The sequence below is a fragment of the Actinosynnema sp. NPDC023587 genome, from assembly GCF_040640215.1.
Taxonomy (GTDB): Bacteria; Actinomycetota; Actinomycetes; order Mycobacteriales; family Pseudonocardiaceae; genus Actinosynnema.
The window spans coordinates 395,588-509,063 of the sequence record NZ_JBFABG010000001.1; the positions used below are offsets into that span (position 1 = coordinate 395,588).

At 72.3% G+C, this 113,476-nt stretch carries 111 protein-coding genes, 2 tRNA genes and 1 pseudogene (1 of these 114 only partly in view); 52 read left to right on the forward strand and 62 right to left on the reverse strand.

What is annotated here, in order from left to right:
• Window positions 1–85 precede the first annotated feature (85 nt).
• From AB0G01_RS01940 to AB0G01_RS01965, 6 genes are all read left to right on the forward strand, one after another.
• Complete coding sequence (locus tag AB0G01_RS01940) at window positions 86–793, forward strand: hypothetical protein (protein WP_360938573.1); 708 nt, start codon at window positions 86–88, stop codon at window positions 791–793.
• A 137-nt stretch (window positions 794–930) separates the two neighbouring features.
• Complete coding sequence (locus tag AB0G01_RS01945) at window positions 931–1,365, forward strand: hypothetical protein (RefSeq protein WP_360938576.1); 435 nt, start codon at window positions 931–933, stop codon at window positions 1,363–1,365.
• Between the two features lie 15 nt (window positions 1,366–1,380).
• The gene (locus AB0G01_RS01950) at window positions 1,381–2,838 is read left to right on the forward strand and encodes a DUF3987 domain-containing protein (protein WP_360938579.1); all 1,458 of its coding nucleotides are present in this window, start codon (window positions 1,381–1,383) and stop codon (window positions 2,836–2,838) included.
• Window positions 2,839–3,280: 442 nt separating this feature from the next.
• Window positions 3,281–3,424 carry a hypothetical protein gene (locus AB0G01_RS01955; protein WP_360938582.1) on the forward strand — a complete coding sequence of 48 codons (144 nt, stop codon included), beginning with the start codon at window positions 3,281–3,283 and terminating at the stop codon, window positions 3,422–3,424.
• Between the two features lie 34 nt (window positions 3,425–3,458).
• Window positions 3,459–3,674: a helix-turn-helix domain-containing protein gene (locus AB0G01_RS01960; protein ID WP_360938585.1), complete on the forward strand. Its 216-nt coding sequence runs from the start codon at window positions 3,459–3,461 to the stop codon at window positions 3,672–3,674.
• Window positions 3,675–3,824: 150 nt separating this feature from the next.
• Window positions 3,825–5,147, forward strand: coding sequence for a site-specific integrase (locus AB0G01_RS01965; protein WP_360938588.1), 1,323 nt, complete (start codon window positions 3,825–3,827; stop codon window positions 5,145–5,147).
• A 79-nt stretch (window positions 5,148–5,226) separates the two neighbouring features.
• On the opposite strand, the gene AB0G01_RS01970 is transcribed toward AB0G01_RS01965, so the two are convergent.
• Window positions 5,227–5,299, reverse strand: a tRNA-Thr gene (locus AB0G01_RS01970).
• A gap of 280 nt (window positions 5,300–5,579) precedes the next feature.
• Between AB0G01_RS01970 and AB0G01_RS01975 the strand changes: the two genes are divergently transcribed.
• From AB0G01_RS01975 to otsB, 3 genes are all read left to right on the forward strand, one after another.
• Entirely contained in the window at window positions 5,580–6,992 is a 1,413-nt protein-coding gene (locus tag AB0G01_RS01975; RefSeq protein WP_360938591.1) for a threonine/serine exporter family protein, read from the forward strand.
• A gap of 116 nt (window positions 6,993–7,108) precedes the next feature.
• Complete coding sequence (locus AB0G01_RS01980) at window positions 7,109–8,545, forward strand: trehalose-6-phosphate synthase (RefSeq protein WP_360938594.1); 1,437 nt, start codon at window positions 7,109–7,111, stop codon at window positions 8,543–8,545.
• 68 nt (window positions 8,546–8,613) lie between these two features.
• Window positions 8,614–11,145 (forward strand): trehalose-phosphatase, encoded by a 2,532-nt coding sequence (gene otsB / locus AB0G01_RS01985; protein WP_360938597.1) that lies wholly within the window; start codon window positions 8,614–8,616, stop codon window positions 11,143–11,145.
• A gap of 69 nt (window positions 11,146–11,214) precedes the next feature.
• On the opposite strand, the gene radA is transcribed toward otsB, so the two are convergent.
• Together radA and AB0G01_RS01995 are read right to left on the reverse strand one after the other, a co-directional pair.
• Window positions 11,215–12,582 (reverse strand): DNA repair protein RadA, encoded by a 1,368-nt coding sequence (gene radA / locus AB0G01_RS01990; RefSeq protein ID WP_360938600.1) that lies wholly within the window; start codon window positions 12,580–12,582, stop codon window positions 11,215–11,217.
• Window positions 12,583–12,681: 99 nt separating this feature from the next.
• Entirely contained in the window at window positions 12,682–13,482 is an 801-nt protein-coding gene (locus AB0G01_RS01995) for a hypothetical protein (protein ID WP_360938603.1), read from the reverse strand.
• A gap of 289 nt (window positions 13,483–13,771) precedes the next feature.
• On the opposite strand from AB0G01_RS01995, the gene AB0G01_RS02000 reads away from it, so the two are divergent.
• The 10 genes from AB0G01_RS02000 to AB0G01_RS02045 all read left to right on the forward strand — a co-directional run bounded on the left by AB0G01_RS02000 (window position 13,772) and on the right by AB0G01_RS02045 (window position 23,850).
• Window positions 13,772–14,260, forward strand: coding sequence for a CarD family transcriptional regulator (locus AB0G01_RS02000; protein WP_015097852.1), 489 nt, complete (start codon window positions 13,772–13,774; stop codon window positions 14,258–14,260).
• 33 nt (window positions 14,261–14,293) lie between these two features.
• Window positions 14,294–14,986, forward strand: a complete 693-nt coding sequence (ispD, locus tag AB0G01_RS02005; RefSeq protein WP_360938607.1) for a 2-C-methyl-D-erythritol 4-phosphate cytidylyltransferase — start codon at window positions 14,294–14,296, stop codon at window positions 14,984–14,986.
• Window positions 14,983–15,462: a 2-C-methyl-D-erythritol 2,4-cyclodiphosphate synthase gene (gene ispF / locus AB0G01_RS02010; RefSeq protein ID WP_360938610.1), complete on the forward strand. Its 480-nt coding sequence runs from the start codon at window positions 14,983–14,985 to the stop codon at window positions 15,460–15,462. The genes ispD and ispF overlap by 4 nt, the downstream gene beginning before the upstream one ends.
• Window positions 15,463–15,471: 9 nt before the next feature.
• Window positions 15,472–15,867: a PPOX class F420-dependent oxidoreductase gene (locus tag AB0G01_RS02015; protein WP_360938613.1), complete on the forward strand. Its 396-nt coding sequence runs from the start codon at window positions 15,472–15,474 to the stop codon at window positions 15,865–15,867.
• 147 nt (window positions 15,868–16,014) lie between these two features.
• Window positions 16,015–16,629 carry an HAD family hydrolase gene (locus AB0G01_RS02020; RefSeq protein WP_360938616.1) on the forward strand — a complete coding sequence of 205 codons (615 nt, stop codon included), beginning with the start codon at window positions 16,015–16,017 and terminating at the stop codon, window positions 16,627–16,629.
• 68 nt (window positions 16,630–16,697) lie between these two features.
• Window positions 16,698–18,086, forward strand: a complete 1,389-nt coding sequence (gene cysS, locus AB0G01_RS02025) for a cysteine--tRNA ligase (protein ID WP_360938619.1) — start codon at window positions 16,698–16,700, stop codon at window positions 18,084–18,086.
• Window positions 18,087–18,091: 5 nt separating this feature from the next.
• Entirely contained in the window at window positions 18,092–19,054 is a 963-nt protein-coding gene (gene rlmB / locus AB0G01_RS02030; protein WP_360938622.1) for a 23S rRNA (guanosine(2251)-2'-O)-methyltransferase RlmB, read from the forward strand.
• A 73-nt stretch (window positions 19,055–19,127) separates the two neighbouring features.
• Entirely contained in the window at window positions 19,128–20,549 is a 1,422-nt protein-coding gene (locus AB0G01_RS02035; protein WP_360938625.1) for an MBOAT family protein, read from the forward strand.
• Window positions 20,550–20,909: 360 nt separating this feature from the next.
• Entirely contained in the window at window positions 20,910–22,136 is a 1,227-nt protein-coding gene (locus AB0G01_RS02040; protein WP_360938628.1) for an MFS transporter, read from the forward strand.
• Between the two features lie 250 nt (window positions 22,137–22,386).
• Window positions 22,387–23,850, forward strand: coding sequence for a GGDEF domain-containing protein (locus AB0G01_RS02045; protein WP_360938631.1), 1,464 nt, complete (start codon window positions 22,387–22,389; stop codon window positions 23,848–23,850).
• Between the two features lie 152 nt (window positions 23,851–24,002).
• Here AB0G01_RS02045 and AB0G01_RS02050 read toward each other — a convergent pair whose 3' ends face one another.
• From AB0G01_RS02050 to AB0G01_RS02085, 8 genes are all read right to left on the reverse strand, one after another.
• The gene (locus tag AB0G01_RS02050; protein WP_360938634.1) at window positions 24,003–24,365 is read right to left on the reverse strand and encodes a hypothetical protein; all 363 of its coding nucleotides are present in this window, start codon (window positions 24,363–24,365) and stop codon (window positions 24,003–24,005) included.
• A 53-nt stretch (window positions 24,366–24,418) separates the two neighbouring features.
• Window positions 24,419–25,258: a metal ABC transporter permease gene (locus tag AB0G01_RS02055; RefSeq protein ID WP_360938637.1), complete on the reverse strand. Its 840-nt coding sequence runs from the start codon at window positions 25,256–25,258 to the stop codon at window positions 24,419–24,421.
• A complete protein-coding gene (locus AB0G01_RS02060; RefSeq protein ID WP_360938640.1) occupies window positions 25,258–26,076 on the reverse strand; it encodes an ATP-binding cassette domain-containing protein in 819 nt (272 codons plus the stop codon). The genes AB0G01_RS02055 and AB0G01_RS02060 overlap by 1 nt, the downstream gene beginning before the upstream one ends.
• Window positions 26,073–27,029, reverse strand: a complete 957-nt coding sequence (locus AB0G01_RS02065; protein WP_360938643.1) for a zinc ABC transporter substrate-binding protein — start codon at window positions 27,027–27,029, stop codon at window positions 26,073–26,075. Before AB0G01_RS02065 ends, AB0G01_RS02060 begins: the two co-directional genes overlap by 4 nt.
• A gap of 178 nt (window positions 27,030–27,207) precedes the next feature.
• The gene (gene ugpC, locus AB0G01_RS02070) at window positions 27,208–28,308 is read right to left on the reverse strand and encodes a sn-glycerol-3-phosphate ABC transporter ATP-binding protein UgpC (protein ID WP_360938646.1); all 1,101 of its coding nucleotides are present in this window, start codon (window positions 28,306–28,308) and stop codon (window positions 27,208–27,210) included.
• A 120-nt stretch (window positions 28,309–28,428) separates the two neighbouring features.
• A complete protein-coding gene (locus AB0G01_RS02075) occupies window positions 28,429–29,328 on the reverse strand; it encodes a carbohydrate ABC transporter permease (RefSeq protein ID WP_360938649.1) in 900 nt (299 codons plus the stop codon).
• Window positions 29,328–30,206: a sugar ABC transporter permease gene (locus AB0G01_RS02080; protein ID WP_360939840.1), complete on the reverse strand. Its 879-nt coding sequence runs from the start codon at window positions 30,204–30,206 to the stop codon at window positions 29,328–29,330. The genes AB0G01_RS02075 and AB0G01_RS02080 overlap by 1 nt, the downstream gene beginning before the upstream one ends.
• A 145-nt stretch (window positions 30,207–30,351) precedes the next feature.
• A complete protein-coding gene (locus AB0G01_RS02085) occupies window positions 30,352–31,578 on the reverse strand; it encodes an extracellular solute-binding protein (protein WP_360938652.1) in 1,227 nt (408 codons plus the stop codon).
• Between the two features lie 249 nt (window positions 31,579–31,827).
• Between AB0G01_RS02085 and AB0G01_RS02090 the strand changes: the two genes are divergently transcribed.
• The gene (locus AB0G01_RS02090) at window positions 31,828–32,877 is read left to right on the forward strand and encodes a LacI family DNA-binding transcriptional regulator (protein ID WP_360938655.1); all 1,050 of its coding nucleotides are present in this window, start codon (window positions 31,828–31,830) and stop codon (window positions 32,875–32,877) included.
• Between the two features lie 116 nt (window positions 32,878–32,993).
• Entirely contained in the window at window positions 32,994–34,097 is a 1,104-nt protein-coding gene (locus AB0G01_RS02095) for a LacI family DNA-binding transcriptional regulator (protein WP_360938658.1), read from the forward strand.
• 18 nt (window positions 34,098–34,115) lie between these two features.
• On the opposite strand, the gene AB0G01_RS02100 is transcribed toward AB0G01_RS02095, so the two are convergent.
• The gene (locus AB0G01_RS02100) at window positions 34,116–34,820 is read right to left on the reverse strand and encodes a hypothetical protein (RefSeq protein ID WP_360938661.1); all 705 of its coding nucleotides are present in this window, start codon (window positions 34,818–34,820) and stop codon (window positions 34,116–34,118) included.
• A gap of 137 nt (window positions 34,821–34,957) precedes the next feature.
• Here AB0G01_RS02100 and AB0G01_RS02105 point away from each other — a divergent pair, with 137 nt between their 5' ends.
• The 3 genes from AB0G01_RS02105 to AB0G01_RS02115 all read left to right on the forward strand — a co-directional run bounded on the left by AB0G01_RS02105 (window position 34,958) and on the right by AB0G01_RS02115 (window position 36,972).
• A complete protein-coding gene (locus tag AB0G01_RS02105; RefSeq protein ID WP_360938667.1) occupies window positions 34,958–35,449 on the forward strand; it encodes a carbonic anhydrase in 492 nt (163 codons plus the stop codon).
• A 142-nt stretch (window positions 35,450–35,591) separates the two neighbouring features.
• A complete protein-coding gene (locus AB0G01_RS02110; RefSeq protein WP_360938671.1) occupies window positions 35,592–36,461 on the forward strand; it encodes an A/G-specific adenine glycosylase in 870 nt (289 codons plus the stop codon).
• Between the two features lies 1 nt (window position 36,462).
• Window positions 36,463–36,972, forward strand: coding sequence for a 2'-5' RNA ligase family protein (locus AB0G01_RS02115; RefSeq protein ID WP_360938674.1), 510 nt, complete (start codon window positions 36,463–36,465; stop codon window positions 36,970–36,972).
• Here AB0G01_RS02115 and AB0G01_RS02120 read toward each other — a convergent pair.
• Complete coding sequence (locus AB0G01_RS02120; RefSeq protein ID WP_360938677.1) at window positions 36,921–37,664, reverse strand: alpha/beta hydrolase; 744 nt, start codon at window positions 37,662–37,664, stop codon at window positions 36,921–36,923. The two genes, AB0G01_RS02115 and AB0G01_RS02120, sit on opposite strands and share 52 nt — an antisense overlap.
• A gap of 17 nt (window positions 37,665–37,681) precedes the next feature.
• Here AB0G01_RS02120 and AB0G01_RS02125 point away from each other — a divergent pair, with 17 nt between their 5' ends.
• The 3 genes from AB0G01_RS02125 to AB0G01_RS02135 all read left to right on the forward strand — a co-directional run bounded on the left by AB0G01_RS02125 (window position 37,682) and on the right by AB0G01_RS02135 (window position 40,424).
• A complete protein-coding gene (locus AB0G01_RS02125) occupies window positions 37,682–39,163 on the forward strand; it encodes a M1 family metallopeptidase (protein WP_360938680.1) in 1,482 nt (493 codons plus the stop codon).
• 51 nt (window positions 39,164–39,214) lie between these two features.
• On the forward strand, window positions 39,215–39,526 hold the full coding sequence (locus AB0G01_RS02130; protein WP_360938683.1) for an antibiotic biosynthesis monooxygenase: 312 nt from the start codon (window positions 39,215–39,217) through the stop codon (window positions 39,524–39,526).
• Between the two features lie 157 nt (window positions 39,527–39,683).
• The gene (locus tag AB0G01_RS02135) at window positions 39,684–40,424 is read left to right on the forward strand and encodes a Sir2 family NAD-dependent protein deacetylase (RefSeq protein ID WP_360939842.1); all 741 of its coding nucleotides are present in this window, start codon (window positions 39,684–39,686) and stop codon (window positions 40,422–40,424) included.
• Here the strand turns inward: AB0G01_RS02135 and AB0G01_RS02140 are convergent.
• Window positions 40,396–41,127, reverse strand: a complete 732-nt coding sequence (locus AB0G01_RS02140; RefSeq protein WP_360938686.1) for an endonuclease/exonuclease/phosphatase family protein — start codon at window positions 41,125–41,127, stop codon at window positions 40,396–40,398. The two genes, AB0G01_RS02135 and AB0G01_RS02140, sit on opposite strands and share 29 nt — an antisense overlap.
• Before the next feature lie 251 nt (window positions 41,128–41,378).
• On the opposite strand from AB0G01_RS02140, the gene pcp reads away from it, so the two are divergent.
• Entirely contained in the window at window positions 41,379–42,032 is a 654-nt protein-coding gene (gene pcp / locus AB0G01_RS02145) for a pyroglutamyl-peptidase I (protein WP_360938689.1), read from the forward strand.
• A gap of 207 nt (window positions 42,033–42,239) precedes the next feature.
• On the opposite strand, the gene AB0G01_RS02150 is transcribed toward pcp, so the two are convergent.
• The 3 genes from AB0G01_RS02150 to lysS all read right to left on the reverse strand — a co-directional run bounded on the left by AB0G01_RS02150 (window position 42,240) and on the right by lysS (window position 47,532).
• Window positions 42,240–44,813, reverse strand: coding sequence for an ATP-dependent Clp protease ATP-binding subunit (locus tag AB0G01_RS02150; RefSeq protein ID WP_360938691.1), 2,574 nt, complete (start codon window positions 44,811–44,813; stop codon window positions 42,240–42,242).
• Window positions 44,814–45,557: 744 nt separating this feature from the next.
• Window positions 45,558–45,905, reverse strand: coding sequence for an Lsr2 family protein (locus AB0G01_RS02155; RefSeq protein WP_360938694.1), 348 nt, complete (start codon window positions 45,903–45,905; stop codon window positions 45,558–45,560).
• Window positions 45,906–46,020: 115 nt separating this feature from the next.
• Complete coding sequence (gene lysS / locus AB0G01_RS02160) at window positions 46,021–47,532, reverse strand: lysine--tRNA ligase (RefSeq protein WP_360938697.1); 1,512 nt, start codon at window positions 47,530–47,532, stop codon at window positions 46,021–46,023.
• Window positions 47,533–47,582: 50 nt separating this feature from the next.
• Here lysS and AB0G01_RS02165 point away from each other — a divergent pair, with 50 nt between their 5' ends.
• Entirely contained in the window at window positions 47,583–48,347 is a 765-nt protein-coding gene (locus tag AB0G01_RS02165) for a class I SAM-dependent methyltransferase (RefSeq protein ID WP_360938700.1), read from the forward strand.
• Between the two features lie 48 nt (window positions 48,348–48,395).
• On the opposite strand, the gene AB0G01_RS02170 is transcribed toward AB0G01_RS02165, so the two are convergent.
• The 5 genes from AB0G01_RS02170 to AB0G01_RS02190 all read right to left on the reverse strand — a co-directional run bounded on the left by AB0G01_RS02170 (window position 48,396) and on the right by AB0G01_RS02190 (window position 52,786).
• Complete coding sequence (locus tag AB0G01_RS02170; protein WP_360938702.1) at window positions 48,396–49,181, reverse strand: type III pantothenate kinase; 786 nt, start codon at window positions 49,179–49,181, stop codon at window positions 48,396–48,398.
• A 28-nt stretch (window positions 49,182–49,209) separates the two neighbouring features.
• Entirely contained in the window at window positions 49,210–49,731 is a 522-nt protein-coding gene (gene panD / locus AB0G01_RS02175) for an aspartate 1-decarboxylase (RefSeq protein WP_360938704.1), read from the reverse strand.
• A gap of 11 nt (window positions 49,732–49,742) precedes the next feature.
• Window positions 49,743–50,633: a pantoate--beta-alanine ligase gene (gene panC / locus AB0G01_RS02180; RefSeq protein ID WP_360938706.1), complete on the reverse strand. Its 891-nt coding sequence runs from the start codon at window positions 50,631–50,633 to the stop codon at window positions 49,743–49,745.
• Window positions 50,630–51,523 carry a DUF2520 domain-containing protein gene (locus AB0G01_RS02185; RefSeq protein ID WP_360938708.1) on the reverse strand — a complete coding sequence of 298 codons (894 nt, stop codon included), beginning with the start codon at window positions 51,521–51,523 and terminating at the stop codon, window positions 50,630–50,632. Before AB0G01_RS02185 ends, panC begins: the two co-directional genes overlap by 4 nt.
• A gap of 87 nt (window positions 51,524–51,610) precedes the next feature.
• Window positions 51,611–52,786, reverse strand: a complete 1,176-nt coding sequence (locus AB0G01_RS02190; protein ID WP_360938709.1) for a PrsW family glutamic-type intramembrane protease — start codon at window positions 52,784–52,786, stop codon at window positions 51,611–51,613.
• A 30-nt stretch (window positions 52,787–52,816) separates the two neighbouring features.
• Here AB0G01_RS02190 and AB0G01_RS02195 point away from each other — a divergent pair, with 30 nt between their 5' ends.
• From AB0G01_RS02195 to AB0G01_RS02210, 4 genes are all read left to right on the forward strand, one after another.
• Window positions 52,817–53,731 (forward strand): SAM-dependent methyltransferase, encoded by a 915-nt coding sequence (locus tag AB0G01_RS02195; RefSeq protein ID WP_360938711.1) that lies wholly within the window; start codon window positions 52,817–52,819, stop codon window positions 53,729–53,731.
• Between the two features lie 58 nt (window positions 53,732–53,789).
• Window positions 53,790–54,233 (forward strand): MarR family winged helix-turn-helix transcriptional regulator, encoded by a 444-nt coding sequence (locus AB0G01_RS02200; RefSeq protein ID WP_360938713.1) that lies wholly within the window; start codon window positions 53,790–53,792, stop codon window positions 54,231–54,233.
• 67 nt (window positions 54,234–54,300) lie between these two features.
• Window positions 54,301–54,747, forward strand: a complete 447-nt coding sequence (locus tag AB0G01_RS02205; protein ID WP_360938715.1) for a DUF1203 domain-containing protein — start codon at window positions 54,301–54,303, stop codon at window positions 54,745–54,747.
• Window positions 54,748–54,764: 17 nt separating this feature from the next.
• The gene (locus AB0G01_RS02210) at window positions 54,765–55,838 is read left to right on the forward strand and encodes an NADH-quinone oxidoreductase subunit D (RefSeq protein WP_360938717.1); all 1,074 of its coding nucleotides are present in this window, start codon (window positions 54,765–54,767) and stop codon (window positions 55,836–55,838) included.
• 1 nt (window position 55,839) lies between these two features.
• Here AB0G01_RS02210 and AB0G01_RS02215 read toward each other — a convergent pair whose 3' ends face one another.
• The 11 genes from AB0G01_RS02215 to dacB form a co-directional block, all read right to left on the reverse strand.
• Window positions 55,840–57,768, reverse strand: a complete 1,929-nt coding sequence (locus AB0G01_RS02215; RefSeq protein WP_360938719.1) for a DUF6779 domain-containing protein — start codon at window positions 57,766–57,768, stop codon at window positions 55,840–55,842.
• Window positions 57,769–57,818: 50 nt separating this feature from the next.
• Window positions 57,819–58,271, reverse strand: a complete 453-nt coding sequence (locus tag AB0G01_RS02220; protein ID WP_360938722.1) for a DUF3180 domain-containing protein — start codon at window positions 58,269–58,271, stop codon at window positions 57,819–57,821.
• 75 nt (window positions 58,272–58,346) lie between these two features.
• Window positions 58,347–58,829: a 2-amino-4-hydroxy-6-hydroxymethyldihydropteridine diphosphokinase gene (gene folK, locus AB0G01_RS02225; protein WP_360938725.1), complete on the reverse strand. Its 483-nt coding sequence runs from the start codon at window positions 58,827–58,829 to the stop codon at window positions 58,347–58,349.
• Window positions 58,826–59,188 carry a dihydroneopterin aldolase gene (gene folB / locus AB0G01_RS02230; RefSeq protein WP_360938728.1) on the reverse strand — a complete coding sequence of 121 codons (363 nt, stop codon included), beginning with the start codon at window positions 59,186–59,188 and terminating at the stop codon, window positions 58,826–58,828. The genes folK and folB overlap by 4 nt, the downstream gene beginning before the upstream one ends.
• 1 nt (window position 59,189) lies before the next feature.
• On the reverse strand, window positions 59,190–59,996 hold the full coding sequence (gene folP, locus AB0G01_RS02235) for a dihydropteroate synthase (RefSeq protein WP_360939844.1): 807 nt from the start codon (window positions 59,994–59,996) through the stop codon (window positions 59,190–59,192).
• Between the two features lie 29 nt (window positions 59,997–60,025).
• A complete protein-coding gene (gene folE / locus AB0G01_RS02240; protein WP_360938731.1) occupies window positions 60,026–60,658 on the reverse strand; it encodes a GTP cyclohydrolase I FolE in 633 nt (210 codons plus the stop codon).
• Window positions 60,655–62,865, reverse strand: coding sequence for an ATP-dependent zinc metalloprotease FtsH (gene ftsH / locus AB0G01_RS02245; RefSeq protein ID WP_360938734.1), 2,211 nt, complete (start codon window positions 62,863–62,865; stop codon window positions 60,655–60,657). Before ftsH ends, folE begins: the two co-directional genes overlap by 4 nt.
• 526 nt (window positions 62,866–63,391) lie before the next feature.
• Window positions 63,392–63,943 (reverse strand): hypoxanthine phosphoribosyltransferase, encoded by a 552-nt coding sequence (hpt, locus tag AB0G01_RS02250; protein WP_360938737.1) that lies wholly within the window; start codon window positions 63,941–63,943, stop codon window positions 63,392–63,394.
• Between the two features lie 17 nt (window positions 63,944–63,960).
• Window positions 63,961–64,899, reverse strand: a complete 939-nt coding sequence (tilS, locus tag AB0G01_RS02255; RefSeq protein ID WP_360938740.1) for a tRNA lysidine(34) synthetase TilS — start codon at window positions 64,897–64,899, stop codon at window positions 63,961–63,963.
• Complete coding sequence (locus AB0G01_RS02260) at window positions 64,896–65,918, reverse strand: zinc-dependent metalloprotease (RefSeq protein ID WP_360938743.1); 1,023 nt, start codon at window positions 65,916–65,918, stop codon at window positions 64,896–64,898. The genes tilS and AB0G01_RS02260 overlap by 4 nt, the downstream gene beginning before the upstream one ends.
• A 60-nt stretch (window positions 65,919–65,978) precedes the next feature.
• Window positions 65,979–67,862: a D-alanyl-D-alanine carboxypeptidase/D-alanyl-D-alanine-endopeptidase gene (dacB, locus tag AB0G01_RS02265; protein WP_360938746.1), complete on the reverse strand. Its 1,884-nt coding sequence runs from the start codon at window positions 67,860–67,862 to the stop codon at window positions 65,979–65,981.
• A 125-nt stretch (window positions 67,863–67,987) separates the two neighbouring features.
• Here dacB and AB0G01_RS02270 point away from each other — a divergent pair, with 125 nt between their 5' ends.
• Window positions 67,988–68,491 carry an inorganic diphosphatase gene (locus AB0G01_RS02270; RefSeq protein ID WP_360938749.1) on the forward strand — a complete coding sequence of 168 codons (504 nt, stop codon included), beginning with the start codon at window positions 67,988–67,990 and terminating at the stop codon, window positions 68,489–68,491.
• 67 nt (window positions 68,492–68,558) lie between these two features.
• Here AB0G01_RS02270 and AB0G01_RS02275 read toward each other — a convergent pair whose 3' ends face one another.
• Complete coding sequence (locus tag AB0G01_RS02275; RefSeq protein WP_360938752.1) at window positions 68,559–70,229, reverse strand: MDR family MFS transporter; 1,671 nt, start codon at window positions 70,227–70,229, stop codon at window positions 68,559–68,561.
• A complete protein-coding gene (locus AB0G01_RS02280; RefSeq protein ID WP_360938755.1) occupies window positions 70,229–70,732 on the reverse strand; it encodes a MarR family transcriptional regulator in 504 nt (167 codons plus the stop codon). Before AB0G01_RS02280 ends, AB0G01_RS02275 begins: the two co-directional genes overlap by 1 nt.
• Before the next feature lie 140 nt (window positions 70,733–70,872).
• Between AB0G01_RS02280 and AB0G01_RS02285 the strand changes: the two genes are divergently transcribed.
• Window positions 70,873–71,328: a DUF4442 domain-containing protein gene (locus AB0G01_RS02285; protein WP_360938758.1), complete on the forward strand. Its 456-nt coding sequence runs from the start codon at window positions 70,873–70,875 to the stop codon at window positions 71,326–71,328.
• Between the two features lie 54 nt (window positions 71,329–71,382).
• On the opposite strand, the gene AB0G01_RS02290 is transcribed toward AB0G01_RS02285, so the two are convergent.
• Window positions 71,383–71,682 carry a hypothetical protein gene (locus AB0G01_RS02290; protein WP_360938761.1) on the reverse strand — a complete coding sequence of 100 codons (300 nt, stop codon included), beginning with the start codon at window positions 71,680–71,682 and terminating at the stop codon, window positions 71,383–71,385.
• On the opposite strand from AB0G01_RS02290, the gene AB0G01_RS02295 reads away from it, so the two are divergent.
• Together AB0G01_RS02295 and AB0G01_RS02300 are read left to right on the forward strand one after the other, a co-directional pair.
• Window positions 71,672–72,253: an excalibur calcium-binding domain-containing protein gene (locus tag AB0G01_RS02295; protein ID WP_360938764.1), complete on the forward strand. Its 582-nt coding sequence runs from the start codon at window positions 71,672–71,674 to the stop codon at window positions 72,251–72,253. The genes AB0G01_RS02290 and AB0G01_RS02295 overlap by 11 nt on opposite strands.
• A gap of 10 nt (window positions 72,254–72,263) precedes the next feature.
• Window positions 72,264–73,196 carry a TIGR03617 family F420-dependent LLM class oxidoreductase gene (locus AB0G01_RS02300; protein WP_360938767.1) on the forward strand — a complete coding sequence of 311 codons (933 nt, stop codon included), beginning with the start codon at window positions 72,264–72,266 and terminating at the stop codon, window positions 73,194–73,196.
• On the opposite strand, the gene AB0G01_RS02305 is transcribed toward AB0G01_RS02300, so the two are convergent.
• Window positions 73,183–73,329 (reverse strand): hypothetical protein, encoded by a 147-nt coding sequence (locus AB0G01_RS02305; RefSeq protein WP_360938770.1) that lies wholly within the window; start codon window positions 73,327–73,329, stop codon window positions 73,183–73,185. The genes AB0G01_RS02300 and AB0G01_RS02305 overlap by 14 nt on opposite strands.
• Before the next feature lie 258 nt (window positions 73,330–73,587).
• On the opposite strand from AB0G01_RS02305, the gene AB0G01_RS02310 reads away from it, so the two are divergent.
• Window positions 73,588–74,274: a hypothetical protein gene (locus AB0G01_RS02310; protein ID WP_360938773.1), complete on the forward strand. Its 687-nt coding sequence runs from the start codon at window positions 73,588–73,590 to the stop codon at window positions 74,272–74,274.
• Between the two features lie 140 nt (window positions 74,275–74,414).
• On the opposite strand, the gene AB0G01_RS02315 is transcribed toward AB0G01_RS02310, so the two are convergent.
• Window positions 74,415–74,488 (reverse strand) — tRNA-Thr (locus AB0G01_RS02315).
• Window positions 74,489–74,569: 81 nt separating this feature from the next.
• Between AB0G01_RS02315 and AB0G01_RS02320 the strand changes: the two genes are divergently transcribed.
• Window positions 74,570–75,169, forward strand: a complete 600-nt coding sequence (locus AB0G01_RS02320; RefSeq protein ID WP_360938776.1) for a hypothetical protein — start codon at window positions 74,570–74,572, stop codon at window positions 75,167–75,169.
• A gap of 39 nt (window positions 75,170–75,208) precedes the next feature.
• Here the strand turns inward: AB0G01_RS02320 and AB0G01_RS02325 are convergent, their stop codons facing one another.
• From AB0G01_RS02325 to AB0G01_RS02360, 8 genes are all read right to left on the reverse strand, one after another.
• Window positions 75,209–76,411 carry a DNA polymerase III subunit delta' gene (locus AB0G01_RS02325; RefSeq protein ID WP_360938779.1) on the reverse strand — a complete coding sequence of 401 codons (1,203 nt, stop codon included), beginning with the start codon at window positions 76,409–76,411 and terminating at the stop codon, window positions 75,209–75,211.
• Window positions 76,412–76,433: 22 nt separating this feature from the next.
• On the reverse strand, window positions 76,434–78,452 hold the full coding sequence (locus tag AB0G01_RS02330) for a dTMP kinase (RefSeq protein WP_360938782.1): 2,019 nt from the start codon (window positions 78,450–78,452) through the stop codon (window positions 76,434–76,436).
• A gap of 85 nt (window positions 78,453–78,537) precedes the next feature.
• Window positions 78,538–79,011: a hypothetical protein gene (locus AB0G01_RS02335; protein WP_360938785.1), complete on the reverse strand. Its 474-nt coding sequence runs from the start codon at window positions 79,009–79,011 to the stop codon at window positions 78,538–78,540.
• 15 nt (window positions 79,012–79,026) lie between these two features.
• Window positions 79,027–81,789, reverse strand: coding sequence for a type I DNA topoisomerase (gene topA, locus AB0G01_RS02340; protein WP_360938788.1), 2,763 nt, complete (start codon window positions 81,787–81,789; stop codon window positions 79,027–79,029).
• A gap of 127 nt (window positions 81,790–81,916) precedes the next feature.
• The gene (locus AB0G01_RS02345) at window positions 81,917–82,555 is read right to left on the reverse strand and encodes a hypothetical protein (RefSeq protein ID WP_360938791.1); all 639 of its coding nucleotides are present in this window, start codon (window positions 82,553–82,555) and stop codon (window positions 81,917–81,919) included.
• A gap of 77 nt (window positions 82,556–82,632) precedes the next feature.
• On the reverse strand, window positions 82,633–83,235 hold the full coding sequence (locus AB0G01_RS02350; protein ID WP_360938794.1) for a hypothetical protein: 603 nt from the start codon (window positions 83,233–83,235) through the stop codon (window positions 82,633–82,635).
• Between the two features lie 38 nt (window positions 83,236–83,273).
• Complete coding sequence (locus tag AB0G01_RS02355) at window positions 83,274–83,852, reverse strand: hypothetical protein (RefSeq protein ID WP_360938797.1); 579 nt, start codon at window positions 83,850–83,852, stop codon at window positions 83,274–83,276.
• Between the two features lie 126 nt (window positions 83,853–83,978).
• Window positions 83,979–86,285, reverse strand: a complete 2,307-nt coding sequence (locus AB0G01_RS02360; protein WP_360938800.1) for a sodium-translocating pyrophosphatase — start codon at window positions 86,283–86,285, stop codon at window positions 83,979–83,981.
• A 240-nt stretch (window positions 86,286–86,525) separates the two neighbouring features.
• Between AB0G01_RS02360 and AB0G01_RS02365 the strand changes: the two genes are divergently transcribed.
• On the forward strand, window positions 86,526–88,844 hold the full coding sequence (locus AB0G01_RS02365; protein WP_360938803.1) for a DEAD/DEAH box helicase: 2,319 nt from the start codon (window positions 86,526–86,528) through the stop codon (window positions 88,842–88,844).
• 140 nt (window positions 88,845–88,984) lie between these two features.
• On the opposite strand, the gene AB0G01_RS02370 is transcribed toward AB0G01_RS02365, so the two are convergent.
• From AB0G01_RS02370 to ssd, 9 genes and pseudogenes are all read right to left on the reverse strand, one after another.
• The gene (locus tag AB0G01_RS02370) at window positions 88,985–89,629 is read right to left on the reverse strand and encodes a bifunctional DNA primase/polymerase (protein WP_360938806.1); all 645 of its coding nucleotides are present in this window, start codon (window positions 89,627–89,629) and stop codon (window positions 88,985–88,987) included.
• A 287-nt stretch (window positions 89,630–89,916) separates the two neighbouring features.
• Window positions 89,917–90,300, reverse strand: a pseudogene (locus tag AB0G01_RS02375) (Rv3654c family TadE-like protein); the annotation flags it as partial.
• The gene (locus AB0G01_RS02380; RefSeq protein WP_360938809.1) at window positions 90,297–90,758 is read right to left on the reverse strand and encodes a TadE family type IV pilus minor pilin; all 462 of its coding nucleotides are present in this window, start codon (window positions 90,756–90,758) and stop codon (window positions 90,297–90,299) included. The pseudogene AB0G01_RS02375 and the gene AB0G01_RS02380, both read right to left, overlap by 4 nt.
• A gap of 71 nt (window positions 90,759–90,829) precedes the next feature.
• Window positions 90,830–90,982 (reverse strand): DUF4244 domain-containing protein, encoded by a 153-nt coding sequence (locus AB0G01_RS02385; RefSeq protein ID WP_360938811.1) that lies wholly within the window; start codon window positions 90,980–90,982, stop codon window positions 90,830–90,832.
• A 30-nt stretch (window positions 90,983–91,012) separates the two neighbouring features.
• On the reverse strand, window positions 91,013–91,849 hold the full coding sequence (locus tag AB0G01_RS02390; protein ID WP_360938813.1) for a type II secretion system F family protein: 837 nt from the start codon (window positions 91,847–91,849) through the stop codon (window positions 91,013–91,015).
• Window positions 91,846–92,607, reverse strand: coding sequence for a type II secretion system F family protein (locus tag AB0G01_RS02395; protein ID WP_360938815.1), 762 nt, complete (start codon window positions 92,605–92,607; stop codon window positions 91,846–91,848). Before AB0G01_RS02395 ends, AB0G01_RS02390 begins: the two co-directional genes overlap by 4 nt.
• Window positions 92,604–93,734, reverse strand: coding sequence for a TadA family conjugal transfer-associated ATPase (locus AB0G01_RS02400; protein ID WP_360938817.1), 1,131 nt, complete (start codon window positions 93,732–93,734; stop codon window positions 92,604–92,606). The genes AB0G01_RS02395 and AB0G01_RS02400 overlap by 4 nt, the downstream gene beginning before the upstream one ends.
• Window positions 93,731–93,865: a hypothetical protein gene (locus AB0G01_RS02405; RefSeq protein WP_360938819.1), complete on the reverse strand. Its 135-nt coding sequence runs from the start codon at window positions 93,863–93,865 to the stop codon at window positions 93,731–93,733. Before AB0G01_RS02405 ends, AB0G01_RS02400 begins: the two co-directional genes overlap by 4 nt.
• The gene (gene ssd / locus AB0G01_RS02410; protein ID WP_360938821.1) at window positions 93,858–94,961 is read right to left on the reverse strand and encodes a septum site-determining protein Ssd; all 1,104 of its coding nucleotides are present in this window, start codon (window positions 94,959–94,961) and stop codon (window positions 93,858–93,860) included. The genes AB0G01_RS02405 and ssd overlap by 8 nt, the downstream gene beginning before the upstream one ends.
• Before the next feature lie 467 nt (window positions 94,962–95,428).
• On the opposite strand from ssd, the gene AB0G01_RS02415 reads away from it, so the two are divergent.
• Together AB0G01_RS02415 and AB0G01_RS02420 are read left to right on the forward strand one after the other, a co-directional pair.
• The gene (locus AB0G01_RS02415) at window positions 95,429–96,241 is read left to right on the forward strand and encodes an HAD-IB family hydrolase (protein WP_360938823.1); all 813 of its coding nucleotides are present in this window, start codon (window positions 95,429–95,431) and stop codon (window positions 96,239–96,241) included.
• A gap of 694 nt (window positions 96,242–96,935) precedes the next feature.
• Complete coding sequence (locus AB0G01_RS02420) at window positions 96,936–98,528, forward strand: glycoside hydrolase family 3 N-terminal domain-containing protein (protein WP_360939846.1); 1,593 nt, start codon at window positions 96,936–96,938, stop codon at window positions 98,526–98,528.
• 265 nt (window positions 98,529–98,793) lie between these two features.
• Here AB0G01_RS02420 and AB0G01_RS02425 read toward each other — a convergent pair whose 3' ends face one another.
• Window positions 98,794–99,039 (reverse strand): hypothetical protein, encoded by a 246-nt coding sequence (locus AB0G01_RS02425; protein WP_360939886.1) that lies wholly within the window; start codon window positions 99,037–99,039, stop codon window positions 98,794–98,796.
• Between AB0G01_RS02425 and AB0G01_RS02430 the strand changes: the two genes are divergently transcribed.
• The 4 genes from AB0G01_RS02430 to AB0G01_RS02445 all read left to right on the forward strand — a co-directional run bounded on the left by AB0G01_RS02430 (window position 99,017) and on the right by AB0G01_RS02445 (window position 102,941).
• On the forward strand, window positions 99,017–99,208 hold the full coding sequence (locus tag AB0G01_RS02430) for a hypothetical protein (protein ID WP_360939848.1): 192 nt from the start codon (window positions 99,017–99,019) through the stop codon (window positions 99,206–99,208). The two genes, AB0G01_RS02425 and AB0G01_RS02430, sit on opposite strands and share 23 nt — an antisense overlap.
• Before the next feature lie 61 nt (window positions 99,209–99,269).
• A complete protein-coding gene (locus AB0G01_RS02435) occupies window positions 99,270–100,988 on the forward strand; it encodes a serine hydrolase (RefSeq protein WP_360938825.1) in 1,719 nt (572 codons plus the stop codon).
• Between the two features lie 109 nt (window positions 100,989–101,097).
• Window positions 101,098–102,012 (forward strand): MurR/RpiR family transcriptional regulator, encoded by a 915-nt coding sequence (locus AB0G01_RS02440; protein ID WP_360938827.1) that lies wholly within the window; start codon window positions 101,098–101,100, stop codon window positions 102,010–102,012.
• Window positions 102,009–102,941 carry an N-acetylmuramic acid 6-phosphate etherase gene (locus tag AB0G01_RS02445; protein WP_360938829.1) on the forward strand — a complete coding sequence of 311 codons (933 nt, stop codon included), beginning with the start codon at window positions 102,009–102,011 and terminating at the stop codon, window positions 102,939–102,941. Before AB0G01_RS02440 ends, AB0G01_RS02445 begins: the two co-directional genes overlap by 4 nt.
• Here the strand turns inward: AB0G01_RS02445 and AB0G01_RS02450 are convergent.
• On the reverse strand, window positions 102,910–103,359 hold the full coding sequence (locus AB0G01_RS02450) for an Lrp/AsnC family transcriptional regulator (RefSeq protein ID WP_360938831.1): 450 nt from the start codon (window positions 103,357–103,359) through the stop codon (window positions 102,910–102,912). The two genes, AB0G01_RS02445 and AB0G01_RS02450, sit on opposite strands and share 32 nt — an antisense overlap.
• Before the next feature lie 106 nt (window positions 103,360–103,465).
• Between AB0G01_RS02450 and AB0G01_RS02455 the strand changes: the two genes are divergently transcribed.
• Together AB0G01_RS02455 and kynU are read left to right on the forward strand one after the other, a co-directional pair.
• Window positions 103,466–104,281, forward strand: coding sequence for a tryptophan 2,3-dioxygenase family protein (locus AB0G01_RS02455; protein ID WP_360938833.1), 816 nt, complete (start codon window positions 103,466–103,468; stop codon window positions 104,279–104,281).
• A complete protein-coding gene (gene kynU / locus AB0G01_RS02460; protein WP_360938835.1) occupies window positions 104,278–105,402 on the forward strand; it encodes a kynureninase in 1,125 nt (374 codons plus the stop codon). Before AB0G01_RS02455 ends, kynU begins: the two co-directional genes overlap by 4 nt.
• Here kynU and AB0G01_RS02465 read toward each other — a convergent pair.
• Window positions 105,399–106,124, reverse strand: a complete 726-nt coding sequence (locus tag AB0G01_RS02465; RefSeq protein WP_360938837.1) for an oxidoreductase — start codon at window positions 106,122–106,124, stop codon at window positions 105,399–105,401. The two genes, kynU and AB0G01_RS02465, sit on opposite strands and share 4 nt — an antisense overlap.
• Before the next feature lie 92 nt (window positions 106,125–106,216).
• On the opposite strand from AB0G01_RS02465, the gene AB0G01_RS02470 reads away from it, so the two are divergent.
• From AB0G01_RS02470 to AB0G01_RS02485, 4 genes are all read left to right on the forward strand, one after another.
• The gene (locus AB0G01_RS02470; RefSeq protein ID WP_360938839.1) at window positions 106,217–106,786 is read left to right on the forward strand and encodes a GNAT family protein; all 570 of its coding nucleotides are present in this window, start codon (window positions 106,217–106,219) and stop codon (window positions 106,784–106,786) included.
• A gap of 214 nt (window positions 106,787–107,000) precedes the next feature.
• Window positions 107,001–108,986: an acetate--CoA ligase gene (gene acs, locus AB0G01_RS02475; RefSeq protein ID WP_360938841.1), complete on the forward strand. Its 1,986-nt coding sequence runs from the start codon at window positions 107,001–107,003 to the stop codon at window positions 108,984–108,986.
• A gap of 174 nt (window positions 108,987–109,160) precedes the next feature.
• Entirely contained in the window at window positions 109,161–109,640 is a 480-nt protein-coding gene (locus AB0G01_RS02480) for a phage holin family protein (RefSeq protein WP_360938843.1), read from the forward strand.
• A gap of 8 nt (window positions 109,641–109,648) precedes the next feature.
• Entirely contained in the window at window positions 109,649–110,587 is a 939-nt protein-coding gene (locus AB0G01_RS02485; RefSeq protein WP_360938845.1) for an alpha/beta hydrolase, read from the forward strand.
• Here AB0G01_RS02485 and AB0G01_RS02490 read toward each other — a convergent pair.
• The 4 genes in view from AB0G01_RS02490 to AB0G01_RS02505 are tightly spaced (at most 25 nt apart) and all read right to left on the reverse strand, a layout consistent with a single transcriptional unit that may run on beyond the window.
• On the reverse strand, window positions 110,550–111,314 hold the full coding sequence (locus AB0G01_RS02490) for a methyltransferase domain-containing protein (RefSeq protein WP_360938847.1): 765 nt from the start codon (window positions 111,312–111,314) through the stop codon (window positions 110,550–110,552). The two genes, AB0G01_RS02485 and AB0G01_RS02490, sit on opposite strands and share 38 nt — an antisense overlap.
• A 25-nt stretch (window positions 111,315–111,339) precedes the next feature.
• Window positions 111,340–112,527 carry a MarP family serine protease gene (locus tag AB0G01_RS02495; protein WP_360938849.1) on the reverse strand — a complete coding sequence of 396 codons (1,188 nt, stop codon included), beginning with the start codon at window positions 112,525–112,527 and terminating at the stop codon, window positions 111,340–111,342.
• Window positions 112,528–112,543: 16 nt separating this feature from the next.
• Window positions 112,544–113,206 carry a CoA pyrophosphatase gene (locus tag AB0G01_RS02500; RefSeq protein WP_360938851.1) on the reverse strand — a complete coding sequence of 221 codons (663 nt, stop codon included), beginning with the start codon at window positions 113,204–113,206 and terminating at the stop codon, window positions 112,544–112,546.
• Window positions 113,203–113,476: the 3' end of a TlpA disulfide reductase family protein gene (locus AB0G01_RS02505; RefSeq protein ID WP_360938853.1), read on the reverse strand. 356 nt of this gene lie beyond the right edge of the window; 274 of the gene's 630 nt are visible here — the last part of the coding sequence; its start codon lies beyond the right edge, outside the window; its stop codon occupies window positions 113,203–113,205. Before AB0G01_RS02505 ends, AB0G01_RS02500 begins: the two co-directional genes overlap by 4 nt.

A 113,476-nucleotide genomic window follows, 5' to 3' on the forward strand; every position in this document is an offset into this window, starting at 1 on the left:
GGGCTGGTAGGGCCTGGTTTCCGCTGTTCCCGACCGGTGCGCGCCCACCGCGCGGCCTGGTCCCACACCCGGATTCGGAGATCACGTGAACACCACCGCGCGCAATGCCGCCGTGACCGGTGTCGAGCTGGATCACGGCGAGTTCGTCCCCGCGTGCCCCGGCAGCCGTCAGGCCCGGGTGACCGTGACCGTGCCCGGCCTGGACCCGGTGGTGCTGGTCGTGCTGCGCCCGGTGCCCTCCGACCGCCCGTGGGGCCACCAGGCGGTGGCCGCCGTGCGCGCCTACCGGGCCGGTGCGGCGGTCACCGACCACCGGCCCGGGTTCGGCCGGCTGCACGACTGGTTGGCCGTCCACGACAACTACCAGGACCTCAACCGGGCATGGGCCGAACACCGCGCCGCCGCCCTGGCCCCGCAGACGGCCACCTCGGAGAAAGCCGCCACGCGGCTCGCGCGGCTGCGCGCCGCCTGGCCGCACCCCGACACCCCCGTCACCGCCCGCCGGGACTGGAACAGCCCGCGCCGCGCCGTCTACCGACTCGGCGACCTCGGCGGGCTGCACTGGTCGCAGACCAGCGGCGGACAAGGTCACCGAGCCAACCGGCCCTACGTCCACGCCTACGTCTCGTGCCTGTCCGCCCTCGGCGGCACCGTCGCCCACTCCTGCACCCACGGACCCGCACCCCACCGCATCAAGATCTGCCTGACCGCGATCGACAACGGCGGCACCCGCTCCCGCCTCACCCGGCACCTCCGCGCGCTGGCCACCGACACACCCGTACTCACCGCCTGACCCCGAACCGGCCCCACCTCTTCCCGACCCGCGCGCACCGTTCCCGCGCGCCACACACCGCAGTTCGTTTCCGCATTTCCCGACCGGTGCGCGCCCACCGCGCGCCCGGTCCCCGCACCCAGACTTGGAGATCACCAGTGAAGCCCACCCACCGCCGCGCCGGACACACCGCGCGCACCGGTTCCCGCCCCGCCGCCGGACAGCGCCCGTTGTCGATGATCCTGCCCGGCACCCACCCCAACGACCACCTCAACCGGGCCGCGTCCGACGCCGTGGTGCACGTCAGCCCCGGCACCGGATACGACCCCGTCCCGATCGACCTGGACACGATCACGACCCTGATCTACCTCACCGGCATGGACCCGGCCGCGTGGGAACGCGTCGGCCCGGAACGGGTCGCCGAATTCGTCCTGCGCTCCTGCGAGAACCCCGCGCTGCGCGTGCGCGAGCTGGTCGCCCTGCTCGCCTGCGCCCACGACAACCACCACGTCCTGACCGACTACTACGACCAGGTCCGCGCGTTCGCCCCGGCCGTGCTCGCCGTGTTCACCCACGCCACCCCCGGCGACTAGACCGGAGACCCGCACATGCCCCACACCGACACCACCCCGCCCGCCGGGGCCGTCCGGCTCTTGCGTGCCGTACCCGCCGTAGTCGAAGCACAGAGCGGGGACGTGACCGTGCCGGGTGCCTTCCCGCTCGACTACGGCAGGACGGCTGTAGCCGCAGGGGGCAACGGCCTGGTCGAGCCCCCCTCCGGCTACAGCCAGGAAGTAGCGGAGCTCCACCGCCAGGCCGCCGACCAGGTGGCCCGCGCCCGCGAGTGGATGCCCGTCGCAGACCCCGCCGCGTTCGGCTGCTACCTGGGCACCCTGGCCGAACGGATCGACCCCTACACCGAAGGCGACCCGGTCGGCGTGCTGGCCACCCTGGTCGGCGCGGCCGGAGTCCACCTCGGACCCGGGCCGCACCTCCAACTGGGGTTCGGGTCCCGGCACCCGCTGCTGGTGTGGCCGATGCTCATCGGCGCGACCGGCATCGGACGCAAGGGCACCGCCACCGATGCCGCGTTGGCCCTGTTCGGCGCGGCCGATCCGGAGTTCCTGGCCAACAACAAGCACTCCGGCCTGTCCAGCGGCGAGGGCCTGGCCGCCGCGTTCGCCGCCGACAACGAGGAAGGAAACGGCGGTGGCAAGCCGCGGCTTCTGCCCGAAGGGGACTGCCGGCTACTGGCACTGGAGTCGGAGTGGTCCTCGGTGATGGCCCGGATGAAGCGCGAGGGCAACACCCTGGGCGCGTTGCTCCGGCAGGCGTGGGAAGGCGGCAACCTGTCCACCCTCAACGTCAGCGCCCGCATGGCCACCCGCTCCCACCTCGGGATCATCGCGCACATCACCCCCAAGGAGTTCCGCGCCAAGGTCTCGGCGGCCGACCTGGCCGGCGGCACCTACAACCGGTTCCTCCCGTTCGCGGTCGCCCAGTCCAAGCACTTCCCGCCCAACCCCGAACCCGGCCTCATGGACCACCTCGCCGCGTCCCTGTCCGCCCGCCTCGACCACGCCGGACGCCTGGACACACTCGGGTTCACCGACCCCGCATACCTTGCCTGGCAACGACTACAGGTCGAGTTCAACGCCCACCTCGGCGGTGACGGACCCGTAGCGGAGTTCATCTCCCGCGCCGCCGCGAGCTGCGTCCGCATCGCCGCCATCTACGCCGCACTCGACCGCACTCACCTCATCACCCCCGACCACCTCGACGCCGCCGCCGCACTCGTCCGCTACAGCATCGACTCGGCCCGCGCCGTCCTCGGCGGGGACAGCGACACCGGCGAACTCGCCGCGTTCATCGCCGCGTCCGGGACGGACGGACGCACCAAAACCGACATCGTCAAGCGGTTCCACAAGAACGACCAGCGCGCCGAACGTTTCCGGGCCGCACTCGACCAGCTCATCGAGAAAGGGGACGTGACACTCACCCAACGACCACGCGCGGACGGCCGACCAGGCAAAGGCACCCAGGTCTACACAACCGCCCGACGCTGACCCACGGGAACTTGGGGAACTTGGGAACTTAGGGCCTGACCAGCACAAACACGACCGACCTAAGTTCCCGCCCCGGGAACTTAGGGAACTTAGGTCCTGACAAAACCGCAGGTCAACACCTAAGTACCCCAAGTTCCCTAAGTTCCCCCGCCGCCAGAGGGCGGGTCACGTCCCCGCGTGACGGAAGCGCCCAGGGCCGAACCGTCACCGACCCGGTCAAGACGGAACCCCGTCGAGGCGGAAGCGTCACCCAACCCGCCATCAGGTGACGCAAGCACCGAGCTCGGCGATTCCGTCACGCCCCGGCTCCGCACAGCCACGCGGCCGGCAGGGCAGCCCGCTAGACCTAGCACCCCCTCACCGCAGACCCCGCCACACCGGCACACGCCAGGTGCGTCACCCCCGCACGCCCACGCACTGCCACCACGGAAGGACCACCGGGATGGGAAAGCGCAAGAACGACAACAACGGCAGCGCCGAGAACCTCACCCACTGCCTGGCCAAAGCACACGAGTACAGCGCCAACGGCTGGTGTGTGCACTGCGGAATGCCCGACACCGTCGACCCGCCCACCTCGACCGACTAAGCGCGCAGCCACCTCCAGGAGGGACCACCGAACCATGGCCGACACCAGCAGCACGACCACCGACCAGCCCCGCGCACTCCTCAGCGTGGAAGCAGCCGCGCGCGCACTGTCCATCGGCCGCACCACCATGTTCGGTCTCATCAAGTCCGGCGCGATCATGTCCGTCCAAATTGGACGCCTACGGCGAATCCCTCTGTCCGCCATCGCGGAATTCACCGCACGACTCACCGCAGAACAGACCGCCGCGTAACTGGCCAGCCTGGCCGGCGACCGGCACGACGCGGGTCACGAGGCCTGCTAGCCGCGCGGGCTAGCAGGGCCTCGTTCCCTGCGCCGATGGCAGACCCGCGCCACGTCAGCAAGGGGACGTGACTCCCCAACCACCACAAAGGACACCGACATGGTCCGCAAGAAACGACCCGAAGGAACCCGCGCCCCCAATGGCGCGAGCAGCATTTACCTTGGCTCGGACGGCAAATGGCACGGCCGCATCACCATGGGCGTCAAGGACAACGGCGAACCCGACCGTCGTCACGTCAAACGCGCCAGCGAAACCGAGGTCCTCAAGGCCGTGCGCGAGCTCGAACGTCAGCGCGACTCCGGCCGCGTGGTCAAGCCTGGCAAGGCATGGACACTTGAAAAGTGGCTCATCCACTGGCTTGAGAACATCGCTACGCCAGCCATCACGCCTAACGCCGCATCGGCCTACGGCTACGCGGTCCGAAAGTGGCTCATCCCCGGCCTAGGTGCACATCGACTCGACCGGCTACAGCCGGAGCACCTCGAAAAACTGTACGTGAACATGCAGGCACAGGGCAGGTCTGCCGGGTATGCCCACCAGGTCCACAGAACGGCGCGGACCGCCCTCAACGTCGCAGTGGCTCGCGGTCATCTCGCGTCGAATCCGGCGAAGCTCGCCAAGGCTCCGCACGTCGAAGAACAGGAGGTGGAACCGTTCACGATCGAGGAGGCGCAACGAATCCTCAGGTGCGCCGCCAAGCGACGTAACGGCGCGCGGTTCGCCATCGCGTTGGCGTTGGGTCTCCGTAAAGGGGAAGCGCTTGGCCTCAAGTGGTCGCGTATCGACTTGGACGGAGGTTTCCTCCGAACACCACGACAGCTACAGCGTCACAAATGGGCTCATGGGTGCGAAAACCCCAACGCGTGTGGCACGGGGAGGCACAAGACCAAGCCGTGCAAGCCCACGTGCAAGCAGCATCGGCGGAAGCCGTGTCCCCCGCCCTGTCGTCCTGATTGCGTCGCCCACGCGTCGACCTGCCCGCAGAGGCACGGGGGCGGGCTCAAGGAAGTGCCGGTGAAGTCGAGGGCGGGTAGGCGGGCTGTGGGCATCCCCAAGCCTCTGATCGTGCAACTACGGGCGCACAAGGAGGCTCAGGACGCCGAACGGGAACATGCCGGGAGCGAGTGGCACGAAGGCGAGTGGGTGTTCACCCAGCCCAACGGGCGGACGATTGACCCACGACGGGACCACGACGAGTGGAAGCAGCTGTTGGGCGAAGCCGGAGTGAGGGACGCCCGTCTGCATGATGCCAGGCACACGGCGGCAACCATCCTTCTGGTCATGGGGGTCACGCCGCGCGCCGTCATGGAGATCATGGGGTGGTCGCAACTGTCCATGACAACGCGGTACCAGCACATGGTGTCCGAACTCGTCACGCGCATCGCGGACCAGGTCGGAGGGCTGCTCTGGGAGGACAAGTGAGACCCGAACTGAGACCCGCGTAGCAGAGCCCCCGGCCCCCTGACCGGTGACGCCACTGGTCAGGGGGCTGACCTGTCTGAGCCGGTGAGGGGACTTGAACCCCTAACCTTTCGCTTACAAGGCGAGTGCTCTGCCAATTGAGCTACACCGGCATGGCGTGGAGCCGCGAACATCGTAAGCGCCCGCAGTGGGTATCACCTGCGGCGAACGGTCTGCTCAGGGTGTGCCGCCATTGGTCCGTCCGGAGGTGCGCAGCCCATCCGGGTGGCTTAGGACCGGCCTAAAACCGCTGGCCAGCGGTATCAACAGTGCTGAACGCACGGTGATCGACTCACCCGCCCTGGGTACCTCCACCAGGGGTGGCGCATGCCACAGCGACGAATGTGACACCGTCGGGCGTGGCGCAGGAAGCGATCACGAGGAGGGACGCCCGTGCGGCTGCGGCGCAGGCGGTACCGCGACCCCAGGACCACCCCCGACCTGTGGCAGCCGGTCGAGGGCCCGGCCCTCCCGGACGACTCGACCGTCCACCTGGTGCTGGACCTGGCGCTGCGGGTCGGCGAGGTCCAACTCGCCGGCGGCGCGGGTGCGGCGGACGTCTCGGCTTCCGTGCTGGCCGTCGCGGACGCCTACGGGCTGCCCCGCACCGAGGCGGACGTGATCTTCACGTCGATCACCATCTCGTACCACCGGGGCACCGAGGCGGCCCCGGTCACGTCGTTGCGCGTGGTCCGGTCGCGCGGCCTGGACTACACCCGGCTGGCCGCCGTCGAGGACCTGATCCGGCGGATCACCGCCGGCGAGGTCGAAGCCCCGGACGCGTACGCCGAGCTGGACCGGATCAGCAGGCAGCCGCACCCCTACCCGCGCTGGGCGGCCACGACCGCGTGGGCGGGCATGGCGGCGGCGGTGGCGTTCCTGGTCGGCGGCGGGCCGCTGATCGCGCTGACGTCGGCGGTGGTGACCGCGGTGATCGACCGGGTCGGGCGGGTGCTGAACCGGCGCGCGCTGCCGTTCTTCTTCCAGCAGGTGGTGGGTGGCGCGCTGGCGGCGTCGACGGCGCTGGCCCTCTACGCCACCGACCTGCTGCCCAACGTCCGGCCGTCGCTGCTCGTCGCGACCGGGATCGTGGTGCTGCTGTCCGGGTTGTCCCTGGTCGGCGCGGTGCAGGACGCGATCACCGGCTACCACGTGACGGCCGCCGGGCGCACGATGGAGATCGCCCTGCTCACCGCCGGCCTGATCACCGGCATCACGCTGGTCCTGCGGGCGGGCGTGCAGTTCGGCGTGCCGACGTCCATCGGGGACCCGCTGCCGCCGCTGATCTCCGACGTGCCGGTGCAGTTCCTGGCCGGCGCGGCGACCTCGCTGTTCTTCGCGCTGGCGAGCTACTCGCCGGTGCGCGCCCTGCCGATCGCGGCGGCGGCCGGGGCGGTCGGCACGGCCACGTACGGCCTGCTCACGCTCACCGGCACCAACACCATCGCCTGCGCCGCCGCGGCGGCCACCGCGGTGGGCTTCGGCGGCGCGGTGATCTCCCGACGGCTGCGCACGCCCCCGTTGGTGGTGGCGGTGGCCGGGATGGTGCCGCTGCTGCCCGGCTGGACCGTCTACCGCGGTCTTTACCAGCTCACCATCGAGAACGACCCGGCCGGCCTGTCCACCCTCGTGCTGGCCGCCGGCACGGCGTTGGCGCTGGCCAGCGGCGTGGTGCTGGGCGAGTTCCTGGGCCGGCCGGTGCGCTCCGGGCTGAGCAGGTTGGAGCGGAAGCTGGCCGGGCCGCGGTCGTCCGGCCCACCGCACCCCGCCGGGCGACGGGTCGCCGAGACCCCCGACCGGACGTGATGTGCGACCAACCTGGGCGAACTCCGTGTGACGGGGATGACGTGGGGGCATCCGTCACAGGCGTTCCCGTTAACCTCGGGGGCGGGCGAGACGAATCCCTGAGGAGGCGCTACCCGGTGAGCAGCATTGGCGAGAACGGCGCGGACTTCCTGGTCGTGGCGAACCGCCTGCCGGTCGACCTGGAGCGCCTGGCGGACGGCACCCAGCGCTGGAAGCACAGCCCCGGTGGCCTGGTGACCGCGCTGGAACCGTTCCTGCGCTCGCACAGCGGCGCGTGGATCGGCTGGCCCGGCATCGCGGACGCCGAGGTGGACGCGTTCGAGGAGGACGGCCTCCAGTTGCACCCGGTGTCGCTGAGCTCGGCCGAGGTGCGCGACTACTACGAGGGGTTCTCCAACGGCACGCTGTGGCCGCTCTACCACGACGTGGTGGCCCCGCCCGCGTTCCACCGCCGGTGGTGGAACGCGTACGTGCGGGTGAACCAGCGGTTCGCGGACGTGACCGCGAAGGTGGCCGCGCAGGGCGCGACCGTCTGGGTGCAGGACTACCAGCTCCAACTGGTGCCGGCCATGCTCCGCGAGCTGCGGCCGGACCTGCGGATCGGGTTCTTCCTGCACATCCCGTTCCCGCCGGTCGAGCTGTTCATGCAGCTCCCGTGGCGCACGGAGATCATCCGCGGGCTGCTCGGCGCGGACCTGGTCGGCTTCCACCGGCCCGGCGGCGCGCAGAACTTCCTGTGGCTGGCCCGGCGGCTGGTCGGCCTGGAGCCGAGCCGCGGCGCGGTCGGCGTGCGCACCCGACCGGGTGTGGTCCAGGTCGGCGACCGCACGGTCCGGGTCGGCGCGTTCCCGATCTCGATCGACTCGGCGGGGCTCGACGCGCTCGCCCGCAGCAAGGACGTGCAGCAGCACGCGAAGCAGATCCGCAACGACCTCGGGAACCCGAAGAAGATCCTGCTCGGCGTCGACCGCCTGGACTACACCAAGGGCATCGACGTCCGGCTCCGCGCGCTCTACGAGCTCATCGCGGACGGTCGGGTCGACCCGACCGAGGTGACCATGGTCCAGCTCGCGACGCCCAGCCGCGAACGGGTCGACCACTACAAGCAGATGCGCGGCGAGATCGAGCAGGCGGTGGGCCGGATCAACGGCGAGTTCTCGACCGTGGGTCACCCGGTCGTCCACTACCTGCACCAATCGGTCGACCGCAAGGAGCTGACCGCGTTCATGACGGCCGCCGACGTCATGGTGGTGACGCCCGTCCGGGACGGCATGAACCTCGTCTGCAAGGAGTACGTGGCCAGCCGTTACGACCTCGGCGGTGCCCTCGTGCTGTCCGAGTTCGCGGGTGCCGCGGCGGAGCTGACGAGTGCCTTCCTGGTCAACCCGCACGACCTCGACGGCGTGAAGAACGCCCTGGAAGCGGCCCTCACGATCGATCCGGCCGAGGGCCGCCGTAGGATGCGCGCGCTGCGCCGCCAAGTCCTCACGCATGACGTCGACCGCTGGGCTCGTTCGTTCCTTGACGCCTTGGGTACGCAGACCACGGCCTGACCGGTTCCGCTCGGAATCGGTTCAGACCACGCACCCGACCTGTCCCACCGAGTCTTTGAGGAGGGGCGTTGACCGCCGAGGCCCTCCCCGCCGAACTTCGCCGTGCGATCGTTCAGCTTGCGCGCACCCCGCGCCTGCTGGTCGCCTGCGACTACGACGGGACACTGGCTCCGATCGTGGCCAACCCTGAGGACGCCCGCCCGCTGCCCGAGTCGGTCGGCGCGCTGCGCTCGCTGGCCGGGCTGCACGAGACCACGACAGCGGTGATCTCCGGGCGCGCGCTGCGCGACCTGGCGACGCTGTCGCGGCTCCCGTCCGAAGTGCACTTGGTCGGTTCGCACGGATCGGAGTTCGACGTCGGCTTCGTGCACGCGCTCGACGCCGACGCGCGAGCCCTGCACCGCAGGCTGGAAACCGAGCTCGAAACAATCGTCGACGGCCACGAGGGCGTCAGCCTGGAGGTCAAGCCCGCCAGCATCGCGGTGCACATCCGGCGCGCGGAACCCCCCGTGGGGGAGCGGGTTCTCGACGCCGTGCGCGGTGGTCCGTCCCACTGGGCGGGCGTGCAGGTGACCGAGGGCAAGGCCGTGATCGAGCTCGCCGTGGTGCAGACCGACAAGGGCCACGCCCTCGACGTCCTGCGGCACCGCGTGTCCGCCACCGCCGCGGTCTTCGTGGGCGACGACGTGACCGACGAGAAGGCGTTCGCCCGGCTCACCGGGCCGGACGTCGGCATCAAGGTCGGCGACGGCGAGTCGCTGGCCGAGTACCACATCGACGACACCGTCGACGTGGCCACGGTGCTGGCGTTCCTGCTGGAGGAGCGCCGCGCGTGGCTGCACGGCGACCAGGCCGTGCCGATCGAGCGGCTGACCATGCTCGCCAACGAGCGCTCCGTCGCGCTGCTCACCCCCGACGCGCGGCTGAACTGGCTGTGCCACCCGGAGCCGGACTCGGCGGCGGTGTTCGCCGACCTGCTCGGCGGGCCGGCGGCCGGCCACTTCTCGATCAAGCCGGAGCACGGCTCGCTGCCCCTGGGCCAGCGGTACGTGCCGGGCACCATGATCGTGGAGACCCGCTGGTCGCGGTTGCTGGTCACGGACTACCTGGACCACGACCTGGCGTCGCACCGGACCGACCTGGTGCGCCGGATCTCCGGGTCGACCGACGCGGTGGTCACCTTCGCGCCGCGGCCCGAGTTCGGCCAGGTGCCGGTGCGGCTGCTGCGCGAGCGGGACGGGCTGCGGGTCGTCGGCACGTCCGACCCGATGGTGCTGCGCTCGCCGGGCGTGGACTGGGAGATCACCTCCGACGGCCTCCAGGAGACCGCCACGGCGGTCGTGCGGCTCCGCGAGGGCGCGCCGATCCTGCTGGAGCTGCGGTGCGGCACGGACGACCTGTCCGAGGCCACGCTGGGCGAGGGGGAGCGGCGGGCCCGCGCGGGCGCGTACTGGTCGGACTGGGCGGCCACGCTCACGCTCCCGCCGGTCGAGACCGACCTGGTCATGCGGTCCGCGCTGACCCTCAAGGGGCTCGTGCACCACGACACCGGCGCGATCATGGCGGCGGCCACCACGTCGCTGCCGGAGGAGCTCGGCGGCATCCGCAACTGGGACTACCGGTACTGCTGGCTGCGCGACGCGGCGCTGACCGCGCAGGCGCTGGTGTCGGTGGGCTCGCTCGGCGAGGCCGAGGCGTACCTGGGGTGGGTGCACGGCGTGCTGGCCACGCTGCCCGGCCCGGAGCGCCTGCACCCGCTGTACACGTTGCAGGGCACCATGCTCGGTGCCGAGGCGGTCATCGACACCCTGCCGGGCTACGCCGGCTCCCGGCCGGTGCGCGTGGGCAACCTCGCGAACCAGCAGGTCCAGCTCGACGTGTTCGGCCCGGTCGTGGACCTGGTCGGGCAACTGGCCGCCGCGCGCGGGACGTTGACCGACCAGGACTGGGCGATGGTGCAGGCGATGGCCGAGGCGGTCGCCCGCCGGTGGCACGAGCCCGACCACGGCATCTGGGAGGAGCGCCACGCCCCCCGCCACCACGTGTACTCGAAGGTCATGTGCTGGGTGACCCTCGACCGCGCGGTGCGGCTGGCCGAGGTCTACGGCCGGGACATCGACCCGTCGTGGCCGGTGCTGCGCGACACGATCTCCACCGACGTGCTCAAGCACGGGTGGAGCGACGAGTCGCAGTCGTTCACCACGGCCTACGACGGCGACGACCTCGACGCGGCGTCGCTGCACGTGGGCCTGTCCGGCCTGATCGACCCCGCCGACGACCGGTTCCAGGCGACGGTGACGGCGATCGAGGCGGAACTCCGGTCGGGCTCGACGGTGTACCGCTACCGGCGGGACGACGGCCTGCCCGGTGACGAGGGCGGCTTCCACCTGTGCGCGGCGTGGATGATCGAGGCGTACCTCCTCACCGGCCGGCGGACCGAGGCCGAGGAGCTGTTCGCGCAGATGGTCGACGCGGCCGGCCCCACGGGCCTGCTGCCCGAGGAGTACGACCCGATCGCGGAGCGCTCGCTGGGCAACCACCCGCAGGCGTACAGCCACCTCGGGCTGATCCGCTGCGCGCAGCTCCTCGCGGCCAGGTGAGGCACGGGACCTCGGTGCGACCCCGGTCGCGCCGAGGTCCCCGCCGGCGGCGGTCCGCGCGCCGGGGCGCTACTTCGTCAGCTTGAGCAGGCTCAGGGCCTCCACGAGGTCGTGCGCGACCAGCGCGCGGGTCTCCGGCGGCAGCGGCCCGGCGTCCGGGGGCACCAGCGCCTTGGTGTACCCCAGCCGGGCGGCCTCGGTGAGCCGGCGGCCCACGCCGTTCACCCGCCGCAACTCCCCCGACAGTCCGACCTCGCCGACCACCACCAGGTCGTGCGGCAGCGGTTGGTCGGTGGCCGCCGACGCGACCGCCAGCGCCACCGCGAGGTCCACGGCGGGCTCCACGAGCCGCATCCCGCCGACCGTCGCGACGAAGACGTCCTTGTTGTGCAGCGACATCCGGCCGCGCTTCTCCAGCACCGCCAGCGCCATCGCCACCCGGGCCGAGTCCAGCCCGCTGACCGCCCGGCGCGGTGACGGCAGGTGCGTCGCGGTCACCAGCGCCTGCACCTCGCCGAGCATCGGCCGCTTGCCCTCCACGACCACCGTGACGGCCGTGCCGGTGACGTCCTGCTCGCGCCGGTTGAGGAAGAGCCCCGACGGGTCGGCCACGCCCACGATCCCGTCGTCGCGCAGCTCGAAGCAGCCCACCTCGTCGGCGGGGCCGTAGCGGTTCTTGATGCCCCGGACCAGCCGCAGGCTGGAGTGCCGGTCGCCCTCGAACTGGAGGACCACGTCGACCAGGTGCTCCAGGATTCGCGGCCCGGCCACCGAGCCGTCCTTGGTGACGTGCCCGACCAGCACGATCGGCAACCCGCGCTCCTTCGCCAGGGACACCAGGCTCGCGGTGACCGCGCGCACCTGGGTGACGCCGCCGGGCGTGCCGTCCACCTCGGGCGAGGACATCGTCTGCACCGAGTCCACGATCAGCACGCCGGGCCGGACCGCCTCCACCTGCCCCAGCACCGCGCCCAGGTCGCTCTCCGCGGCGAGGTACATCTGGCCGTGGATGTTGCCGGTCCGCTCGGCGCGCAGCCGCACCTGGCCCGCCGACTCCTCGCCGGTGATGTACAGCGAGGGCACGCCGCCCTTCACCGCCCACTGGTAGGCGACCTCCAGCAGCAGCGTCGACTTGCCGACCCCCGGCTCACCGGCGAGCAGCACGACCGCGCCGGGCACCAGACCGCCGCCCAGCACCCGGTCCAGCTCGGACACGCCGGTCTTGCGGGCGCGCGCCGACTCGATGTCCACCTCGCCGATGGGCCGGGCCGGCGAGCTCGGCGCGCCGGCCACCACCCGGGAGGCGGACCGGGTGACGCCGCGCTCCTCGACGGTCCCCCACGCCTGGCACTCCGGGCACCGGCCGACCCACTTGGCGACCTCGTTCCCGCACTCGGCACACCGGTAGGTCGTCGTCGCCCGCCCGTTCTTCACCACGGCACGCAGGCTAACGACCACCCCCGACAACGCCGGAACCCGCCGTGCGGCGAGCGCGCGGCGGGTTCCGGCGGGACTGTGCGGCTGGGGGCGCTCCGGTCAGTGCTCGGAGGGCTCCTCCTTGCGCGGTTCCGGCGACGCGCCGATCGGCAGGTCGAGCGTGACCTGGCCGGCCTTCTCGAACAGGAACGTCACCCGCAGCGTCTGACCGGGGCGCAGGTCCTGCTTGAAACCCTTCAGGGTGATCTTCGCCTTGCCCGGCTCCAGCGGGGAGACCGACGCCGACGCGGTCGGGCGCACCGAGCTGCCCGGGGGTTGGCCCGCCGTGGTCGTCCCGGTCACCGGGGAGCCGGTGGTGCCCGTCGTGGTGCCCGTCGTGGTGCCCGTGGAGCTGCCGGTGGTCTCGGGAGCCCCGGACGTGCCGGAGGTCCCGGACGACGGCGTGGTGGTCGCGGTGGCCGTCGACCCGGCGGAGCCCGTCGACGAGCCGTGCGGGGTCGTGGTCAGGCGGGTGCCCTGGTCGTCCTGGTCGGCCCCGCTCTGGATCGTCGTGTTCGGCTCCAGCGCCGAGTCGCCGGCGACCTCGCCGCCCTCGGCGATGTCGGCGGACACCGAGATCAGCTTGTCGGGGGTCGCGCCGTTGTTCGCGACGACCACCACCACCGGGGCGTCGTCGCCCTCGCGGTAGTAGCCCTCCGCGACCGGGAACAGCAACTGGGCGTCCCGGACGGCGATGTCGCCGGCCTGGCCGTGCGCGCCGTTCACCGCGGCGACCTGCTGGTCGGTCTGGGTGATCTGACCTGCGCTGCAACCCGCGGCGGCCAGGCCGAGGCCCGCCGCGACGGCGGCCACGAGGGCCAGGCGGCGTGGCGCTGGGGACTTCTGCGGTGCGCGACCCACGGCTTCTCGGATCCTTCCGGTGAGCTGACCAGGCGAGGCCGTACCCAGGCAGGAGCGGGCCGACCACCAGCGAGGAGCCTAACCGGGGTGCCGATCACGCACCTCATGTGGTGCCCCACAGCCGCCGGAGCCGTCCACAGTGGAGCAAGATCGACCTCGGCCGTTGCACGCGACTGGGCGGTTTGTCAACCCCCCTCGTGGTCCTGACCTGCGCGAACTGATCTCCGGACGCCGAAGAGGGGATTGCCCGACGTGTTAGGATGGGGTTAGCGAAAGGGGCAGAGGACACATGGTTTTCAAGGTCGGAGAGACCGTCGTCTACCCGCACCACGGTGCCGCTCTCATCGAGGCGATCGAGACCCGGTTGATCAAGGGCGAGGAGAAGAAGTACCTCGTCCTCAAGGTCGCCCAAGGTGACCTGACGGTCCGCGTCCCCGCCGACAACGCCGAGATCGTCGGTGTGCGTGACGTCGTCGGCCAAGAGGGTCTGGACAAGGTCTTCGAGGTCTTGCGCGCTCCTCACACCGAGGAGCCGACCAACTGGTCCCGGCGGTACAAGGCCAACCTGGAGAAGCTCGCGTCCGGTGACGTGAACAAGGTGGCCGAAGTGGTGCGCGACCTGTGGCGGCGTGAGAAGGACCGCGGTCTGTCCGCAGGTGAGAAGCGGATGCTGGCGAAGGCTCGACAGATACTGGTTAGTGAGTTGGCGCTCGCCGAGGGCACCGACGAGGACAAGGCAGAGGTCCTCCTCGACGAGGTCCTGGCCACCGCGTCCTGATCATCGAATCCCACGCGTAAGAGATCCGCGAACATGGGTGTTGTCGCGCTCGTGCCCGCGGCGGGCCGGGGTGAGCGGCTGGGCCACGGGCTGCCCAAGGCGCTCGTACCGGTCGGTGGCGTGCCACTGCTGGTGCGTGCCGTGCGAGGTCTGTTCCAGGCGGACCGCGTGCAGCACGTGGTGATCGCCGCACCTCCGTCCGATGTGGACACTGTGAACACCGTCACCGCCCCGTTGGCACCCGCCGGCGGGGCGGTACACGTGTTGGCGGGCGGTGCCGAGCGGTCCGACTCGGTCCGGCTGGCGCTGGCGTACGCGCTGCGCGAGCTCCCGGGCACCACCATCGTCCTCGTGCACGACGCCGCCCGCGCCTTCACCCCGCCGCACGTGGTGCGCGCCGTGGTGGACGCCGTCGCGGCGGGCAGGCCGGCGGTGATCCCGGTGCTCCCGGTCGCCGACACGGTCAAGGAGGTCGACGCGGCCGGCGTGGTCGTCGCCACCCCCGACCGCGCGGCGCTGCGGGTCGTGCAGACCCCGCAGGGCTTCGACGCGCGGGTGCTGCTGCGCGCGCACGAGGCCGGTCACCACGCGACCGACGACGCGGGCCTGGTGGAGCGGCTGGGCGTGCCCGTCACCACCGTGCCGGGGCACCAGAACGCCATGAAGATCACCACTCCGTTCGACCTCGCGGTCGCGGAGGCGCTGCTCGTGGGAGGCCAGGCGTGAGGGTCGGCATCGGTTCCGACGTCCACCAGGTGGAAGCGGGACGGGACTGCTGGATCGCGGGACTGTTCTGGGAGGGCGTCGCCGGGTGCGCGGGCCACTCGGACGGCGACGTCGCCGCGCACGCCCTGTGCGACGCCCTGCTGTCGGCCGGCGGCCTGGGCGACCTGGGGTCGGTGTTCGGCACCGCCGACCCGCGCTGGTCCGGGAAGCACGGCGTCGAGTTCCTCGCCGAGGTGCGCCGGCTGCTCGCCGGGGAGGGCTACCGGGTGGGCAACGCGGTGGTCCAGGTGATCGGCAACGCTCCTCGGATCGGCAAGCGCCGGGACGAGGCGCAGCGCGTGCTGTCGGCCGCCGCCGGCGGCCCCGTCTCGGTCAGTGGGACGACGACGGACGGCCTGGGCCTCACCGGTCGAGGTGAGGGCGTCGCCGCGATCGCCACCGCGCTGGTCGTCCCGCTGGACGGACCGCCGCACTAGCCTGGGCGCATGGCGATCATCCTCAGCGCGGCGACGCGCGACCTGGTGGACGGCCGGAACTACGCCACGATCTCCACGCTCAACAAGGACGGCAGTCCGCAGAGCTCGGTCATGTGGATCACCCGGGACGGCGACGACATCCTGTTCTCGACCGTGCGCGGCCGGCTCAAGGAGCGCAACCTGGGCCGTGACCCGCGGGCCAGCGTCTCGGTGTGGGACAAGCAGGACCCCGAGAACTACGTGGAGATCCGCGGCACCGTGACGATCGTCGAGGACGAGGGCCGGGCGCTCGTCGACGCCCTGGCGCGGAAGTACCTGGACGGCCCGTACCCCGGCGAGGAGCCGGACGTGGTCCGCGTGGTCCTGCGCCTGACGCCGACCAAGGTCACCGGCAACGCGAAGTAGCGGACGGGCGAGGAGGCGCGGCGGGGGCGTGGCCGGCATGACCGCTCCCCTGCCCCGTTCCCCGGCCTGTCCGGAGCGGTGTGGTGTGGCGTCCACCTCCGGCCGGAAGCCTTCACCCGAGAGGTCCAGACCACGTAGCGTGCGGATGTGACGATCCGCGCCGTGCTCTTCGACTTCTCCGGCACGCTCTTCCGCCTCGAACACGACTCCCTGGTCGAGCACGCCGACCTGATGCGGGCGCTCACCGCCCCGGTCGGCGTCGCCGAGGGGCTGGACATCGACCCCGACGAGTGGGAGCGCCGCGACCTCGACGGCGACCTCCACCGGGACCTGCACGTCAAGGCGCTGCTCGCGGCCGGGGCGGTGGACCCGCACGACTTCTACGCCCGGCTGTGCTCGCCGCCGTTCTGGCAGCCCTACCCGGACACCGCGACGGCGCTGGGCACCGACCTGCCGACCGCCGTGGTGAGCAACATCGCGTGGGACGTCCGGACCGTCTTCGCCCGGCACGGCGTCGAGGACCGGGTGGACGAGTTCGTGCTGTCCTTCGAGGTCGGCCACGTGAAGCCGGACCCGAAGATCTTCCGGATCGCCTGCGACCGGCTGGGCGTGCACCCGAGCGAGGCGCTGATGGTCGGCGACAGCGAGGAGGCCGACGGCGGCGCGGCGGCGGTGGGCTGCCGGGTGGCGATCGTGCCCCCGCTGGAGACCGGCGAGCGACCCGACGCGCTGCTCCGGGTGCTCCGCGACCACGTGGCGTAGGCATCCGGCACAAGCACAACCCGCCGGGCGATTCAACCCCGCCCGGCCAACGGCCGTACCATTCCCACGTGAGCCTCCACCTGTACGACACGGCGAGCCGGTCCATGCGGGCATTCCTCCCGCAGGTCTCCGGAACGGCGTCGATCTACGTGTGCGGGGCGACCGTGCAGGGTGTGCCCCACATCGGCCACGTGCGCAGCGGGCTCAACTTCGACGTGCTGCGGCGCTGGCTCGGCCGCACGTACGCGGACGTCCGGCTGGTGCGCAACGTCACGGACATCGACGACAAGATCCTGGCCAAGGCCGCCGACCACGGCCGCCCGTGGTGGGAGTGGGCCTACCAGCACGAGCGCGAGTTCGAGGACGCGTACACGGCGCTGGGCTGCCTGCCGCCGTCCTACGCGCCGCGCGCCACCGGCCACGTGTCGCAGATGGTCGACCTGATGCAACGCCTGGTGGACCGCGGCCACGCGTACGCGGCGCGGGGCGACGTCTACTTCTCGGTCACGTCGTTCCCGGAGTACGGCGCGCTGTCCGGCCAGAAGCTCGACGACGTGCACCAGGGCGAGACGACGGGCCGGGGCAAGCGCGACCCGCGCGACTTCACGCTGTGGAAGGCCGCGAAGCCCGGTGAGCCGTCCTGGCCGACGCCGTGGGGTCCGGGCCGGCCCGGCTGGCACCTGGAGTGCTCCGCGATGGCCACCACCTACCTGGGTGGCACGTTCGACATCCACGGCGGCGGCATCGACCTGATCTTCCCGCACCACGAGAACGAGCAGGCGCAGTCCCGCGCGGCCGGCGACGGGTTCTCGCGGTACTGGATGCACAACGCGTGGGTGACCCTCAGCGGCGAGAAGATGTCCAAGTCGCTGGGCAACACGGTCGCCATCCCCGAGCTGCTCAAGCAGGTCCGCGCGGCCGAGCTGCGCTACTACCTGGTCGGCCCGCACTACCGGTCGACCATCGAGTTCTCCCGCGAGGCGCTCGACGACGCGGTGTCCGCGTACCGGCGGATCGAGTCGTTCCTGCGCCGCGTGGTGGAGCGGACCGGGTCGATCGGCGAGGAGGGCGTGCTGTCCGAGGCGTTCACCGCGTCGATGGACGACGACATGGGGACACCGGGTGCGGTGGCCGCGATCCACAAGCGGGTCCGGGAGGGCAACACGGCGCTGGAGGCGGCGGACGACCTGACCGCCCGCGCGGCGGCCGAGTCGGTGCGCGCCATGGCCGGTGTGCTCGGCGTCGACCCGCTGACGTGGACCGACAACACGACCGACGGGACGGGCAGCCGACAGGCGCTGGCCACGTTGGTCGAACACGTGCTGGAAGAGCGCGTGAAAGCCCGCCAGGACAGGGACTTCGCGAAGGCCGATGCGCTGCGCGACCACCTGCTGCTGGCCGGGATCGCCGTCGAGGACACCCCCGACGGTCCACTGTGGACCTTGAAGGACGACTGAAGCCCGTGGCAGGGAACTCCAAGCGCCGGGGTGCGATGCGCAACCCCGGGTCCAAGAAGGGCGCGGTCGTCGGTTCCGGCGGGCAGAAGTCGAAGGGCTTGCAGGGCAAGGGCCCGACGCCCAAGGCGACGGACCGGCCGAACCACCCCGCGTACAAGCGCGCCCAGGCGAGCGCCAAGGCCGACCAGAACCGCTCGCGCCGCCAGAAGTCCGGGGAGAACTCGCCGGAGACGGTCGCCGGGCGCAACCCGGTGGTCGAGTGCCTGCGCGCGGGCATCCCGGCGACGGCGCTCTACGTGGCGATGGGCATCGAGGCCGACGACCGGGTCGCCGAGGCGGTGAAGCTGGCCGCCGACCGGGGCATCTCGGTGCTGGAGGTGCAGCGCGGCGAGCTGGACCGGATCACCGGCGGCGCACTGCACCAGGGCCTCGGGCTCCAGGTGCCGCCCTACGAGTACGCCGAGCCGCGCGAGCTGCTCAAGCTCGCCCGCGAGTCCGACAACCCGCCGCTGCTGGTGGCGCTGGACGGCGTGACCGACCCGCGCAACCTGGGTGCCGTGGTGCGCTCGGCGGCGGCGTTCGGGGCGCAGGGCGTGGTGCTGCCGCAGCGGCGCTCGGCGAGCATCACCGCCGTGGCGTGGCGGACCAGCGCGGGCACCGCGGCGCGGCTGCCGATCGCGATCGCGACGAACCTCACCCGGCAGTTGCGCGAGTGGGCCGAGGCGGGCCTGATGATCGTGGGCCTGGACGCCGACGGCGACGTCGACGTGGACGGCCTCGACCTGGCCACCGGGCCGCTGGTGGTGGTCGTGGGCTCGGAGGGGCGCGGGCTGTCCCGGTTGGTCCGGGAGACCTGCGACCAGACCGTGTCGATCCCGATGGCGGCGGGCGTGGAATCGCTCAACGCGTCGGTGGCGGCCGGTGTGGTGCTCGCGGAGGTGGCCCGTCGACGCAGGTCGGAGCTTTGACCGGGGGTGACGGCGGGCGGTTTGTCACCCGATCGGCAACCTCGCCGGCGACCGCCGGATAAGGTTCCCGGCGATGTCCTTCGCCACGCCCCTGTTCCTGTGGTTCTTCCTGCCGCTCGTGCTCGCGGCGGTCCTCGTCGCGCCCCGGACCTGGCGCAACGGGGTCGTGGCGGTCGCCAGCCTGTTCTTCTACTTCACCGGCGCGGGCGGGACGACGTTCCTGCTGCTCGGCGCGATGGTGGTGAACTACCTGGCGGGCCGCCGGCTGGAGCCGGGCGCGCCGGGCGACCGGAAGCTGGTCCTGGTCGGCGCGATCTGCCTGAACCTGGGCGTGCTGCTGGTCTGGAAGTACCTGGGGTTCGCCACCGAGCAGCTCGCCGCGATCGCGTCGATCATCGGCGTGGACCTGCCGGTGGTACACCTCGCGCTGCCGATCGGCATCTCGTTCTACACGTTCCACCACATCTCGTACGTGGTGGACGTGTACCGGGGTGAGCGGCCCGCGCTGAAGGAGCCGGTCGCGTTCGTCACCTACATCGCGATGTTCCCCCAGCTCGTGGCCGGGCCGATCGTCCGGTACCGGGAGATCGCGGACCAGTTGCCGCAGCGGCGGCTGCACCGGTGGGACGACATCGCGGCGGGGTTCCCGAGGTTCGCGCTGGGGCTCTGCAAGAAGGTCGTCATCGCCGACTCGCTGGCTCCGCTGGTCGACGCCTGCTTCGCCACCCCGAACGACCGGATGACCTTCGCGATCGCCTGGTTGGGCGCGATCGGTTACACCCTGCAACTGTACTTCGACTTCTCCGGCTACTCGGACATGGCGATCGGGCTGGGCCGGATGCTCGGCTTCCGGTTGCCGGAGAACTTCGCCCGGCCGTACTCCTCGGTGACCATCACCGAGTTCTGGCGGCGCTGGCACATGTCGCTGTCCCGCTGGTTCCGGGACTACGTCTACATCCCGCTGGGCGGCAACCGGACCGGCGTGCTGCGCACCTACCGGAACCTCGGGATCGTTTTCGTGCTCACCGGTTTCTGGCACGGAGCCAACTGGACGTTCCTCGTCTGGGGTTTGTTCCACGGCGGCCTGCTGGTCCTGGAACGGCGTTTCGGCTGGGATTCCGGTCCGGTCACCACCCGCGCCCGAATTGCCCGGCGGGTGCTCACCACCGTGCTCGTGGTAATCGGCTGGGTGTTCTTCCGGTCGGCGGACCTCGGCGACGCGTTCACCATCATCGGCCACCTCCTGGTACCCGATTTCGGGGGCCTGGGGGAAGCCGTGGCAGCCGCCGCGACCAATCAGCGGATTGTGCTCCTGGTCGCCGCGCTGGCGATTGTGATAATGCCCGCGCACCCCGTGACGGGCCCTTACCTGGAGTCCTCTCGGGACAAGATCGCGGTAGCCGCTAGGGTGTCCCTGATGACGGTGGGCGTTGCCTACGCGGCGATCCTGGTCGCCAGCGGCACGTTCAGCCCGTTCCTGTACTACCAGTTCTGATGATCGACAAGCGGGCCTCGGCAACAATTGTCGAACGGTGCTCCGACCGCACGCTGGTCGGCCCGCACGAACGCGCTGGACCGCACGGACCAGCGGTGCGACGACCAATGGAGGTCGCCTTGACCCCGAGTAGGCGGGCTTTGCGCACGGCGGGTCACCTACCGTCAACTGTCAAGAATAGTTACCCGGCCCATCGCCATTGTAACTACTTTATGTAACTGATCTGGTCCGTTCGGGTACACACTGTGGTAGGACAGAGAGTGAACAACCAGCAGCTTCTACCGTGCTAACCGAGATAATTGTTACTTCGGGTGGGGGTCACGTGACTCACTCATCGGGGCCGACGAACCTGGAGGAGCGGTGACTTCCGGGGGGACGATCCGCGCGCTCGTGGGCAACCGCGAGTTCCGCGGCATGTGGATCGGTTCGACCGTGTCCACCGTCGGCGACCAGTTCGCGGCGGTGGCGCTGTCACTCCTGGTGTTCGAGCGCACGGGCTCCCCCGCGTGGACCGCTCTGACCTGGTCCCTCACGCTGCTCCCGGCGCTGGTGTCCGGCCCCCTGCTGGGCTGGGTCGCGGACCGGTACCCCCGACGCACGGTGATGGTCTGCTGCGCCTGGGCGCAGGCCGCCCTGGTCGGTCTGATGGCGCTGCCCGGCGTACCGCTGTGGATCATGATAGTCCTCCTGGTCGCCGTGCTGATGATCGCCTCCCCCTTCCTGGCCGCCCAGGAGGCGAGCCTCCCCTCCGTGCTGCCGGACAAGCGCTACGACGACGGCGTCGCCCTGTTCGGGACCTCCGTGGACGTGGCCCAGATGGCCGGTCTGGCCGGGGCGGGCTTCCTGGTCACGGCGGCGAGCCCGCAGGTGGCGCTGGCGGTCGACGCGGTGACGTTCGTGCTGGTCGCGATCCTGATCCAGGCGTCGGTGACGTTCCGCCCGGCGGCCGACCCGCTCGGCTCGGAGCATCGGGAAACCGAAGATCGAAAAGGAGCTTTCGCGCTGCTCGTCACTGAGCCGCGGTTGCGCTCTCTAATGGGTATGCGCATGTTGGCAGGCATCGCCATGGTGCCCGAGGGCCTGGCCGTGCCGTTGGCGGCCGACCTGGACGCGGTGTGGGCCGTGGGGCTCATCCTGGCCATCGAGCCGGCGGCGAACGTGCTGGGGGTGGCGGTGCTGTTCCGGTTGGTGCGGGACCCGGCGAAGCGCGAGCGGCTGATCGGGCCGCTGGCGATCCTGTCGCTGGCCCCGCTCGTCCTGTTCGCGCTGAACCCCAACCTGACCTGGACGATCGCCCTGCTGGTGATCGCCGGCATGGCCGGGGCCTACCACACGCCCGCGCGCTCGGCGTGGATGCGCATCCTGCCGGACGCCTACCGCGGACGCGCCTACGGCATCGCCCGCACGGCGCTGCGGTCCAGCCAGGGGGGCGGCATGGCCCTGGCGGGTGTGGTCGCGCACGCGATCGGCTCGGTGACCGCGACCCTGGCGGGCGCGGGTGCCATCGGGCTGCTCCTCGCGGGGCAGGCGACCGTAGCCTGGAACCGGGCAAGGGCCAGGACCGACCCGAACACGGTGACCACATGAAACGTACTCATCACGAATGGCGATTCTCATGACGAGGCGTTCGTGCGCGCTCAGCGAGAACGCACGCACGTACGGTGAAGATTCAGGACCGGGCTCAAGGAGAGCGATGGGGTCACCACTCGCGGTTACGCATGGCAGACACTCCTCTACTCGCAGCTTGGGTACCGAGGGGGGCCGTAAGGCCGTCGCTGCGCCGGCGAGTGGCCGCACGGCGGCGGCATGAGTGTAGGGGGACGTGGTGGAGAACAGTTTGCCTGACCACGGGCCGTCCGCGACAGCCAAGTGGCGTCTGAGGCGCAACTGGGACCTTTGGGCGCTGCGCCGCACCGCGATCGGCTACATCCTTTCCGTCGAACTGGTGGTGGCAATTGCCGCCATTTGGCTGCTGGCTACCCTCGGTTCCGCACCGACCACGGATTGGCTCCGCTTCGCGGCCCTGCTGTTGGCCGTCACGATCCACTTGACGACCGTGCGCCGGGCCGAGGAATCCCGTCGGGACGAATCCGCGGGGCCGTACTTCGACCTCACGTCCGTGTGGACTTTCGCCGCGGCGATCGTGCTGCCACCCGCCTTGGCCGTGCTGGTCGCGGTGTGGCTGCGGATCGTGCTGTGGCCGATCGCCCGGCGGCAGCCGTACCGGTTCGTGTTCACCTCCGCGCACATCGTGGCGAGCACGCTGCTCGCGAACGCGGCCGTCCACCTGTCGGGATTCTCGCTCGACGCCTCCGGCCGGGTCTTGACGGACCTGGCCCTGCTGGGCGTGCTGGTCCTGGTGGCCGCGCTGTACTGGTTCGTCCAGGTGCTGCTGATGACCATCGCGCTGAAGATCGTCAACCCGCAGACCCGGTTCGTGGACTCGCTGGGCACGCGCAACGACAACATGCTGGAGATGACCACGCTGGGCGTCGGCGCGATGCTCGGCCTGCTGGTCGCCACGCACTGGGTCGCGCCGCTGCTGCTGGTCCTGCCGGTGATCCTGGTCAACGCCCTGCTGCACCGCGCGTCGGAGCGGCAGGCCCACCTGGAGCGGCTGGTCGCCGAGCAGCACAAGGCGCACCTCCAGCTCACCAAGGACGCGCACACCGACTACCGCACCGGCCTGTTCAACACCAACGGCCTGAGCGAGCACGCGGGCCGGCTGACCGAGCGGTGCCGGCACGCGGACCTGCCGGTGACCGTGCTGGCGATCGACCTGGACCACTTCAAGCGGATCAACGACACGTGGGGCCACCCGGCGGGCAACGCGGTGCTGGCCGAGGTGGGCCGCATCCTGCGCGAGAAGCTGCGTCCCGGCGACGTGGCGGGCCGGGACGGCGGCGAGGAGTTCGTGGTCGTGCTGGCCGAGACGGGCCTCGCGCAGGGCACCGCCATCGCGGAGCGGGTGCGCGAGGCGATCGGCGAGATGTCCGTGGTGACCACCGACAAGCACCGCAACACGGTGACCCTGCGGGGACGCAACCTGCCGCTGACCGAGGACGGCCCGGAGGTGCGGGCGATCTCCGCGTCCGTCGGCGTGGCCGTGGTCCCGGACAACGGCGACAACCTGCTGGCCGCCCAGCACAGCGCCGACGCGGCGCTCTACGCGGCCAAGGAGAACGGCCGCAACCAGGTGCGCGTGGCGGGCATCGACATCCAAGCCCACCGGCTGCCCGTGCCGCGCGTGGACGAACCCGTGCCGCTCGTGGACGAACCCGAGATCACCCGCTCCGCCTGAGCCGGGCGCGCGACCGGCACCCTCCGAGCTAGCGGAGGGCCTGACGCGCATCAGCGCGCACATCCGCGTCCGTGTCACCCAGTGCCCGTTCCAGCGCAGCCGAAACATCGAGCCGGTCAGCCCACTGCGCGGGTACCCGGACCACGGCTTTCCTAACGTCGGGGTGGCCGTCCGCCAGGCACCCCACCACCGCTCCGGGCTCCTCCACCGCCCTCATCCGGACCTGCCGGGCCGGGTCGTCCAGCCCCCATGCGGCGACCGGCCGCGACGCCGCGAACCACCAGGCCGGCGGCACGGACCAGCAGGTCGGGGTCGTGCGCGAGGATCACCAGCACGTCCGGTCCGGCGCGCAGCGCGCCCCGCCCCGTGGCCACCTGGACGCACGGCTCCCGTTCCGGGTCGTCCGGCGCGTGCGGTGCCGGCAGCCCGCGAACTCCACTCGAACAGCCCGCGACCGAATGGTCGTCCGGCGCGATCTCCACCCCCACGCCGATCTCGGAGATGAGCGTCTCCACGTGGTGCGTGCGGCGGTCGCGTCCACTGTGGAACGTCCCCGTGGACGGCCCGGTCAGACTTCCGCGCGGCTCCGCGAGCCGCCGAGAACCCGGCACACGACGTAGATCAGGAAGGACACCGCCGTGACGAACGCGCTCACCGGCACGCCGGGGGCGAGCGACAGCAGGATTCCCAGCAGCACGGCGGTTTCCGCGAACACCACCGCCAGCACGGTCGCCTTGACCGGCGACGCGGTGACCCGGCTCGCGGCGGCGGCCGGTGTGATCATCAGCGACAGCACCAGGAGCGCGCCGACGATCTGCACGCTCAGCGCCGTGGCGATGCCCACCAGCACCGCGAAGATCACCGCGAGCGTGCGCACCGGCACGCCCCGCGCCGTCGCCACGCCCGGGTCGACCGAGGCGAAGTGCAGCGGCCGGTAGATGACCGCCAGCACCACGAGCACCGCGACCGACGAGCCGACCAGCAGCCACATGTCGGTCGAGCCGACGTTCACGATCTGCCCGGTCAGCAGGCCGAACTTGTTGGCCGACCGGCCCTTGTACATGAACAGGAACAGCACGCCCAGGCCGAGCCCGAACGCCAGGATCGCGCCGATCACCGAGTCCCGGTCGGAGTCGCGCCGGGACAGCAGCCCCAGCAGCAGCGCCGCCACCACGGACCCGGCCAGCGCGCCGTAGCCGACCCCGACGCCGACGAGCAGCGCCGCCGCGCCGCCGGTGAAGGCGAGCTCGGACGTGCCGTGCACGGCGAACGCCATCTTGCGGGTCACCACGAGCGGCCCGAGCAACCCGGCCACCACGCCCAGCACCGCACCCGCCAGCAGCATCTGCCGCACGAAGTCGTACCCGAGCAGGTCGACCGTGAGCGACAGGTCGAAGAAGTTCTCCATCAGTCCTCATCCGCCAGGTGGTGCGGCTCTTCCTCGCACACGTGCTGCGCGCCGACCACGTGGATCTGGCCGCGCACGCGGACCACCTCGACGTTCGTGCGGTAGAGCGCGGACAGCGTGGCCGACGTCATCACGTCGGCCGGCGCGCCGATCCGGAAGCGACCGTCCACCAGGTACAGCACCCGGTCGACCAGCGGCAGGACCGGGTTGATCTCGTGGGTCACGAAGAGCACGGCGGTGCCGGCCGCGCGCCGCCTGCGGTCGATCAGGTCGCTGACCACCCGCTGGTGCGCGAGGTCCAGCGAGAGCAGGGGCTCGTCGCAGAGCAGCACCTTCGGGTCGCCCACCAGCGCCTGCGCCACCCGCAGCCGCTGCTGCTCGCCACCGGACAGCAGCCCGACTGGGTCGGCGGCGTAGCGGGTCGCGCCGACGGCGGCCAGCGCGGTGTCCACCGCGGCCCGCCGCCGGCCGCGGTTGCGCCAGCCGATGCCCCAGTCGTGCCCGTCCAGGCCGAACCCGACCAGGTCCCGGCCGCGCAGGGTGAGCGACGGGTCCAGCGCGCGCTGCTGCGGGATGTAGCCGATGCGCCGGTTGCCGCCGACCACGTCCACCGTGCCCGCGGAAAGCGGTTGCAGGCCCAGCAGCACGCGCATCAGGCTCGTCTTGCCCGACCCGTTGGGCCCCAGCACGGCCACGAACTCGCCGGGGGCCACGTCCAGGTCCAGCCCGTCCCACAGCACGCGGTCCCCGTAGGACAGTCGCGCCCCGCGCAGGGCCACCGCGCTCCGCACGGACTTGTCGCTCACCTGTGCGGTCATCCGCGAAGCGCCCCCGCCAACGCGTCCACCTGCTTCGTCATCCAGTCAAGGTAACCCGTCACGCCCTCCGGCAGCGTCTCGGTGACCTCGACGACCGGGACACCGGCCTTGCCCGCCTTCTCCACGACCTGCTTGACCGCCGTGTTCTCGGTCTGCACGTTGTTCACGATGGCGGACACCTGCTTCTCGTCCACCAGTCGGATGACATCCGCCAGCGCGGCGGCCGGGATGTCGGTCTCGCCCTCGACGGCCTCGCTGAACGTCTCCGGGGTGGCGTCCTCCACGCCCGCGACGTCCAGCAGGTAGTGCGCGACCGGCTCGGTCTCCAGCACCTTCTTGCCCTTGCCCACGCCGTCGAGGCGCTGGTGCAGCTCCTCCAGCCTGCGACCGAACTCGGCGGCGTTGTCGGTGAAGGCGGCCTTCTTGTCCGGCGCGATCTCGGACAGGTCGGCGGCGGCCTGGTCGGCGACCTTGCGCACGGTGTCCAGGTCGTACCAGACGTGCTCGTTGACCGAGTGGTCGTGCGGCTCCTCGGCGTGCGACTCCTCGGGGTGCGATTCCTCCGGGTGGGGCTCCTCGTGGTCGTGGATCTTGCCGGACAGCGGGAAGGTCTCGATCTTCTTGGCCTTCTCGGTCTCCGTGGTGAGGAGCGTGGCGAAGAAGTCGTCGTAGCCGCCGCCGTTGAAGATGACCAGTTGGGCGTCCCTCACCAGGGCCACGTCGGAGGGCTTGCTGTTGTAGGAGTGCGGGTCGCCCGAAGGGTCGTTGATGATCGCGGTGACGTCGACCGCGTCGCCGCCCACGGCCTTGACGACGCTGCCCCACACGTTGGTCGAGGCGACGACCTTGATCTTGCCGTCGGCGGTCGGGGAGGCCGGTGAGCCGCCGCAGGCGGTGAGGGCGACGGCCGTCACGGCGGCCACCGCGCCGAGCATCGCGTTACGGACGGTCATGAGTGGACTCCTCGACAGGCTGATCGATAGGTAATGGAAACCGTTGTCGAGTTCAGTTTAGAACGCTGCGCCACCCGGACGTCCACCGACCGGGTGGTTTGTGGCCTGGAACGCCATCGGGGGCCACCCGCCGCAGCAGGTGGCCCCCGATAGGTGGGCGGTCGGTAGCCGACCCGTCTCAGTTGGTGATGCGCGCGCCCGTCTCCGGGTGGAACAGGTGGACCTCGCCGGCGTCCCGCACGGCGACCTTCACCCTCTGGCCCAGCGCCGGCGGCGTGCGCCCGTCGACCCGGACCACGAACCGCTGCGAGGAGCTGCCGATCCGCACCGCGCCGTGCACGAGCGCGTCCGCGCCCAGCTCCTCGACCAGCTCGACGACCATCTCCATGCCATCGCCCTGCGAGCTGACCAGCGCCAGCGCCTCCGGCCGGATGCCGAACGTGACCTCGTTCAGGCCCTCGACCCCGGCCGCGTCCAGCGCGCGGCGCTCCAGCGGCACCACGATCCCGTCGAGCTTCACGCCCTCGGCGGTCAGCGGCACGGTCTTGAGGTTCATCGCGGGCGAGCCCATGAACCCGGCCACGAACGCGTTGCCCGGCCTGTCGTAGAGCGCGCGCGGGGTGTCGCACTGCTGGAGCAGGCCGTCCTTGAGCACGGCCACCCGGTGGCCCATGGTCATGGCCTCGACCTGGTCGTGCGTGACGTAGATGGTGGTCGTGCCGAGGCGCTGCTGGAGGGCGGCGATGTTGGCGCGGGTCTCCACGCGCAGCTTCGCGTCCAGGTTGGACAGCGGCTCGTCCATCAGGAAGACGGAGGGCTCGCGCACGATCGCCCGGCCCATCGCGACGCGCTGCCGCTGGCCGCCGGAGAGCGCCTTGGGCTTGCGCTCCAGGTACTTGGTGAGGTCGAGCATCTTGGCCGCCTCACCGACCTTCTCCTTGATCTGCGCCTTGTTGACGCCGCGCAGCTTGAGCGCGAAGCCCATGTTCTCGGCGACCGTCATGTGCGGGTAGAGCGCGTAGGACTGGAACACCATCGCGATGTCCCGGCCCTTCGGCGGCACGTTGGTGACGTCCTTGCCGCCGATCTTGATGGCACCCTCGTCCACGTCCTCCAGACCCGCGAGCATCCGCAGCGCGGTCGACTTGCCCGAGCCGGACGGACCGACCAGCACCAGGAACTCGCCGTCGGCGACGTCGAGCGACAACTCGTCGACGGCACGGACCGGCGGGTTGCCGGAGAAGATCCGCGACGCTTTGACGTAGGCGACCTCAGCCATGTAACGCACCTTTCACTACCCAGCTTTGCCGCAACGCTAGGCATTGCAAGCGCTTACGGGAACGGGTGCATTGGTCTACTTTCCGCCGATCCGGCCGCCGTTCGCGCCGCGCGGCCGGGGTCAGCCCTTCACCGCGCCCGACGACAGCCCGGTCACCAGGAACCGCTGCACCAGGTAGAACACCACGACCGCCGGGATCGCCACCAGGACCGACGCCGCCGCCAGGTGCCCCCACTCGGTCCGGTTCTGCTGGACGAACACCTGCAACCCCACCGCGAGCGTCTTCGACCCGTCGGCGGCGGACAGGAACGCCGACGCGAACGCCACCTCGCCCCAGGCCGTCAGGAACGCGTAGAACGCCGTCACCGCCAACCCCGGTCGTGCCAGCGGCAAGATCAGCCGCCGGAACACGCCGAACGGCGACAGCCCGTCCACCCGCCCGGCCTCGTCGATGTCGGTCGGGATGGTGTCGAAGTAGCCCTTCAGCATGTACGTGCAGAACGGCACGGCGGTCGTGCAGTAGACCAGCACCAGGCCGAGGCTCGTGCCCTGCACGCCGAGCGCGAGCAGGATGTTGTACAGCGGCACGATCAGCACCGCGAACGGGAACATCTGCACCACCAGGAACGACAGCATCAGCGACCGCTTGCCGGGGAAGCGGAACCGGGACACGGCGTAGCCCGTGGTCGCCGACAGGAACACCGAGATCACCGTCGTCATCAGCGCGATCGTGATCGAGTTGCCGAACCACGCCAGGAAGTCGCCCTTCTCCCCGGACAGGATTCGCGCGTAGTTGTCCACGCTGGACTCGTTGACCAGCTTCGGCGTGCTCTCGATCGCACGGGCGTCGGGTTTGAACGACGTGACGAGCACCCAGAACACGGGGAAGACGGCGATCAGGGACGCACCGCCGAGCGCCGCGTGCAGACCGACGCCGGCGAGCGTGGAACGGTCACCGCGCTTGCGCAGGGGCGCGGCGGTCTTGTCGACGGCCCGCAGGGACACGGCTTCCACCGTCATCACCACACCTCACCCTGCTTGCGCAGTGCACGCCGGTAGACGCCCGCGAACACGAGCAGGACGGACAGGATCAGCACGCCGTACGTGGACGCCACGGCGTAGTCGCGCGACGCGCCGGAGAAGAACCGCTCGAACGCGTAGGTCACCAGGATGCGCGTGTTCGGGTTCGAGCCGGTGATCAGGTAGATGACGGCGAACATGTTGAACGTCCAGATGGTGCCCAGCAGCACGACGGTCCCGGACACCGCCCGGAGCCCCGGCAGGGTGATGTCGCGGAACCGCTGCCACGCCGACGCCCCGTCCACCTCGGCCGCCTCGTAGAGGTCGCCGGGGATCGACTGGAGACCGCCCAGCAGCGCCACCATCATGAACGGCACGCCCAACCAGACGTTGACCACCACGACGGCCACCAGGGCCCAGTCGGACTGGCCCAGCCAGATCGGGTCGGGCAGGCCGAGCGCGCGCAGGAGCTGGTTGATGATCCCGTACTGGGCGTTGAACATGTACTTCCACGCGAACGCGCTGATGAACGCCGGCACCGCCCACGGCAGGATCAGCAGCACCCGGTAGACGGCCCGCCCCGCCACCCGGCGGTTGAGCAGCAGCGCCAGGCCGAGGCCGATCGCGAAGTGGCAGGACACGCAGCCGAACGTCCAGACCAGCGTGCGGACCAGCGTGGACCAGAACGCGCCGAAGCTGGGGTCGCCGGACAGGACGTGCAGGTAGTTCGCCAACCCCACGACGCGGTACGCGGCGGGCCGGTCGAGGACCGGGTTGGCGATGGTGCCCTCGTTGACGTCCGTGAAGGTGAAGAACACCCCTTGGGCGAGCGGGTACAGCACCAGCACCGCGACGACCACCACCACCGGCAGCACCATCGCGTACGCGTACCAGTGCCGGTCCAGGAACCTGCGCACGGTCGGGTCGCCTCCTCGCTGTGGTCGGGGACGGCGCGGGACGCACCCGCCGCGCCCGGCCCGGGGCGCTGCGCGCCGTGCGGACGACGCGCGGCGCGCGGGCACGTCAGTCGGTGCTGTAGTCCGTCACGACCTGGTCCTTGTACGCCTTGGCCACCTCGTCCAGCGCCGTCCCGGCGTCCTTCTTCCCCGCCAGCACGTCCGCGTACGCGATCTTCAGCGGGTCGAACAACTGCCCGCCCTCGGGAATCCACGGCCGGGCGTGCGCGGCCGTCACCACCGGCTGGAACGCCGACACCACCGGGTTCGCCCGCACGTCCGCGTCCTCGTACGCCGACTTGCGGGTGGGCAGCAGCCCGAGTTCCTTCGCGATCCGCACCTGCGACCCGACCGAGCTCAGGCAGGCGATGAGCTTCGCCGCCGAGCCCTCGGCCCGGCTGCCCTTGCGGATCACGTAGTCGTGCCCGCCCACCGGCGCGGAGCCCTTGCCCGCCACCTCGCCCGGGACCGGCGCGATGCCCAGGTTGCCCTTGTCCGCGAACGCCGTGCCCTGGTGGTAGTCCGCCACCGACCACGGCCCGTTGACCACCATCGCGACCTCGCCCGACGAGAACGCGGCCTGCATGTTGCCGTAGGAGTTGGCCGGGTCCAGCGCGGTCGTCGCGGCCTTCGCGTCGAGCAGGCCCTTCGCGGTCCGCAGCGCCTTCACGTTCTCCGGCGAGTCGACCACGATCTTCTTCGCCGACGCGTCCACCAGGTCGCCGCCGGCCCCGTAGATGAACGGCAGCGCGTAGTAGGCGTCGTTGTTGATGAAGAAGGTCTTCTCGCCGCCGAGCTTCGTCGCCGCGGCCTTGACCTCGTCCCACGTCTTCGGCGGTTCGACGCCCGCAGCGGCGAGCAGCTCCTTGTTGTAGAACAGCGCCAGCGAGTCCGTCACCTGCGGCACGCCGTAGGTCCTGCCCTCGTACCTGGTCGAGCCGAGCGGGGTGGCGAGGAAGTCCGCGCTGTCCCGGCCGAGGTCCGTGTCGGTCAGGTCCACCAGGTAGCCGAGCTTCGCGAGCTGCGGCACCCAGGCGACCTCGGCGCGGAGGACGTCGGGCCCCTGGCCGCCCTGCGCGGCGGTCTTGTAGTTGTTCAGCGCCAGGTCGAAGGGGACCGTCTCGGTCTTGACCTCGAACCCGCCCCGGGTCGCGCAGTCCCGCGCGATCTCGTCGAACACCGGGGCCTCGTTGGGCCCGCTGGTGTCCCAGAAGGTGACCTCGCCGCTGTCGCCCGCCGCGCCGCCGCCACCGCACGCGGTGAGGACGAGGGCACCGGCGATGCCTGCTGCCACGGCGGTCGTGAGGGTGGTCCGTCGCATCGTCGTTGCAGTCCTCCTACCGGCCCCACCGGAGTGAAACCATTGCAAGAAGTTGCGAAATTCTTGACGCGGATTTCATACCCACGACCAGCACGGGGTCAAGACCTCCAGCGAAAGCCTGCCGTAACGGAGGCGGCCGTCCGGGCGAATGCCGGGTAGGCGTTGCAAAAGTTTGCCACTCGCGGCAGGCTGCACGTCACCCACGACGAGCGAGGAGGCAGGGTGTCCGGTCTGTCCGAGATCGCGAGGGCAGCCGGGGTGAGCATCTCCACGGTCAGCCGGGTGCTCAACCGCCGGGCGGGGGTCAACGAGGAGACGCGCCAGCGCGTGCTCGCGGTCCTCGCGGACATGCCCTACACGCCGAGGGGCCTGGGGGCGTTGCAGCGGACCGGCGTGATCGGGCTGCTGGTGCCGGAGCTGTCCAACCCGGTGTTCCCGGCGTTCGCCGAGGCGCTGGAGGTGCGCGCCGCCCGGCTGGGCTACTCGTCGCTGCTGTGCAACACCCGCGCCACCGGCTCGGCCGCGATGGGCGAGGAGGAGTACGTCCGGATGCTGCTCGCGCGCGGCGTCGAGGGCATGGTGTTCGTGTCGCCGGAGATCACCAACGTGGAGGTCCCGCTGGGCCAGGCCCCGCGCCCGAGCTACTACGCCAAGCTGCTCGCGGACGGCGTGCACATGGTCTTCCTCAACGGCGCGACCCCGTCGCTGGACGTGCCGGACGTGACCGTGGACGAGCAGCACGCCGGCTACGCGGCGACCCGACACCTGGTGGAGCTGGGGCACCGGCGGATCGGGTTCGTGTCGGGACCGGGCCGGTCGCTGCCGTCCCGGCTCAAGCGCGCGGGCTGGGCGGCGGCGATGGAGGAGGACGGGTTGCCGGCGGGCTCGGAGTTCGTGGCGCACTCCTCGTTCGGGCCGGAGGGCGGGGCCGAGGCGACGGGCCGGCTGCTGGACACCGTGCGGCCCACGGCGGTGTTCTGCTCCTCCGACCACATGGCGATCGGCGTGCTGCGGGAGGCGCACAAGCGCGGGCTGAACGTGCCGCGCGACCTGTCGGTGGTGGGTTTCGACGACATCCCGCTGGCGTCCTACTGCTCGCCGTCGTTGACCACGCTGGCCCAGCCGATCGAGGAGATGGCGGCAGCGGCCGTGGACGAGTTGGTGCACCGGCTGGACCCCGATCGGCGGCGTCGGCCGGTGGGCAACTACACCCGCGTGTTCCGCCCGAAGCTGGTCATCCGGGAGTCGTGCGCGCCGCCACCACCCGCCTAATTGGTCTGGACCATGTTCCAGACAGTTAACCCGGTCCGACCTGCGCTGATGACCAGTTGCAGGGATGCGGGTCACCCCTGCTTCTGTAATTGGTTCTGAACCGTTACGGTCACTTCATGGCGCGGTCGATGCATGTGCGACGCCCCGCGACGCTCGCCTCACTGGCGGCGGAGCTGGGTGTTTCCCGGACAACGGTGTCCAACGCGTACAACCGTCCCGACCAGCTCTCGCCAGAGCTGCGACGCCGGGTGTTGGAGACAGCGAGACGACTCGGGTACCCGGGCCCCGACCCGGTGGCCAGGTCGCTGCGCACGCGGAAGGCGGGTGCGGTGGGGCTCTTGCTCACCGAGAACCTGTCCTACGCGTTCCGCGACCCGGCCGCGATCGGGTTCCTGGAGGGCCTGGCGCTGGCGTGCGAGGACGCCGGGACCGGCCTGCTGCTGGTGCCGGCGAACCCCGAGCGCGAGGACGTGGCGGCCGTGCACCGCGCGGGCGTCGACGGGTTCGTCGTGTACTCGGTGCCCGACGACGACCCGCACCTGGCCGCCGTGCTCGAACGGCCGGTGCCGACCGTGGTGTGCGACCAGCCGGACCTGGGGAACGTCGATCGGGTGGGAATCGACGACCGGGCCGCGATGAACTCGCTCGCCAAGCACCTGATCTCGCTGGGGCACCGGCGGATCGGCGTGGTGTGCATGAGGCTGGCCCGCGACCGCAACGACGGCTACGTGTCGCTGGAGCGGCAGCGGTCGGCGCACTTCCACGTGCAGCGGGCCCGGATCGCCGGGCTGGCCGAGGCGTTCACCGAGGCCGGCGTGGACTGGGCGGCCGTCCCGGTGGTGGAGCGGTTCGACCACACCACCGCGTCCGGCGCGTCGGCCGCGGCGCAGGTGCTCGACCGCGACCCGCGGATCACCGCGCTGGTCTGCACCTCGGACATCCTCGCCCTGGGCGCGCTCGCCGAGGCCCGCGAGCGCGGGCTGAACGTGCCGCACGACCTGACCGTCACCGGGTTCGACGGCATCCGGGAGGCCGAGCAGTCCGGTCTGACCACGGTCCGCCAGCCGGTGCTGGAGAAGGGCCGCGCGGCGGGCAGGCTGCTGCTGGACTCGGCCGAGCGGACCCGTCCGCGCTCGGTCACGCTGTCCACCGAACTGGTCGTCGGCACCACCGCCGCCGCGCCGCGCGGTGTGGTCGAAGAGCGCTGGTTCGGTCCGTGACGCGGCGGTGGCCGGGCGTCAGGTCATCCGGAACACGACCGGATCGCTCGTCTTCCCGGCCACCCGCGCGATGAGCAGGTAGTCCCCCGGCCCCAGCGGGGTGTGCTCCGCGCAGCCCGGCTCCGACGTGCTGCCGCGCCACTCCAGCCCGAAGTCGAACACCTCGCCGGGCCGCAGCACCCGGACCTCGCTCCCCCCGGTGGCGAAGCAGTCGTTGCTCGACCACAGGCGCGTGGAGCCGTCCGCGCTGGTCACCACCAGTTCCCGCACCGCGCGGCCGATCTCCCGCGTGCACGGCAGCGGCCCGGTGTTGGACACCAGGATGGTCATCCCGACCGACTGCCCGGCCGGGTACGCGGGCTTCGCCACCTCCGCCTTCACGCCCAACTGCGCGTCCTCGCACGGCTGCGGCGGGCCGGGCGGCGGCTCGGGCGAGGGTGACGGCGAGGGTGACGGCGAGGGTGAAGGTGACGGCGAGGGCGAGGGCGACGAGGTGGGCGAGGGCGCGGGCGAGGTGGACGACGGGGCCGCCGTGGGGCGCTCGCCCTGCGGCGGGCTGGACGTGACCGCCGCCTGCGGGGTCGTGGACCCGGGCTGGCCGCGCCCGATCAGCGCCCCGACCAGCCACGCGACCAGCACCACGGCCACCGCCGAGCCACCGATGGCCAGCGCGCGACGCCGCCGGTACACGGATGGCGGAAGCGGGCCGGTGGGCTCGGTCACCCGACCGAAGGTAATCGGGGCAGTCGGATTAACGGCGTAGGCGGCGGTAATCCGATGAGGTGAACGTGATTCCGGCCCGATTCGCTTGCCGGCGTCCGGGACGCGGGTTCCAATCCGGGGGAACAGGGAGGTGGGCCATGACCTCGATCGACGAACTTCTCCGCCGCAACGACGAGCTGGGCAACGTGGTGCCCGGCGACCGCTCGTCGCCGATGCCTTCGATGAAGGTGGCGATCCTGACCTGCATGGATTCCAGGATCAGGGTGTTCGAGATCTTCGGTCTGCGGCAGGGCGAGGCGCACGTGCTGCGCAACGCCGGCGGTGTCGTGACCGACGACATGATCCGGTCGCTGGCGCTCAGCCAGCGCAAGCTCGGCACCCGCGAGGTGCTGCTGGTGCACCACACGAACTGCGGCCTGGAGCTGGTGACCGAGGACGCGTTCAAGGACGAGCTGGAGCAGGACGCCGGGATGCGCCCGACGTGGTCCGTGGAGGCCTTCCGCGAGGTCAAGGACAGCGTCCGCAACTCGATGAACAGACTTCGCCACAGCCCGTTCGTGCCGCACCGGGACAACGTGCGGGGGTTCGTCTACGACGTCCACACGGGTGCGCTGACCGAGGTCGTCTAGGCGGCGGGGAACCGGGCACGACCACCTCCGCGTGCGTGCCCGGTCCGCCGGGAGTCCGCGTCCACCGGTCGGCCGGGACGTGTGCCGGACTCCCCGATCGGTTTTCACCCCTCCAGGTCATTCTGGAACACTGACGCGCGCTATGAGCCTGGACGCGCAGACCCTCCTCGACTGGTTCGCCGACAACGCCCGCGCGCTGCCCTGGCGTGAGCCCGAGTGCACCGCGTGGGGCGTGCTGGTCAGCGAGATCATGTTGCAGCAGACCCCCGTGGCCCGGGTGGAGCCCCTCTGGCGCGAGTGGCTGGAGCGCTGGCCCACGCCGTCCGCCATGGCCGCCGCCACGCAGGGCGAAGTGCTGCGCGCGTGGGGGAAGCTCGGCTACCCGAGGCGCGCGCTGCGGCTGCACGAAGCCGCACGGGCCATTTCCGCCGACCACGCCGACGTGGTGCCGAGCAACGTGGACAAGCTGCTCGCGCTGCCGGGCATCGGCGCGTACACGGCTCGCGCGGTCGCCGCTTTCGCCTACGGCCAACGGTGCCCGGTGGTCGACACGAACGTCCGCCGGGTCATCGCACGGGCCGTGCACGGCGCGGGCGACGCGGGACCGCCGTCGACCACGCGGGACATGAACGACGTGCGGGTCCTGCTGCCGGAGGAGAACGCGGCGGTGTTCTCGGCGGCGCTGATGGAGCTGGGTGCGATCGTCTGCACGGCCCGCGCGCCCCGGTGCGCGGTCTGCCCGGTGTTCGACACGTGCGCCTGGCAGCGCAACGGCCGCCCCGCGTACGACGGGCCGGTCAAGGCGGTGCAGAAGTTCGCGGGCACCGACCGGCAGGTGCGGGGACTGCTGCTGGACGTGCTGCGCGGCACGGCCGAGCCGGTCGCGAAGACCCGGCTGGACGTCGTGTGGTCGGACGCCGGCCAGCGCGACCGGTGCCTGGACTCGCTGCTGGTGGACGGGCTGGTCGAGCAGACCGACGCCGGGTTGTTCGCGCTGCCCGGGGAGCACTGACGTGCACTGGCTGGTGGTGTTCTTCGACGACGAGGCCGACGCGCGCATCCGCGACCTGTGGCGGCGGGTCGGGGCGACGTTCGAGTACCCGCCGCACCTGAGCTGGGCCGGCGCGGGCACGATCGGGCCGAAGGTCCGCGCCGAGCTGCGCGAGGACCTGTCCCGGCTGTGGCTGCCCGACCTGTGGCTGCACACCCTCGGTGTGTTCGCCGCGTCGGAGAACGTCCTCCAGCTCGGCGCGGTCGTGGACAGCGAGCTGCTGGCCGTGCACTCGGCGGTCCACGACGTGCTCGCGGGCCGGGTGAAGGACCCGAACGCGTACTACCTGCCGGGCAACTGGGTGCCGCACTGCACGCTGCTGCACGGCGTCACCGACGAGGAGCTCGTGCGGGCGTTCACCGCCGTGCACCCGCTCGAACCGATCCGCGCCAAGATCCGCGAGATGTCCGTGGTGGACACTCAGACCGGCGGGATCGACCCGCTGAGGAAGGCCTCCACCGCGCCCCGGTAGACCTCCGGGGCCTCGTCGTGCACGACGTGCCCGGACTCGGGGACCAGCAGGTGCGCGCCGCCCGTCCGCCGGGCGACCTCGGCCATCTGGCCGGGCCGCAGCCCGCCCCGACCGGCCTCGACGGTCAGCGTCGGGCACCGGATGGCGTCCACGAACTCCCAGTAGGACCGCCCGCCCCACTCGGCGGCGATCTCGTAGAGGTCCTCCAGCCGCGCGATCAGGTGGTAGCCGTCCGCGCGCTCCTCGAACATCTCCTCGACATGCGGCACCCGCACCACGGACCGGACGTGCGCGAGCGACTCGAACACCGGCCACGAGTCGAAGTACCAGCGCCACTCGTCCACCGAGCGGCCGGTGTTGTCCGGCACCACGTCCTCCGCCACCACGGCCCGCACCAGGTCGGGACGGGTGGCGGCGAGCACCCACGCGTGCAGCCCGCCCATCGAGTGGCCGATCACCACGGCGGGGGCGAGGTCCAGCCGCTCGATGGTCTCGGCGGCGTCGGCGACGAAGTCCTCCGTGCGGAACGGCCCGCGCCGGGGGTTGCGGCCGTGACCGCGCGCGTCGGTCGCGACCACCCGCCCGTACGGCCGGAGCCACTGCGCCACCGTCCACCACGTGCTCGCCCTGCTCATCAGGCCGTGCAGGAGCAGGATGCCCTGTCCCGATCCGCCGAACTCCGCGACGCCCATGCGTGCATCATGTCGGCATGGCACTGAGCTCCAAGGCCCGCCCTTACCTCCTCGTCGCCGCCTTGGTGCTGGTCGTCGCCGGTGTGCTGGTCGTCAAGATGCCCGGACCACCGGAGGTGACGCCGCAGGCCGTGCCCGAGTCCCCGGCGACGACCACGCCCGCCGTGGTGGACGCCGAGGGCGGTGACGGCGCGGGTGACCCGTACTACCCGCAGGACGGCAACACCGGGTACGACGTGCGCGGGTACGACGTGTCGATCAGCTACGACCCCGCCACCCGGCGGCTGGACGGGAAGGCGCTGATCACGGCCGTCGCCACGGACGGGCTGAGCCGCTTCAACCTCGACCTGTACGAGCTGGAGGTCTCCGAGGTCGCGGTCGGCGACCGGCCCGCCGAGTTCCGCCAGGAGGGTGACCACGAACTGGTGATCACGCCCGCCGACCCGCTGGCCGAGGGCGGCGAATTCGTCGTCGCGGTCACCTACGGCGGCGTGCCGACCCTGTTCGAGGACCGCGCGCTGGGCCGCAGCGGGTGGCAGGTGTCCGCGTCCGGCGGCGCGTTCGCGGCGGGCGAGCCGCACTCGGCGACCACCTGGTTCCCCGCCAACGACACCCCGCGCGACAAGGCGTCGTTCACGCTCGCGGCGCGGGTGCCGGACGGCTGGTCGGTGGTGTCCAACGGCGCGGAGGGCGAGACGACCCACGCCGACGGGTGGTCCACGTACCGGTGGGACGCCCCGCAGCCGATGGCCACCTACCTGACCACCGTCGCGATCGACAAGTGGACGATCGACCGGACGACCCTGGCGGACGGCACGCCCGTGGTGAACGCGTTCGCGCCGGGCGTGTCACGAGCGCCGGAGGACCGGGACCGGCTGCCGGAGGTCCTGGCGTTCCTGGCCTCGGAGTTCGGCCCGTACCCGTTCGAGTCGGCGGGCGGGATCTTCCTGGCGGACGACATCGGCTTCTCCCTGGAGACCCAGACCCGGCCCGTCTACGCCGGGTGGGCCGACCTGGAGACGGTCGTCCACGAGAACGCCCACCAGTGGTTCGGCAACTCGGTGACGCTGCGGTCGTGGGCCGACATCTGCCTCAACGAGTGCTTCGCGAGCTACGCGCAGTGGCTGTGGGCCGAGGAGAAGGACGGCGCGGACCTGGACGCCGACTACCGCGCCGAGGTCGCGCGGACCGGCGACTCGACCCAGTACTGGAACCGCAAGCTCTACGACATGGGCCGGGGCAACGAGTTCCGGGGCGTGTACGACAAGGGGCAGCTCGCCGTGCACGCGCTGCGGCGGCAGATCGGCGACGAATCCTTCGGCGAGGTCCTGCGGACCTGGATCGCGCGGCACCGGGACGGCAACGCCTCGTGGCCCGAGTTCGAGGCGCACGTGGAGCAGGTGTCCGGGCAGGAGCTCGACGGGTTCTTCGCGGCGTGGTTCCGCGCCGACGCGATCCCGTCCGACCAGCACCTGTGGCCGGGCACGCTGCGGAAGTAGCGCGCCGCGTCACCCGACCCGGTGCCGTCGTGCCCTGCTAACGTCGGTGCCATGGCAGTTGTGAAGATCAACGCGATCCACGTCCCCGACGGTGGCGGCCCGGAGCTGGAGAAGCGCTTCGCCGCGCGGCTCGGCGCGGTGGACTCGTCGCCCGGGTTCCTCGGTTTCCAACTGCTGCGGCCGGTCGCCGGCGACGAGCGGTACTTCGTCGTCACCCACTGGGAGACCGACGCGGACTTCGACGCCTGGCGCAACGGCAGCGCGCGCGAAGCGCACGCGGGCGAGCGGGCCAAGCCCGTCGCGACCGGGTCCGACCTGCTGGAGTTCGAGGTCGTGCTGAGCTCCCAGCCGAAGCGTGACTGACGGCCCCCACGCGGAGCTCGACCCCCCGGCAGCGCCCGACCCGGCAGCGCCCGACCCGGCAGCGCCCGACCCGGCAGCGCCCGACCCGGCGGCGCTGGACCGGGCGGCAGAACTGGTCGCCGGCGCGGACGCGGTGCTGGTGTGCGCCGGCGCGGGGATGGGTGTCGACTCGGGATTGCCCGATTTCCGGGGCGACCGCGGGTTCTGGCGCGCCTACCCGCCGTACGAACGGCTCGGCCTGCGGTTCGCCGAGCTCGCCGACCCGGTGCACTTCGTCGCGGACCCGGCGTTGGCCTGGGGTTTCTACGGCCACCGGCTGGACCTCTACCGGCGCACCGAGCCCCACGCGGGGTTCGCCGTGCTGCGGTCGTGGGGGGCCCGGGTGTTCACCTCGAACGTGGACGGGCACTTCCAGCGGGCCGGGTTCGCCGACGTCGCCGAGGTGCACGGGTCCATCCACCGCCTCCAGTGCGTCGAGCCGTGCACGGACGACGTGTGGTCGGCCGACGACGTCGTGGTGGAGGTCGACCCGGAGACCGTGCGGGCCGTCTCGCCGCTGCCCGCGTGCCGCAACTGCGGTGGTCTGGCCCGGCCCAACATCCTGATGTTCGAGGACTGGTCGTGGGTCGCGGGCCCCGGTCGACGCGCGCTGGACGCGCTGACCGGGTGGCGGCGGTCCGCGCGCCGCCTGGTCGTGCTGGAGATCGGGGCGGGCTTGGCGGTGCCGACCGTGCGGCGGCAGGCGGAGCTGGCCAGTGCCGCGTCCGGGGCGCTGATCAGGATCAACCCGAGGGAGCCGGACGTCCGGCACGGGCGCGGGGTGTCGTTGCGGATGGGCGCGGCGGCGGCGCTCGTGGAGCTGGACCGGCTCACGGGGTCGGCACGACGAACCGGGTGAGGACCGCCCGGTGGTCCGTGCCGGGCAGGTCGACCACCCGGAACTCCTCGACCGGGCACCGGTTGTCCACCAGCGCGTGGTCGATCACCACCGGCGGCCAGTACCCGGTGGCCGGCCACGTCGGGTTCAGCCCCTCGCCGACCTGGTCCGCGGCGTCCACGTAGCCCTGGTTGAGCAGGCGGCGCAGGCCCACGTGGTCCAGGGTCGCGTTGAAGTCGCCCACCAGCACCCGCACCGGCCCGTCGAGGTCCCGTCCGGGCAGGCCGGCGAGGTCGCGTCGCCACGGTTCCGAACCGCCCGGCACCGTCGGGGCGAGCGCGTGCACGGACAGCACCTCGACGTCCTCGTCGCCGGGCAGGTCCACCAGCGCGCGGGCCTGCCGGAGCGTGCTCGGCGCGGACGGCGGGCGGGAGGACAGCGGGTGCCGCGAGGCCAGCCCCGACCCGGGCACGCCCGGCTCGGGCAGGAACACCCGGTGCGGCAGCACGTCGGCCAGGCCCGCGCGGTCGAGGTCCGCGACGGCGTCCGGCGTGAGCTCCTGCAACGCCAGGACGTCGACCCGGTGCGCCCGCACCGCCGCCACGACCGCCGCCGCGTCGGCGTTCCCGCGCAGCAGGTTCGCCGACAGCACCCGGACGTCCCGGCCGACACCGATCGGCCGGGGGTCCGGGAAGGCGCGCGGCGCGACGGCCGCGACCAGCACCAGGGAGAGCAGCAGGGTGATCGTGCCCAGCGGCGCAGGAGCAGCGCCACCGCGCCGAGCAGGACGCCCGCCGCGGTGGAGTACGGGGTCAGCGCGGTGAGCACGACCATGTGGCGGGTGCCGTCGATGCCCAGCAGGCGGAGCACCGCGACGGCGACGAACGCGAAGGTGGTCAGCACCAGCAGGAACGTCACGGCCTTGCGGCGCGGACGGCGTACTCCGAGGTCGGCCACGGCATCTAGTCTGCCCGAGTGAGAGTTGTGCTGACGGGCTTCGAACCGTTCGGGGGCGACGCCACCAACCCGTCGTGGGACGCGGTGCGGCTGGTCGCCGAGGAGTTGCGGGAGGGCGGGTCACCGGCCGGGTACGAGCTGGTGGCGGCCGAGCTGCCGTGCGAGTTCGGGCGCTCGGTGGCCGTGCTGCGGGACCTGCTCGTGGCACACCGGCCGGACGTGGTGGTGTGCGTGGGGCAGGCCGGCGGACGGGTGGGCGTGACGCCGGAACGGGTCGCGGTGAACCTGGACGACGCCCGAATCCCGGACAACGCCGGCAACCAGCCGATCGACGAGCCGGTCGTGGCAGGCGGGCCGACGGCGTACTTCGGCACCCTGCCGGTGAAGGCGTGCGTCGAGGCGCTGCTGGACGCGGACATCCCGGCCTCGGTGTCGCACACCGCCGGGACGTTCGTCTGCAACCACGTGTTCTACGGGCTCATGCACCTGGTCGCGACGGAGTTCCCGCAGGTCAGGGGCGGCTTCGTGCACGTGCCCTACGCGCCGGGCCAGGGCCACGAGGACGCGCCGAGCCTCGACGTCGGGACCACGGCCCGCGCTCTCGACCTGATCATCCGCACCACCGTCGCCCGCACCACCGACCTGCGCAGCACGGCCGGCACCCTGCACTGACCACCCGGCCCGCCCCCGCGCCCACGGGGCGCACCGGCCGACGAGGCCCGGCCCGACTTCCCCGCACGCGAAAACGCCCCCTGGGGGCTCCAGGGGGCGTTTGGCGCGTCCACCCTCGTCTCAACCCGACCGAGCGGGCCCAGGCGCGGCCTGAGCCGGTCTCGGCCGGCCGCCGGGGCGGCCCCGGAGGGCCGCCCTCGCCGGCTGTCAGGCCGACTCGACGTCCGACTCACCGGTGTCGCCACCGGAGCTGCCGGACCCGCCGGACGCGGCCAGGTCCACCGGCGGCGCGTCGGGCACGGTGAGCGGCTTCGTCTCGCCTCGGAAGACGAAGTGCGCCTTGTCGTCCGCCTCGGACTCGCCGTCCCAGCCCTCGACGTCGGTGATGATGATCTGGCCCGGCTGGATCTCGCCGAACAGGATCTTCTCCGAGAGCTGGTCCTCGATCTCGCGCTGGATCGTGCGCCGCAGCGGGCGCGCGCCGAGCACGGGGTCGAAACCGCGCTTGGCCAGCAGCATCTTGGCCCGGTCGGTGAGCTCGATCGCCATGTCCTTGTTCTTGAGCTGCGCCTCGACGCGGGCGATCATCAGGTCGACCATCTTGATGATCTCGTCCTGGGTGAGCTGGTGGAACACGATGATGTCGTCGATCCGGTTGAGGAACTCCGGCCGGAAGTGCTTCTTGAGCTCGTCGTTGACCTTGTTCTTCATCCGCTCGTAGTTCGACGCGGTGTCCTGCCCCGAGGTGAACCCCAGCCCCACGGCCTTGGAGATGTCCGAGGTGCCCAGGTTCGACGTGAAGATGATCACCGTGTTCTTGAAGTCGACCGTCCGGCCCTGGCCGTCGGTCAACCGGCCGTCCTCCAACACCTGCAACAGCGTGTTGTAGACCTCCTGGTGCGCCTTCTCGATCTCGTCGAACAGCACCACCGAGAACGGCTTGCGCCGCACCTTCTCCGTGAGCTGCCCGCCCTCCTCGTAGCCGACGTAGCCGGGAGGGGCACCGAACAGCCGCGAGGCGGTGTACCGGTCGTGGAACTCGCCCATGTCGATCTGGATCAGCGCGTCGTCCTCGCCGAAGAGGAACTGCGCCAACGCCTTGGACAGCTCCGTCTTGCCCACGCCCGACGGGCCGGCGAAGATGAACGAGCCCGAGGGCCGCTTGGGGTCCTTCAACCCCGCCCGGGTGCGGCGGATCGCCTGCGACACGGCCCTGACCGCGTCGACCTGGCCGATGATCCGCTTGTGGAGCTCGTCCTCCATGCGCAGCAGGCGGGTGGTCTCCTCCTCGGTGAGCTTGAACACCGGGATGCCCGTCCAGTTCGCCAGGACCTCGGCGATCTGCTCGTCGTCGACCTCGGCGACCACGTCCAGGTCGCCGTCCTTCCACTGCTTCTCCCGCTCGGCCTTGCGGCCCAGGAGCTGCTTCTCGGAATCCCGCAGCTTCGCCGCCCGCTCGAAGTCCTGCGCGTCGATCGCGGACTCCTTCTCCCGGCGCACGTCGGCGATCTTCTCGTCGAACTCGCGCAGGTCCGGCGGCGCGGTCATCCGGCGGATGCGCATCCGCGCGCCCGCCTCGTCGATCAGGTCGATCGCCTTGTCCGGCAGGAACCGGTCGTTGATGTACCGGTCGGCCAGCGTCGCCGCCGCCACCAGCGCCGAATCGGTGATCGACACCCGGTGGTGCGCCTCGTACCGGTCGCGCAGACCCTTGAGGATCTCGATCGTGTGCTCCAGCGACGGCTCACCGACCTGGATCGGCTGGAAGCGCCGCTCCAGCGCCGGGTCCTTCTCCACGTACTTGCGGTACTCGTCCAGCGTGGTCGCACCGATCGTCTGCAACTCGCCCCGAGCCAACATCGGCTTGAGGATCGACGCCGCGTCGATCGCGCCCTCCGCCGCACCCGCACCGACCAGGGTGTGGATCTCGTCGATGAACAGGATGATGTCCCCGCGCGTCCGGATCTCCTTGAGCACCTTCTTCAGGCGCTCCTCGAAATCACCCCGGTACCGCGAACCCGCCACCAGCGAACCCAGGTCCAACGTGTAGAGCTGCTTGTCCTTGAGCGTCTCGGGCACCTCGCCCTTGACCACCATCTGCGCCAGGCCCTCGACCACCGCGGTCTTGCCCACACCGGGCTCGCCGATCAGCACCGGGTTGTTCTTCGTCCGGCGCGAGAGCACCTGCATGACCCGCTCGATCTCCTTGGCGCGACCGATGACCGGGTCCAGCTTCCCCTCCCGCGCACTCGCGGTCAGATTGCGCCCGAACTGGTCCAACACCAACGACGACGACGGCGTGCCCTCGCCACGACCGCCGGACTCCGCGGTCTCCTTGCTCGTCGAATACCCCGACAACAACTGCAACACCTGCTGGCGGACCCGGTTGAGGTCCGCGCCCAGCTTGACCAGCACCTGCGCGGCGACACCCTCGCCCTCGCGGATCAGGCCCAGCAGGATGTGCTCGGTGCCGATGTAGTTGTGACCGAGCTGAAGCGCCTCCCGCAACGACAGCTCGAGCACCTTCTTGGCGCGCGGGGTGAAGGGGATGTGACCGGACGGGGCCTGCTGCCCCTGCCCGATGATCTCCTCCACCTGCTGGCGCACCCCCTCCAGCGCGATCCCCAGCGACTCCAGCGCCTTGGCGGCGACACCCTCACCCTCGTGGATCAACCCCAAAAGGATGTGTTCGGTGCCGATGTAGTTGTGGTTGAGCATCCGGGCCTCTTCCTGGGCCAGGACAACCACCCGCCTCGCGCGGTCGGTGAACCTTTCGAACATTCGCACTCCCTGACTGCTGCGCCGGCGGTCCTCGGGCTCACCACTGGCATACCGTGGAGAGCGCGGCACCGTGGGACCACTGTAGTCGCCGGCCCCGACACTCTCAGTTCCCGTTCGCGTGCAGTCGCCGTCGAGGATCTCTGACACCGGTACCAACGCGTGATCTGCCAGGCAGATTCCACGGATCGGGCGATGTCCGCTGAGCGCGAACAACCCCCCGTTCGGTGGCACGTGGGGTGACCGGCATCACAGTGGACCGCCGGCGCGAGGCAGACCTGACCAGGCAGGGCGAGCCTCCTCGGACCGCCCGCCGGGCCTCTCCGGCGACCGGACCGGCGGGTACGCGGCGATCCGATACTCGAACGTGGTCGCCCTGCCGGCGGAACAGCCCCGCCCACCTCCGCGTCGACTCCCCGGGCCGACTCCCCGGGACCGGCCCCGGGGGACCGACTCCCCGGGCCGGGAAACCGGTCGGACCGCCGCCGGGAAAGTCGCCGCTCCCCCTTTGGACCGTTCGGACTCATCCCCCGACCGGGGGACGAGTCCGGGCGACGCCTAATGCCGGTCGGTGACCGCGTGGCGGACCATCGGCCGCGCATCGTTATGAACTTCACCATCCGGGGTCCGTCCAAGATCTTTCGAGGACCGGGCGGGGTGATAGAACAACCAAGGGGCACCGGTTTCGGACCGGTGCCCCTTCGTCGTATGGCGTAATTGCCGTGGCGCACGCCACGCAATCACGTGTCAGCCCTGCTGGTGGTAGGCCTCCAGCACCTCGGCGGGGATACGTCCACGATCGGACACCTTCCTCCCCTGCTTGCGGGCCCACTCCCGAATGGCCTGGTTCTGCTCACGATCGGCGGATGCGGGACGTGCGGCCTTCACACCGGCCGGACGGCCCGGGCCGCGCTTGCGACCTCCGGCCTTGCGAGCGCCGGCGACGAAGTCGGCGAGAGCGTCGCGGAGCTTGCCCGCATTGCCCGAAGAAAGGTCGATCTCGTAGGACACGCCGTCCAAACCGAAGCCGACCGTCTCCTCCGCCTTCCCGCCGTCCAGGTCATCGACCAGGGTCACGGTGACCTTCTGCGCCATGCGTATCCTCCTGGACTCCGAATTCGCGGTGTTCCCCGACCGCGACCAAAGCAATGTCGGGTGCAGGTTAGCGCACAACTACCGCAATGCGCAGACCGGAGTCCGAGAAGTTACTTCATTCAGGGCGCACGAGGGGGAACAGGATCGTCTCCCGGATACCGAGACCGGTGATGGCCATCAGCAGTCGGTCGATGCCCATTCCCACGCCACCGCTCGGTGGCATTCCGTACTCCAGCGATCGCAGAAAGTCTTCGTCCACCGGCATGGCCTCGACGTCCCCGGCGGCGCTCAACCGCGCCTGGGCTTCCAACCGCTCCCGCTGGGCCACCGGGTCGACCAGTTCGGAGTATCCCGTGGCCAACTCGAATCCGCGCACGTACAGGTCCCACTTTTCGGCCACGCCGGCCCGGCTGCGGTGCCGCCGGGTGAGCGGCGAGGTCTCCAGCGGGAAATCACGGACGAACGTGGGCGCGTGCAGGTCGGCCCCGACCAGGTGCTCCCACAGCTCCTCGACCAGCTTGCCGTGGCCCGACTTCGGGTCGACCTCCAGCCGCACCCGGTCCGCGAGCTCGCGGAGCTCCTCGACGGAGGTGTCCGGCGTCACGACTCCGCCGGCGGCCTCGGAGAGCGACTCGTACATGCCGAGGGTCGTCCACTCGCCGCCGAGGTCGTACTCCGAGCCGTCGGCCAGCGTCACCCGGTGCGAGCCCGCGACCGCGAGGGCGGCCTCCTGGACCAGCTCGCGGGTGAAGACCGCGTTCGACTCGTAGGTCGCGTACGCCTCGTAGAACTCCAGCATCGAGAACTCGGGCGAGTGGGACGAGTCCATGCCCTCGTTGCGGAAGTTGCGGTTGATCTCGAAGACCTTCTCGATGCCGCCCACCACGCAGCGCTTGAGGTACAGCTCGGGGGCGATGCGCAGGAAGAGGTCGATGTCCAGGGCGTTGGAGTGCGTGACGAAGGGGCGCGCGGACGCGCCGCCCTGCAACGTCTGCAACATCGGCGTCTCGACCTCGACGAAGCCGCGCCGGTGGAACGACTCCCGCAGGGACCGCACGACGGCGGCCCGCCCGCGCACGGTGTCCCGGGCCTGCTCCCGCACGATGAGGTCCACGTACCGCCGGCGGATGCGGGTTTCCTCGGCCAGTTCCTTGTGCGCCACGGGAAGCGGCCGGAGCGACTTGGCGGCCAACCGCCACTCGGCGGCCATCACGGAGAGCTCGCCGCGCCGGGAGGTGATGACCTCACCGCGCACGAACACGTGGTCGCCCAGGTCGACGTCGGACTTCCAGTCCGCCAGCGCCCGCTCGCCGACCCCGTTCAGGCTGAGCATGGCCTGGAGTTCGGTGCCGTCGCCTTCGCGGAGCGTGGCGAAGCACAACTTCCCGGTGTTGCGGATGAACATCACCCGTCCGGTCACCCCGACGACCTCGCCGGTGGTGACATCGGGTTCGAGCCCCTGGTGCCGTTCCCGGACCTCGCGCAACGTGTGCGTGCGGGGGACCTCGACCGGATAGGGGTCCACCCCGCGCTCCAGCAGCCGCGCCCGCTTCTCCCGGCGCACCCGAAGCTGTTCGGGAAGGTCGTCGTCACTGGTGGCGGTGGGGGTCGCAGGCTGCTCACTCACGGGGGGAAGCGTACGGAAAGACCCCTCGGGGAATCGAACCGGTTCTCACTATGGTGGGGACGGTGACGAGTGATGACTTGCGTGCTCGCCGAGCGAACTCCTTCGGAGCACATGCCGCCACCTACGCCGAACACCGCCCGGACTACCCCGTGGCCGCCATCCGGTGGGCGGTGGAACCCCTGGGCGAAGGTCCGCACCGGGTCCTCGACCTGGCGGCGGGAACCGGGAAGCTCACCGGCGGGCTCATCGCGGAAGGCCACCAGGTCACCGCCGTGGAGCCCGACGAGTCGATGCTGTCGGAGCTGGTGCGCCGGCACGGGGGCGTGCGGGCGCTGCCGGGAACCGCGGAGCGCATCCCCCTCCCGGACGCGACGGTGGACGCGGTCCTGGTGGGCCAGGCGTTCCACTGGTTCGACAAGGCGAGGGCGCAGACCGAGATCGCCCGGGTGCTGCGGCCCGGGGGCACCCTGACCTCGCTGTGGAACGACTCGGACACCACCGTGCCGTGGGTGGCGAAGCTGGACGAACTGGCCAAGTCCACGGTCAGCGGGCAGCACTCGCTGGAAGAGGAGGTCCCGGAGCACGAGGAGTTCCAGCGGACCGAGCACCGGCGGTTCCCCCACGCGCACCGCCGGACGGCGGAGTCCCTGGTGGAGACGATCGGCACGCACTCCCACGCGCTGGTGATCAGCGGAGCGGAACGGCGGGAGCTGCTGGCCTCCCTGCTGGCCTTCCTGAAGGGCAACCCGGAGACGGCGACCGGCGAGTTCGACTTCCCCATCGTGACCGTGGCGACCCGCCAGCACCGCCGCTGACCACGGCGCGGTCCCGGTGCGCGCGGGGCGCACCGCCCACCGCGCCGCTCACCGCATGTTGCGCTCGAACACCAGCCGCAGACCCAGCAGCGTCAGGTCCGGCACGTGGGCCTGGATCGTCGCCGACTCCGTCACCACCAGCGGGGCCAGCCCGCCCGTGGCGATCACGGTCACCGGTCCGGGCTCGGTCACCTGCAACTCGTCCACGATCCGCCGCACCAGCCCGTCCACCTGCCCGACGAACCCGTACACGATCCCGGACTGGAGGCACTCCACGGTGTTCTTCCCGATCACCGACCGGGGGCGCACCAGCTCGACCTTCCGGAGCTGCGCCGCCCGCGCGGCCAGCGCGTCGACCGAGATCTCGATCCCCGGGGCCAGCGCCCCGCCCAGGAACTCGCCCTTGGCCGAGATGACGTCCAGGTTGGTGGAGGTGCCGAAGTCGACCACCACGCACGCCGTGCTGTGCAGGTGGTGCGCGGCCAGTGTGTTGATCACCCGGTCGGACCCGACTTCCTTCGGGTTGTCGACCAGCAGCGGCACGCCGGTCCGCACACCGGGCTCGACCAGCACCTTCGGCACCGCCGAGTAGTACCGGCCGAGCATGACCCGCAGTTCCCGCAGCACCGCCGGCACCGTCGACAGCGCCGAGATCCCGGTGATCTCGTCCGCGTACTGCCCCAGCAGCCCGCGCATGGTCAGCGCGAGCTCGTCGGCGGTCATCCGCGCGTCGGTGCGCATCCGCCAGTCGCGCACCAGCGCGGCCCTGTCCCCCGTCCCGTCGTACAGGCCCAGGACGATGTTGGTGTTGCCGACGTCGATGGCGAGCAGCACTGGACAATCCCCTCCGCCGGAACCCCGGTCAGTTCTCGGCCTGGATCAACGCGTCCAACGCCGTGGCGTCCTCGGTCTCCGACGACGAGGCCACCTCGGGCACCGCACCGCCGACCGCCACGGCAGCACCCGCGCCACTCGGCACCGCGGCACCGCTGACCAGCCCGGACCCCTCGGGCGCGTGCGCGGCGTCCGCGCCGAGCTCCACCACCCGGTTGTCCGCGTCGACGAACACCACGCGCGGCCGGTGCTCCCGCGCCTCGGCGTCGTCCATCTGCCCGTAGGCGATCAGGATCACCAGGTCACCGGGCTCGACCAGGTGCGCAGCGGCCCCGTTGATCCCGATCACGCCGGACCCGCGCTCGCCGGGGATGACGTAGGTCTCCAGCCGCGCCCCGTTGGTGACGTCGACGATCGCGACCTGCTCGCCGGCCAGCAGGTCGGCGGCCTCCATCAGATCCCGGTCCACGGTCACCGACCCCACGTAGTGCAGGTCGGCCTGGGTCACCGTGGCGCGGTGGATCTTCGACTTGAGCATCGTGCGGAACACCGGGGTCCCCCTCACTCGTCGCCGGTGCCGAGCAGCACGGCGATGTTGTCGATCAGCCGGGTGGAGCCCACCCGCGCGGCGACCAGCAGCCGCGCGTCCCCGTTCTCCGGCGCGGGCCCCAGGTCGGGTGCCCGCACCTCCAGGTAGTCCACGTCCACCGAGGGCTCGGCCGCGAGGACGGCGGAGGCCGCCTCGACCACGGCCGCCGGCCCCCTGCCGCTCACGTGCGCGCCCGCCACCAGCGCGGCCGACAGCGCGGTGGCCGCCGACCGCTCCCCGTCCGACAGGTACCGGTTGCGCGACGACAGGGCCAGGCCGTCCGGTTCCCGCACGGTCGGCACGCCGACGACGGCGACCGGGATGTCCAGGTCCCGCGCCATCCGGTGGATCAGCGTCAACTGCTGGTAGTCCTTCTCGCCGAACACCGCGTAGTTCGGCTGGACGATGTTGAACAGCTTGGCCACCACGGTCAGCACCCCGGTGAAGTGCCCCGGCCGGGACGCGCCCTCCAGCTCGTCGCCGAGCGGTCCGGGCGACACGGTCACCGTCGCGCCCGGCAGGTAGACGTCCTCCACCGCCGGCGCGAACACCAGGCCCGCCCGCTCCTGCCGGCAGAGGTCCACATCGGACTCGAAGGAGCGCGGGTACCGCGAGAAGTCCTCCGCCGGCCCGAACTGGGTGGGGTTGACGAAGATCGACACCACGACCACGGTGTTCTGCATGACGCGGGCTTCCCGGATCAGCTTCCGGTGGCCCTCGTGCAGCGCGCCCATGGTGGGCACCAGCGCGATGTTGCGCCCGGCGGCGCGCAGCGCGCGCACCACCCGCCGCAACCGCTCCGGGTCACGGTGCACCGTGACGTCGTCGGGCGCGTAGTCGTCTTTGGTGAGCGGCTTGGTCATCGGTCCTCAAGGGTGGTGCGGACGTCGGCGGCCGGTTCGGGCTTGAGCAGCCCGGCGGCCTGCGCGCGGTCGGCGGTGCGGCGCGCGAGTGCTCGGTACGGGGCGAGGGTGTCAGGTGCTTCGGCGGCCAGCACGCGCAGGTGCTCGGCGAGGGTCCCGGTGTCGCCGCGCGCGACCGGTCCGGTGAGCGCCCGGTCGCCGTGGCGCAGGACGTTGTCCAGCGCGGCGGACAGCAGCGGCCCGACCACCCGCTCGGCGTCGTCGACCCCGGCCGAGCGGAGCAGGTCCGCGCAGTCCGCGACCAGCGTGATCAGGTGGTTCGCGCCGTGCGCGAGGGCCGCGTGGTAGAGCGGTCGGGCGGCTCCGGGGATGCGCACGGGCTCCGCCGCCATCTCCACGACCAGCGCCTCGCCGACGTTCCACGCCGCCTCGTCGCCGTCGGCGGCGGTCACGCCGACCGAGCACGCGGTCATCCGCTCGACGTCCTCGGGCCGCCCGGTGAACGTCATCACCGGGTGCAGGGCGACGCAGAGGGCACCGACCGACCGCGCGGGCTCCAGGACGTCGACGCCCTGCGCACCGCTGGTGTGCACGACGATCTGCCCGGCGCGCAGCGACCCGGTGGCGACCAGGCCGCGCACCAGGCCGGCCAGTTCGTCGTCCGGGACGGCCAGCAGCACCAGGTCGGCCGACGCGGCGACCTCGGGCGGCGACGCCACCGGCACGTCCGGCAGCAGCTCTTCGGCCCGGCGCAGCGACTCGACCGACACGGCGGACACCGAGCTGACCACGTGGCCCGCCCTGGCCAGGGCGGCACCCAGCACCGAACCCACCCGGCCCGCCGAGATCACTCCGACAGCCAGCCGCGCGGGGCGGGGGGTCGCGTCCATGCGACGTACTCCTTCAACGGCGTTCCAGGCCCTGGACGGGTACCGGACGACGGCCGCGAGCGTAATCCCGCGTCCGCCGGGCAGAACTCAACTGCGACGAACACCACCCGCCGCTTTCAGCGCGCCCGGCGCGTCCACCGCCGCCTGACGTGCGGCGATCAGCGCCTCCAGGAGCTCGGCGTGCCGCTTTTCAGCACCCGCGCCCGCTGTTCCGAGCTGAATCCGGTGCCGCAGGAACGCGAGCTCGGTCGCGGCCACCTGGTACTCGGCGACGGCCCGCGCGGCCTGCTCGCCGACCTTGCGCCGCACCGCGCGCCGCCACCGCCGGCGGCCCTGCAACGACGCCAGCAGGGTGACCTCGCTGGACGCGATCCACCGCTGCGCGGCCATCTCCGGGAGCCGGCGGGCCACGATCCGCTGCTCCCGGCGGCGCTGCCAGATCACCAGCCACACCACGCCCGCGAAGATCGGCACCATGATCAGGAAGTACAGGTTGATGAACGTCGACCCGGTGCCCACCGTGGTGGAGAAGTTCCACAGCGAGTGCAGCCCGGCCGCGCCGAGGTAGCCCAGGACCGGCGCGACCCACCGCAGCGTCCGGTTGCCGGTCATCGCCGCGATGCCGACGCCGATCCCGGTCATGGCGGTGAACAGCGGGTGCGCGAACGGCGAGAGCACGCCGCGCAGGACGAACAGCGCCACCACCCCGCTGGACAGGTCGCCGAAGCCGCTGTCCACGAACACCCGCGCGAAGTAGTAGATGTTCTCGGTGTACGCGAAGCCGGCCGCGGTCACGCCGGCGTAGACGATCCCGTCCACCACGCCGTCGAACTCCTCGCGCCGGCGCAGGAACAGCGCGACCACGAACACCGCCTTGGTCGCCTCCTCCACGATCGGCGCGCCCACGACGGCGGCGAACGTCGACCCGTCGCCGTTGTTGATCAGCTCGCCCAGCACGTGCGCGGTCTGGTTGAACACCAGCGACGTGATGGTCGCGCCGCACGCCCCCCAGGCGAAGGCCAGCAGCAGGATCTTCGCCGGCTCCGGTTCCCAGCGGTCCACCCAGAGGAACGCGCCGAGCACCGCGGCGACCGGCACCAGGGCGGCGATCGCGCCGACCAGGATCGGCCCCACGCCGATCTTGCTGGTGCCCAGGCCGAGCAGGATCAGGCCGCACGTGCCCAGCGTGATCAGCCCGACCACCGGCAGGAGGACGGTCCAGCGGCGCTGGTCGACGCGCTTGCGGGCGGGGGAGGTGGTCACAGTGAGCAACCTTAAAGGGACACTTGACGGATGAGGGACTCGGAAGGGGCGTGGCGCACCGCGCTGTACGGCCCGGAGGGGTTCTTCACCCGAGGCGCGGTACCGGCCGACCACTTCCGCACCGCGCCGCTGATCGGCCCTGAGCTGGCCGAAGCGCTCCTGGTGCTGCTCGAACGGGTGGACTTCGCCCTGGGTGGGCCGGCCCGCCTGGACTTCGTCGACGTCGGCGCGGGCGGCGGCGAACTCGCGGCGGCCGTCCGCTCGCTGGCCACCGGTCCGCTCGCCGACCGGCTGCGCGTGACCGCCGTCGACCTCGGTCCGGCCCGCTCGCTGCCGGGCGTCGGGTGGACGCGGGAGCTGCCCGCCGCCGTGCACGGGCTGCTGGTCGGCCACGAGTGGCTGGACGCGATCCCGTGCCCGCTGGTGGTGGGCCCGCACGAGGACCCGTGGCTGGACCGCTGGTGGCCGTTGGCACCCGGCCGGCGCGCCGAGGTCGGCGCGCCCCGGGACCGGGCGTGGGCGGACGCCGTGGGCCGGGTGCGGGGCGCGGCGCTGGCCGTCGACTACGGGCACCTGCGGGCAGACCGGGCGGCGGGCCGGTACCCGGAAGGCACCTTCGCCGCGTACCGGGAGGGCCGCCGCGTGCCGCCGGTGTTCGACGGGTCGTGCGACCTGACCGCGCACGTGGCCCTGGACGCCTGCGCCGAGGCCGCCGGCGGCGACCGGGTGCTGGTGTCCCAGCGCGACGCGCTGGCCGCCCTCGGCCTGTCCTCGTCGAGTCCGCGCGGTCTTACCGGCGTGGCGTGGCTGGAGGCGGCGGCCAAGGCGTCCCGGGTGGCCGAGCTCCGCGCGCCCGGCGGCCTGGGCTCGTTCGGCTGGCTGCTGCACGGCGTCGGCGTCCCGGTCGCGGACCTGCTGCCGCCGCTGCCGCCCTGGCGTCCCTGACCCGGCACCCGGCCCCGCCAGTGGACAACCAGGTTGTCCGCCTGCACACTGGACGACCGTGCAACCCGTGTCGATGCTGCTGGCCAGGACGTTCCGGGCGATGACCGACCGCTTCCACGAGCGCCTGGCCGAGCACCGGCTGGAGCCGCTGCGCCCCGCGCACGGGTACGTCTTCCGGTACCTGTCCGCGCACCCGCACCCGACGACCGTCGACCTGGCCGCGCACCTGGGCGTCTCGAAGCAGGCCGCCGGCAAGACCGTCGCCGAACTGGTCGGGTGGGGCTACGTCCGGCGCGAGCCGCACCCCGCCGACCGCCGCGCGCAGGTCCTCGCGCTGACCGGCGAGGGCCACGACTACCTGCGCCTGGCCGACCGCCTGTGGGCCGAACTGGACGCCGAATTCGCCGCCCTCGTCGGCGACGCCGAGTTCGCCGGCCTCCGCGACAGCCTCACCGCGTACCTGGACCGCACCGCGCCGGGCGGCATCCGCCCGGTCTGGTGACCCCACCCGGGCCGCCACGTCCGAAGACCGCCGGCCTCCCGGGGTCCCGACGACCAGGCTCGGCCGCATGAGGATTCACGCGTTGCCCACGGACGTGGTGGAGCGGGCCCGCCGGCTGGCCGGCACGGACGAGTTCCACGAGCTGCGGTACGAGTCCCCGGGCGCGCCGCTGCGGTGCTGCCTGCGCAAGGCCGGCCCCGGCGAACCGCTGGTGCTGTTCCGGTACTCGCCCACCGCCGGGCGCGGCCCGTACGAGGAGTTCGGCCCGGTGTTCGCGCACATGCTGCCGTGCGCCGGCCCGGACACCGTGCACGAAGTGCCCGAGGCGTTCCGGCACAACCGGCGCACCCTGCGCGCCTACGACGCCGACGGCCGCATCCGGGACGGCGAGATCGCGCGGCCCGACGAGTTGAGCGCCCGGATCGAAGGGTTGTTGGACGACCCCGCCGTGGTCGAGGTGCAGGTGCGCAGCGTGTCGCACGGTTGCTTCCTGTTCGCGGTCACCGCGGACTGACGTGCGAGCATGACGCGGTGGAGATCACCGTCGGCGTCGGTGCCGGAGCCCGTCACCTGGGCGTGGACCGGGTCGTCGACCTCGGCCCGCTGCACCCCTCCGCGCACGGCGCGTACCGGCTCCGGTTGACCGTGCGCGACGACGAGGTCATCACCGCCGCCGAACCGCTCGTCGGCCACCTGCACCGGGGCGCGGAGAAGCTCTTCGAGGTCCGCGACTACCGCCAGGTGCTGACGCTGGCCAACCGGCACGACTGGCTGGCCGCGTTCTGCAACGAACTGGCCGTCGCGCTCGCCGTCGAGCGGATGACCGGCATGGACGTGCCCGCCCGCGCGCAGGTCCTGCGGGTCGTGCTGTGCGAGCTCAACCGGATCATGGCGCACCTGGTGTTCCTGACGCCGCTGACCGGACCGGCCGCCGCGCGCGGGCGGGAAGCCGTGCAGGCCGTGCTGGAAGAGGCGTCGGGCGGCCGGATCCACTTCATGTTCAACCGGATCGGCGGGCTCCGCGAGGACGTGCCCGCCGGGTGGGCCGACCGGGTGCGCGCCGCGCTGTCCGCCGTGGACATCGGCCCGATCCCCGACGGCTTGGCCGGGATCGGCGTGCTGTCGCGGGAGTCCGCGCTCGCGTACGGCGTGACCGGTCCGACCGGGCGGGCGTCGGGGGTGGACTTCGACCTGCGCCGGGACGATCCGCTGCCCGGCTACCGGGGGCTCGACGTGACGCCGGTGGTGCGGACCGGGGGCGACGCGCTGGCCCGGGTCCGGTGCCTGGTGGACGAGGTGCGGCAGTCGGTCCGGCTGGTGGGGCGGTGCCTGGACCGGGTGCCGGGCGGGCCGGTGAACCTGCGGCTGCCCAAGGCGGTCAAGGCCCCCGAGGGGTCGGTGTACACCCGGGTCGAAGCGCCGCTCGGCACGTCCGGGGTGCACCTGGCGTCGCGCGGCGAGAAGACGCCGTGGCGGCTCAAGCTGCGCACGCCGTCGTTCAACAACGTGCAGGCGTTGTCCGCGCTGCTGCCCGGCACGGCGGTGGTCGACCTGCCGGCCGTGCTCGGGTCGTTCGCCGTGGTGGTCGGCGACATCGACAAGTAGGTCAGTCCTCGCCCCGCCGCCGACGCCGGCGCGGCGACTCGCCCCCGCCGAACGCGGCCAGCAGCTCGCTCACCGACTTGCCGTCCGCGTGCGCACCGGCGGGCTCGGGTTCGGGCGCGCCCCGGTGCCCGGCGGGCCGGTCCTCGGCCCGCCGCCGGCCGCCGGCCTCGTCGGCCGTCCGCCGCTCGGTGGACAGCTCGGCCGACGACCGCCCGGCGGGCTCCGCCGAGACCGGCAGGTAGCCGCTCTCCTCCGCCGCGCGCTGCCCGGTCGCGGGCACCGCCTGGTACCCGCTCTGCTCGGCCGCCCGCTGCCCGGACACCGGCACGGGGTGGTACCCGCTCTGCTCGGCCACGCGCCGGACCGGCGCGGGAGCGGGGTGGTAGCCGCTCTGCTCGGCCCGCTGCCCGGCGGTGGGCACGGCCTGCTGGTACCCGCTCTGCTCGGCGCGCCGGACCGGCGTGGGCCGGTGCCCGGCTTGCTCGGTCCGCTGCCCGGTCCCCGGCGCGGGGTGGTAGCCGCTCTGCTCGGCCGCGCGCCGAGCGGCCTGCGCCGACTCCGCACCGGTCACCGGGCGGAAGCCGCCGGTCTGGTCGGCCGGGCGCGGCGCGGCGCGCCGCACGGGGGCCTGCTCGACCGGCGCGGCCTGCTCGGTCGCGGGGTGGCGGGCGGACTGGTCCGCCGCCACCGCGTCCCGGCTGATCATCTCGGTCCGCTCGGCGACCCGGCTGCGCCGCTGGATCGTGTGCTCGGTGCGGGACGGCTCGGACTTGCGCACCACCGGTTCGGCGGGCACCTCCGGCCGCGCGGCCTCGGCCCGCCCCCGAACCTCGTCACCACCGGGCGCACCGCCCGAAGCACCACCGCCGGAAGCACCACCGGCGGACACCCCGCCACCCGAACCACTACCGCCCGAACCACTACCACCTGAACCGCTGCCACCGGCGGCACCGCCACCGGGAGCCCCGCCGGAACCGGGCCCGTCACCACCGGCACGACCACCACCGCCACCCGGCACCGCGCCACCGCCGGACCGGGCCGGTGCCTTCGCGTCGGTGAAGAAGTCCGCGGGCTCGGTCGCACGGACCGGTTCGGCGCGCCGCGTCGAATCCGCCGGACGGCTCGCCGGCGTCAGCCGACCCGCCGGTTCCGCCCGGCTGACCCGCTCGGGCGACTCCGGCGCGCGCACCGCCGAGGCGGGCCGCTGCTGGGTCGTCCGGGCGGGTTCGCGCCGCGCGGGCTGGGCCGGGTCACGCCTGCTCGGGTCGGGGCGCACGGGTTCGGGACGCCGAACCTGCTCCTTGCGCGGGGCCTCGTGCGGCACCCGCTCGATCAACTCCGTGCGGTCCGGCGCGGCCGGCTTCTCCACGGTCTTCGTCACGGTCGTCGTCTTCGCGGGCCCGGTCGTGATGATCCGCTGGTCGCTCACCGACATCACCCGGGACTGGTCGGACAGCGAGCGCATCCGGGTCGACTCGGCGCGCAGCGCCACGCGTTCCACCAGCACCTCGCCGCCGAGCAGGGCCTCCAGGTTCTCCCGCAGGGCGCGCAGCTCGCCGCGCAGCGCCTCCAGGTCGTCCTTGGCCTCTTCCCGCACCCGCTTGCGGGTCTCCGCCTCGATCTCCAGCTCGTACTCGCGGCGGGCGGCGACCTCGCGCTCCAGCTCCAACTCGTACACCGACTGGAGGTCGGCCACCTCGTCCGCGCCGTCGTGGACCTGCCCGCGGTAGCGGGCCGCGAGGAACGCGCCGACCAGCGCGGCCCACAGCGCCGCGACGACGGCCAGTCTCAGCCACCGGGCGCTGTCGCTCAGCACCAGCACCGCCGCGGCACCCAGCGCGAGCGCCAACGCTGCTACCAGCAGTAGTCGCCCAGAGCCACGACCGTGATCTTGCTGCTCGTCGTCCTGCGACGTGCCTCGCCCGGTCATGGCGTCTACCGTACCGGCCAGTTACCCGATTGAGACCTCCGCACCGGTATTCACCCGTCCAGGTGGGGATCTTCCGGCGTTTTGCAGCAGTGCTCCAGCCACAACGCCGCGCCCACCAGCGCCGCCGCGCAGAGGATTCCGACCACCCCGCTCACCAGATCGTGGTCGGCGGCCTCGAACTCGCCGCGCGCGGGCAGCACGTAGATCAGCACGCCCGCCCACGCCCCACCCATGATCGCGCCGAGCAGCGAGGACGCCTTGGCCAGCGCCACCGCCCGCGCCGCGGTCAACGGCTGCACCGGGGCGGTGCCGGGCCGGCGCAGGATGCGCGCGCGCAGCGAGAAACCCAGCACGAGGTCCACCGCCGCTATGACGAGCAGGGTGAACCCGGCGAAGGTGGGCAGCGGCGGCAGGGTGTCGTAGGCGAGCCGGAGCAGCAGGTGCGCGAGCAGGCCCGCGATCAGTCCGGCGGCGAGCAGGTCACGGGGCTTGGTGAACCTCACGCACCCCATGGTGTCATCCGACCGGCGGTCTCCCACGAGCCGAACGGCCGGGCCGCGCGGGGCGCACCTCGGGGATCAGGCCAACCGGAGGTCGTCGCGGCGGGTCACGCCACCCAGGTCCAGCGCCGCCACCAGCCCGGCCACCGGGCCGTGGCCGGGCAGGACCGCGTCCGGCTCGACGTCCAGCCAGGGCACCAGCACGGTGGCCCGCTCGTGCGCGCCGGGGTGCGGCAGCACCAGCGACGGGTCGTCCGACTCGACCCCGTCCACGGTGACCACGTCCACGTCCAACGTCCGGGGGCCCCACCGCAGCACGCGCACCCGGCCGGCCGCGTCCTCCAGCTCCCGGCCGCGCCGCAGCCAGTCCCACGGCCCCGGCCCGCCGGACACCACCAGCACGGCGTTGAGGAAGTCGTCCTGGTCGGTCACACCCCACGGCGCGGTCTCGTACACCGGGGACACCGCGACCAGCTCGGCCGCGAACCCCGCCACCGCCGCCCGCAGGAACCCGAACCGGTCGCCCAGGTTCGAGCCGATGGACAGGACGGCGCGGCTCACCCGCGTTCCCGGCGGACGGTCACCGACACGTCCTCGAAGGAGAGCGGGATCGGCGCGGACGGCTTGTGGATCGTCACCTCGGTGGCCCGGACCCGCAGGTCGGTCATCACCTCGTCGGCGACCTTGCTCGCGACCGTCTCGATCAGGTCATAAGGGCCGCCGCCGACGATCGCCGCCGCGCGCTCGGCCAGCTCGCCGTAGTGCAGCGTCTCGCGCAGGTCGTCGGTGGCCGCCGCGCGGGACAGGTCCAGCCACACCGTCACGTCGACCAGGAAGTCCTGCCCGTCGCGCTTCTCGTGCTCGAACACGCCGTGGAACCCGCGCACGCGCAGTCCGCGCAACGAAATCCGATCCGCCATCTCAGCCACCTCCGCCGGAGAACCCACCACGCCCGGCCCGCCAGGCGCGCGCCACGGCCACCGCGTCCACCGTCCGGTCCACGTCGTGCACCCGCACGCCCCACGCCCCGACGAACGCGGCCAGCGCCGACACGGCGGCCGTCGCGTCCTCGCGGCCGGCCGGCGCGCGCTCACCCAGCAGCGAGCCGAGGAAGCGCTTGCGGGACGCGCCGACCAGCACCGGGAACCCCAGGGCCACCAGCTCGTCCAGGCGGTGCAGCAACTGCCAGTTGTGGTCGGCGTCCTTGGCGAACCCCAGCCCGGGGTCCAGCACGATCCGGTCCGCCGCCACGCCCGCCGCCAGCGCGACGTCGACCCGCGCGCACAGCTCGTCCCGGACGTCCCGCACCACGTCGTCGTAGACGGCGAGGCGGTTCATCCCGCGACTGTGCCCGCGCCAGTGCATCAGCACGTAGGGCACCCCGGCCGACGCCACCACGGACGCCATCCCCGGGTCGGCGAGCCCGCCCGACACGTCGTTCACGATCGACGCGCCCGCCTCCAGCGCCGCCGAGGCCACCTCGGCGCGCATGGTGTCCACCGACACCGGCACGCCCTCGGCGACCAGCTCGCGGATCACCGGGGTGATCCGCGCGGCCTCGACCGCCGGGTCGACGCGGTCCGCGCCCGGCCGGGTGGACTCGCCGCCGACGTCGATCACGTCCGCGCCGCGCCGGAACATCGCCACGCCGTGCTCGACCGCGTCCGAGCGGCCGAGGTACCGGCCGCCGTCGCTGAACGAGTCCGGGGTGACGTTCAGGACGCCCATCACCACGCAGCGCCCCGGCCGAGGCAGGCTCACCTGGTGCGCCCTCGGATCAACTCGATCGCCTCTGCCCGGGACGACGCGGAGGACCGCAGGATGCCGCGCACGGCGGACGTGGTGGTCCGCGAGCCGGGCTTGCGGACACCCCGCATCCCCATGCACAGGTGTTCGGCCTCGACCACGACGATCGCGCCGCGCGGTTCGAGCCGGCGCACCAGGGCGTCCGCGACCTGGGACGTCAGGCGCTCCTGCACCTGGGGCCGCTTGGCGTAGAGGTCGACCAACCGGGCCAGCTTGGACAGCCCGGTCACCCGGCCGTGCTCGTTGGGGATGTACCCCACGTGCGCGACCCCGTGGAACGGCAGCAGGTGGTGCTCGCAGAACGAGAACATCGGGATGTCGGTGACCAGGACGAGTTCCTCGTGGCTCTCGTCGAAGGTCTTCGCCAGCACCGAGTCCGGGTCGGTGTACAGGCCCGCGAACAGCTCCCGGTACGCCCGCGCGACCCGCGCCGGCGTGTCGCGGAGCCCTTCCCGTTCGGGGTCCTCGCCGCACGCGAGCAGCAGCTCGCGGACGGCCGCCTCGGCCCGCTTCTGGTCGAACACCCGCCGCGTGGAGCCGGCCTCCCCGCTCGCGGGGAGGCCGGCCTGGTCGATCTCGGTCACGTGCGGTTGTCCGGATCGGCGTCGAAGGTCCGCTTCCCCGCCTCCGCGTCGGTGTGCTCCGGCTGCCACGGCGCGGGCTGACCGCTGCCGGGGACGGTGGCCGGGGTCCACCCGGGCGGCGCGCCGTAGTTCGGCGGGCCGGACGTGGGGTGCTGCGGCTGCTGCGGCTGGTAGGGCGCGCCGTTGCCGTTGGGCACCGCCGGCTGCGGTCCGGGGACCGGGTCCTGCGCCGGGGGCAACTCCTGCTGGAGGGTGTCCTCGATGGCGGGGGGCCACGGCTCGCCGCGCTCCTTCGCCAGCTCCGCGGGGGTCTTGACCGGCGGTTTGTCCGACGGCGTGCGGTTGCCGAAGTCGTTGAACTTCGTGATCCGCGGGCGCTTCTCCACGGCGGCGAAGATCCGCTCCAGGTCCTTCTGGTGCAGGGTCTCCTTCTCGATCAGCTCCAGCGTGAGCGCGTCGAGAACGTCGCGGTAGGTGTTGAGCACCTCGTACGCCTCGGTGTGCGCGGCCTCGATGAGTTCGCGCACCTCCTCGTCGATCTCGTGCGCGACCTCCAGCGAGTAGTCCGCCTGCCGGCCCGCGGTGCGGCCGAGGAACGGCTCGCCCTGCTCCTGGCCGTACTTGACGGCCCCGAGCCGGGCGGACATGCCGTACTCGGTGACCATCGCGCGGGCGATCTTGGTCGCCTGCTCGATGTCGTTGGACGCACCCGTGGTCGGCTCGTGGAAGACCAGCTCCTCGGCGGACCGGCCGCCGAGCGCGAACACCAGCCGGGCGATCATCTCGGACCTGGTCATCAGGTCCTTGTCCTCCTCCGGCACGGACAGCGTGTGACCGCCGGTCCGCCCGCGGGCGAGGATGGTGACCTTGTACACCGGGTCGATGTCCGGCATCGCCCACGCGGCCAGGGCGTGCCCGGCCTCGTGGTAGGCGGTGATCTTCTTCTCCTTCTCGGAGATGATCCGGCTCTTGCGGGCCGGACCGCCGATCACCCGGTCCACCGACTCCTCCAGGGCCGCCGCGTCGATCACGGTGCCGTTCTGGCGGGCGGTGAGCAGGGCGGCCTCGTTGATCACGTTCGCGAGGTCCGCGCCGGAGAAGCCCACGGTGCGCTTGGCCAGGCCGTCCAGGTCCGATTCCGACGCCAGCGGCTTGCCCTTGGCGTGGACGCGGAGGATCTGCCGACGGCCCTTGAGGTCGGGCGGGGACACCGGGATCTGCCGGTCGAACCGGCCGGGGCGCAGCAGCGCCGGGTCCAGGATGTCGGGGCGGTTGGTGGCGGCGATCAGGATGATCCCGCCGCGCGAGTCGAAGCCGTCCATCTCGACGAGCAACTGGTTGAGGGTCTGCTCGCGCTCGTCGTGGCCGCCGCCGAGGCCCGCGCCGCGATGGCGGCCGACCGCGTCGATCTCGTCCACGAAGATGATGCACGGCGCGTTCTGCTTGGCCTGTTCGAACAGGTCGCGAACGCGGGAAGCGCCCACACCGACGAACATCTCGACGAAGTCCGAGCCGGAGATCGAGTAGAACGGCACCCCGGCTTCACCGGCGACGGCCCTGGCCAGCAGGGTCTTGCCGGTGCCGGGCGGGCCGTAGAGCAGCACGCCCTTCGGGATCTTCGCGCCCAACGCCTGGTAGCGGCCGGGGTTCTGGAGGAAGTCCTTGATCTCGTAGAGCTCCTCCACGGCCTCCTCGGCACCCGCGACGTCCGCGAAGGTCGTCTTGGGCATGTCCTTGGACAACTGCTTGGCCTTGGACTTGCCGAAGTTCAGGACGCGGTTGCCGCCGCCCTGGGAGTTGTTCATCATCCACATCAGCAGGAGCAGCAGCAGGCCGAGCGGGACCAGGTACAGCAGCATCTGCATCAGGAACGAGTCCTGGCTGACCTTGGTCTCGACGGTCGGCTTGTTGCCCGCCTGGTCGAGGATGGTGAAGACCTCGTCGGTGGAGCTCGCCGGGAACTGCGTGATCAACCGGTTGTGACCTTCGAAGGTCACCCCGTCGTTGAGGGTCAGTTTGAGGCGCTGCTCCTTGTCCTCGATCGTGGCTTCTTTGACTTTGCCGTCCCGGACTTGTTGCAGTGCCTGGGACGTTTTGACCGGGGTGTAACCCCGTGCGTCGTCGAAGAGCACGGTGAAGGCGTAGTAGAGCAGCAACACCGCCACGATCCACAGCAGCGGGTTGCGAAGCAGGCGCTTGCGGTCCATTCACTTACGGCCGGCGGGCGGCCTCGACCCTCCCTGACTTGGTGACGGGCGCGGACGGGCACGACCCGTCCGACCAGCCTACCGCCCAAGGCGCGGGCGGAGTGCTCCGCGTGCGGGGCTGTCACGTCTCGTACGACCAACGGATGGGAGGCGTCAAGCGTTCCCCGCAGTGACCGCGAACACGGTTCGCAGGTCAGACGGGTCCAATTCACGCCTGGCAGAAGGCGAACCGCAGCGGCGAACCACCCACAACACCGACGAAAGATCAAAGGTTACCCACAGGTAACACAAGGTGAGTTCCACCCAAGTGACGTGCGCCACGCATTCCCCGGTCGCCCGCCCCCGCCCAGCTCGCCCCCCAGCTCCCCCAACACCCGGCACCCGGCCCTCACGCAACCACCACGCGAGGCCGCGTCGGCCTGTCGCACCGCCTTCCACCCCGATCACGCTTTCCGATCGGGGTGGAAGACGGTGCGATGGGCCGACTCCAGGCGGCCGAGCCCGCCGCGACGAAGTCGCGGCAAAATCACACCGTGTAGACCTTGGGGTCCAAGGTGCCGATGTAGGGCAGGTCGCGGTAGCGCTCGGAGTAGTCCAGGCCGTAGCCCACGACGAACTCGTTGGGGATCTCGAAGCCCACGTACTTCACCGGCACGTCGACCTTCACGGCGTCCGGCTTGCGGAGCAGCGAGCACACCTCCAGCGAGCGCGGCTTGCGCGACGCCAGGTTCTTGAGCAGCCAGGACAACGTCAGACCGGAGTCGATGATGTCCTCGACGATGATCACGTCCCGGTCCGCGATGTCGCGGTCCAGGTCCTTGAGGATGCGCACCACGCCGGACGACGAGGTGGAGGAGCCGTAGGAGCTGACCGCCATGAACTCCAGTTGCACGGGCACCGGGAGCGCCCTGGCCAAGTCGGTCATGAACATCACCGCGCCCTTGAGCACGGTGATCAAGACCAGGTCCGACCCGCCGTCGGCCGGGTAGTCGGCCCCGACCTTGTTGGCCAGCTCGGTGACCTTGTCGCTGATTTCCTGCTCGGTGATGAGCACGGAGGCGATGTCGCCGTCGTACACGGACGATCCCCTTTTTGTCATGACTGAACTGGTTTGTCCGGTGTTCCCTCGGGCCGTTCGACAGCCAGCCTGCCATGCACGCGGCGCGCCACAAAGCCGCCGGGCAGCCAGACGCCGCCCTGCCCGCGCCACTCGCCCACCAGCGCGTCGACCCGCCGCAGGTGCGAGTCGGACAACTCGGGCACGCCCGCGTCGAGCAGCCACAGGCGCAGGACCCGCCTGCGCAGCGCCGGGGGGAGGTCGTGGAGGTCGTCGGCCGCGCGCCGGTCGCCGGAGAAGCGCCGGGCGATCTCGTCCAGCGCGTCGCAGTCCTCGCGCAGTTGCGCGGCGGTGCGCGCCAGCGCGTCGGCGACGCCGTGCCGGAGCACGTCTTCGAGGAGCGGCAACACCTCGGCGCGCAGCCTGACGCGGGTGAACGCCGGGTCGGAGTTGTGCGGGTCGACCCACGGAGTCAGGCCCAGTTCGGCGCACGCCGCGTTCGTGGTGTCGCGGGCGACGGCCAGCAGCGGCCGGCCCCACGGCGGGTCGTGGGACCGCATCCCGGCGATGCTGCGGGGCCCGGACCCGCGCCCCAGCCCCAGCAGGACGGTTTCCGCCTGGTCGTCCCTGGTGTGGCCGAGCAGCACCACCCCCCGGTCCGGGCGCAGCGCCGCGTACCGGGCCCGCCGGGCGGCGGCCTCCGGGCCGCCGGGACCGGACACGACGACCCTTCGGACCTCCGCTGCGAGGCCGAGCTCCGCGCACGTGGTCGCGGCTCGCTCCGCGATGGCGGCGGACCCCTCCTGGAGGCCGTGGTCGACCACCACGGCCCGCGCGCCGGGCACGAGGTGTGCGGTCACGGCGGCCAGGGCGAGCGAGTCCGCGCCGCCGGACACGGCGACGGTCACCTGTTCGGGCTGGTGCTCGGCGAAGAACCGCTTGACGGCTGTGCGGACCTCCGCGAGCGGACCGTTCACGGGGAGACGCGGCGCAGCCAAGCGGCCGGATCGGCGATCTCGGCCCGGGTGGGCAGCGTCTCGGGGCTGGTCCACACCACGTTGAAGCCGGCCATGCCCACGCGGTCGACCACGTGCCGGGTGAACGCCGCCCCCTCCGCGTACTGGCGGACCTTCGCCTCGACGCCGAGCAGCGTGCGCAGAATCCGATCGAGCACCCCGCCGCCCTTGCGCCGGGCGGTGAACCGCTCGCGGATGACCCCGACGGACGGGACGACCTCCGGGCCCACGGCGTCCATCACGTGGTCAGCGTGGCCTTCGAGCAGGGTGGACAGCGCGATCAGCCGGTCCAGCGGCTCGCGCTGCGCCGGGCTCTGCAACAGGTCGACGAACCCGCCCGCCTCGCGCAGCCGCCGGGGCAGGTCGCGCAGCCTCGGCGCGACGCCCTCGTCCAGCGCGCCGAGCAGCGTGGTGACCAGCCCGGAGAAGTGCTCGGCGAGCCACGGCACGGCGGTGAACTGGAGCCGGTGCGTGCCCTCGTGCAGGCACACCCACATGCTGAAATCCGGGCCGGGGACGTCCAGCGCGCGCTGCGCGCCGACGATGTTGGGCGCGACCAGGAGCAACCGGCCGCCGGCCGAGAACGGGTCGTACTGGCCGAGCACCCGGCCGCTGAGGAACGCGACGACCACGCCCGTCTGCACGCCCGCCGTGCTCGCGAGGACCCCGCTGAACGCGCCGGACTGGCGCGGGAGCGCACCGTCGGTCAGCGCGGCCAGGCCCCGCACGGCCGCGCGCACCCAGCCGGGCCGGTCCACGACCTCGCCCGCCTGGAGCGGCAGCCCGTGCCCGAGCCCGGTCAGCTCCCGGACGTGCACCTCGGCGTCGATCGCCTGCTCGCGCAGCAGGCCGACGGCGAGGTCCGCCTCGGCCCGGGGCACCACCGGTCCCGGCCGCACCAGCCGGTCGGCGGTGGCCACGGCCAATTCCCAGTCGACGGGTTCGCTCCCCGCCCGGTGGTCCTGCGTAGAGGCGCTCACCCCACTGACGCTACCTGCGCCGCAGGGCCCGGCGACACTCCGCGTTCCCGGATTCACCGGTCAAGCGCAGCCGCAGCCCCGGAGCGCGGCGGCGAGCTCGTCCAGCCCGCCGCGAACGGTCTTGGCGTCGGTCGGGCTGAGCGACATGAACGCGAACACCAGCAGCCGGCCGTCCACGTCCACCACGACGCCGGCCAGCGAGTTCACCCCGGTCAGCGTGCCGGTCTTGGCGCGCACCCAGCCCTTGCCCGCCGCGCCCGCCGTGCCGTAGCGGCCGGCCAGCGTGCCGCTGCCACCCGCGACCGGCAGCGCGGTCAGCAGCGGTCGCAGCTTGGCCGTGCGGACGTCGGCGGCGTCCGGCTTGGCGGCGGCCACCAGCAGGTCGCCGAGCAGCCGCGCGGGCACCTTGTCGTCGGGCGAGAGGCCGGAGGCGTCCACCACCTGCACGCCGGTCAGGTCGAACCCGTTCTCGGTGAGCACCGCGCGCACCGCCTGGACCCCGCCGGCGAAGGTCGGCGGCAGCCCCTTGGCCAGCGCGACCTCGCGGGCGAGCGTCTCGGCCAGCACGTTGTCCGAGATCTGCATCATGTTCTCGACGAGCTGGTCGACCGGCGCGGACTTCACCTCGCCGAGCACCTCGCCGGCGGCGGGCGCGGTCCCCGCGCCGACCGAGGTCACGCCCAGCCGGCCGGCCAGCGCGGAGGCCGCCGCCGCGCCGGGCGTGGCGGTGCGGGGCGTGTCCGGCGTGGTCGGGTCCTGCCGGCCGCCGTCGGCCATCAGCGGCCCGATCGGGGACACGTAGCCGTTCGGCACGTCGGTGGGGTCCCAGCCGGGGGCCAGGCCCTCGCCCTGGTACCGGCTGACGTCGAACAGCACCTGCGTGACCGGGCCGTTCCGGGACACCTGGGAGGCGAGGTCGTCGAGCGTCGCCGCGCCGGGGTAGACCGTGCGGCGGTCGGCCGGGAACGTGGACAGCGTCGGGTCGCCGCCGCCGACCAGCACGACCGTGCCGGGCTGGTCGCCCCGGACGACCTTGGTGGAAAGCTGGGCGGTGTGGTCGAGGGTGAGCAGCGCGGCCGTCGCGACCAGCACCTTCACCGTCGACGCGGGGGTCAGCGGGGTCGTCTCGCCCTGCTTCCACAGGGTGGTGCCGGCGGCCGGGTCGACCACGATCCCGGTGAGGGTGCCCAGCGCGGCGTTGCCGGCCGGTCCGCGCAGCACGGCCCCGACACCGGTGGCGGACGGGACGGGCGCGGTCGCGCCGATGCCCCGCACGGCGAGCGAGACCGGCGCGGGCGGCTGCGGGGCGGCGGTCGTCGGGGTGGGCGCGGTGTCCAGCCAGCCGAGCTGCCAACCCGCCACCGCGCCGCCCGCCAGCACCACGACCAGCGCGAGCGCGCCGACCAGCGGCCACCGGCGCTTGCGCGGGGCCTCCTCCACGACGTCGTCGGCCGGCGGCACCCGCACGGGCTCGCTGCGCGGCTCCGGCTCGGCGGCCCGCGCCGGACGCTCCGACTGGGCACGCTCCGACTGGGCACGTTCGGACTGGGCGGCGACGGGCACTCCCCGACCGGGCGTCCACGGCCCGTCCGGCGGGCCACCGGTGCCCGGCGCGCGGCTGCCGCCCGGCCCGCTCCCGGCCTGACCGCCACGCGGCGCGGAACCACCCGATGCGGTGGCGGCGGACGTGCCCCGGACGGCGGGGACGGCCGCCGTGCCGGTGGGCGTCGACGACCTCTCACGTTCCGTGATCGGTTCAGCGGCCGGCTTCGGAGCCGGCCCGCCGGCGGGCCCCGGACCGGCCGGCGGCGGCTTCGCGGGCAGCGGCACGGGAATGCGCATGGTCGGCGGATCGGCCGGTCGCGGACGCCTGACCTGCACGGTCGGCGATTCTCCGGTCTTCTCGTCGCCGTCGACGGTCGGCCAGGATGGCTCGTCGGCCACGCAGTCCTCCGGGGTTGATTACGGGCAATGTCACACCCGCGACCTGCACGTGGGTGAGGGTTGACGACACCTCGTGGTCCACACTAGTGGCGTAACGAACGTCAAGGACGAGCGAGGACCGCGCAGTGGAGTTCGACGTCACCATCGAGATCCCCAAGGGGGTCCGCAACAAGTACGAGATGGACCACAAGACGGGGCGCATCCGCCTGGACCGCACCCTCTTCACGGCCACTCAGTACCCGGCGGACTACGGCTTCGTCGACGACACACTGGGTGAGGACGGCGACCCGCTCGACGCCCTCGTCGTCGTCCAGGAGCCGACGTTTCCCGGCTGCCTCATCCGCTCCCGCGCGATCGGCATGTTCCGCATGACCGACGAGAAGGGCGGCGACGACAAGCTGCTCTGCGTGCCGGCCGAGGACCCCCGCAGCGAGCACCTGCGCGACATCCACCACCTCAACGAGTTCTACCGGCTGGAGATCCAGCACTTCTTCGAGGTCTACAAGGACCTGGAGCCGGGCAAGAGCGTGGAGGGCGCGACGTGGGTCGGGCGCACCGAGGCCGAGGCCGAGATCGTGCGCTCCTACCAGCGCCTCAAGGACGCCGTCGCGAACGGCGAGGACCACTGACCCCGGGCACGTGACGAAGCGGGCCACCCCCGACGGGTGGCCCGCTTCCGTCATCCGGCGTGCGTGATCAGTGGATGGCGACCGGGGCCTGGGCGGCCTCGTTCTCGTCGTTCACCCGCTCCAGGCCGGACCGGTTGGACAGCGGCACCTCGCGCAGGAACCACACGAACGCGAAGCCGACCACCGTCACCAGCGCGCCGACCAGGAACACCAGGTCGATCGAGCCGGAGAAGCCGTCCAGGAACGGCCGGGCCAGCACCGGGTCCAGGGTTTGCAGGAACTCGGTGTTGTCCAGGCTCAGCCCCGCACCGCCCTCCTTCAGCGACGCGGCGAACTGCTGGTTCTCCGGGCGCGCCAGGGCGGCCAGGAACGCCGGGTCGCCCATCGACGCGTTCACCGCGTTGCCGATCTTGTCGCCGACCGTGCTGAACAGGATGGACAGGAACACCGCCGTGCCGACCGTGCCGCCGATCTGCCGGAAGAACGTGGCCGAGGCGGTCGCGACACCCATGTCGCGGGGCTCCGCGTCGTTCTGGATGGCCACCAGCAGGGTCTGCATGCACAGGCCCAGCCCCGCGCCCATGAAGAACATCAGGACGAGCGGTCCCCAGGACGGGGTGTCCGTGCCGATGGTGCTGAACGCGAACAGCGTCACCGCCATCAGCCCCAGCCCGACCACCGGGAACACCTTGTACCGGCCGGTCTTCGCGGTGTACTGGCCGCTGGTGCCGGCGGCGGTCATGATGCCGAGCGTGAGCGGCAGCATCATCAGGCCCGCCTGGGTGGCGGAGTAGCCCTTCACGATCTGGAGGTAGAGCGGCAGCGAGACCATGCCGCCGAACATCCCGACGCCGAGCAGGAAGTTGACGGTGTTGCCGAGCGAGAACGTCTGCCGGCGGAACAGCCGCAGCGGCAGCAGCGCCTCGTCGCCCATCCGCTTCTGCACGAACACGAACGCGACCAGCCCGAGCACGCCGACCACGTACATCGTGATCGAGGTGCCGGAGGCCCAGCCCCACTCCCGGCCCTGCTCGGCCACGACCAGCAGCGGCACCAGGCCGATGGTGATCGTCGCCGCGCCCAGGAAGTCGATCCGGTGGTTCACCCGCTTGTGCGGGATGTTGAGCACCTTGCCCACCACGACCAGCGCGATCAGCGCGACCGGCACGTTGATCAGGAACACCCAGCGCCAGCCGGCGGTGCCCAGGAACGTCTCCAGGCCCGCGAACAGGCCGCCGACGACGGGGCCCGCGACGCTCGCGATGCCGAACACGGCCATGAAGTAGCCGGTGTACTTGCTGCGCTCGCGCGGCGACGTGATATCCGCCAGGATCGCCATCGCCAGCGACATCAGACCACCCGCGCCGAGGCCCTGCACCGCGCGGAACGCGGCCAGCTCGTACATCGAGTTCGCGATGCCGCACAGCAGCGAGCCGGCGAGGAACAGCGAGATGGCGGTGAGGTACATCGGCTTGCGGCCGTAGATGTCGGACAGCTTGCCGTACAACGGGGTCGAGATGGTGGCCGTGATCAGGTACGCCGTGGTCGCCCACGCCTGAAGCGTCTGGCCGTTGAGCTCGTCCGCGATGGTCTTCATGGCCGTGGCCACGATCATCTGGTCCAGCGCGGCGAGGAACAGCCCCAGCAGCAGTCCGGACAGGATCGTCAGGATCTGCCGGTGGGTGAGCAGCGCGGCACCGGGTGGCGGCGCGTCCGCTCGGGTTGTCGTCTCCGACATCACTTCTCCCCTTCTGAGCGCGGCCCCAGTCCGCTCTCAGCGATGAAATTCGGCAGCGCCTTCTCGTAGTCGCCCACGAAGCGCTCGAAGTAGTCGATGAACGCCCCCAGGTCCTCCTCGGACCAGTCGGTGAACATCCGGGCGATGGACTGGTTGCGCATCAGCCGCCGCTCCGCCAGCAGGCGGGTCCCCGCGTCCGTCACGGCCAGCACGCTGGCCCGGCCGTCGTCGGGATCCGCCCGGCGCTCCACCCACCCCTCCTTGACCAGCGTCGCGACCTGGCGGCTGACCGTCGAGGGGTCCGAGAAGACCGCTTCGGCCAGTGCGCTCGACCGGGAGGGCCCCAGGTGGCTCAGGTTCGCCAGCAGCACGAACGAGGCCTTGTCCATCCCCGTCCTGCTCAGTTGGGCGGCGACGCAGGCGTGCATCTTGTTGAGGCGGACCAGCGCCATGCCGATGCGCTCGGCCTGGGCGAGCTGCGCGTCAGGCACGTCGTCACTCACCGGGGTCACCATGGAACACTCCGTTTGCTTGCATCATCCAACTAGTTGCTGGATACAAGCTTGGACCTTGCGGAGAGTCTTGGCAAATGAAATAACCGGTGACTCGCGTCTCATGACTACCGGTCGGTAACATCCGGGGCATGACCGCTGACTACTCGTTCGTCGCCGACGCGATGACGCAGGCCGTGCCGTGGGTGCAGACCAGCCGGGTGGAGTTCTTCGAGCTCACCGGGGACCGGGTGGTGGCCGGGCTGCCGGACGACCCGGCCACCCACAACCACGTCGCGGGCCCGCACGCGGCGATGATCTTCGGCCTCGGCGAGACCGCCTCGGGCGCGGTGGCCATGGCCGCCTTCGCCCCGCACCTGGGCAAGGCCACCCCGCTCGTCGCCCGGTCGGAGATCACGTACCGGAAGCTGGCGCGGGGCGCGCTGCGCGCCGAGGCGGTGCTGGGCCGGCCGGCGGACGAGGTGGTGGCGGAACTCGACGCGGGCACTCGCCCGGAGTTCCCGGTGGCCGTGACGATCACCAACGCCGACGGCGTGACGACCGCCGAGATGACCGTCGTCTGGACGCTGCGCCCGAACCGGACCTGATCCCCGGATCGGGGCCCGCACTCGTCGCGGTATTGGTCACCACCGGTTCTGAAGTCATTTCGTGAATCTTCTTCGCCGCAGGTCGGGGATCGCGGAAAACGGCGCACAGATCGACCCGACCCGAATTCGCCGTGCCTGCGGGTAACAATCCGCAGTGCCCGGCGATGACGTCGACATGACCGCCACAATGTTGAGAAGATCGTCATCCGCGCTGGTGCTGACCGTACTGGCGGTGAGCGCGTGCAACTCTTCACCGGCCATGTCCGGTCCGGCAGCGCCTTCCTCCGATACCGCACCCACGTCCACCACGATTTCCCCGACGACGACCACCGCACCACCCGCCGTGGGCGTCACCGGAATCGTGGACGGCCGCACGATCACCGTGGCCGGCGGGAACCGGATGGTGTTGAGCGCCCTGGCCGAACCGGGAGCCTGCTGGGCCCAGGCCGCGGTGGACTTCCTGACCGCCACGGTCGGCGGCAAGGAGGTTCGCGTGGTCGGCGACGCCGTCGTGCTGGCCGATGGCACCGACCTGGCCGTGCGCGCGGTCGAGCAGGGCGCGGCTCGGGCCGCGCAGTCGGCGTCCTCGGCGCTCACCACCGCCCAGACGTCCGCGCGGAACGCGGGCCGGGGTCTGTGGGGCCCGCCGTGCTCGGGCGCGGACACCGTCGCGCCGCCTCCCCCGCCCACCCCGGAGCCGGTCCCGGAACCGCCTCCGGCTCCCCCGGTCCAGCAGACCGTGGCACCCCCGCCGAGGCAGACCGTGGCACCTCCGCGACCGGTGGCACCCGCACCGCCGCCGAGCGCGTACTACGCGAACTGCACCGACGCGAAGGCCGCCGGAGCAGCGCCGCTCTACGCGGGCCAACCCGGTTACCGCGCCGGGCTCGACCGCGACGGCGACGGGGTGGCCTGCGAGAAGTAGGTTCGGGGGCGTGAAGGTCGAACGCCTGGAGATCGAGTACGACCCGCGCACCGTCGGGGACGCCGCCCGGCGCGCGCACGCCGCCGGCCGCACGGGTTTCTGGCTCGCCGAGACGAAGCACGACCCGTTCCTGGGCCTGTCGCGGGTGGCCGACGTCGGCCTCGACCTGGGCACCGCGATCGCCGTCGCCTTCGCCCGCAACCCCATGAGCACCGCCGTGCAGGCGAACGACCTGCACCTGGCCTCCGGCGGCCGGTTCCACCTGGGCCTGGGCTCGCAGGTCGAGCCGCACGTCACCAAGCGGTTCGGGATGCCGTGGTCTCGGCCGGCGGCGCGGATGCGCGAGTTCGTCCAGGCCCTGCACGCGATCTGGGATGCCTGGGCCACCGGCGAGCGGCTGCGCTTCCGCGGCGAGTTCTACACGCACACCCTGATGACCCCGTTCTTCGACCCCGGCCCGAACCCGCACGGCCGGCCGAAGGTGTGGCTCGCGGGCGTGGGCGAGCTGATGACCGAGGTGGCGGGCGAGGTGGCCGACGGGTTCCTGTGCCACAACTTCACCACCGAGCGGTACCTGCGGGAAGTGACGCTGCCCGCCTTGGCGAAGGGCCGGGCGACGACCGGGAGGACGGTGGCGGACCTGGAGATCAGCGCGCCGTCCCTGGTCGCCACCGACGAGCGGGAGGTCGCCGACGCGCGCCGGCAGATCGCGTTCTACGGCTCGACCCCCGCCTACCGCAAGGTGCTCGACCTGCACGGCTGGGGCGAGCTGCACGAGGAGCTGCACCGGATGTCGCGCCGTCGGCTGTGGGACGACATGTCCGCCGCCGTGGACGACGACGTGCTCCACGCGTTCACGGTGGTGGGCACCCCGTCCGAAGTCGAGGCCGAACTGGAGCGCCGCTACGGCGACGTCGCCACGAGGGTGCTCAGGACCGGGTGAGCCGGTGGTGGAACACCAGTCCGGTCCGCACCAGCGCCACCCCGCGCCCCCGCACCCAGCGCCGTCGGCCGATTCGTGCGGCCAGCAGGACCAGCGGCAATGCCAGGACCGTCACCGCGATCATCGCGATCATCGCCCTCACCTCCACGGTGGCAACGCCAGGGTGGACGAAGCCTGACGCGAACGGGCGAAAGGCCACCCTGATGGAGCAGTCAACTCAGACGAAACGCACCCGGTAGCGATCGTCGCCCCCGCACCGACCGCGCTGGAGCACCGAACAGCCGATTCAGTGTTCCGCCGAACGCAGTAACGCGAGGCGGGCCGGTCACCGATACACGGAATACCTCACCATGCGAGGCGACGTACCGATAGCGACTGCGAAAGAGTCCGCATGCGCCCATTCGTGCTGTCCGTCCTGGTGATCGGAACCGCGATCACCCTGTCGTCGTGCGGTTCTGCCGTGGTCCGGTCGACCGGGCCGGCACAATCGCCGACAACGGTCGTGGTGACCACCACGACCCCGGCTCCGCTTCCCCCGGAGATCGACCCGGCGAAGTACTCGGGCAGCGCCGCCGACACCGCCGTGGCGGAAATCCGGGACCTCGGCTACTCCGTCTACCTCACCGACGACAAGACAAAAGCCGCGCTGTTCACGATCACGCCGACCGGAGCACTCCCGGAGTCACTGGGAAAGTGGTTGGTGAGTTCGATCCTGGTCGACCGGAGCAGCTACCCGACCGCGAACGTCTGGGTGCGGCGCGGCGTGTTCACCCCGGAGGAGCAGCTCGACGAGGCCGTGTCCCGGGCGGGGCTCTCCGGCTCGGTGCACCGCCACTACCGCACGGCTTCCGCCTGGGTGGCCACCACGTGCCGGAGCCTGGCGGAAGCCGGCCCCTACACGACCCCGGCCGAAGTGCTCAGCGCACAGGTCGCGGACGACCCGGACCGCCGGGAGATCTTCGAGCTGGGCATTCCGCTGCTGTGCCCGGACCACCGGAGAGCGCTGACCGACGTCGTCGGGGGAAATGCGCCCTCCGGCACCGACACCTACGGGGTCGGCCCGGAAAGGACCAGGTAGACCGCACGGGGCAGCGGTCCACACCGCCGGGCACGCTCCGCGCACAGCCGTTCGAGACCGCACAGCACTGCCACCCGGCACCACCGCGAGGAACGAAAAGGACCAGGTCAGACACGCTGACCTGGTCCTTGTATCCCGCGAGCCGCCTATCGGAATCGAACCGATGACCTGCTCATTACGAGTGAGCTGCTCTGGCCGACTGAGCTAAGGCGGCGAGACGCGAGAACTATAGCCCAAGCGTCGGGCGTCACCCAGCAGGGGGTGCCGTCGTTAGGTCGTTCGTGACGCCGCTCACGTGAGCGCCGCGCTCGTCGACACCACTGCGGGGAGGTACGACCACATGCGCCTGACGGCCGTGCCGGTTGCCGCTGTGCTGGTCGCGCCGCGTGCCGCTCCCGCGTCGGCCCGGCCCGCACCCGGCTCGACGCCGCCCACCCCGGGCTTCGACGTGCCGATCGGCGTGCTGCGCCTCCGGATCGCGCAGCTCACCGAGAAGTCCACGGCCCCCGACAGCCCGCTCCGGCAAGACGGCCCCGCCATCAGGGGACACGTGCTCGGGGCAACCGCGCGGCTGCTCGACCTCCGGCTGTTGCCGACCGAAGCCCTCGGGCTGCCGAACCTGCCTTCGGCGTTGGCACAGGTGTCCCTGGTGAGCAGGTCGTCCGCGCGGCTGCCCCGACTGGCGGGGTGGTGTGCCCACCGGTACCGACGCCTCCCGGCGGCGGTGGGCACGCCGCCCCGCCCAAGGACGTCCGGCGACTGGCGCACACCAACGCCGCCTACCGGACCGTCCCGATCTTCTGGACGGGCACGGCGCTCCGGCTCGCCGGAGTGGTCGCGGTGGCGGCGGTGCCGATCCGCCGGCGGTGCCCCGGAGCCCGCCGCGCGGGGGTGAGCCGGGCTCGCACGTCGTGCGAGCGCCCGTCCGGGGGTGTCAGCCGCGGTGGAGCGTGGTCAGCATCGCCTCGACCGCGATCCGCGGCTTCACGTTCAGCTCCAGCGCGTTCCGGCATGCGAGCACGGCCTCCAGCCGGCGCAACGTCGACTCCTGGGTCCACGCCTCGGCCGCCGTGCGCGCGTCGGCCTCCCGGTCGGGGTGGTTCAGCACGGCCACCGCACCCGACGACGTGACCAGCACGTCCCGGTAGAACGCCGCCAGGTCCACCAGCGCCTGGTCCAGCGAGTCCCGCTGGGTCCGGGTGGTGCGCGACTTCTGCCGCTTCTCCAGGTCCTTCAGCGCGCCCTTGGCACCCCGGGTGGCCGCCGCCGTGCCCTTGCCCGTGCCGCCCGCGCCCATCGCGGTCTCCAGCGCGTGCCGCTCGGACTCGTCGCGGGCCTCGTTTGCGGTCAGCGCGTCCGCCTCGGCGGCCTGGACCAGGTTGTCCGCGCAGGTGAAGATGTCCGCCGGCCGGCGCAGCGCCAGCGGTATCCGCAGCACCGATTCGCGCCGCGCCCGCACCGACTCCTCGGTCGCCAGCCGCCGGGCGCGGGCCACGTTCCCGCCGCACACCGACGCGGCCCACCGCGCCTCGTCGGCGGGGACGCCGTCCTCGGCCAGCGCCGCCGCGATCGCGTCGAGCCGGGGCGTGCCCAGCGACACGACCCGGCACCGCGAGCGGATCGTCACCGACACGTCGTCGGGGTGGGACGACGGCGCGCACAACAGGAACACGGTCCGCGCCGGCGGTTCCTCCACGGCCTTGAGCAGCGCGTTCGACGCGCCCTCGGTCAACCGGTCGGCGTCCGCGATGATCACCACCTGCCACCGCCCGGACGTCGGGCGGCGCGCCGACACCTGGACCAGCGCGCGCATCTCGGCCACCGCGATCGACAGGCCCTCGGGCGCGACCACCCGCACGTCGGCGTGCGTGCCGGCCAGGGTCGTGTGGCACCCGGCGCACGTGCCGCAGCCCGGCCGGTCGTCGACGGCCGTGCACTCCAGCGCCGCGGCGAACGCCCGCGCCGTGCCGGAGCGCCCCGAGCCGGGCGGGCCGGTGAACAGCCAGGCGTGCGTCATGGCACCGGGTGGGGGCGATCCGCCGACCACGATCGACGCGGCGGCCTCGGCCGCCGCGCGCAGCACCGCCACCGCGTCGGGCTGCCCGACGACCTGGTTCCACACCCCTCTGCCGGCCACGGTCGTCAAACCTACCGAGTTCTCAGGAGTTCTCCGCCACCGGCCGCACCGGAACGCCGGCCAGCAGCGGCACCACGGCGGCGCGCACCCGGTCGGCCACCTCGTCCACCGTCCCGTCCCCGTCCACCACCAGGTAGCGGCCCGGATCGGCGGACGCCATCCCGGTCAGCAGCCGCTGCACCCGCCAGTGGTGCTCCACGGCGTCCGCGGACGCGGCGGGTTCGGACGCGGCGGGCCCGGTCGGCGTCCGGTCGAGCAGCACGGTCAGGTCCGGCCGCAGCCGACCGGTGGCCCAGTCGACCAGCCCCTCCACCTCCCGGGGCTCGATGCTGCCCGCCGCGCTGAAGTGCGCCAACGGGCTGTCCACGTACCGCTCCATCACCACCAGCGAGCCGCCGGCCAGCGCGGGCCGCACCTCGCGCTCCACCACGTCCGCCCGCACCGCCGCCGCGACCAGGGCGTGCGCCCGCACCCCCGCGAGGTCGGCGGTGGACAGCAGGTTGCGCAACCGCTGCTCGTCCAGGTCCGGGTCGGACGCGAGCAGCACCCGGTGCCCGGCCGCGCGCAGCGCCTCGGCCAGCAGGCGCGCCTGCGCGGACGTGTCGGCCCGGCTCTCCCCCTCGACCGCGATCAGCACGCCCCCGCCCCGCCGGGACCGCCCGCGCAGCGCGGCCAGCAGGTCGGACAGGATCGGCTCGGTGCGCCGGTCGTCCATCTGCCGGTAGGCGATCAGGCCGAGCAGCGCCGCGATCACCGCCGCGCCGAACAGCACCGGGCGGGTGCCGTCGACCTGCACCTGGTGGCCGAGCACCGTGATGGTCCGCTGCTGGATCAGGCTGACCAGCAGCGGGGCCGTGGCGGACGCGGCGAAGAGCACCACCTTGAGCAGCGACTGGAGCAGCGCCACGGTCCGGCCGCGCATGGCGTCCTCGACCTTGGACCCGACGATGGTCAGGCCGGTCAGGAACGCCATCCCGGCGCAGCCGCCGACCAGCGCCACCGCGATCAGCGCGGTCCACAGGTGCGGCGCGAGCGCGACCAGCACCAGGCTGGTGCCGGCGAGCACGATCGTCACGCCGAACAGCCGCTCGTAGGACAGCCGGCGGGCCATCCGGGGCGCGACGGCCATGCCGACCGCGAGGCCCGTGAACACCGCGACGAACAGCAGGCCGAACGTCGAGTCGCCGCCGAGCAGGGACAGCGCGTAAAGCTTGGCCGTGCCGATCACCGCGCCGGCCGCCGCGAACGCGCCGATCATGCCGATCACCAGGCCGCGCACCAGCGGCGTGCGCCCGGCGAACCGTAGGCCGTCGCGGAGCATCGCGAAGAAGCCCTCGCGCTCACCCTCCTCGCGCCTGGCCGCGTCGGCGCGGCCGGACAGCTCCGGTATCCGCACCGCGACCAGGACCGCCGAGGTCACGTACAGCGCGCCGTTGACCATCACGGCGATGGTCGCGATCCGGAACTCGATGTCGGTGCTCTGGAGGTGCAGGTAGCCGGGGATGCCGGAGATCAGCGCGTACAGGCCCGCACCGCTGATCACCGCGATGCCGTAGGTCATCGCCAGGCCGAGCTGGTTGGCCGTCTCGACCTGGTCCGAGCGGCGCAGCAGGTTCGGCACGGCCGAGTCCTTGGCCGGAATCCACAGCATCGCGCAGCAGCCGACCAGGAAGTTCGCGATGAACAGCCACCAGGCCGTGCCGACCAGGGCGATGGAGAGGAACAGGCCGCCGCGCAGCAGGTCGCAGACGACCATGATCTTGCGGCGGTCGAACCGGTCCGCGAGCACACCGCCCAGCGGGGCGAACAGGATGCCCGGCAGCAACTGGGTGAGCACCACCAGGCTGAGCGCGAAGCTCTCCCACTGGTAGCTCTGGGTGAGCTTGGAGACGAGACCGGTCAGCGCGAGCAGTGACAGCCAGTCACCGACACTGCACAGATAGGTGACACCCCAGAGCCTGCGGAACGGCCGGATCGCGAGCACGCTGCGAATCCGGTGGCTGGTCGAGGCCGCTGTGCCGCTGTCCTGGATGGTGCCCACCCCCGCCCGTCCGTGCCGGGGAACCAGGGTAACCGGGGCGTGCGAGCCCCTCGGACCGCCTAGGCCGTTCGGGTGGTCCGGGCGGTCACGTGAACAGCTTGGCGATCGCTTCGAAGATCTCGCGCAGCACGTTGAACAGCAGTCCGCTCAACCCCGCGAGCACCACCAGGCACCCGATCAGGCCGCCCTTGCCGCTCTTCTTGGCCGGCTGGTGCCCGACCTGGTTCATGGCGGGCCGCTGCGCGAACGGCACCGACCGCTGCCGGTAGGCCTGCGAGGCGTCCGACCAGGCGGGCGCGAGCTGCGGCGCGGACCCCGACAGGGGACCCGGCGCGCGGCGGGTCTGCTTGTGGTGCGCGGGCCGGCGCGTCGGCTCCGCGTACACCGACGGCACGTCGACGTGCGGGATGACCGGCGGCCCGGGGGCCGCCGGTCCGCTCAGCGCGTCCGGGAAGGGCCGGGGTGGATAGGTCTCGCCCGTGACCAGACCCGCGAGCGGGTCCGGGAACGAGCGGGGTGGCGGTGGTTCCTGCGTGCCGTCCGGGCCGAAGTCGTCCACCGCCCCATCCTCCCGCTAACTCTTCGCCTTGGCGGGTGCCTTCTTGCGGGCCGGGGCCTTCTTCTTCGTCGTCGGGCCCTTCGCGCGCTTCTCCGCGAGCAGTTCCGCGGCCCGCTCGTCGCTCAACCCCTCGACGCTGTCCGACTTGCGCAGCGACGCGTTCACCTCGCCGTCGGTGACGTAGGGCCCGAAGCGGCCCTCCTTCACCACCATCGGCTTGCCGGACACCGGGTCGTTGCCCAGCTCCTTCAACGGCGGCGCGGCGGCGGCCCGACCGCGCTTCTTCGGCTCGGCGTAGATCTTCAGCGCCTCGTCCAGGGTCACCGTGAAGAGCTGGTCCTCGCTGGTCAGCGACCGCGAGTCGGTGCCCTTCTTCAGGTAGGGCCCGTAGCGGCCGTTCTGCGCGGTGATCTCCGCGCCGGTCTCCGGGTCCTTGCCGACCACGCGCGGCAGCGAGAGCAGCTTCAGCGCGTCGTCCAGCGTGACCACGTCCAGCGACATGGACTTGAACAGCGAGCCGGTGCGCGGCTTCGGCGGCTTCTTGGTGCCCTCGGGCGGGTCCGGCAGGACCTCGGTCACGTACGGGCCGAAACGGCCCTCCTTGGCCACGATCTCGTGCCCGGTGACCGGGTCGTTGCCCAGCGAGCGCCCCTCCTGCGGGGTCGCGAAGAGCTTCTCCGCGAGGCTCCGGTCGAGCTCGTCCGGCGGCAGGTCGTCGGGCAGGTTCGCCCGCTGCGACGTGGGCGCGCCGTCCTCGCCCTCGACCTCGCGCTCCAGGTACGGCCCGTAGCGGCCCACCCGGACCACGACCGTGCGGCCTTCCTCGTCCACGAACAGCGGGATCGAGTTCACCTCGCGGGCGTCGATCTGCTCGACGCTCGACCCGACCAGCTTCTTCAGCCCGCCCGACCGGCCCACCGACGACTCGGGGCCGACGTTGCCGCCGAAGTAGAACCCGGACAGCCACGTGGTGCGCTCCTGGCGGCCGGCGGCGATGCCGTCCAGCTCGTCCTCCAGCGCGGCGGTGAAGTCGTAGTCCACCAGCCGGCCGAAGTGCCGCTCCAGCAGCCCGACCACGGCGAACGCCACCCAGGAGGGGACCAGCGCGGACCCCTTCTTCCAGACGTAGCCGCGGTCCTGGACGGTGCTGATGATCGAGGCGTAGGTGGACGGGCGGCCGATGCCCAGCTCCTCCATCGTCTTGATCAGGCTCGCCTCGGTGAAGCGCGGCGGCGGGGACGTCGAGTGGCCGTCCGGGGACAGCTCGGCGGCGACCAGCGGCTGGTCCTTGACCAGCTCGGGCAGCCGCGACTCGGCGTCGTCGGACTCGCCGCCCGCCTCCGCGTCGACCGTCTCCACGTAGGCCTTCAGGAAGCCCGCGAAGGTGATCGTGCGGCCGGACGCGGCGAACGTGACGCTCTCGTCCCCGGCCGAGCCGGGCACCCCCCGCGTGGTGCCGGAGATGCGCACGCTGGTCGTGTTGCCGCGCGCGTCGGTCATCTGGCAGGCGATGGTGCGCTGCCAGATGAGCTCGTACATCTTGAACTCGTCGGACTCCAGCTCCCGCGCCACCTCGCCGGGGGTGCGGAACACCTCGCCGGCCGGGCGGATGGCCTCGTGGGCCTCCTGGGCGTTCTTGACCTTCCGGGTGTACTGGCGGGGCGTCTTGGAGACGTACTCCGCGCCGTAGAGCTCCGTGGCCTGCGCACGGGCCGCCGTGATGGCCGTCTCGGACAGCGTGGTGCTGTCGGTGCGCATGTAGGTGATGTAGCCGTTCTCGTACAGCTTCTGCGCGGTGCGCATGGTCCGGTCGGCCGAGAACCGCAGCTTGCGGCCCGCCTCCTGCTGGAGGGTCGAGGTCATGAACGGCGCGTACGGCTTGCGGGTGTACGGCTTCTCCTCCACCGAGGAGACCGTCATGTCCGCCTTGACCAGGCCCTCCGCGATCGCGCGGGCCTGCGACTCGTCCAGGACCCGGACCTCCGAGCCCTCCTTGAGCCGGCCCGTCGACTCGAAGTCGCGGCCGGTCGCCAGGCGCTGCCCGTCCACGGCCACCAGGCGCGCGGAGAACTGGCGCGGCGACGCCTTCGCACCCGCGTCCATGGTCGCCGAGACGTCCCAGTACGAGGCGCTCACGAACTTCATCCGCTCGCGTTCCCGCTCGACCACGATCCGGGTCGCCACGGACTGCACCCGGCCCGCCGAGAGCTTCGGCATGACCTTCTTCCACAGCACGGGGCTGACCTCGTAGCCGTAGAGGCGGTCCAGGATGCGGCGGGTCTCCTGCGCGTCGACCAGGTCCTGGTCGAGGTCGCGGGGGTTCGCGGCGGCGGCCAGGATCGCGGGCTCGGTGATCTCGTGGAACACCATCCGGCGGACCGGGACCTTGGGCTTGAGGGTGTCCAGGAGGTGCCAGGCGATGGCCTCGCCCTCCCGGTCGCCGTCTGTCGCCAGGTAGAGCTCGTCGACGTCCTTGAGCAGCTCTTTCAGCTCCGCGACGGTCGCCTTCTTGTCCGGCGTGACCACGTAGAGGGGCTCGAAGTCGTGGTCGACGTCGACGCCCAGCCGCGCCCACGGCTGACCCTTGTACTTGGCGGGCACGTCCGCCGCGCCCCGGGGCAGGTCGCGGATGTGCCCCTTGGAGGACTCCACGACGAAGTCGGTGCCGAGGTAGGACGCGATCTTCCGCGCCTTCGCGGGCGACTCGACGATCACCAACCGCCGGTTGCCGCTCGCGGATCCCCCGCTGCTCTTCTTCGCCCGTGTCGATCCAGCCACGCCGTCCCGCTCTCTCCGAACATCTGTGTCCCGACCCGCCAGTGTGCACTGTCCTATGTCGCCGCATGGGCAGCCCTGGTCGGGACAGGGTGACACAACTGTGCCCGATCACCCGCCAGGAGGACCGCTAGGCGGCCGGCCAGGTGCGCTCCCCGACCCCTCGCGGAGCCCTCCCGACCAGCTCTGCCAGCCGCTCCAACCGCCGCCGGCCCACCACCCGCAGGGCGGGTCCGCCGGCCGTGAGCAGTGTCGCCGGAAGTCCCGACGCGGCCAACGCCTTTTGCAACGGCTCGTGCGTGTCGGGCGAGTCCGGGTCGAGCCCGAGCACGTACGCCGACTCGGCCCAGCGGCCCGACACGAGCGCCCACAGCCGCAGCACGCCACCGTGCGCCGTGAAGTCCGGCGGCACCACCTTGGCGTCACCGGCGAGCCACTGGTGGGCCAGCCCGGTGAGGTCCGTGCGGTACGCCGTCACCACCTCCAGGCCGTCGCCCAACCCCGGCGGGGGCACGGCCGGCGGCTCGTCGGCGGTCTCGTCCGGGACCGCCGCAGGGCGTCGCACGACCTCCAGCCGCGCCTGCACGTCCCGTTCGGCCAGGGCCGCGACCAGCGCGATCGCGCGCCGGCGCTCGTCCAGGCACACCGAGATCCGGGCCGCCCGACCACGGGCGAACCCCACCGCCCGACCGGGCCCGCACAGCAGCCCGGCCAGGTCCGCGACACAGGGCCGGCGTGCCTCGGCCGAAAAGAAGGACAGTTGCCCCACGATCCGGCAGCGTAGAACACACGTTCGAGCACGGCCAGTCTCCGACCGGGCGATCCCGTCCGGCCGGGACTCCCGGGTCAGCCGCCGAGCGTCTTCATCTTGTCGGCCAGCGCGACGCAGGCGGGTGCCTTCCGGTACGCCTCGGCCAGCTCGGGGTCGCTGGTCAGCTTCTTGATCTGGTCGTTGGCGGTGCTCGTCTCGCTGCCGCCGAGCTCACCGATCTTGGTGGTGAACTCGGGGTCGTTCGGGTCGAGCTTCGCCACCTCTTCGCTCGCCTGGACCCACGTCTTCGCCGAGTCGTCGAAGAACTTGACCAGCTCGTCGTGCAGCGCCTGCGCGCCCGTCGACGGAGCACCGAGGTCCGCCAGCTTCCGGCCGGCCTCGGCGAACGACTTGCCGGACTTGTCCGCGAACTCCTGGATCTCGGCCTTGAACGCCACCGGGTCGGCGGACGCGCCCGCGAGCATGGTCTGGAGCAGTTCCACGAGGCCCTCCAGCGCGGGCGTGATGCCCTCGCAGTAGGTGCCGCTCCACGTCACCGGATCGGCCGCCGCCGCCCGGGTGGTGGTCGTGCCGCCGCTCGCGGTCGACGTACCCGCACCGGACGACTCCGCGCCCGAGCACGCCCCGGTCAGGAGCACGCCCGCGAGGACACCGGCCACCGTCAGGCGAAGTTTCACGCTGATTCCCCCCACTGGTCCTGTTCGACCGCCGGATACTACGACGTGGGGGTTACCGGTTCGGACGGCCGGAGCGTGCGCAGGTCCTGGCAGGCGGGGGCCTTCTCGGCCGCTTCCTTGAGCTCCGGGGTCGCCTCCAACTGCTTGAGCGGCTCCGCGAACTGGTCCAGCCTGCCGATCGCCTCGCCCGCCGCCTGGAGCCCGCCGACCGGGTCGTTCGCGTCGGCCTGCTCGACCGAGGCCTTGGCGTCGCCGAACGACTTGCCGATGTCGGAGAACGTGGTCGCCATCTTCGACACCTGCTCGTCACCGCCCGCGACCGGCGACGGCCCGACCTCGCGGAGCTTCGCGGCCGTCTGGTCGAACGCCTGGGCCAACTGGCCCATGTACGCGCCCATGTCGGCCTTGAGCTTCACCGGGTCGTTCGCGTCCAGCTTCGGCGGCGTCTTGGGCACGGACACGAACGAGGCCGCCGCCGTGCACACCTTGTCCATGTAGGCCACGGTGTCACCGCCGGAGGACGACGGCGGCGACGAGCTCGGGGCGGGGTCCCCGCCGGAACCGCACGCCGTGATCAGCGCCGCCGACGCGGCCACCACGGCCAGCCGGATCACCATCGGACTCTCCCATCACCCGGAAACACCCACAGTGTGCCCATGCGGGGCAAGCCGCACACGCCGAAGCGGACGCCCCCGTGGAGGGGACGCCCGCTTCGGGGACCGTCAACCGCTGCCGACCTCCGGTCAGACCGCCCCGTTGGACACCGGGGTCTCCGCCGGGGAGTCCGCGATGGCGGTGCCGCGCCGCTTCGACACGACGACCGCGACGACGATCACCGCGACCGCCACGAGCGCGATCGCGTACCGGACGCCCGCCGACGCGTCCGCGCCCACCGAGAACGTGACGATGGCCGGCGCGATCAGCACCGAGACCAGGTTCATCACCTTGATCAGCGGGTTGATCGCGGGACCGGCGGTGTCCTTGAACGGGTCGCCGACGGTGTCGCCGATGACCGTGGCCGCGTGGGCGTCGGAGCCCTTGCCGCCGTGGTTGCCGTCCTCGACCAGCTTCTTGGCGTTGTCCCACGCGCCACCGGAGTTGGCCAGGAACACGGCCATCAGGGTGCCGGTGGCGATCGCGCCCGCCAGGTAGCCCGCCAGCGGCCCGACGCCGAGGCCGAAGCCGACCGCGATCGGGGCCATCACCGCGAGCAGACCGGGGGTGGCCAGCTCGCGCAGCGAGTCCTTCGTGCAGATGTCCACGACCCGGCCGTACTCGGGCTTGACCGTGCCGTCCATGATGCCGGGGTTCTCGCGGAACTGGCGGCGCACCTCGAACACGATCGCGCCCGCCGCCCGGGTGACCGCGTTGACGGCCAGACCGGAGAACATGAACACGACGGCCGCACCGATGATGATGCCGACCAGCACGTTCGGCGAGAACACGACGTTGCTGAAGGAGACCGGGACGGCCTCCGTGATGCCCTCCAACGCCTGCTTGATCGCGTCCTGGTAGGAGCCGAACAGCGCGGTGGCGGCCAGCACGGCGGTCGCGATCGCGATGCCCTTGGTGATCGCCTTCGTGGTGTTGCCGACCGCGTCGAGCTCGGTGAGGATCTGCGCGCCCTCGCCGTCGACGTCGCCGGACATCTCCGCGATGCCCTGGGCGTTGTCCGACACCGGGCCGAACGTGTCCATGGCGACGATGACGCCGACCGTGGTCAGCAGACCGCACCCGGCCAGGGCCACCGCGAACAGCGCCACGACCAGCGTGCCGGACAGCAGGAACGCGCCGTACACCGCGCCGCCGATGACCAGCGCCGTGTAGACCGCCGACTCGAAGCCGACCGAGATGCCGGACAGGATGACCGTCGCCGCGCCGGTCAGGGAGGTCTTGCCGACCTCCTTGACGGGCTTGTGCTCGGTGCCGGTGTAGTAGCCGGTCAGCCACAGGATGACGCCCGCCAGCACGATGCCGATGATCACCGCGATGGCCGCGATCAACGCCGGGTTGCCCGCCGTCGCGATCACCTCGGGGTCGTCCACGCCCTTGAGCTCGCCGAACGAGCTGGGCAGGAACACGAACGCGGCCACCGTGCACAGCACGGCCGAGATCACCGCCGAGATGTAGAACGAGCGGTTGATCGCCGAGAGGCCGCTCTCACCCGTTCGGGCCGAGGTGATGTACACCCCGATCACCGCGGTGATCACGCCGATCGCCGGGACGATCAACGGGAACAGCAGGCCCTTCGCGCCGAACGCGGCCGTGCCCAGGATGAGCGACGCGACCAGCGTCACCGCGTAGGACTCGAACAGGTCGGCCGCCATGCCGGCGCAGTCGCCGACGTTGTCGCCCACGTTGTCCGCGATGGTCGCCGCGTTGCGCGGGTCGTCCTCCGGGATGCCCTGCTCGACCTTGCCGACGAGGTCCGCGCCGACGTCGGCGGCCTTGGTGAAGATGCCGCCGCCGACCCGCATGAACATCGCGAGCAGCGCCGCGCCGAAGCCGAAGCCCTCCAGCACCTTCGGTGCCTGGCCGGTGTACACCAGCACGACGAGGGCCGCGCCGAACAGGCCGAGGCCCACGGTGAACATGCCCACCGCGCCACCGGTGCGGAAAGCGATCCGCGTCGCCTTCTCCCGCCCGCCCGGCTCATTCGCGGCTGCCGCCACGCGCACGTTCGCGCGGGTGGACAGCCACATGCCCAGGTAGCCGATGGCGGCGGAGAACGCCGCACCGACGAGGAAGAACAGCGACCGGCCGATCCGCTCCCCGACGTCCTCCGCGGGGAGCAGGAAGAGCAGCACGAACACGATGACGACGAAAATGCCTAGCGTTCGGAACTGCCGATTGAGGTAGGCCGCAGCGCCCTCTTGAACCGCTTTGGCGATGTCCTGCATCTTCGCGGTGCCCTGGCCGGCGGCCAGGACCTCCCGAAGCAGCACATAACCGACGGCGAGAGCAGCCAGGGCGACCACGGCGACCACGGCCACGAGACCTTGGTCACCTCCGGAGAGCTCTAGGCCCTCCGCGAGGAATTGCCGGGACATCCGTCCTCCTGGTGAGTTTTCCTAGCCCAAGGCGGGAAGCACCGCGCTACGCCGGGACCGGCCTTGTCCACCCGCGACGGTCAGCCCCGACACAACGTGACGCACCCCTCATTGGACGCGATAGCGGCGGAGTCTATTCAAGGTCCGCAAGTACCCGACAGTGAGTCCCGATCCGTGCACTCACCGTCATAGGCGCAGGAAGCAACCGGGGTGTCGGCGGCGTGTGCGAAGCTGCGCCCCGTGGCGAACCAGGGACGTCGTTTGCTGGACCGGGTGCTCGCCGGCGTCCCGGCAGGGGAGTCGCCGTTGACACACCGCGCGGACCTGCCCCGGCAGGACGCGCAGCCCGTGCCGTGGCCGTCCTGGGCCGCGCCGGACGTGGTGTCGGCGCTGGTGGAGCGGGGTGTCCCGGAACCGTGGCGGCACCAGGCGGAAGCGGCCGAGCACGCGTGGGCGGGACGGCACGTGGTGGTCGCGACGGGCACCGCGTCGGGCAAGTCGCTGGCCTACCAGTTGCCGGTGCTCAGCGCCGTGCGCGAGGACCCGAGGGCGACGGCCCTGTACCTGTCCCCGACCAAGGCGCTGGGTGCGGACCAGCTCCGGTCCGTCGAGGCGCTGGGCGTGCCGCAGGTGCGCGCGGCGACGTTCGACGGCGACACGCCGATGGCCGAGCGGGACTGGGTGCGGGCGCACGCGAACTGGGTGTTCACCAACCCCGACATGCTGCACCGCGGAATCCTGCCGAACCACGCCAGGTGGATCAGGTTCTTCCGCCGGTTGTCGTACGTGGTGGTCGACGAGTGCCACTCCTACCGGGGGGTGTTCGGGTCGCACGTGGCGCTGCTGGTGCGGCGGCTGCGGCGGGTCGCCCGGCGGTACGGGGCAGACCCGGTGTTCGTGCTGGCGTCGGCGACGGTGGCCGATCCCGCGACTTCGGCTTCCCGCCTGACCGGCGTGCCGTGCGAGGCGGTGACGCGGGACGGTTCGCCGCGCGCCGGGCGGACCGTCGCGCTGTGGGAACCGCCGCTGCTGACCGAGCTGGAGGGCGAGAACGGCGCGCCCGTGCGGCGGTCGGCGGGCGCGGAGACCGCGCGGATCCTGGCGGACCTGGTCGTGGAGGGCGCGCGATCGCTGGCGTTCGTCCGGTCCCGGGTCGGCGCGGAGCTGACCGCGATCGGGGCGCGGCGGGTGCTGGCCGAGATCGACCCGGAGCTGGCGACGCGGGTGGCCGCGTACCGGGGCGGGTACCTGCCGGAGGAGCGGCGGGCGTTGGAGAAGGCCGTGTCCAGCGGTGACCTGCTCGGGGTGGCGACGACGAACGCGCTGGAGCTCGGCGTGGACATCGTCGGCCTGGACGCCGTGGTGGTGGCCGGGTTCCCGGGGACGCTGGCGTCGTTCTGGCAGCAGGCCGGGCGGGCGGGGCGGACCGGCGACTCGGGCGCGCTGGTGGTGTTCGTGGCGCGGGACGACCCGCTGGACACCTACCTGGTGCACAACCCGGCGGCGGTGCTGGAGAAACCGGTCGAGGCGACCGTGCTCGACCCGACCAACCCGTACGTGCTGGAGCCCCAGTTGGCGTGCGCGGCGGCGGAACTGCCGCTGACGCCGGACTCGCTGGAGGAGTTCGGCGGCGACCTCGCGGTGGCCGTGCTGGACGACATGGTCGAGCGGAAGGTGCTGCGGCGCAGGCCGAACGGCTGGTACTGGACGTCCCACGACCGGCCGCACAGCGCGGTCGACATCCGGGGTTCGGGCGGCGAGCAGGTCGTCGTGGTGGAGGGCGACTCGGGCCGGGTGCTCGGCACCGTCGACCCGGCGGCGGCGTGCTGGACCGTGCACGAGGGCGCGGTGTACCTGCACCAGGGCGAGTCGTACGTGGTGGACCGGCTGGACCTGGAGAGCGGCATCGCGCTGGTGCGCGCGGAGAAGCCGGAGTGGACGACGACCGCGCGCGACACCAAGGACATCGCCGTCGTGCGGGTGGTGGAGGAGCGGAAGTACGCCGGGGTGACGGTGTGCCTGGGCGAGGTCGAGGTGACCTCGCGGGTCGTCGGCTACCTGCGGAAGCTGCCCTCCGGCCAGGTGGTCGACTCGGTGCCGCTGGACCTCCCGGCGCAGACCCTGCGGACCCGCGCGGTCTGGTACACCGTCGGCGAAGAGCTGTTGGGTAGTGCGCCGGGGAGCGCCGGTCTGGTTCCGGCGCGCATCCCCGGCGCACTACACGCCGCCGAGCACGCGGCGATCGGCCTGCTACCCCTGTTCGCGACTTGCGACCGATGGGACATCGGCGGCGTCTCGACCGCGCTGCACCAGGACACCGGGGAGGCGACGGTGTTCGTGCACGACGGTCATCCGGGAGGCGCCGGCTTCGCCGACCGCGGGTTCGCGGCGGTGGTCCCATGGCTGGTCGCCACGAGGGAGGCGATCGCTGCTTGCACGTGCCCGGCCGGTTGCCCGTCCTGCGTGCAGTCGCCGAAGTGCGGGAACGGCAACGATCCGCTGGACAAGGCGGGCGGGCTGGCCGTGTTGGACGTCGTGCTCGGGGTTGTCGGGGAGTGATCCACGACGTCCAACACGGCCTGGCGGGTACTGCTCCCACGGGTGCGTCCGCAGGTCGTGCCAGGTCGTCGGTGAGGCCGACGACCCTTCTCAACGGGTGCCGAACCGCCGGAGGAGGACGACGGACCGGCGTACCCGGGTCAGGCCAGTCCGCCGAGGACCAGGCCGTAGTCGGTGGGTGCGTGCACGGCATCGGTCAGCACGACGTCGGTCAGGACGGCCTCGGTCAGCGCGTCCTGGACGACGCTCGTCCGGGGTAGCTGCCACGCGCAGATCTGCGGCTTGACCCGCCAGTGCACGACACCGTGCTGGAAGGGCGTCGGCGGCAGCGGGACGAACTCGCCCCGGCCGTAGTGGTGGACGTCGTGGTCGGCCACCCAGTCGGCGCGCAGCGGCTGACCGGAGGAGACGAGGAACATCCAGCGCCCGGAGGGGGTGGCCGCGATCGGCACCGGCACACCGGCCGCCCGCAGGGCCACGGCGGCCCGCCGGCCGAGGTCGGCGTCGACCTCGATGGCGTCCACACCGTGCCCGGTGGCCAGCAGGATGCTGTAGGAGTGACCGGCCCACCAGGTGGCGACCTGCTCCGCCTTGGTGCCGATGCGCTCCTGCCAGTCGTGGTGCACCGGAGCCGGGCCGTCCAGTTCGGCGACCTCGCGGCCGGCCCACTGCGCACCCGCCGGATAGGTCCCCGGCAGCACAGGCCACCCGTGCCACGCGAGGTTGACCGCCTCTGCGCGCAGCTCGATGCGGAAGGCCCCGCGCCAGCTATCGGACCACTCCATCTTCCGTTCGCCTCCTTGAAGACCACGACACCGTGTCGGGTGTTTTTCGACACCGCGTCGGTGCCTTCACTTGAACTAACGACATGACAGGGACTTCTGGTAACCACCAGTCGACAACTGGTAGGTACGGAACGGCGAACGCCGGTCGGCCGGACGGCCGACAGAACTCCCGCGTTCCCGCAGAAGGCCCCCGAAGCCGCAACCAGCGGGTGTGTGAGGCCGCTCACCGCCGGAGGGTGACCGTTCGTCGCGGCAGCCCCACTCGACCCTTCACCCGCGCCGGCCCGAGCCCGCGCGCTGGGCGCACCGAACACTGCGGCCACGCCCCTGACCGGGGAGCCCCGCACCTCGACCACCACCTCCCACCCGGCCACGTCGCAGGTCACCAGCTCCCCGCCCATCCGCCGCACCACCCACTCGGCCTTCCCGCAAGCGCGCGAACTCCCCTCGACCACCCACCCGGCCGCCGCGACAGCGGCAAGATCCGCAGTCGCCGCCACCCGGTGCCGAGCGACCACCACCTCCCCGAACGACACTCCGAACACGACAGCGCCGCACAACACCCCGAGCAACGCCACAGCCAGCACACTCGCCGCCCCGCGGTCGTCCCCCAACCCAGGACCCGCCCACCTCGGCCACCTCCACACCCGCCACCTCCACACCGGCGTCATCCACAGCGGACTCGTCCACACCGGCCGCGCACCTCCCGCCAGTCGTAGCCGCGCGGCCTTGCGCGACCCACGGCCGCATCGCGCGTGCTGCGGTGCTTGCTGTCGTGTGTGCCGTCAGACGTCCCGGCGGGTGCACCGGTGGGCGTGCCGGTGGAACCGGTGACGCCTGGTTCGAGCACGGCGTAGGCGTCGGCGTGCACGTCCACCACCGCACGCCGTGCTGTCACCTCGACTCGAACCGTGTCGCCGTCGTACCCGATGGTCAGCTCGGCACCCTGGGGTGCGATGGCCGCCGAGGCGGTGGACGCCCGCGCCGAATCCCCGCGCGCGACCAGCCGGGCGACCTCGCGAGCGGCGTCCGTGCACCGGACCTTGGCGACGACGGTCATGACCACCTCGACGCCCAGCACCACGAACGCCACGAGCCCGCAGACCGCCAAGGCGGCCTCCACCGTCACCGCACCACGGTCCCCGAGTGGCGAGAATCGGCGGCCGGCAACGGTTTTCCGGAGTCGCGGGCGGCGCGGCATCACGTCCCCGCCGAGAAGGCTTTTTGCAGCAGCCCGCGCAGCATGTCCGTGACCCAGTCGCCACCGAGCAGCACGAGCAGCACACCCGCGAACCCGGCCGCCGCCAACGTGCCGATGGCGTACTCGGCGGTCGTCATTCCCTTGTCGTTCATCACGATTCTCCTTCATTCCACTGTGGACGATCACCAGTTCGCACTCACCCGACCGGCCAGCCCGACCACGACCGGCAGGACACCCAGGCACAGGAACGCGGGCAGGAAGCACAGCGCCAACGGCCCGGCCACCAGCACCGCCGCCCGCTGGGCGCGGGCTTCGGCCTGGTCGTCGGCCCGCGCCCGCAACTCGGCCGCCAGGTCCGTTACCGCACCGGCCAGCGCCGCACCGGACCTCGCACTGCGCCGTGCCGCACGCGCCAGCGGAGCGGTGTCGGGGTGGTCCAGCGCGGCGGTCCACGCCGTCGCCGGATCAGCGCCCAACGCCAGCAGGTCGCCGACCTTCCGCAGGCACGACCCCGGCCCCGCCGGCGCGCCCGCCACCACCGCGCGCACGGCCGTCGCGACCGGCAGACCAGCGCGCAACGCCGCTGCCAGCAGGTCCCACGTCGCCGCCAGGGCGAACGGATCCGACGGCGGCGACTTGGCCCGTGGCACGCGTTTCGCCACAAACCCCGACCGCGCCGTACCCGAGCCCGACCGCGCACCACCACTCCGCTCACCACCCGGCAGCCCACCCCGCCCGACCCCCGACCGCGTGCGCGCCGCCAGCTCGACGACCAGTCGGCCGACCATCGGCCGTGTGCGCACCGCCAGGCGGGCGGCCCACTGCCCGATCCGCTGGCCTCCGGCCGGCCGGGGTCCGGCCGGCTGACCTCCGGCCGGCTGGGGTCCGGCCGGCTTGGGTTCGATCGGTTGGGGTCCGGTCGACGGAGAGCCGGCCGGCGGTTCGGTGGTCAGGCGGGCGAGCAGCGAGCGGCGGGGTGGGAGGACCGCCAGGGCCGCCGCCAGCAGGAACAGGATCACGTGACCACCTGCCTCGTCAGCCGCGCGCTCCAGGCCAGGCCGACGCAGATCAGCGCGGCACCCACCACCAGCAGCACCTGCCCCGCGACGGTGGACGTCAGCACCTCCACCGGGCCCGAGCCGGTCAGTTCGCCCAGCAACACCCCGAACACCGGCAACGCCGCCAGCACCGCCGCGCTCGACCTCGGCCCGGCCATCCGCGCGTGGAAGCGGTGGGCGAAGCCGATCCGCCGCCGCAGGTCCCGCCGCACCTCCTCCAGCACGTCCGCCAACGGCACGCCGTGCTCGCCCGACAACCGCCACGCCCTGGCCAGCGGACGCGCGTCGGGATCGGTCAGGGCGGCCTCCACGTCACCGCCGCGCGCCGCCGCCGACGCGATCGCCCGAAACACGCGGCCCGCCGGAGGTTCCGCGTCCTCGGCGGCGTTGGCGGCGGCCTGTGCCGGGTGCGCCCCGGAACGCAGCTCGGCGACGAACCCCGCCAACCCCTCGGCGACCGCCGCCGAGGCGCGCAGTCGGGAGCGCTCGACGCGGCGGGCGCGCCGCACCCGCCACGAAGTCCAGCCGATCAGGGCACCGGCCAGCGCCCCACCGATGCCGCCGACCAGCCCGAGCGCCGCACCCACCACGACGGCGGTCACCCGGTCGGGCGGTTTCCAGCGGAGGCCGGAAGGTCGCCTGCCCCGCAACGCCTTCAGCCGCCCCACCACCGACACCGGGACGACCAGCAGGGCACCGGCCAGCAGCAGCAGGCTCACGACGCACCCGCCAGGCGTCGCAGCTCCGCACCCGCCGGCCGCCAACCCTCGTCGCGCTGCCACGCCGACCGGACCAGCAACGCGTCCGGCCGCCGCTCGAACACCCCGATCTCCGCGAGGTGCCGCCCACCGCCCGGGTCCCGGCGCATGTGCAGCACCACCTTCACCGCCGCCGCCACCTGGCTGTGCAGCGCCCGCCGGTCCAGCCCGCCCAGCGCCGCGAGCGCTTCCAGCCGCGCGGGCACCTCGGCGGGCGAGTTGGCGTGCAACGTCCCCGCGCCCCCGTCGTGCCCGGTGTTGAACGCGGTCAGCAGGTCGACCACCTCGGCACCCCGCACCTCGCCGACGACGATCCGGTCCGGGCGCATCCGCAGCGCCTGGCGGACCAGGTCGCGCAGTGTGACCCGCCCCGCTCCCTCGACGTTCGCGCCCCGCGCCAGCAGCCGCACGAACTGCGGGTGGTCGGGGTGCAGCTCGCCGGCGTCCTCGACGCACACCACGCGCTGGTCGTGCGGCACGCAGCCGAGCAGGGCGGCGAGCAGGGTCGTCTTGCCCGAGCCGGTGCCGCCGACGACCAGGAACGCCGACCTGGCCCGGACGACGGCGCGCAGCACCTCGCCGGTCTCCCGGGAGAACGTCCCGCGCCGCTCCAGCGCCGCCAGGTCGTGCACGGCGGGACGCAGGATGCGCAGCGACAGGCAGGTCGACGGGGTGATCGGCGGCAGCACGGCGTGCAGCCGCACCGAGCCCGGCAGCCACCCGTCGACGTAGGGCACCGCGTCGTCCAGCCGCCGCCCCGCCTCGACCGCGAGCCGTTGCGCCAGCCGCCGCACCGCCGCCTCCCCGGCGAACACCACGTCGGTGCGCCGGAGCCCGGCCGGGCCGTCGACCCACACCTGGTCCGGCCCGGTGACCAGGACGTCGGTGTGCTCCGGGTCGCGCAGCAGCGGTTCCAGCACGCCCGCGCCCACGAACTCCTGCCGCAGCACGGTCAGCGCCCGCCGCACGTCCTCCTGGCTGACCACGCCGCCGGCCTCGTTGCGCACGGCGGCGGCCACCGACGCGGAGGTGAGCTCGGCACCGCCGTCCGCCAACCGCCGCCGGACGCGCTCCACGAGTTCGATCACGGCCGACCTCCGACGCCCCGCCGGCGCTCCTCCCGGCCGGCGACCTCCCGGGCCGGGCGAACGTTCTCGACCAGCCGGCGGACGGCCGCACCGCACCGCCGGAGCACCTGCCACCGGCGACCCTCAGCCACGACCCACCTCCGCCGGAGCGAAAGTCCTGCGGGACAACGGCTTCTGCGCCCGCAACACCGTCAGCACCTCACGCGCGGCGGCGGCGAGCGGGCCCTGCCGGTGGGCCGGGAACCGGCCCTGGTCGAGCGCTGCGGCCAGCCGGCGCTCCGGCCGCATGGCGGTGAGCAGGGGCAGCCCGATCGCCTTCGCCACCTGGCGGGCGTGGATGCCGGTCGGCGACGGCCCCCGGACGACGGCGTGCAACGCGACGCCCCTCCCGGCGACCTGCTCCACCACCCGCCGGGCCGCCGCGCACGCCCGCAGCCGGGCCGGCACCACCAGGACCGCCAGGTCCGACCGCTCCAGGGCGGCCCCGGCGGCGGGTGAGAGCTGCCGGGGCACGTCGCAGATCACCGTCTCCCCGGCCCGCCGCCCCGCGTCGACCACCGCCGCCACGGCCTGCGGCGTCGGGTCGGGCCCGTTCCGCGCGCAGGACAGGAACGCCAGCCGCCCGCTGCCCCTGGTGCGGCTGGGCAGGGCGGACCGCAGTTCCGCGACCGGCACCCGCCCGCCGCTCAGGCTCAGGTCCGGCCAGCGCTTGCCGGCCTCCCGCTCCGCGCCGAGCGCCAGGTCGAGCCCGCCGCCCAACGGGTCGCAGTCCACCAGCAGGCCCCGCCCGCCACCGGACAGCACGGCCTGCCCCACGGCCGTCGCCAGCACGGACGCGCCCGCGCCCCCGCACCCGCCCAGCACGGACAGCACCCGGCCGTCCCCCGGTGGCGACTCCACCAGGTCCGACAGGGCCTCCTGGAGCCGCGCGCGACCGGCCCGGACGTCGATCACCTGCTCCACGCCCAGTTCCAGGGCCGGTGGCCACACGGTCCGCTCGGGTGGACCGGTGGACACCACGAACACCCCCGGCCGCCGGGGCAGCGCGGTGCCGGCGCACCCGGCCAGGGCCTCGGCGTCGAGCACCACGGCCGGCGCGGCGCGCCACAGGCCGCGCAGCGCGGCCACGTCCGGCACCCGCTCCACCTCGCAGCCCGCGACCGCCGCGGCCTGGAGCACCTCGTCCAGCAGCGTCGGGTCCGCGACCAGGGTCAGCAGTCGATCCACGGTTCCTCCTCGGGTCGTTCACGTCGGGTGTTGCCCCACGTTCCCGAGCGGTGAGGAAGGCCACAACTGCCGGTGATCGAACTGTGGACAGCTTTTCGGGCTGTGGACAACTCCAAGCCGCGAATCGGCGGAATCCCCTGTGGCGGGGGCGAGGGAGCTGGAACCGCGCGCGACCGGCCCGGAACCGGGCGGGGGTTCTGCGGAGAGGGGGTCGAAACCGACCCCGGACATGGGACGACCCCCGCCAGGGGGGAGGGACGGGGGTCGTCATTGGTTCAGTCCCGGGGGGTCGGACTGAACCTGTCCGGTCGAGCCGGACCCGTCTACTGTATCCCCACAGCCCAGGGTCATGCGTGTCTTCCGTTAGAGGGACACGGAAAATTCGGTAGACCGCATCACTGTGAGTTCGTAAACCGACGAATTAGCGTGGTCAACCCACTGCTCCGACCGGCCCTTAAGCTGGAGCGGTGACCGAGCACGCCACCGAAGGCAGCAGAGTCGCCGCGTTCTTCGACTTGGACAAGACGGTCATCGCCAAGTCGAGCACGTTGGCGTTCAGCCGGCCCTTCTTCCAAGAAGGCCTGATCAACCGGCGTGCGGTGCTCAAGAGCGCCTACGCGCAGTTCGTGTTCATGCTGGCCGGTGCGGATGCCGACCAGATGGACCGGATGCGCTCGCACATCACCGCCCTTTGCGAGGGCTGGGACGTCGAGCAGGTCCGCTCGATCGTCGACGAGACGCTGCACGACATCGTGGATCCCTTGGTCTACAAGGAAGCCACCCAGCTCATCATCGACCACAAGGCGGACGGCCACGACGTGGTCGTCATCTCCGCTTCCGGCGAGGAACTCGTCGCCCCGATCTCCGAGATGGTGGGCGCGACGCGCAGCGTCGGCACCCGGATGGTCGTCAGCGACGGCCGCTACTCGGGGGACGTCGGCTTCTACTGCGCCGGGGAGAACAAGGCGGCAGCGGCCAAGCAGCTCGCCGACGAGCACGACTACGACCTGACCCGGTGCTTCGCCTACTCCGACTCCATCTCCGACCTCCCGCTGCTGGAGGCGGTCGGGCACCCGACCGCGGTCAACCCCGACCGCGCGCTGCGCAAGGTCGCGGCGCTGCGCGGGTGGCCGGTGCTCACGTTCTCCGACCCGGTTTCGCTCCGGGCCCGCATCCCGCGCCCGTCGGGCACGACGGTGGCGGTGACCGCGATCGGGTTGGGCGCGGCGACCGCCGCCGGTGTCGCCTGGTACGGCTTGCGTCGCCGGCGTCGGAGCTGATTCACCCGCCGGGACCCCGGTCGGCGGTACCCGCGCCCGCGCCGACGTCGGAAACGGTGTCACACAAGAAGATCCGCTACGGACGGTCGCTTGACCGGTGCACCCCATCGAGCCCTTGCCGGAGGGCCGGAGACGCACTACAAAGGAATTGCGGACCTCCGGTTGGCCAGGGACGGAGCGGAGGAGAAGCCCCGTCCACCCCGACAGAGCTCCGTGCGCGGACTTCGAGCACCCACGCGCAGCACGCCGCGGGAGGCTTGTCGTCAAGGGCCTGCGTAATCGGGACGCCGGACGCCGAGGCCAGGTTGATACGACACGAGTTGCACGCTTGGTAACTCGAAAGCCCGCGCTGTCGGCCGTGCCCCCCAGGGATGGGGGGCACGGCCTGTTTTTTGCCCACTTTCGGGGCACATTCGGCGGAATCGCCCGATCGAGTGACCCTGCCGGGCCGGGAATTGTCGGTGCTCGTCCGCACAATTCTCACGCAGCGCAACCCGTTGACCCGTCCCTGTGACGTGGGTAACTTGCCGAATAGGTCCGATAAGTGGTGGGAAGATTGCCAAGCGAGGGGGACACCGTGCTCCGACCGCTCGTCGCCGCAGTCGCGGTCGCGGCGTCCTTCGTGGTGCCGTCGGCCGCCGCCGCGCCGGAACCGGCCGCCGCACCGCCGTCGGTCGCCGAGGTGGTCGAGGCCATGTCCCTGGAGCAGAAGGTCGCGCAGCTCTTCGTGACCTACGTGCACGGGCAGGCCCCGGACGAGGTCCACCCCGACAACCTGCGCGACTTCGGCGTGGGCACCCCCGCCGAGGTCGTCGCCGAGTACCAGCCCGGCGGCGTCGTCTACTTCGACAACCCCACCCGCGACAACATCGACACCCCCGAGCAGATCGCGCGCCTGTCCAACGGCCTGCAACGCGCGAGCCGCGTCCCGCTGACCGTGGCCACCGACCAGGAGATGGGCCTGGTGACGCGGATCGGCGCGCCCGCCACCCAGTTCCCCGGCAACATGGCGCTCGGCGCGGGCCGCCGCGCGCAGGACGCCGAGCGGGCCGCCGCGATCACCGCGCGCGAGCTGCGCGCGATGGGGGTCAACCAGGACTTCGCGCCGGACGCGGACGTCAACTCCAACCCGGACAACCCGGTGATCGGCGTCCGCTCCTACTCCGGCGACCCGGCGCTGGCGGCCGAGCTCACCGCCGCCCAGGTGCGCGGCTACCAGCAGCGGTACCTGTCCCCGCACGGCGTTTCGGCCACCGCCAAGCACTTCCCCGGCCACGGCGACACCGCCGAGGACAGCCACAGCACCCTGCCGCGCGTCGACCGGACCGTCGAGGAGTGGCGCGCGATCGACGCCCCGCCGTTCGAGGCGGCGATCGGCGCGGGGGTCGACTCGATCATGACCGCGCACATCCGGTTGCCGCGGATCGACCCGTCCGGTGAACCCGCGACGCTCTCCAAGCCCGCGATCGACCTGCTGCGCCACGACCTCGGCTACGACGGCGTGGTGATCACCGATTCGCTCGGGATGGCGGGCGTCCGCCAGTTGCACCCGGACGCGGAGATCCCGGTGCTGGCGCTGAAAGCCGGCGTCGACCAGTTGCTGATGCCGGTGGACCTGGGCCTGGCCATCGACAGCGTGGTGGCGGCGGTGCGCGGCGGCGAGCTGACCGAGCGGCGGATCGACCAGAGCGCGCTGCGGGTGCTGCGGATGAAGTTCCTGCGCGGGGTGCTGAGCGACCCGCTGGTGGACGAGAGCCGGGTGGCCGGGAGCGTCGGCACGCCACAGCACCTCGCCGCCGCGCAAGCGATCACCGACCGCACGGTCACCGTGGTCCGCAACGAGGCGCTGCCGCTCAAGACCACGTCCGCCCTGGTGACGGGGTGGGACGACGGGACGACCCGCACCCTGGCCGGGCTGCTCGGCGGCACCGCCCTGCCGACCGGCAGCACGCCCAGCGAGCCCCGGATCGCGCAGGCCGTGCGGGCGGCGGCGAGCGCCGACCTGGTGGTCGTGCTGACCAACGCGCTGTCCGGGGAACCCGCGCAGCAGGCGTTGCTGACCAGGCTGCTGGCGGTGGGCAAACCGGTGGTCGCGGTGGCCGTGGGCAACCCGTACGACGTGGCGCACACCGCCGCGCCCAACTGGCTGGCCTGCTACTCCCACCGGCCGGGGTCGATGGCGGCGGTGGCGAAGGTGATCACCGGCGAGGTGCGGCCGAGCGGGCGGCTGCCGGTCGACGTGCCCGGCCCGACGCCGTACCCGATCGGGCACGGGGTGACGTGGTGACCGCCGGGGTTCCGCGTCGACGGCTGCCGACCGGTGCGACGGTCCGCGCGACACGGGCGGTCACGCTCAGACAGGCGCGGGTCACGATAGACGGGTGGCGGTTGCTCGTGGGGCGGTCGGTCGGCGTGGTCATCCATTCGACGGGGGCCTTGCGCGACCGGACGCACGGGGTCGACTCGGTGGTCGCCGGGCGTGCACCGAAGGTCGCGTCGGGGCCGGAGCGCGGATTCCACGGCACTGCGCGAGCCGGCGGGTCCGAGGGCGACTACTCCGGCCCGCGCACGGATGTCCCGGTGGACGACGCGGACGACGCGTACAGCGTGGACGGGGCGATGCGGGCCGCCGCCGCGACTGGTGCCGAGTTCGTCGTGCGGGGCCGGCGGCGCGGTGATCTGGACACGGGTCTGCCGTGGGTGTCGCCGAGCCCGAACACACCCACCCAGGGCACGGCGCTGGTCCACCCCGGTACGTGCTTGTTCGAGGGGGCGGTGCTCTCCGAGGGGCGGGGCACCACCCGACCGTTCGAGGCGGGGTGCGCATCCGGGATCGACTGGCGGCGGACGGAGGACCTGAACGCAGTGGATCTAAACGCAGTGGACCTGAACGCAGTGGACCTGCCGGGGTGCGGTTCCGCGAGGCCCGCTTTACACCGGCGTTCGCCGAGTTCGCCGTGGCCATGATCGTGACCGCGCGGTCGCGCCTTGCACCACGCCCACCTGCACCGCCGGTGGAGGAGCGATCGTGCGCACCCTGCTGATCACCGCCCTGCTCGCGATCCTGGCCACGGGCGCGCCGGCCCAGGCCGCACCCGGGCCCGGAACGGGCGAGGCAGGAGAGGGGGCGGGCCACGAGGTGGAGGGCGGGAGTCCGGACGACGGGCGGCGGGGGCGGTTCGACGTGGTTCGTCGTGGCTGGGCGGACGACGTGCTGCGACCGGGCACGCCGGAGGGCGCGGGCCTCGACCCGGGACCGATCGACGCCGCGCTCGACCAGGTGCGCCGCCACACCGCGCCCGACGCGTCCGGCCACCCGCTGTTCGCCGGGGCCGTCATGCTGCTCGCCCACGGCGGTGTCGTCACCACGCACGAGCCCGTCGGCTGGGCGGTCCGCTACGCCGACGCCGCCGGCACCGAGCTGCCCGAAGGCCGGCGGGTGCCGGTGGCGGCCGACACGATCTTCGACCTCGCCTCGATCTCCAAGCTCTTCACCTCGATCGTGGTGATGCGCCGCCAGGAGCTCGGCGAGCTCGACCTCGACGCCCCGGTCGCCCGGTACCTGCCGGAGTTCGGCGTCAACGGCAAGTCCGCCATCACCGTCCGCCGGCTCCTCACCCACACCTCGGGCCTCGAACCGTGGCTGCCGCTGTGGTCCGGCTACCCCGACGTCCCGGCCCGCCTCAAGGCCGTGCTGGACGTGGCCCCGGAGAACCCGCCGGGCTCGGCCTACACCTACTCCGACCTGAACCTGATCACGCTCGGCGTGCTCGTCCACCGCCTCACCGGCAAGCCGCTCGACGTGCTCGTCCGCGAGGAGATCACCGAGCCCCTCGGCCTGCGCGACACCGGCTACAACCCGCCGGCCGCGAAGCTCCATCGGATCGCGGCGACGGAGTTCCAGCCCCACCGGGGCATGGTCCGGGGCCAGGTCCACGACGAGAACGCCTGGTCGCTGGGCGGGGTCGCCGGGCACGCCGGGGTGTTCTCCACCGCCGCCGACCTGGCCGTGCTGGGCCAGGCGATCCTCAACGGCGGCGGCTACCGGCACCACCGCGTCCTGCGCCCGCGCACCGTCGAGCTGATGCTCACCGACTTCAACCAGCAATTCCCCGGCCACGCGCACGGGCTGGGCTTCGAGCTCGACCAGCGCTGGTACGCGGGCGCGCTCACGTCCCCGAGGGCCGCCGGTCACACCGGCTACACCGGCACCTCGCTGGTGCTCGACCCGCTGTCGGGCTCGATCGCGATCCTGCTGACCAACCGGGTCCACCCGAGCCGCGACTGGGGCACGGTCAACCCCGCGCGCCGGGCGGTGGCCGACGGGTTGGCGCGAGCGCTCGCGGTCCGGCCCCGGCACGGGCGCACGGCCTGGGCCGCGACGACCCACCTCGGCACGCTCACCACGACCGCCGTGCCGGTCCGGTCGGCGCGGCAGGAGCTGGAATTCGACGTGTTCGTCGACCTCGACCCGGGCGACCGGGTGGTGGTCCAGGCCGGCGACGGCACGTCGTGGCGCGACCTGACGACGTTGACCGGCTACGGTGCCCGCCGCTGGGAGCACGTGGAGCTCGTCACCGGGTCGGCGACCGCCTTCCGCTGGCGCTTCGTGCGGGGTGACGGCCACGGCGGGCGCGGCGTGCACGTCGACGGCGTGCGGGTGACGGACCGGCACGGGGTGCTGGTCGATTCGGAGCGCGATCCGGCGGCGTTGCGCGCCGACGGGTGGCGTGCGACCGACCGTTAGGGGCTCCGGCCCGAACAGGCCACGCCACCGGGTGGGAATCGGCGGCGGGCGGGGTGAGTTCCGGCCACGGTGCGTTGATTTTGGGGTTAACGGTTAGTAAGTTTCCCACGTGTCCTCCGAGAGCACCGATGCCAGTCCCCTCGTCAAGATCCGGTCCCTGCTGCCCGGTCTCGCCCGCGCGGAGCAGCGCGTCGCCAAGGTCGTGCTGGACAGCCCGGCGACGGTCGCCCACCGCAGCATCACCGAGGTCGCCGAGGCCGCCGGCACCAGCGAGACGACGGTGACCCGGTTCTGCAAGGCCATCGGCGTCGGCGGGTACCCGGAACTGCGCATCGCGCTGGCCGCCGACACCGCGCGCACCGCCGCCCGCACCGACCGGGACCTGGGCGGCGACATCGGCCCCGGCGACGACCTGCGCCAGGTGGTGGGCAAGGTGGCGTTCGCGGACGCCCGCGCGGTCGAGGAGACCGCCGAGCAGCTCGACGTGGAGACCCTCCAGCAGGTGGTGGAACTGGTCGCGGGCGCGCGCCGGGTGGACGTCTACGGGTTCGGTGCGAGCGCGTTCGTCGCGTTCGACCTCCAGCAGAAGCTGCACCGGATCGGGCGGACGTGCTTCGCCTGGAACGACACCCACATCGCGCTCACGTCGGCCGCCGTGCTGACCGGGGACGACGTGGCGGTCGGCATCTCGCACACCGGCTCGACCTCGGAGACCGTCGAGGCCCTCCGGGTGGCCCGGGAGCACGGCGCGGCCACGGTGGCGCTGACGAACTTCCCGCGCTCGCCGATCAGCGAGGTCGCCGACCACGTGCTGACCACGGCGGCCCGCGAGACGACGTTCCGCTCCGGTGCGATGTCCAGCCGGATCGCGCAGCTCACGGTGGTCGACTGCCTGTTCATCGGCGTCGCCCAGAAGCACGTGGACACCGCCAAGTCCGCGCTCGAAGCGACCTACGACGCCGTCTCGGGCCACCGCCTGGGTGCCCGGCCGGACGGCAGGCGTCGCCGGGAGACCGGTAAATGACGCCGCACCGGCCCGATGTCGCCATCCGGGTGGACTCGCCGACGGAGGCCCGCAACCCCCGGACCGAGGACATCGACCGGCTGTCCACGCTGGACGTGCTGCGGTTGATCAACACCGAGGACAGCCGGGTGCCCGACGCGGTGGCCGCCGTGCTGCCGGAGCTCGCGCGGGCGGCCGACCTGGCGGTGGGCGCGCTGCGCGCGGGTCACCGGGTGCACTACGTCGGCGCGGGCACGTCCGGCAGGCTGGCCACGCTGGACGCCGCCGAGCTGGTGCCGACCTTCAACGCCCCGCCGGACTGGTTCGTCGCCCACCACGCGGGAGGGGTGGAAGCGCTGGTCAAGGCGGTGGAGGACGTCGAGGACGAGGCCGCGGGCGGGGCCGCGCAGATCCGCAGGCACGCGGTGGCCGGCGATCTCGTGCTGGGCCTGACCGCGTCCGGCCGCACGCCGTTCGTGGTGGCCGCGCTGGAGGAGGCCCGCACGATGGGCGCGCACACGGTGCTGGTCTCGAACAACCCGATCGCGCCCCCGGTCGACGTGGACGTGCTGATCGCGGTGGACACCGGCCCGGAGGCGATCGCGGGTTCCACCCGGATGAAGGCGGGCACCTCGCAGAAGCTGGTGCTCACCTCGTTCTCGACGGCCGTGATGGTCCGGCTGGGTCGCACGTACTCGAACCTGATGGTGTCCATGCGCGCCACGAACGCGAAGCTGCGCGGTCGCACGGTCCGCATCCTGCGCGAGGCGACCGGCCTGGGCGAGGACGAGTGCACCTCGGCGCTGGTGGACGCGAACGGCGACCTGAAGGTGGCGCTGGTGCACCTGCTGGCCGACGTGCCCACCGCGCGGGCCGCCGAGGCGCTGGAGGCGGCCGGCGGACACGTCCGGCACGCGCTCAGCCTGCTGTCACCGGACGCCACGGGATAGGCGTCGACAGCACCATCGCCGAGGACGTCTCGCCGTAACCGCCCAACCGCACCAGCAGCCGCTCCAGTTCGACGATCGAGCTGGTCACGATCTTGACGACCGAGCAGATGTCGCCGGTCAGCCGCACCACCTCGACCACCTCCGGGCAGTCGTCGAGCAGTTCCGGGTGCACCGTGATGCACCGGGGCCCGTAGCACTTCATCCGCACCAGGGCCACCACGGACCGGCCCACCGCCGTGGGGTCGACGGTCGCCCGGTAGCCGGTGATCACCCCCGCGTTCTCCAGGCGGCGCACGCGCTGCGCCACGGTCGGCGGCGACACGTGCACCCGCCGCGCGAGTTCGTTGTAGGACAGCCTCGCGTCCTCCTGCAACGCCTCCAGCAGGGCCCAGTCGACCCGGTCCAGCTCGATGTTCATGAACCCAAAGCTATCCGGGGAATTTGTTTTCATCCATGAGAGGTTCCGGCGGAAACCGGCTGCGACACCCATTCAGATCATCAGAAAGGGCAGCCATGATGAAGTCATGGAATGCCCGGTCGCACCCAAGCTGGACTTCGGCGGCACGACGCCCTACGAGGACTACGTGCACGCTTCCGTGCTGCACTCGTTGCAGCAGCAGTGGTCCAAGGACCCGCGTGAGATGTCGTTCCTGGTGATCACGCAGATCATGGAGCTCTACTTCGGTCTGCTCTGCTTCGAGTGGCGGCAGGCCCAGAAGGAGCTCCGGGAAGACGACCTGCGGGCCGCCGTCCGCACGCTCAAGCGCAGCGACCTGCACATGCAGGGCCTGAACGCGGCGTGGCGGCCGATCGCCCGGATGACCCCGACCGAGTTCAACTCGTTCCGGGACGCGCTGGGCGAGGGCTCGGGCTTCCAGTCCGGCCGCTACCGCGAGGTGGAGTTCCTGCTCGGCGAGAAGTCCCGCTCCATGCTGGTGCCGCACCGCGCCGTGCCCGCCCAGCACGACGCCCTGGAGGCCCTGCTCAACGAGCCGAGCCTCTACGACGACGTGCTGGCCGCGCTGCACCGCCACGGCCTGCCGATCCCCGAGGACGTCCTGGAGAGGGACCTCAGCGCGCCTTACGAGCCGGACGCGGGCGTCGAGCGCGTGTGGGCCGACATCTACCGCGAGGGCTCCCGCGACCTGCTGGAGCTCGGCGAGGCGTTGACCGACCTCGCCGAGGAGTTCGCCCGCTGGCGCTACGACCACCTGCTGGCGACCCGGCGTTCGATGGGCTCGAAGGTCGGCACCGGCGGGTCGGCGGGCGTGGCGTGGCTGGAGAAGCGCACCCGCCGGGCGATCTTCCCGGAGCTGTGGACCGCGCGGAGCCACGTGTGAACCGGGACCCGCTGGCGCACGTCCGCGCCCTGTTCGACCTGGACGACGAGGTCGTCTACCTGGACGGCAACTCGCTGGGCGCGCCGCCGAAGAACGTGGCCGCCAGGGTGCAGGACGTCATCGCGAACCAGTGGGGCCGGCGGCTGATCCGGAGCTGGTCGGAGGGCTGGTGGGAGGCACCGGAGCGGGTCGGCGACCGGATCGGCAAGTTGGTCGGCGCGGCTCCGGGCCAGGTCGTGGTGGCCGACTCGACCAGCGTGAACCTGTTCAAGGCGCTGATAGCGGCGGTCCGCCGCACGGACCGGTCGGAGATCGTGGTGGACGCCGGCACGTTCCCCACCGACGGCTACATCGCGCGGTCGGTGGCCGAGCTCACCGGCCTGACCCTGCGCCCGGTCGACCCGGAGCACCTGACCGTCGACGACCGGACCGCCGTGGTGCTGCTGAACCACGTCGACTACCGCACCGGACGCCTGCTGGACATGGCGGCGCTGACCCGGCGGGCGCACGAGGCGGGCGCGAAGGTCGTCTGGGACCTGTGCCACAGCGCCGGCGTGCTGCCGATCGAGCTGGACCGGCTGGAGGTGGACCTGGCGGTCGGCTGCACGTACAAGTTCCTCAACGGCGGCCCCGGCTCGCCCGCGTTCATCTACGTCCCGACCGCCGCGCAGGCGGGCTTCCACCAGCCGCTGACCGGTTGGACCGGCCACCGCACCCCGTTCGCGATGACCCCCGACTACGCACCCGACCCCGGCATCTCGCGGGCGCGGGCGGGCACGCCGGACATCGTGTCGATGCTGACCCTGGACGCCGCGCTGGACGTCTGGGACCAGGTGGACCTGCGGGAGGTCCGGGCGAAGGGCCTGGCGCTGACCGCGCACTTCCGCGAGCTGGTCGAGGACCTGCCGGGGGTCGGGGTGATCACGCCCGCCGACGAGTGGCGCGGCCACCAGGTCTCGCTGCGGCACCGCGACGCGCAGTCGCTGATGCGGCGGTTGGTCGAGCGGAACGTGATCGGCGACCACCGCCCGCCGGACGTGCTGAGGTTCGGCTTCGCGCCGCTCTACAACTCGTTCGAGGACGCCGAGCGGGCCGCCGCGACCTTGAAGGAGCTGCTCTAGGCGGAGGCGGCGTCCGCGATGCTCCGCGCCTCGCGGGCACCGGCCTCCAGCGCCTCGCACCAGAACAGCACCCACTTCCCCACGCCCTCCGGCTCGCCGGTGGAGAAGCCGTGCAGCGCGGCGGCGTAGTCGTGCTGCCGGCGCAGGCACGCCACCTCGGGCACGCCGAGCGACTTGGGGTCCAGGCCGGTCGCGATGGACGCCAGCCGGGACGCCGCCCGCGCCACCACGCCGTTCGCGGTGGCGAAGGGCGCGAGGGTCATCAGCTCGCCGTGCACGACGGCCACCACCAGCGGTCCGGGCGCGGACGTCCCGCCGGTCACCAGCCCGGCCAGCAGGTCCAGCCGCTCGGCGATGCCGGGCGCGACCCTCGGCCGGCCGCGTTCCACGCCCAGGTCCGCGCCCGCGAGCACGTGCAGCCGGGCCAGCGCCTGCAACGGCGCGCGCTGCCACGTCGGCAGGACCACGCCCAGCGCCTCGGCCACCCGCAGCGACCCGGCCAGCACGGGGTCGGACACCGTGCCGTCCTCGGGGATCGCGGTGGGTCCGCCGTCGAGGGCCGCCGAGGCGCGCGCGGCGCGCACCGACGCCTCGGCCGCCGTGGTCGCCCACCCGCGCAGGTTCACCCGGTGCCGGTGCACCTGGAACACGGCGTCGCGGGCGGACCGGACGGCAGCGGCCACACCGGGCAGGTCCAGCAGCGGGGCAAGCGGATCGGTCACGCCGGAGCACACTACCCGCCGGTAAGTGGCATCCTGGAACTCGTCGGCAATGGCCGTGACAAGTAGCCACTGGGGCGCTTAGGGTCGGGGACATGACCTGGTACGACCGCCCCACCCTCGTCGGCGAGCACGTGCGCCTGGAACCGCTGACCGTCGACCACGCCGAAGGGCTGCTCGATGCGGGCGAGGACCCGGCCATCTGGACGTGGTTGAGCCTGCGGCAGCCCCGGACCGCCACCGAGGCCCGGACCATGGTGGAGAAGGTCCTCGCCGACCCGGACCGCCGGGCGTGGGCGCAGGTCGACCCGGTCACCGGCGAGGTCGCCGGCACGACGTCGTACTACGGCATCGACCCCGTGCACCGGGGGCTCCACATCGGCTACACGTGGATCGGCGCGCGCTGGCAGCGCACCGCGCTGAACCGCGACGCGAAGCTGCTGCTGCTCACCAGGGCGTTCGAGGAACTGGGCGCGCACCGCGTCGGCTGGCACACCGACAGCCTCAACGAACGGTCACAGCGAGCGATCGAACGGCTCGGCGCGACCCGCGAGGGCGTGTTGCGGGCGCACCGCATCCGACCCGACGGCACCCTCCGCGACACGGTCGTGTTCTCGATGACCGCGACCGAGTGGCCGGCCGCCAAAGCCCGCCTCGGGTCGTGACCCTGCTCACGAATCGCGCCGCTGGTCGCAGGGGTTGTGCCACCCAGCGGGATCACCATGGCCAGGCGGGGCCGCGCCGGGTTACACAGGTACCCGCGGAGTTGCCCGCGGGTTCGACCATGCGACAAATTGGTCTGTACCTTTTGGGTGCGCAGTGAGCCGGATCGCACTACCGTCGGTGCGCACCCCCACGGATTCAGGAGGTCCTCGCACCATGACCCAGCCGCAAGCCCAGGGACCGGCCCTGGACAACCTGCTCACCGAGAACCGGACGTTCCCGCCGAGCGCGGAGTTCGCCGCCCAGGCCAACGCCACCCCGGCGCTCTACGACGAGGCGGCGGCCGACCGCGACGCGTTCTGGGCGGAGCAGGCCGAGCGGCTGGCCTGGGACACCAGGTGGACGCAGGTCCTGGACTGGTCGAACGCCCCGTTCGCGAAGTGGTTCGTCGGCGGCAGGCTCAACGTCGCCTACAACTGCGTGGACCGGCACGTCGAGTCCGGCCACGGCGACCAGGTCGCCATCCACTGGGAGGGCGAGCCCGGCGACAGCCGCGCCATCACCTACGCCGAGCTCCAGCGCGAGGTCTCCAAGACGGCGAACGCCCTGGTCGAACTGGGCGTCGGCGCGGAGGACCGGGTCGCGATCTACATGCCGATGGTGCCCGAGGCGATCTTCTCCATGCTCGCCTGCGCCCGGCTCGGCGCGCTGCACAGCGTCGTGTTCGGCGGCTTCTCCGCCGAGGCGCTGCGCACCCGCATCGAGGACTCGCAGGCCAAGCTGGTCATCACCACCGACGGCCAGTACCGGCGCGGCAACCCGGCGGCGCTCAAGCCCGCCGTGGACGAGGCCGTGGCCAAGACCCCGAGCATCGAGCACGTGCTCGTCGTCAAGCGCACGGACTCCGAGGTCGAGTGGACCGAGGGCCGCGACCTCTGGTGGCACGACCTCGTCGACCGCCAGTCCGACCAGCACACGCCGGAGGCGTTCGACTCCGAGCACCCGCTGTTCATCCTCTACACGTCCGGCACGACGGGTAACCCCAAGGGCATCCTGCACACGTCCGGCGGGTTCCTGACCCAGGCGTCCTACACGCACCACAACGTGTTCGACCTCAAGCCGGACACCGACGTGTACTGGTGCACGGCCGACATCGGCTGGGTCACCGGCCACAGCTACATCGTCTACGGCCCGCTGTCCAACCGCGTCACGCAGGTCGTCTACGAGGGCACGCCGAACACCCCGCACGAGGGCCGCCACTGGGAGATCGTGCAGAAGTACGGCGTCTCGATCTACTACACCGCGCCCACGCTGATCCGCACGTTCATGAAGTGGGGCGCGGACATCCCGGCCAAGTACGACCTGTCCTCGCTGCGCGTGCTGGGCAGCGTCGGCGAGCCGATCAACCCCGAGGCGTGGATCTGGTACCGGGAGAACGTCGGCGCGGGCAAGACGCCGATCGTGGACACCTGGTGGCAGACCGAGACCGGCGCGATCATGATCTCGCCGCTGCCCGGCGCGACCTCCACCAAGCCCGGTTCGGCGCAGCGCCCGCTGCCCGGCATCGGCGCGAAGGTCGTCGACGACCAGGGCGTCGAGGTCGGCCCCGGCGGTGGCGGCTACCTGGTGCTCGACCAGCCGTGGCCGTCGATGCTGCGCGGCATCTGGGGCGACGAGGCCCGCTACCGCGACACCTACTGGTCCCGGTTCGGCGAGCAGGGCTACTACTTCGCGGGCGACGGCGCGAAGTACGACGCCGACGGCGACATCTGGCTGCTCGGCCGGGTGGACGACGTGATGAACGTGTCCGGCCACCGAATCTCCACCACCGAGGTCGAGTCCGCGCTGGTCTCGCACCCGACCGTGGCGGAAGCGGCGGTCGTCGGCGCGTCCGACGCGACCACCGGCCAGGGCATCGTGGCGTTCGTCATCCTGCGCGGCGGGGTGGCCGAGGGCTCCGACGGCGCGACGGCGATCAAGGCGCTGCGCGACCACGTGGCCAAGGAGATCGGCCCGATCGCGAAGCCCCGCCAGATCCTGGTGGTGCAGGAGCTGCCGAAGACCCGCTCCGGCAAGATCATGCGCCGGCTGCTGCGCGACGTGGCGGAGAACCGCCAGGTCGGCGACGTCACCACGCTCGCCGACTCGTCCGTGATGGACCTCATCTCGCAGGGCCTGAAGTCGGGGTCGGCGGAGGACTGAGCACGACCGGGAGGGTGTCCGCCGGGCGACGGCGGGCACCCTCCCGCGTTCCTCCCGCACGGGGCTCGGCCCCCGCCCGGCGCTCGACCGGCCGGCCCCCGAACCGGCCCCGGCGCGCCGACGAGGACGCGTGATCCGCCGGTCGAGCGGCCCCGCGATCCCGTGCATGGCACGATGAGCGGCGTGACCAGCGCTCGGGAGAACACCAACGGCAGCGGCCTGCCCCCTGTTCCGTCGATCCCGCTGACCGCGGAGAGCGCGGCCAAGATCGCGGAGGAGACGTCGATCGGCGGCTTGGTCCGCGATGCGACCTCGCACCTGTCGACGTTGGTCAGGGCCGAGGTCGAGCTCGCCAAGTCGGAGATCGCGGGCGAGGTGAAGAAGGGGATCAAGGGCAGCGTCTACTTCATCGTCGCGCTGACCATCCTGCTGTTCAGCTCGTTCTTCTTCTTCTTCTTCGCGGCCGAGCTGCTCGCCGAGTGGCTGCCGCGGTGGGCGTCGTTCCTGATCGTCTTCGGCGTGATGCTGCTCGGCGTGGCCGCGTTCGGGTTCCTCGGCTACCGCAAGATGAAGAAGCTGCGCGCACCGGTCCGCACCATCGAGTCGGCCAGGGACACCGTCGCGGCGCTCACCCACCGCGGCGACGAGTCCTGAGCAGCGCCGTGCGGCTGCCGCCGGACCCGTCGACGGTCCGGATACCCGGGCCCTGGACGCACCGCGACGTGTCCGCGAACGGCATCCGCCTGCACGTCGCCGAGCTCGGCGACGGCCCGCTGGTGGTGCTGCTGCACGGGTTCCCGGAGTTCTGGTGGTCGTGGCGGCACCAGCTACCCGCGCTCGCCGAAGCCGGGTTCCGGGTGGCGGCGGTCGACCTGCGCGGCTACGGCGACTCCGACAAACCCCCGCGCGGCTACGACGGCTTCACGCTCGCCGGCGACGTTGCGGGGCTGATCAAGGCGCTCGGCGCGGCCAAGGCGCACGTCGTCGGCCACGCGTGGGGCGGGATGCTCGCGTGGACGGTCGCCGCCATGCACCCCCGGCTGGTGCACACCGTCACCGCGGTCTCCGCGCCGCACCCGCTGGCGCTGCGCCGCGCGATCCGCCGGCACCCGCGCCGGCAGGGCCGGGCCAGCGCGCACGTGTTCCGCTCCCAGGTGCCCCTGTACCCCGAGCGCAAGCTGACCGCGCACGGCGGCGCGGAGGTGACCCGGCTGATCTCCGCCTGGGCCGGTCCGAAGTGGACGGTGTCGCCCGAGTTCGACGAGGTGGTCCGGCGCAACCGGGAGGCGATGCTGGTGCCCGGCGTGGCCCACTCCGCGCTGGAGTACCACCGCTGGGCGGTGCGCTCGCAACTGCGCAGCGACGGCCGCCGGTTCGCCGAGGTCGTGGACCGCCGGCTGACCGTGCCGGTGCTGCAACTGCACGGCGCGGACGACCCGGTGATGCTGTCCTCCACCGCGGCCGACTCGGGCCAGTGGGTCGGCCCGAACTCCCGCTACCGGTCCCTGCCCGAGGTGGGGCACTTCCCGCACGAGGAAGCGCCGCACACCACGAGCCGGTTGATCACCGAGTTCCTGCGCGGGGCCGCAGCACAGCGGTGAACAGCAGGAACGTCGCCAGGAACGGCGTCGTCCCGAGTTCCCGCAGCCACCGGCTCGCCGAGTCCGGCGCGAGCCCGCCCGCGCGCACGGCCCGTTCCGCGGTGCGCCGCAGCCCCAGGATCTCGTCGGCCGCCCGGAAGTCCCGGAGCACCGGCGCGGTCACGTGCAGCTCCACGTCGAACCCGGCCCGCTCGGCCAGCCGCGCCACCCCGCGCCCCACGGTCCCGCCCGGCACGACGTGGTCGCACAGGTGGTCCCGCACCGCACGACCCACCCGCACGCTGCCCGGGTCGACGACGATGGTGTCCCAGTCCGGCTGCGCCACCACCGCGATCCCGTCCGGCCGCAGCACCCGCCGCAGCTCGGCGAACACCGCCTCGGGCGACGCGACCCGGTGCAGCACCCGGTCCAGCCGGGCCCGGTCCACCGTCGCGTCGGCCAGCGGCAGCGCCGCCGCGTCCGCGAGGTGCACGTCGACCGCCGGGTACTCCTCGGCACGCTCCCGCGCCGCCGCCACCACCTCCGGGTCGGAGTCGATCCCGATCACCCACTCCGCGCCGGTCGCGGCGAGGTCCACCAGGTCCGCCCCCGGACCGCAGCCGATGTCCACCACGGTGTGCCGCCGCCACACGTCCAACGCGCTGAGCAGCCGTTGCTTGTAGGCCCGCGCGGTGTCGTGCCCGGCCACCGCGTCCCAGTACCCGATCGCGTCCACCCCACCAGCCAAGCAGCGGGTTGTGGAGATCCGGTGATCAGGAGGCGCAGGTTTGCGTGGAGGCCCGGCGGACCTGCGCGGGCGCGTCGGCCACCTCTTTCGCCACCTCCTGCGCGGTGAGCACGAAACCGGTCTCCTGGTCGTCCACGGCCGCGCCGAACACCACGCCCATCACCCGCCCCTGCGGGTCGATCAGCGGGCCGCCGGAATTGCCGCTGCGCACCTTCGCCCGGACCGTGTACACGTCCCGCGTCACGGTCGCCGCGTCGTAGATGTCCGGGCCGCGCAGCATCGGGATGCGTTCCCGGACCCGCGCCTCGGACGCCGTGTACGGCCCGTCCAGCGGGTAGCCGAGCACGATCCCGTCCTCGCCCTGCTCGATCTCGTCGGTGCGGAACACCAGCGGCGCGGCCTCCAGGTCCGGCACGGCCAGGATCGCCACGTCGGTCTGCGGGTCGTAGTGCACGACGGTCGCGTCGAACTGGCCCCGGCCGACCTCCACGGTGACCTCGGTGGTCCCGGCCACGACGTGCGCGTTCGTCATCACCCGTTCCGGCGCGACGACGAAACCGGTGCCCTCCAGCGCCCGCGAGCACGACGGCGCGCGCCCGCGCACCTTGAGCACGCTGGGGCGCAACTGCTGCACGATCGGGTTGGCCGACAGCGCCGGGTCCGGCGGCCCGACCTCCTTGAGCGGCGTCCGGTTGAACGGGTCCATCGCCGCCGGGAAGCCCGACACGTCGAACAGGTTCTGGAGGTCCTGGGACAGCGTGCGCGCGGCCTGCGGCATCGCGCCGTCCACCGTGGACAGGATCACCGACTGGTTCAGCGCCTTGGCCAGCGACGGCAGGCCGGCCACCATGGTCAGCGGCAGCGCGATCATCCACGCCACCACGAAGACCACCGCGCCCTGCACGATCGCGCCCAGCGCGTTGTCCACGCCGCGCAGCGGGGTGGAGTTGACCTTGGGCTTGATGGTCCGCCCGACGTACACGCCCAGCGTCTCGCCGAGCGCCACCAGCAGCACCACGATCCCGACCGCGAACACGACCTTGGTGACGACGTTCTCGAACTGGGCGACCACCAGCGGGGCCAACTGCGTGCCGAGGACCAGACCGATCAGCACCCCGACGAACGCGGGCAGCGCGACGACCATGCCCTGCCGGGCCCCCGAGACCGCGGCGAAGGCGGCCAGCGCCAGGACAAGCAGGTCAACCCAGTTCACGCAGCCCAACCCTCCGTCACGTAGCGCGCAACGCTAGCTCAAGGTCGCGCACGTCGGCCCGGTCCCACGGTTGTTCCCAGCCGCCCAGCGCGAGCAGCCCGTCGACCAGGCCGGCGGTGAACCCCCACACCAACATGCCAGGCGCGGAGAACGCGGGTCCGGAGTAGCCGGACGGGTGGGCGACCCGGAACCGGTTGGCCGGATCGGCCAGGTGCGCGATCGGCACCCGGGCCACGGCGGCGGTCTCGTTGAAGTCGACCGGCGCGACCGGGGACGGCTCGTCCCAGTGCGCGAGCACGGGCGTGACCACGTACTTCGACACCGGCACGTACAGCTCGGGCAACTGGGCCACCGGCCGCACGCCGGACCGCAGCACGCCGGTCTCCTCGAACGCCTCGCGCAGCGCCGTGTCCACCGGTCCGTCGTCGGTCGGGTCGGCCGCGCCGCCGGGGAACGCCACCTGGCCCGGGTGCGAGCCCAGGGTGTCCGAGCGGCGCAGCAGCAGCACGTCGGGACCGTTCGGGCCCTCGCCGAACAGCATCAGCACGGCCGCCGCGCGCCCCGTGCCGGCGGGTGGCGGGGAGATCCTGGTGAACGTGCGGGCGTCGATCCCGTCGGTGGCCTCGACCAGCCCGCGCATCCACCCGGGGACGTCGTCCGAGCTCACCAGCGCGCTCATCCGACCACCTCGCGCACCTGCTCGACGCTGGTCAGGACGGGGTACCGGGTGACCTCGGTCAGCGCGCCGTCCGCGCCGACGACGAAGGTCACCGGCATCCCCGGCCGGGGGCGCACGGCCTCGCGCACCGCGTCCTCCCCGCTGAACACGGCCGGCAGCCGCACCCCGAGCTTCGCCAGCAGTTCCAGCCCGTCCCCCTCCTTACTCTCCACCAGCACGGTCACCACCGGGACCGCGCCCGGCTCCCGCGCGTACGCGTCGAGCACCCGC

What these genes read in the sequence shown, in the direction of transcription:
- AB0G01_RS02285 (WP_360938758.1), top strand. Translation starts at nt 70,873, where the DNA reads ATGACCGCTGACTACTCGTTCGTCGCCGACGCGATGACGCAGGCCGTG.
- AB0G01_RS02500 (WP_360938851.1), bottom strand. Translation starts at nt 113,206, where the DNA reads ATGAGCGCGCTGGTGAGCTCGGACGACGTCCCCGGGTGGATGCGCGGG.
- AB0G01_RS02165 (WP_360938700.1), top strand. Translation starts at nt 47,583, where the DNA reads ATGGTGGGGACGGTGACGAGTGATGACTTGCGTGCTCGCCGAGCGAAC.
- AB0G01_RS02185 (WP_360938708.1), bottom strand. Translation starts at nt 51,523, where the DNA reads ATGGACGCGACCCCCCGCCCCGCGCGGCTGGCTGTCGGAGTGATCTCG.
- AB0G01_RS02355 (WP_360938797.1), bottom strand. Translation starts at nt 83,852, where the DNA reads ATGGTGATCCGGCTGGCCGTGGTGGCCGCGTCGGCGGCGCTGATCACG.
- ugpC (WP_360938646.1), bottom strand. Translation starts at nt 28,308, where the DNA reads ATGGCTGAGGTCGCCTACGTCAAAGCGTCGCGGATCTTCTCCGGCAAC.
- AB0G01_RS02195 (WP_360938711.1), top strand. Translation starts at nt 52,817, where the DNA reads ATGAGGGACTCGGAAGGGGCGTGGCGCACCGCGCTGTACGGCCCGGAG.
- AB0G01_RS02035 (WP_360938625.1), top strand. Translation starts at nt 19,128, where the DNA reads ATGTCCTTCGCCACGCCCCTGTTCCTGTGGTTCTTCCTGCCGCTCGTG.
- AB0G01_RS02110 (WP_360938671.1), top strand. Translation starts at nt 35,592, where the DNA reads ATGAGCCTGGACGCGCAGACCCTCCTCGACTGGTTCGCCGACAACGCC.
- folP (WP_360939844.1), bottom strand. Translation starts at nt 59,996, where the DNA reads ATGGGCGTCCTGAACGTCACCCCGGACTCGTTCAGCGACGGCGGCCGG.
- ftsH (WP_360938734.1), bottom strand. Translation starts at nt 62,865, where the DNA reads ATGGACCGCAAGCGCCTGCTTCGCAACCCGCTGCTGTGGATCGTGGCG.
- AB0G01_RS02125 (WP_360938680.1), top strand. Translation starts at nt 37,682, where the DNA reads ATGGCACTGAGCTCCAAGGCCCGCCCTTACCTCCTCGTCGCCGCCTTG.
- AB0G01_RS02015 (WP_360938613.1), top strand. Translation starts at nt 15,472, where the DNA reads ATGGCGATCATCCTCAGCGCGGCGACGCGCGACCTGGTGGACGGCCGG.
- AB0G01_RS02385 (WP_360938811.1), bottom strand. Translation starts at nt 90,982, where the DNA reads ATGAACGACAAGGGAATGACGACCGCCGAGTACGCCATCGGCACGTTG.
- AB0G01_RS02095 (WP_360938658.1), top strand. Translation starts at nt 32,994, where the DNA reads ATGGCGCGGTCGATGCATGTGCGACGCCCCGCGACGCTCGCCTCACTG.
- AB0G01_RS02470 (WP_360938839.1), top strand. Translation starts at nt 106,217, where the DNA reads ATGACCTGGTACGACCGCCCCACCCTCGTCGGCGAGCACGTGCGCCTG.
- AB0G01_RS02130 (WP_360938683.1), top strand. Translation starts at nt 39,215, where the DNA reads ATGGCAGTTGTGAAGATCAACGCGATCCACGTCCCCGACGGTGGCGGC.
- AB0G01_RS02480 (WP_360938843.1), top strand. Translation starts at nt 109,161, where the DNA reads ATGAGCGGCGTGACCAGCGCTCGGGAGAACACCAACGGCAGCGGCCTG.
- AB0G01_RS01965 (WP_360938588.1), top strand. Translation starts at nt 3,825, where the DNA reads ATGGTCCGCAAGAAACGACCCGAAGGAACCCGCGCCCCCAATGGCGCG.
- AB0G01_RS01950 (WP_360938579.1), top strand. Translation starts at nt 1,381, where the DNA reads ATGCCCCACACCGACACCACCCCGCCCGCCGGGGCCGTCCGGCTCTTG.
- AB0G01_RS02360 (WP_360938800.1), bottom strand. Translation starts at nt 86,285, where the DNA reads ATGTCCCGGCAATTCCTCGCGGAGGGCCTAGAGCTCTCCGGAGGTGAC.
- AB0G01_RS02150 (WP_360938691.1), bottom strand. Translation starts at nt 44,813, where the DNA reads ATGTTCGAAAGGTTCACCGACCGCGCGAGGCGGGTGGTTGTCCTGGCC.
- AB0G01_RS02155 (WP_360938694.1), bottom strand. Translation starts at nt 45,905, where the DNA reads ATGGCGCAGAAGGTCACCGTGACCCTGGTCGATGACCTGGACGGCGGG.
- AB0G01_RS02370 (WP_360938806.1), bottom strand. Translation starts at nt 89,629, where the DNA reads ATGGAGTGGTCCGATAGCTGGCGCGGGGCCTTCCGCATCGAGCTGCGC.
- acs (WP_360938841.1), top strand. Translation starts at nt 107,001, where the DNA reads ATGACCCAGCCGCAAGCCCAGGGACCGGCCCTGGACAACCTGCTCACC.
- AB0G01_RS01960 (WP_360938585.1), top strand. Translation starts at nt 3,459, where the DNA reads ATGGCCGACACCAGCAGCACGACCACCGACCAGCCCCGCGCACTCCTC.
- AB0G01_RS02215 (WP_360938719.1), bottom strand. Translation starts at nt 57,768, where the DNA reads ATGACCGGGCGAGGCACGTCGCAGGACGACGAGCAGCAAGATCACGGT.
- AB0G01_RS02420 (WP_360939846.1), top strand. Translation starts at nt 96,936, where the DNA reads ATGTCCCTGGAGCAGAAGGTCGCGCAGCTCTTCGTGACCTACGTGCAC.
- AB0G01_RS02060 (WP_360938640.1), bottom strand. Translation starts at nt 26,076, where the DNA reads ATGACCGCACAGGTGAGCGACAAGTCCGTGCGGAGCGCGGTGGCCCTG.
- AB0G01_RS02205 (WP_360938715.1), top strand. Translation starts at nt 54,301, where the DNA reads ATGAGGATTCACGCGTTGCCCACGGACGTGGTGGAGCGGGCCCGCCGG.
- AB0G01_RS02455 (WP_360938833.1), top strand. Translation starts at nt 103,466, where the DNA reads ATGGAATGCCCGGTCGCACCCAAGCTGGACTTCGGCGGCACGACGCCC.
- AB0G01_RS02305 (WP_360938770.1), bottom strand. Translation starts at nt 73,329, where the DNA reads ATGATCGCGATGATCGCGGTGACGGTCCTGGCATTGCCGCTGGTCCTG.
- AB0G01_RS02065 (WP_360938643.1), bottom strand. Translation starts at nt 27,029, where the DNA reads ATGACCGTCCGTAACGCGATGCTCGGCGCGGTGGCCGCCGTGACGGCC.
- folB (WP_360938728.1), bottom strand. Translation starts at nt 59,188, where the DNA reads ATGGCGGATCGGATTTCGTTGCGCGGACTGCGCGTGCGCGGGTTCCAC.
- AB0G01_RS01955 (WP_360938582.1), top strand. Translation starts at nt 3,281, where the DNA reads ATGGGAAAGCGCAAGAACGACAACAACGGCAGCGCCGAGAACCTCACC.
- AB0G01_RS02105 (WP_360938667.1), top strand. Translation starts at nt 34,958, where the DNA reads ATGACCTCGATCGACGAACTTCTCCGCCGCAACGACGAGCTGGGCAAC.
- AB0G01_RS02275 (WP_360938752.1), bottom strand. Translation starts at nt 70,229, where the DNA reads ATGTCGGAGACGACAACCCGAGCGGACGCGCCGCCACCCGGTGCCGCG.
- AB0G01_RS02450 (WP_360938831.1), bottom strand. Translation starts at nt 103,359, where the DNA reads ATGAACATCGAGCTGGACCGGGTCGACTGGGCCCTGCTGGAGGCGTTG.
- AB0G01_RS02075 (WP_360938649.1), bottom strand. Translation starts at nt 29,328, where the DNA reads ATGACGGTGGAAGCCGTGTCCCTGCGGGCCGTCGACAAGACCGCCGCG.
- AB0G01_RS02055 (WP_360938637.1), bottom strand. Translation starts at nt 25,258, where the DNA reads ATGGAGAACTTCTTCGACCTGTCGCTCACGGTCGACCTGCTCGGGTAC.
- panC (WP_360938706.1), bottom strand. Translation starts at nt 50,633, where the DNA reads ATGACCAAGCCGCTCACCAAAGACGACTACGCGCCCGACGACGTCACG.
- AB0G01_RS02135 (WP_360939842.1), top strand. Translation starts at nt 39,684, where the DNA reads ATGGGTGTCGACTCGGGATTGCCCGATTTCCGGGGCGACCGCGGGTTC.
- AB0G01_RS02000 (WP_015097852.1), top strand. Translation starts at nt 13,772, where the DNA reads ATGGTTTTCAAGGTCGGAGAGACCGTCGTCTACCCGCACCACGGTGCC.
- AB0G01_RS02445 (WP_360938829.1), top strand. Translation starts at nt 102,009, where the DNA reads ATGACGCCGCACCGGCCCGATGTCGCCATCCGGGTGGACTCGCCGACG.
- AB0G01_RS02120 (WP_360938677.1), bottom strand. Translation starts at nt 37,664, where the DNA reads ATGGGCGTCGCGGAGTTCGGCGGATCGGGACAGGGCATCCTGCTCCTG.
- ispD (WP_360938607.1), top strand. Translation starts at nt 14,294, where the DNA reads ATGGGTGTTGTCGCGCTCGTGCCCGCGGCGGGCCGGGGTGAGCGGCTG.
- AB0G01_RS02310 (WP_360938773.1), top strand. Translation starts at nt 73,588, where the DNA reads ATGCGCCCATTCGTGCTGTCCGTCCTGGTGATCGGAACCGCGATCACC.
- AB0G01_RS02080 (WP_360939840.1), bottom strand. Translation starts at nt 30,206, where the DNA reads ATGGTGCTGCCGGTGGTGGTGGTCGTCGCGGTGCTGGTGCTGTACCCG.